The sequence below is a fragment of the Kineococcus lubricus genome, from assembly GCF_050871965.1.
Lineage (GTDB): Bacteria > Actinomycetota > Actinomycetes > Actinomycetales > Kineococcaceae > Kineococcus.
Genome location: NZ_JBJLSK010000013.1, coordinates 1 through 112,781, shown reverse-complemented (window position 1 = coordinate 112,781; position 112,781 = coordinate 1). Strand labels below are relative to the sequence as shown.

Below are 112,781 nucleotides of genomic sequence, written 5' to 3'. Positions count from 1 at the left end.
GCACCCGCCTCGGGCAGGCCGTCGACGAGGGGCGCACCGCGCCCTCGCGGGTGCAGCGGATGCCCCTGGCGGTGCACCGGCGCCCCGACGGGGTGCTGGTGTGGTCAGGTTCCGACGTGGTGCTGGGGGACCGGACGCGCGAGAACCCGCGCTTCACCCTGTTCCCCGAGTCGCACGTGTCCCGGGTGCTCGTCGAGGACGGCCGCGCGGCCGGGGTCGTCGTGCGCGACGTGCCGACCGGGGAGTCCTCGACGGTGCGGGCCCGGTTCGTGGTGGCCGCGGGCGACGCGCTGCGGACCCCGCAGCTGCTGTGGGCCTCGGGGGTGCGGCCCGCCGCGCTGGGGCGGTACCTGAACGACCAGACGCAGGTCGTGTTCGCCGCCCGCCTCACCGGGGTGGACCCGGCCGACGCCCCCGCCTCGACGTCGCCGCAGGTCGGGCTGAGCGCGACCAGCGGGGTCAGCTGGGTCCCGTTCACCGACGACCTGCCGTTCCACGGGCAGGTGATGCAGCTCGACGCCTCGCCCGTCCCGCTGGCCGAGGACGACCCGGTGCTGCCGGGGACCATCGTGGGGCTGGGGTTCTTCTGCGCCAAGGACCTGCAGGAGAGCGACCGCCTCGAGTTCGACGACGAGGTGAGCGACGCGTACGGCATGCCCGCGATCCGGGTGCACTACAGCCTGACCGGTGAGGACCAGAAGGTCGTCGACCGGGCCTGCGAGGAGATCGTGCGCCTCGGGCGCGCGGTGGGGGAGCCGCTGGGGGACGCCCCCTTCGTGCTGCCGCTCGGGTCCTCGCTGCACTACCAGGGCACCACCCGGGCCGGTGCGGACGACGACGGCCGCAGCGTGGCCGGCCCCGACAGCGAGGTCTGGTCGGTCCCGGGCCTGTTCGTCGCGGGCAACGGCGTCATCCCGACCGCGACGGCCTGCAACCCGACCCTGACGTCGGTCGCGCTGGCCGTGCGCGGGGCGCGGGCCATCGCCTCCCGGCTCCAGCGCGACCACGAGGAGATCGTGTGACCACCACCACCAGCACCAGCACCGGTTCCAGCACGAGCAGCGGCATCGCCGGGACCGGCATCCGGCTCGGGACGACGCTGTACTCCCTCACCAGCGAGTTCGCGGCGGGGCACTACACGCCCCGGACGCTGATCGCCGCGGTCGCCGAGGCCGGCATCGGCCCCGGCGTCGAGTTCAACCTCGCGCAGGTGCTGCGGACCTACCCCGACGTGGACACCGACTTCGTCCGGCTCTGGTTCGACACCCTCGACGAGCACGGTCTGGAACCCAGCGCCGTGGGCACCAACCTCGACATGGGCCGGCGCCGGGACCGCGACATGACCCCGGACGAGGAGTACGACTTCCTCGCGCGGCAGTTGCGGACCGCGCACACCCTGGGGTTCAAGACCGTCGTCATCCGGTCGGCGGGCAAGGAGCTCCTGCGCCGGTTGCTGCCGCTGGCCGAGGAGCACGACCAGAAGCTCGGTTACGAGATCCACGCCCCGTCCGGTCCCAACGACCCCCGGGTCCTGGGCATCCGCGAGGTGTACGAGGAGCTCGGCAGCGACCGCCTGGGGTTCACCGCCGACTTCTCCTCCACCATGCACAGCCTGTCGCCCACCCTGCTGCGCACGCTGCGGCAGATGGGGATGCCGGAGGAGTACTCCACCGTCATGGACGGGATCTGGCGCAAGCCGGCCCCCATGCACGTCCGCAACCAGGAGTTCGAGGACTTCCTCGCCTCCGAGGGGTTCGACTCCGCGCGACTCGGACCCTTCACCCGCCTGGCCTTCAACATGCACGGGCTCGTGCCGACGCGCGAGTGGCTGGACATCATGCCCCAGATCGTCCACGTGCACGCCAAGTTCTACGACATCGGCGCCGACGGCCAGGAACCGGCGATGGACATCCCGGACATCGTCCGGCAGTTCGTCCGGGGCGGGTACCGCGGCTACCTCTCCAGCGAGTGGGAGGGGCACGCGTTCTCCGACCTCGGCGAGGCCGACCCCGTCGACCTCGTCGTCAAGCAGCACGCCCTGATGCGCCGCGCCGTCGAAGACGCCGTCGCCGACCGTACCGAAGGAGAACAGGCCCGTGACTGACACCGTGCTCGACGACCTCAAGAAGCAGGTCGAAGCGCTCACCGTCGAACTCGCCGAGGTGCGCCACGTGGCGCGCCTGGCCAAGGACCGCGGCGAGGTCGAGAACCTCTTCAACCGCTACATGTTCCTGCACAACGCCTTCCAGGACGAGCAGATCATCCCGCTGTGGGCCGAGCGCGGGACCCCGGGGATGCGGGCCCGCTACACCAACGCCGGGCAGTACGTCGACTACGACAGCATCATCCGCTACCACCAGGGCCGGCCCACCCCCACCGGGAAGCTGATCCTGCACGCCACGACGACGCCGGTCATCGAGGTCGGCAGCGACGAGACCGCCAAGGGCGTGTGGATCATGGCCGGCACCGAGTCCGGGCTGACCGACCCCGCGGTCGCCGAGGACAGCCCGGACTACATGTACTCGCCCGGTCTGGTCGACGGGAAGAAGGTGTGGGCGCACTGGGTGTGGTGCAAGTACGCCGTCGACTTCATCAAGCAGCACGGCGAGTGGAAGATCTGGAAGTTCCGGTGCTACGAACTGGCCCGGGCCCCCTTCGAGGAGAACTGGGTCAGCTTCGGGGAGAAGAACCAGCACGCGTTCGACCTCGACCTCATGTACTTCGGCGACGACGGCAAGGCCGTCTTCATGCCGCCCGCCGACGAACCGGCCCCGGAGGAGAACCACCCGTACAGCCCGCGGACGCGGCAGAAGCTCGAACCCACCCCGCCGGCGCCGTACGACGTCTTCGAGGACACCTTCCGGTGACCGTCTCCCCCGGGAAGGACTGACGTGGCCACCCACAACTCCCTCTTCTCCGACCGGGACGTCCGGCGCCTGCCCGACGGCATCGCGGTCGCGATCCAGATCCCCTGGTACCGCAGCCTGTGGCTGTCGGCGGTGGACGACGTCGCCGTCCGGGTCGACGGGACCGCCGTCCCGGCCGACCGCGTCCGCTTCGAGCTGCAGGGCCGCAGCTACCGCGTCGAGGAGCTCCCCGAGCAGTGGGACACCCTGTGGTTCCTCGCCGACCGCCCCGACGTGGTCGTCACGCTCGACGAGGTGCCGCCGCCCGGCGCCCCGGTCACGGTCGAGGTCGTGCTGACGATGCGGCTGCTGTACATGCAGATCTCCCCGGGCCAGGACGGGGGACCGGGCCGGTACGTGACGAACCGCGTGCCGGTCGAGCGCACCGTCGTGCTGGCCTGACGTCCCACCCGCGACACCCGAGACACCCCACCACCCACCACTCGACGACGAGGACCACCGGTGACCGACGTCCTGAACGTGCTCATCCTCTCGGGCCACATGACCCGGGAGCACGACAACGAGTTCCGCAGCTTCCGCCAGCACAACGCGTGGCTCACGACGCTCCTGGAGGACACCGGTCGCTTCCGCGTCCGGGTCGTCGAGGACCCCCGCGGGCTGGGCGCCGAGGTCATCGACAAGTACGACGTCGTCCTCGTCGTCTTCGAGGGCCGCGACGGCTACCACGACAAGGCCGTCGGGTTCGGCGCCGAGACCGACCGGGCGCTGCTCCGGTTCGTCCACGACTCCGGCAAGGGGATCGTGTGGTTCCACGGTTCGGCCGCGCAGGAGGACGACTGGGGGTACCCGGAGGAGTACAACGTCATGCGGGGCGCGAAGCTCAGCGTCCCGACCGGGTTGCGCCCCCGCCCGTGGGGCGAGGCGCTGCTGCGCACCACCGAACCGCGGCACGAGATCACCGAGGGCATCAGCGAGACCTGGACCGTCACCGGCGACGACATCCTCACCGGGGTCCAGCTGTACGACGGCGCCCGGGTGCTGCTGACCACCTTCGACGACCTGGAGTCCTACGAGAAGGCGCCGGTGTGGCCGATGTCGCACTACCCGGTGGCGATCCCGCCCGAGGGGCTGTCGGGCCTGCCGGGCGTGAACACCGACCAGCCGCTGGCCTGGATCAACGAGTACGGCGCCGGGCGCTCGTTCACCATCACCATCGGGCACGACATCGACACCTTCCGGCGGATCGAGTTCATCCGCATGTTCCCCCGCGGCGTCGAGTGGGCCGCCACCGGGAAGGTCACGCTGACGGGGCCGGACCGCCGTGGTGACCGTCGCATCAACCCCTGGCCGTACTACCACGGCGAGGGCTGACCCGCGGGGCGCGGACGACGACGGAGGGGCCGGTCGAGGTGACCGGCCCCTCCGTCGTGCTCAGACCCCCACGCCGTCGCGGGCCGCGGCGTCCAGGGTCAGCGCCTCCCGGGCCAGGCCCAGGTGCGACCGCGTCATCTCCCACGGGTCGGCGCCCAGCCACTCGTGCCCACCCCACTCGCTGCACAGCGTCCCGGCGAAACCGCTGCGGCGCAACGCCGAACCCACGGCGCGCAGGGGTTCCGACACCCGGCCGCCGGAGTCGTCGAGGTCCCAGAACTTCAGGTGGACCGCCGAGACGAGCGGCAGGACGGCCTCGAGATCGGCGACCTCGGAGCGCCCGAACCGCACGAGGAGGTCCATGTACAGCGTGTGCACCGTCGGCGGGACACCGCCCGAGGCCAGCAGCTCCCGGACGGCCGCGTCCGTGGCCGGGTCCCGCCACTGCTCGCGCAGCCGGTGCAGGAGGTCCCCGGGCAGACCCGCGCGCGCCAGTTCCTCCAGGTAGGTCACCGGCAGCGCCGGCATGAGCATGCTGATGTCCAGCAGCAGCCGCACCCGGGGATCGGCGAGGTCGGCGATCCGCGCGTAGGCCTCGGCGTGCGCGGGGTGGTCCGGGGTCTGCCCGCCCTGCACCTCCTCGAACAACACCAGGTCCAGCTCGTGCAGCAGCGGGACCAGGCGGGGCAGCAGCACGGGCCCGGCCTGGCCGATCGGCAGCCGCACCCCGGCCGCCCCCAGCGCGGCCGCGGCCCGCAGTTGCGGTTCCAGGAAGGCGAACCGCTCGTCGTCGGTCCGGCGGCGCCGGGAGTCGGCCCAGTCGTCGATGCTGACGCCGACCACGCTGACCCGGCCGCCGTGCCGGGTCAGGTCGGCGCGCAGCGCCTCGGCCTCCTCGCGCGCCGGCCGGGGGAAGGACCGCCACAACTGGCCGAGCTCGACCTCGACGTGGTCGGCGACGCCGCGGCGCACCAGGGACACGGCGAGGTCGGGGGCGGTCTGCTCGGCCGCGACGAGGGCGGGGGTGAGGTTGAAGGCGCTGGCGGACAACGTCCAGCCCGCGGGCAGGGTCCCGGGCAGGGTCCCGGGCAGGGTTTCGGGCAGGGTTTCGGGCAGGGTTTCGGGCAGGGTCACGGGGAACTCCTCGGTGGGTCTCGGCGCCACGTGCCGTCTCAGGCGACGTCGAGCGAGACGGTCGGGCGGGCCGGCGCGGCGTCCAGTTCCAGCGCGCGGGAGTCGTGGAAGGGCAGGGCCAGCGGAGCGGTCGGGGGCCCTTGGAGGTAGGGGATCGTGAGGGCGAAGCCCACCGACACGTCGTGCCGGCCGGGGGAGAGGGTTTCGCCGACGTGCAGCACCACCCGGTCCTGCACGAACCACCAGCCGGGTTCGTCCTGGAGCCCGGCGGGGGGCACGTCGCGGGGTCCCAGCCGGACGTGCGGGTCGACCGGCCGACCGTCGACCTCGACGGTGAGCCGGGTCAGGCAGGCCAGCGGCAGGGAGCGGATCCAGGGCAGCGAGAGGCGGACCGTGAAACCGTCGGGGGTGGAACCGAGCGCGTCGGTGCGCAGGGCGGGGGTCATGGCGGGCACTCCCTCGTGTCGCGGTGTGGACGGGGCCCACCTCCGGTGGGCCGGGACGTCAGGTCGCGGCGGGGGCTCCGTGGATCGCCGCGACGGTGGGACGGCCGTCGGCGAACCAGCGCGGGAAGGTGACGTCGAACAGCTGCTCCTCGAGCAGGTCGACCCCGCCGCGCAACGGTTCACGGACGTCCGGGAGCGAGTTCACCACGACCAGGTCCCTGGTGGCCAGGGGCAGCGACAGTTCGTACACCCGTTGACGCACACCGGCGAGGAAGAACTCCCCCGCGGCCGCGACGGCACCGCCGACGACGATCACGGCGGGGTTGAAGACGTTGACGAGGGTGGCGATCGCCTCGCCCGCGACGTGGGCGGCGCGCTGCACGAGCGTGATGGCCAGGGCGTCGCCGTTCTCGGCGGCGCGGGCGATGGTCTCCGGGTCGAGCTTCTCACCCGCCGCGACCCGGTCGGCGAGGATCCCGCGCGCACCGTCGGCGACGGCCGCCTCGGCGTCGCGGACCAGGGCCCAGCCGCCGGCGACGGCTTCCAGGCAACCGACCTTCCCGCACCGGCAGCGGGCCTGCGAACCGCTCACGCGGACGTGGCCGATGTCGCCCGCGGCACCGTTGTTGCCGCGGTGGATGTGCCCGCGGGACAGGAAACCCGCGCCGATCCCCGTGCCGATCTTGAAGTACACGAGGTCCCGGTCGGCGCGACCGGGGCGGGCGCGTTCCCCGCAGGCCAGCAGGTTGACGTCGTTGTCGACCCAGACGGGGGCGCCGAAGTGCTCCTGGAACCGCCCGCGCACGTCGAAACCGTTCCAGCCCGGCATGATGGACGGTGCCACCGGCCGTCCCGTCCCGAAGTCGACGGGGCCGGGGACCCCGACCACCACCGCCCACAGCGGCGGGGCCGGGGACAGGCGCCGCAGGAGGCCGTCGACGAGCGCGGCGGCGGTGGACAGCGTCTCCTCGGGACCGCGGGCGATGTCCCAGCCCGTGTGCGCCTGGTCGAGGATCCGCCCGTCGAGGGTGGTGACCCCGACGTGGATGTGCAGGCCGCCGAGGGCACAGACGACGAGGAGCCCCTGCTCGGACCGGAACCTGAGGGTGCGCGGCGCGCGGCCCCCCGAGGACGGTGCGAACTCGGCGTCCTCCAGGAAACCCCGCTCGATGGCGTGCTCGACCCGCTGGGACACCACACCCCGGCCCAGGCCGGTGACGCGGCCGATCTCGGGACGGGTGGTGGCCTCCCCGAGCCGGACCATGTTCACGATCCGCAGGAGGCTGGTGACTTCGTCGGTCTGGGCGCCGAAACGCAGGGTGGAGGCGCTGGCCATGCTCGATCTTGACACGGCGCACGGTGTGGTGGTGCACGCGGAACGCCCCCTACAGTTCGTGTCGGCGCCTCTTCTGCCGCTTTCGCGCCTAACCCGACCTCGCAGCAGACAGCACAGGAGGACCGTCATGACCTGGGGCGTGGGCATCATCGGCGCCGGACCGGGCGTCGCGGCCCTGCACGCGCCGGTCCTCGCGCGGACCGGGGGAGCGTTCCGGCTCGTGCACGTGGCCGACGCCGGCAGCGGCCGTGCCGCCGCGATCGCGACGGCGTTCGGCGCCCGTTCCTCCACCGGGACCGCCGACCTGCTCGCCGACCCCGGGGTGGACGTCGTCGCGGTGTGCAGCCCGCCCGCGCTGCACGCCGAGCAGGTGCTGGCGGCCGTCGCGGCGGGCAAGCGGGCGGTGTTCTGCGAGAAACCCCTCGCCACCGTCGCCGGGGACGCGCGCCGCGTGGTGGACGCCTGCGCGCGGGCCGGGGTCGCGCTGGTGGTGGGGACGAACCACCTGTTCGACCCCGCGTGGGCGCGCGCCAAGCACCACATCGACGCGCTGCGCGAACCGGTCGCGGCGGTGACGGTGACGCTCGCGCTCGCGCCGAACAGCCGCTACCACGCGGTGGTCTCCGGTGCTGCGCCGCAGCCCGCGGCCGGGGGCCGCCCGCCGCTGGACCTGTCCGGGGCGGCGGTGCGCGCCGGGCTCGTGCGGCAGCTCGTGGTCGGTCTGGCCGTGCACGACCTCCCGCTGGTGCGGGACCTGCTGCCGGTCTTCGAACGGGTCGAGCACGCGCGGGCGCTCGCCCCGCTGGGCGTGGAGCTGGTGCTCCGCTCGACCGGTGCGCTCGTCCGCTTCAGCGCCGTCATGGTCCCCGAGGGCGCCGACACCCTCTGGCGGCTGACCGTCCACACCGCCGGGGACCGGGTCGAGGTGGACTTCCCGCCGCCCTTCGTCCACGCGGGCAGCGCCCGGGTGACCGTGCGGGACCTCGGGGGGCGGTGCACGCGGTACCCCGTCGACCCCCTCGACGGGTACGTGGCCGAGTGGACCGCCCTCGCCGACCTGCTGCGCGAGGGTCACGTCGTCGAGTACGCCGAGGTGCTCGCCGATGCCGAGCAGGTCGTCGCGATCGCCGACGCCGCGGAGCGGTTCGTCCTGACCGGAGCGGTCGCGTGAACCCCCGGCCCGTGCCCGTGCACGTCCCGGCCCCGCGGTGGCGCTGCGCGGTCGACGAACTGGTGCCCCGGGTGGTCCCGGTGGACGGACCGGCGGACGCGGTGTGCCTGCTGGACGGCCACGGGCCGTGGTGGCGGGAGGTCGAGCGGTTGTTCGCCGCCGGGGCCCGCGGCGCGGTGGTCGTCTCGCCGTCGACCGCGCCGGTGGACCGGGTCGAGGCGCTGACCGCCCTCGGCGGGCCCGTCGCGCTGTGCCGCCCACGCCTGGAGGGCCGGACGCCGCCCGGCCCCGGGGCGGCACCGCACCTGGTCGTGGCCGACGTGGTCGCCGCCCGCGCCCGGGCCGCCACCGCCGTGCGGGACGCGGCGGGCTGGGCGCGCCACCTGGCCGGCTCCGCGCTCGTCCCCGAGGCGGTCACCGGCGGCGGTGCGGCCGTGGTCGTCACGTCGACCTCGACGGCCGGCGTCCCGGTGACGCTGACCCTGGCCGTGGGTCCCGCCGAGACGTCCACCGCCCTGGACGTCGTGGCGGTCGGGCCGGCCCGCGCCGAGGTGCGCGTCGACGACGCCACCGGACGGCGCGAGGTCGCGGTCACCGACGACCGCGGCACCCTGGTCCTGCCGTGCCGGTACGAGGACGGCGCCCGTTCCGCGCTGCGCCGCGTCGTCGGGGCGCTGGCCGCCGGGGAGGCGGGGGCGGCCGGCCTGCCCGACCTGGCCGAACTCGTCGCGGACGAGGAGATCGCGCAGCGGGTCGTGGCGGCGTTGCGGCCATAAACCGCGCCGATGCTCGGCATCCACGACATCCGCTTCCGTCGGGTACCACTTCCGTCGGATAGTGGACGAAGGGTCGCCGAAACTCCGGGGACCAGAAAGGGTCGAAGATGATCAAGCTGCTCTCGCACCTGTCCCACGTCGCGATCACGTCGCCGGACGTCGAGGCGTCGGTGGAGTTCTACACCACGCACGTCGGGCTGACCGAGGTCGCCCGCGAGGACGGGAGGGTCTACCTCCGCTGCTGGGGTGACTACTACGCCTACTCGGTCGTCGTCGTGCCCGGTGACGAACCGTCGCTGGAGACGATGGCCTGGCGCACCTCCAGCGCCGAAGCCCTCGAGGAGGCCGCCCGCCGCCTGCAGGCCGCCGGTGTCGACGTCGAGTGGTTCGACGGGTACCGCATCGGCAAGGCCCTGCGCTTCGTCGGCCCCTGGGGTCACAGCATGACGCTGCACTGGGACGTCGAGCGCCACACCGCGCAGCCGCGGACCGCCTCGATCTACCCCGACCGCCCCGAGAAGCGCAGCACCGTCGCCGGCGCTCCCCGCCAGCTCGACCACGTGACCGTCGCCACCAGCGACGTCGACGCGTTCGCCAAGTGGTACGACGACGTCCTCGGGTTCCGCACCATGGCCCGCACGGTCCTGGACGAGGCCCCGGTCTCGGTGTTCTCCGTGCTCACCACGAACGAGAAGTCCCACGACCTCGGGGTGGTCCTGGACGGGTCCACCCGCGCCGGGCGCGTCAACCACTACGCGTTCTGGGTCGACACCCGCGAGGAACTGCTCATCGCCGCGGACGTCCTGATGGAGAACGGGATCCCGATCGAGTACGGGCCCTCCATCCACGGCATCGGTGAGCAGAACTTCCTGTACTACCGCGAGCCGTCGACGCTGCGGATCGAGCTGAACACCGGCGGCTACCGGAACTACGTGCCCGACTGGGAGCCGAACACCTGGAAGCCGTCGCTGGGCTCGAACAACTTCTACCGCAACGGCGCCATGCCGATGTCGATGACGGAGTCGTTCCCGCCGGCCGACGGCCCGAGCGCGACCGAGGAGGGCGTGCCCGAGGAGATCCGCGAGGCGCTGCTCAACCCCTACGCCGTGCAGGGCCGCGGCTGACCCACCCCGGGGCGGCGGAGGCGGTCACCGCCTCCGCCGCCGCACCAGTTCGTCCGCACCCCCTGGAGCCCCCTTGACGACGACGTCGCACGGCCTGACCGCCCCCTTCGCCCTCGCCCGGTTCCGCGACGGCGACCGGGTCCACCTCGGCGTGGTCGCCGCGGACCGGGTCCGCGCGCTCAGCCGGGAGGACCTCGGCGCGGACGGCCTGAACGCGTTCCTGGCCGACCCGGACTGGGACCGGATCGGCGCCATCGCCTCCGCGCAGGAGGGGGAGTGGCGAGCGCTGGCGGACGTCACGCTCACCGCGCCCGTCGAACCCCGGCAGGTCCTGCAGACCGGGGCGAACTACCGTCAGCACGTCATCGAGCTCGTCGCGGCGGGCCTGACGCAGAACACCGACCGGACGCCGGAGCAGGCGCGGCAGTCCGCCGCGCAGATGATGGACGCCCGCGCCGCGAACGGCGAGCCGTACTTCTTCATCGGCCTGCCCGCGTGCGTCGTCGGCGACGACGTGCCGCTGGTGCTGCCCGGGTACAGCGAGGTCCACGACTGGGAGCTCGAACTCGCGGTGGTCATCGGCCGCGAGGCGTTCAGGGTCCGGCGCGAGGACGCGATGTCGCACGTCGCGGGGTGGACGGTCGTCAACGACGTCACCACGCGGGACCTGGTCTTCCGCAAGGACATGAAGGAGATCGGCACCGACTGGTACCGGGCCAAGAACGCCCCCGGGTTCCTGCCGACGGGTCCGTTCCTGGTGCCCGCGCCCTTCGCCGACCCCGCCGACCTGGAGGTGCGTCTCGACCTCAACGGGGAGACCATGCAGGACGCCTCGACGTCGGACCTGCTCTTCGACGTCCCCGCGCTGATCTCCGGCGCGTCGCAGACGGTGCCGCTGCTGCCCGGCGACCTCCTGCTCACCGGCAGCCCGTCCGGCAACGGGCAGCACTGGAAGCGGTTCCTGCGCGACGGTGACGTCATGACCGGCACCATCGGCGGGCTGGGCACCCAGGTCGTGCGCTGCGTCGCGCAGGCGTCGGCGTGAGCGTCCCGGGCGGCGTCCCGAGCGAGGACCCGCGCGACCTGGACCGCCGCGACCCCGCGGCGGAGGTCGCGGCCCGGGCGCAGGCGTACCGCAACTGGGGCCGCTGGGGCGAGGACGACGTCCTGGGGACCCTGAACTTCATCGACGCCGCCAAGCGCGTCGAGGCGGCCGCCCTCGTCCGCACCGGTGAGGTGCTCTCGCTGGCCCAGGCGTTCGACGCCGACGGACCGCAGAAGGGGTGGCGCCGGCGCACGAACCCCGTCCACACGATGATCGACACCGGGCTCGAGGCCGAGCACGGCAAGCAGGGTTTCCCGCACGGCATCGGCGGCGCCGACGACGTGATCGCGATGCCCCTGCAGTGCTCGACCCAGTGGGACGGGCTGGGGCACATCTTCGACCGCGGCCGGGCCTGGAACGGCCGGCGCGCCGGTGACGTGGTCACCAGCGACGGCGACCTGGTGACGGGCATCGAGCACGCCGCCGGCGTGATCGTCTCGCGCGGGGTGCTGCTCGACGTGGGCCGCCACCTCGCCCCCGGCACCGGGGAGCTGGAGGACGGTCACCCCATCACCGTCGCCGACCTCGAGGCGACCCAGCGGGCCCAGGGCCCCTCCAGCGCCCTGGGGCGCGGCGACATCCTGCTGGTGCGGACCGGGCAGTACGCCCGGACCCGGCGCCAGGGGTGGGGCGAGTACGCCGGAGGACCCGCCCCCGGGCTCTCCCTGACCACGGCCGGGTGGCTGCACCGCACCGAGCTGGCCGCCGTCGCCACCGACACGTGGGGTTTCGAGGTGCGCCCCAACGAGTTCGACGTCCCCGCGTTCCAGCCGTTGCACCAGGTCGTCATCCCCAACACCGGTCTGACCATCGGGGAGATGTGGGACCTGGACGCCCTGGCGGACGCCTGCGCGGCCCAGGGCCGCTGGGAGTTCCTGCTGTCGGCGGCGCCGCTGCCGATCACCGGGGCCGTCGGATCACCGATCAACCCCGTCGCCGTACTCTGACCGCCACGACGACACCACCGAGAACACCGAGGTTCTGACATGAGTGCAGTCCAGAAGGCCGCGATCGTCGGCAGCGGGGTCGCCGGGCTGGCCGCCGCCATCCAGCTCGCCAAGGGCGGGGTCGAGGTCGACCTCTTCGAGGCCAAACCCGAGCTGAGCGCCCTCGGCTCGGGCATCTCCCTGCAGGGCAACGCGCTGCGCGTGTTCGACGCCCTCGGGGCGTGGGACGACGTCCGGGCCGCCGGGTACCCCTTCGAGGGGCTGACCCTGCGTGCGCCCGGTCCCGACGCCCCGATCGTCGCGCAGCTGCCCGACGTCAAGACGGGCGGCCCGGACTACCCGGCCGCGATGGGCATGCCCCGGGCCGAGCTGGCCCGCATCCTGCTCGCCCACGCCGAGAAGGCCGGGGCCCGGGTCCGCTTCGGGGTCGAGGTCAGCGCCGTCGAGCAGCACGCCGACTCGGTCGAGCTTTTCGCCGGGGACCGGCTGGGCCGGTACGACGTCGTCGTCGGTGCCGACGGGCTGAACTCCACGGTGCGGGGCCTGATCGGCATCACGACCCGCCCGCAGCCGACGGGCATGGGGATCTGGCGCACGTTCGTCTCCCGGCCGGCGGAGGTGGAACGCAGCGAGCTGTACTACGGCGGCCCGGTGTTCATCGCGGGGTACACCCCGACCGGGGAGAACTCGATGTACGCCTTCCTCGTCGAGGCGGCGCAGGACCGGTTCGGCGTCGGCGACGAGGAGGCGACGCGCATCATGGTCGAGCAGTCCCGGGCCTACGGCGGCCCGTGGAACGCGATCCGCGCCGACCTCGAACGCGGCGCCAGCGCGAACTACACCTGGTTCACCCACCACCTCGTCGAGGGGCCCTGGAACCGCGGTCGCGTCGTCGTCATCGGCGACGCGGCGCACTCGTGCCCGCCCACCATCGCGCAGGGCGCCGCGCAGGGGCTGGAGGACGCCCTCGTCCTGACCGAGCTGCTGCTCGACCGCCCGGACGTCGACCAGGGGCTGTGGGACGACTTCCACGCCCGGCGCCGTCCGCGCGCCGAAGCCGTCGTGCGCGCCTCGGTGCAGCTCGGGCAGTGGCAGCTCGACGGGGTCCGCGACGCCGACGTGCCCGGCCTCATGGCCGGCATCGCGCACCGGATGGCGGTGCCCGCGTGAGCGTCGACGTCCACGCCCACGTCCTGCTGCCCGAGCTGCACGCGGCCGTGGAGCAGCGCGCCCCCGAGCTGGTCGCCGCGGCGGCCGCGCTCGAGGCGCGCCGCAACGGGCCCGAGAGCCTGAAGGCCTCCGGCGCCATGATCGGTGAGCGGTTCGGCCGGCTCACCGACGTCTCGGCCCGCCTCGCCGCCATGGACGCCCAGGGGGTGGACCGGCAGTGGGTGAGCGTCTCCCCGAACCACTTCTACCCGTGGGCGCCCGAGGGCCTGGCGGTGTGGGTCGCGGCGGAGACCAACCGGCTCGTCGCCGAGCACGTCGCGCAGGCCCCCGACCGGCTCGCCGGCCTCGGCGTCGTGCCGCTCCAGCACCCGCACCGGCTGGTCGAGCACCTCGACGACGCCGTCCTCGGCCGTGGTCTGGCCGGGGTGGAGATCTCCTCGTCCGCCGGCGACGTGGAACTGTCCGACCCCCGCCTGGAACCGTTCTGGGCCCGCGCGGAGGAACTGCGCACCGTCGTCTTCCTGCACCCCTTCGGCTGCAGCCTCGACGAGCGGCTCGACCGCTTCTACCTGTCGAACACGGTCGGGCAGCCCGTCGAGAACGCCGTGGCGCTCTCCCACCTCATCTTCTCCGGGGTGCTGGACCGGTACCCGCAGCTGCGGGTCCTGGCCGCCCACGGCGGCGGCTACCTCCCGACGGCGATCGGCCGCAGCGACCGCGCCTGGGCGGTCCGGCCCGAGGCGCACGGCTGCGCCCACGCCCCCTCGACCTACCTGCGCCGCCTGTGGTTCGACACGGTCGTGCACGACGAGGCCGCGCTGCGCGCCCTGGTCGCCGTCGCCGGCGCCTCGCAGGTCGTGCTCGGCAGCGACTTCCCGTTCGACATGGGTCTGGACGACCCCGTCGGGTTCGTGCGGGCGGCCGGTCTGGGAGAGGAGGAGACCCGTCGCGTGCTGGAGGGGAACGCGACGGAGCTCCTGCGCTCGCGGGTGTCGGCGTGAGGATCGCGCGCTGGCGCCACGCGGGCACCGGCGAGGTCGGCGAGGGTTTCGTCGTGGGGAACCGGTCGGGGGACCGGGTGGTCCCCTTCCCCGGAGGGCTGACCGTCGCCGACGTGCTGGGCCGGGGCCTACCCGCCGCACGGCGCCTGCACGAGGACCTGCCCGGGGACCTGTCCGGGGACCTGTCCGGGGACCTGTCCGGGGACCTGTCCGGGGACGGGGGAACCGACGGGGGCGCGCCCCTGGAGGACGTGACGCTGCTCAGCCCGCTGGTGCCGGCCGCGATCCGCGACTTCGTCGCCTTCGAGGAGCACGTCGAGGGCGTCAGCGCGTCGGTCGACGGCCGCAGCGAGGTCGTGCCGCAGTGGTACGAGGCGCCGACGTTCTACTTCACGAACCCGCACACCGTCCTCGGCCCGGCCGACCCGGTGTCGCCGCCGGTGACCGAACGGCTGGACTTCGAACTGGAACTCGCCGTCGTCATCGGTGCGGTGGACGGGTCCGACGGGGCGAACCTGACGCCCGAGGCCGCCGCCGGGCACGTCTTCGGGTACACGGTCATGAACGACTGGTCGGCCCGGGACCTGCAGGCGCGGGAGATGAAGGTGCGGCTCGGCCCGGCCAAGGGCAAGGACTTCGGCACCTCGCTGGGGCCGTGGATCGTGACGGCCGACGAACTGCACGAGTTCCTGGACGACGACGGTTTCCTCGCCGTGCGCGCGCAGGCCCGCGTCAACGGTGAACTCGTCGGCGAGGACCTCGTCTCGAACACCGGCTGGCCGCTGCCCGAGCTCGTCGCCTACGCCGCGCGGAACTCCCGGGTGGTCCCCGGGGACGTGCTGGGGTCGGGGACGACCGGGAACGGGGGGTGCCTGGGTGAGCTGTGGGGCCGCCGCGGCGAACTGGACCCGCCGCCGCTGCGCGAGGGCGACACCGTGTCGCTGTGGATCGAGGGGATCGGGGAACTCGCCGCGGTCGTGGGGCCCGCGGTGCCCGCCCCGGCGGTCCCGGCCGCCCGGCCCCGACCGCGCACCCGGCGCCGCGCAGGGAACCCCCCACTTCTGTCCGATACCGACCGAAGCGGGTAGGGTGGACGTGACGTCGGGGCCCCTCGCGGGGCTCGTCCGCCGGGGCGCTGCCGCCCCGGCGGCACATCCGGTCGCGTCGACGGCCCGATCGATCGGGCACCCCCACATGACGCTCTCCGTCGCCAGGCTCCGCCTCCTGGTCGCCTCCCTCCTGTCCGTCTCCTTCCTCGGTGCCCTCGACCACACGGTCGTGTCCACCTCCCTGGCCACCATCGCCGGGGACCTCGGCGCCCTCGAGCACCTCTCGCAGGTGGTCGTCGGCTACACCGTCGCGAGCACCGTGCTGGTGCCGGTCCTGGGCCAGCTCGGCGACGCGGTCGGGCCGCGCCTGGTCTTCCTCACGTCGCTGGTGGCCTTCCTGGTCTCCTCGTCCTGCTGCGGCCTGGCCCCCGACATGACGTGGCTCACCGTCGCGCGGATCGTGCAGGGTGCCAGCTCGGCCGGTCTGCAGCTCATGTCGCAGACCATCGTCGCCCAGGTCACCACCCCCCGGCAGCGGCCCGGGTACCTCGCCGTCATCGGCGCGGCCTTCCCCGTCGCCATCCTCGTCGGCCCCCTCGTCGGCGGGCTGATCACCGACCACTGGGGCTGGCCCTGGGTGTTCTGGATCAACCTGCCCGTCGGCCTGGCCGCCCTCGTGCTCGCCGCCGTGGCGGTCCCGCACCTCGACCGCGCCCCCCGGCGCGGCTTCGACGGCCCGGGCGCGCTCACCTTCACCTCGGCGCTGGTCGCCCTGGTGCTCGCCGTGACGTGGACCCGGGAACCCCCGGCCGAGCACGCCGCAGCGGTCGCGTTCGCCGTCGCCGCGGTGGCGTTCGCCGCCTTCCTGCGGGTGGAGCTGCGCGCGGTCTCCCCGGTCGTCCCGCTGCGGATGTTCACCGACCGCGGTTTCGCCGCCGGTGCCGCCCTCTCGGCCGTCGTGGGCGTCGGGTTGTTCTCCGTCGTCTCCTACCTGCCCACCTACTTCCAGATGGCGTACCGCGTCAGCGCGACGGTGTCCGGCCTGGTCGCCATCGCCACGGTGTTCGGGATGCTGGTGACGAGCCTGCTGACCGGGCGGATCGCCTCCCGGACGGGGCGGTACCGGCTGTTCCCCGCCCTGGGCACGGCCACCTCCGCGCTCGGCCTGCTCGTCATGGCGTTCCTGCCGGTCGGGATGCCGCTGGCGGTCCCGGTGGTCGTGATGTTCGCCGTCGGTGCGGGCACCGGGGCGTTCATGAACCTCGTCGTCGCCGTCGTGCAGAGCGCCGTCCCGCGCTCGGAGATCGGCCGGGCCACCGCGTCGGTGAACCTCGTGCGGCAGATCGGCGTCAGCGTGACCACCGCCGTGATCGGCGGGGTCGTCGGGTTCGGCGTCGCGGCCCTGCTGCCGGCCGGCCTGGACGTGTCCGGCCTCACCCCGCAGGTGGCGGCCGCCGCGCCCGACGCCGTGCAGGCGCGGATCGCGTCGGCCTACGTCGAGGTGTTCTCGCCCGTCTTCCTCGCGCTCGCGGTGACGTACGCCCTCGGGTTCGTCGCCGCCGTCCTCCTGCCCCCCGGCCGACTCCCCGACGAACAGCCGTCGGCCGCCGACCCGATCGCCGCCTGACCGAAAGGACGACCCGTGCCGTCTCCCGCCAGCAGTTCCCCGGACCCCGTGATCGCGATCGTGGGCAGTGGCCCCATCGGCTGCGGCTACGCCCGCGAGATCCTCGAGAACCACCCGACCGCCCGGGTCGTGGTCTTCGAGGCCGGCCCGCAGCTCACCAAGACCCCCGGTCAGAGCGTGCGCAACATCGCCGACACCGCGGAGAAGCAGCGGGCCCGCGAGATGTCGCAGGGACCGCAGTCCGGCACCCACCGCGAGCACCTCGGCCTGCCCGCCGGGGTCGCCGTGGAGGGCATGTTCACCGCCCGCGAGGGCACGCACCTGCTGGACTTCGGCGGGGAGGGCACGGGGCACGCCCCGACGTTCCCCGCCGCGGCCGCCTCCACGAACGTCGGCGGGATGGGCGCGCACTGGACGTGCGCGATCCCGCGCCCCGAGGGCGCCGAGAAGGTGCCGTTCCTCCCCGAGGAGGAGTGGGAGGCGCTGATCACCCGGGCCGAGGAGCTGCTGCACGCCCAGAGCGCCGCGTTCTCCGACTCCCCCGTGGGGTCGGCCATCCGGGCCCTGCTGGACGAGGAGTTCGGCGCCGAGCTGCCGCTGGGGCGCGGCGTGAGCACCCTGCCGGTGGCCGGTGACCCCCAGCCGGACGGCTCGATGTACTGGGCCGGCGCCGACAGCGTCCTGGGGCCGCTGGCCGACCCCGCGTCGGCGCTGTCCGAACGCTTCGAGCTGCGCGACCTCTCGTTCGTGCGCGCGGTGGAGCACCGGGACGGCCGGGTCACCGGCGTCCGGGTGGAGGACCTGCGCACGCACGAGACGACGACCTTCCCCGCCGACGCCGTGGTCGTCGCCGCGGACGCCTTCCGCACCCCGCAGCTGCTGTGGGCCTCCGGGATCCGCCCGCAGGCGCTGGGCCGCTACCTCACCGAGCACCCCGTGGTCATCTCCACCGTGGCGCTCGACGGGGAGAGGATGAGCCGGTTCGCGACCGAGGCCGAGCTGGACGCCGAACTCGCGCGGCGGGCGCAGAACGCGGCCGACCCGGTGGCGGCCGTCAACCGCATCCCGTACTCCGAGCCCGACCACCCCTTCTCGCTGCAGGTCATGTACGCCGAGGTGCCGCCGTTCCAGCTGGACCCCTCCAACCCGCACGCGGGCAACCGGTGGGGCTACGTGAACATGGGCTACGGCATGCGCAAGCGGCCGCGGGTCGAGGACGGGGTGTCGTTCGACGACGGCGAGCTCGACTACCGGGGCCTGCCCACCATGACCATCGAGTACGGCCTCACCGAGGCCGAGGAGGCGGAGATCGAGGCGGCGACGCAGCGCCTGCGCCGGGCGGGCGACGCCCTGGGGGTCTTCGTGGCCCCGCCGCGGCTGCTGCCGGCGGGGTCCAGCCTGCACTACCAGGGCACCACCCGGATCGGTGAGCACGACGACGGCACGTCCGTCGCCGACCCCGACTCCCGGGTGTGGGGGTTCGAGAACCTGCACGTCGGGGGCAACGGCACCATCCCGACCGCGACGACCGTGAACCCGACGCTCATGAGCCTGGCGATCGCCGTCCGCGGCGCGCGGGCGCTCGCGCGCCGCCTGGGGGGGAACGCGTGATCCCCGACCGGCTGATCGAGGCCGGGACCCTGCGCCGGGACGGGGAGCGCGTCTCGGTGGAGGTCCGCCTCCCGTGGTACCGGGCGCTGCCCGCGTCGTGCATCGGGGGCGCCGTGCTGCGCGTCGACGGCACCGAGGTGCCGCCGGAGTCGCTGCGCTGGGAGATGAACGGGCGGCGGTCGACGTTCGCCGAGCTCGTCCCGCGCGTCGACGACTGGTGGTTCCCGGCCGACTCGGCCGTCCTGTCGGGGGAGCTGACCCTCGACGGCGACCCGTCGGCCGAGCACGTGGTCGAGGTCGACCTGTCCCTGTACATCCCCTACATCGTCATCTCGGAGTCGCAGGTGCTGCGCATCGAAGAACACGACCGCAAGTCCATGACGGCGGTGCCCGCGTGAGCGGGGCGCTGGGCACGCCGGTGCAGGGCGTCACCCTCTACAGCTTCACCCGTCCCTTCCACGCCCGCGAGCACGACCTGGAGTCGCTGCTGCGCGCGGTGGCGGCCGGGGGTTTCGGCCCCGGGCTGGAGATGGTCGGTTTCGGGAGCCTGCGGGGGTTCCCGCGGCTGGCCCCGGGGTTCGCGGGCTGGTTCCGCGACCTGGTCGACGAGCTCGGGCTGGTCCCGTCGGCCTTGTCGATCAACGCCGACATCGGCCTGCACCGGGACCGGCTGCTGTCGCAGGACGAGCTGGTCGAGTACATGCGGGTGCAGATCCGCGCCGCGGCCGAGCTGGGGTTCCCGCTGGCGCGGGTGCAGATCTCGCTGAGCCCGGACTCGATGGAGCGGCTGGCGCCGGTCGCCGAGGAGCACGGGGTGGTGCTGGCGCTGGAGGTGCACGCCGACCAGTACGCCAGCCACCCGCGGATCCGGGCGCTGCGGGAACGCTACGAGCGACTGGGGTCGCCGTTCCTGGGGTTCACGATGGACTGGGGCGCCACGGTGACCGGCTTCGCGCCGTCGCTGCTGGAGGCCTACCGGCGCCGGGGGGCCCCGGAGGAGTTCCGCGCCGCCGTGGTCGACCAGTGGGAGGAGTTCGCCCGGCTCGGGCCGCCGGCGGACCAGGGCGAGCACGGGGAGCGGTTCGGGCGCTTCATCGCCCTGGCCGGCCGGCACGGGCGGCCCGACCTGGGCATCGACGTCGCCATCGCCGGTACGGGGCTGTTCGGTCCGGCGCCGGTGGACGACTGGCTGGAGGTCGTGCCGTGGATCCGGCACGTGCACGCCAAGTTCTTCGGCATCGACGAGCACGGGCAGGAGCCGTCGGTGCCGGTCGGTGACCTCATCGGGCTCCTGGTGCGCCACGGGTACAGCGGTGCGGTCTCCAGCGAGTACGAGGGGTGGCACTGGAACCACTGGGACGACCCCTTCGCGCTGGTCCGCGCCGAGCACGCCCTGCAGCGCGCCGCGGCGGAGGCGGCCGGTTCGGGGATGGTCGTGGACCCGGCACGGGCCCGTGCCCTGCTGCACGTCCCGGTGACGGCCTGAGCCGGAGGCTCGCTGCCACTTATGCGGCACATCCGCAAGACTTATGTGTTTTTTCTGCGCTGAGCGGTGATACTCGAGCCCTCAGCATGCGGCTCCGTCGAGCCGCTGACGACGAAGTCAGAGAGGCTGCAGCGAATGCCCACAGTCCCCGCGTCCACCTCCCGCCGCCGAGCGCTGATGGCCGCCCCGATCGCGGCCGCGCTCATCCTCACCGGCTGCTCCGGCAGCAGCGGGACGGAGAACGGCTCCGAGGGCGGCACCGAGTTCACGTTCACCTTCGCGACGTCGAACAACCTCGAGAGCCCGTACCAGACCCTCGCCGACACCTACGTGGAGTCGCACCCCGACGTCACCATCCAGACCAACCCGGTGCCCAACGACCGGTACGGCGAGACGATCCGCACCCAGCTCCAGGGCGGGAACGCCTCCGACCTCATCCAGACGACGCCCGGCAGCGGCGACGCCCGCGGCATCATCCCGCTCGCCGAGGCCGGCTTCCTCGAACCCCTCGGGGACACCGCCCGCTCGCTGGTCCTGGAGGGCAGCGAACCCGTCTACGAGATCGACGGCGAGGTCTACGGGCAGCCGCTGGACTTCACCGTCGCCGCCCTCGTCGCCACCCGCGGCACGGCGACCCAGAAGGGCATCACCGACTTCCCGAAGACCATGGACGAGTTCACCGCAGCCTGCGGGACCATGAAGGACCAGGGCGGTTCGCTGATGGTCCTCGCCGGGGCCGCCGGGCCCAACGTCGGCCTCACCATCCAGGGCATCTCCGCCACCCGCGTCTACGGGGAGACGCCGGACTGGAACCAGCAGCGCGCCGACGGCAAGACCACCTTCGCCGCCAGCCAGGGCTGGAAGGACACCCTGCAGACGTTCCTCGACCTCAACGAGGCCGGGTGCTTCCAGCCCGGGGCCGCCGGGGCCGGGTTCGACGCCATCACCAACGGCCTGGCGCAGGGCACCTCCGTGGCGAGCTTCATCCCCAGCGGCGCGGCCGTGGAGATCTCCCGCGCCGCCCCGAAGGAGGCCGACTTCGCCGTCGAGCCCTTCCCGGCCGCCGACGGCGGCAAGGCCATGGTGCTGGGCAGCTCCAACTACACGCTGTCGATGAACGCGGCGTCGGAGAAGAAGGAAGCGGTCCAGGCGTTCATGGACTGGCTCGCCGAGCCCGCCCAGCAGCAGCAGTACTACGAGATCTCCGGGGAGCTGCCGGTCTCGAACTTCGACGAGCTCGACTTCACCGACACGATCTACGAGGAGGTCGCCCCCCTGCTGACGGAGGAGGCGTACACCCCGCTGCCCAACAACATCTGGCCGAACCCGTCGGTCTACGACGCGCTGCAGACCGGCGGCCAGGGCCTGCTCACCGGGCAGAAGAGCATCGACGACGTGCTGAAGGACATGGACGCCGCCTGGGACAGCTGAGTCCCGCACCGCACCGGCCCCGCACCACCACGAGAGGACGTTCCCCATGGCTTGGACGAAGTGGTCGTACATGGACCACTGGGTCACCCGCACACCGCAAGGGCCGGTGCGGCCCGACTTCAACCGGGCCTACATGGACCGGTACCTCAAGCAGCTGGCCGCCGCCGGCTTCAAGGGGTTCGACACCTTCTTCTTCACGCTGCCCACGCTGACGGGGATGTACGGCTCCCTGGCCGGTTTCGAGGCGAAACTGCGCGAGGTCGGCATGGAGAAGATCACCGGGGTCTTCACGGCCTACCCGTCGGCGACGAAGCACACCTCGCCGCACGACCGGGAGACCCACGACCGCATCTTCGCCGACTCCGAGCGGACGGTGCAGCAGCTCGACGGCCTCGCGGTCGAGAACTTCATCGTCATGCCGACCAGCACGCACTTCCAGACCGAGCCGGTGACCGACGACAAGATCAAGGCCATCGCCGACCTGTGGAGCCGGGTGGGTGCGATGACCCTGCGGCACGGGATGAAGACGACCTGCCACTTCGAGTTCTGGGGTGCGATCCGGACCCGCGAGCAGCTCGACCTGTTCTTCGAGCACTCCGACCCCGAGACGGTGTTCTTCTTCTGCGACACCGCGCAGCACACCATCGCCGGGGTCGACCCGATCGACATGTTCCGCGACTACCGGGACCGGTGCTCGGGGTTCCACTTCAAGGACACCCACGACGTCGACCCCGGTGAGCTGTACCGCACGCCCCCGGACCCCGAGGCGATGGCCCCGGGCGTGGACCGCTGGTTCTACGAGATGGGCACCGAGGGCGGTCTGGTCGACTTCCCGGGGCTCATGCGCGAGATCGTCGCCTCCGGGTACGACGGGTGGCTGACCGTCGAGCACGACAAGGCGGACACGCACGGCGGCAGCTACGCCGAGGCGACCTGCGTGGCCAAGTGGTACATCGACACCGTCCTGGCCGAGGCCGAGGAAGCCGCCCGGAAGGAGCTCTCCGCGCGATGAAGGACACCCTGCGCTGGTCGTACGCGCTGAACCAGTGGAACTACCGGATGGACGTCTTCATCCGGCACGAGCACCAGCAGCGGGCCCTGCGGACGCTGTCCGGGCTCGGCTTCGACCACGTCGAGCTGCACGCCGACACCGGCGGGCGGTGGGACAACCTCGGCCGGCCCGAGGTGATCGTGCTCAACCACGGGAGCGTCGAGGGGTTCCGCCGCTTCCTGTCGTCGGCGGGGGTGGCCGGGGTCTCCAGCATGTTCTGGGACCCGGGTCTGCCGGTCGAGGAGGAGGGGTACGAGTTCGTGCTGGCCGTCGACCCGTCCCGCGCCGACTGGATCGTCAACGCCGCCGGGCCGTACGTCGACTTCCTCGCCGCCGCCGGCGGGGAGGTGCTGGTGGTGCGGCCGGCCGGATCGGCGTGGATGACCGGGCCGCTGGACGGCGACGCCGTCGCCCGGCTCGCCGAGCTGTGGAACCGGGTGGGCAAGCGCGCGGCGCAGGCCGGTGTCCGGCTCGCCGTGCACCACGACTGCCTGTCGGGCATCCACTCGCGCGAGCAGGTCGAGCACTTCCTCTCCCTCACCGACCCCGCGACCGTCGGCCTCGCCCTGGACACGGCCGAGTTCACGATCGCCGGGATCGACCCGGTCGCCTTCTACCGCGACCACCACGAGCGGGTCGTCCACGTGCACCTCAAGGACACCCTGCACCGGGACACCGGCGAGGAGTACCTCATGCCGGGGGCCGAGGCCACCATGCTGCGCGGCGGGGCGGGCCGACGCATCGAGCGCTGGTTCTACGAGCTCGGCGCCGAGGGCGGCCTGGTCGACGTCGAGGGTTTCGTCGCCGCCCTGCGCGAGCACTCCTACCCCGGCTGGGTGGTCGTGGAGAGCGACCACGCCGGGGAACCGGCGGAGATGGCGATGCTGAACTCCTGGTTCCTCCAGCACGAGCTCGGGCTGTCCCCGAAGGGCTGAACCCGGCCGGGCAGCACGGAGCCCGCCGCACCGACGACGGTGGGGCGGGCTCCGGGGGAAGGCTCAGTTGCTGCGCAGCTGCGCCACCAGCGGGCAGCGGAACGGGTCCCGCGCGGCCAGGCCGACCTCGTTGAGGTAGGTGGTGATGTCGCGGAACGCGCGCGGCAGCGAGGTCTCGGTGTAGTCGATGCCGTGCTCGGCGCAGAAGCGCCGGACGAACGGCTGCACGGCGCGCAGGTTCGGCCGCGGCATGCTCGGGAACAGGTGGTGCTCCACCTGGAAGTTCAGGCCGCCCATGAACAGGTCGACGAACCAGCCCCCGGAGATGTTGCGCGACATCAGCACCTGCCGGCGGATGAAGTCGACCTTCGTCTCCCGCGCCACGATCGGCATCCCGACGTGGTTCGGGGCGAACGCCCCGCCCATCGACACCCCGAACGCCGCCATGTGGAGGCCGAAGAACGCAGCCCCGCGCGCCGGGCCCAGCAGCACGATCAGCGCGCTCAGGTACACCGCCCAGTGCACGACGATGAGCGAGGCGTCGATCCAGCGCTTCTTCGTGCGGCGGCCGGTGATCAGCGACCTCGTGGAGTCGGCGTGCAGGTTCAGCCCGGCCAGCAGCAGCAGCGGGTAGAACCAGTAGCCCTGCTTCGCCGTCGCCCAGCGCAGCAGCCCCCGGCGGCTCGCCGCCGCCTCCTCGTGGAAGGAGACGACCTCGGACTCGATGTCGGTGTCGATCCCGCGGGTGTTGGGGGCCTGGTGGTGCTTGGTGTGCTTGCCCATCCACCAGCCGTAGCTCAGCCCGGTCAGCAGCGCCGCGAAGATCCGGGCGGCCCACTCGTTGCCGCGGTGCGAGGCGAAGATCTGCTTGTGCGCGCCGTCGTGCCCCAGGAACGCGAACTGGGTCAGCACCAGCGCCAGCGGCGCCGCGGTCAGCAGCACCAGCCAGGAGTCGCGCAGCAGGACGGTGCCGGCGACCACGGCGGCGAACGCCACGCTCGTCGCGGCGATGCGCACCCAGTAGTGGCCGGTGCGCCGGCGCATCAGCCCGGCTTCCTGCACCGCGGCGGTGAGCATCGCGTACGGGGTGCTGCGCCGGACCTTCGCGGGCGCGGCGGGCGCCGGGAGGGCAGGGGCGGGCTGGGGGGTGCTGGTCGTCATGTGGTTCCTCGTAGGCAGCGGGTGGGGCGCCCGGTGCCGGGCTGCCCTCGCGCGGTGCCCGGGAAGGGAACCCCGTGGACAGACACAGCACGGTGGTGACGTCGTCCTCGGCGAGTCACCGGCGCCGACCTGCGCGGCCGGCTCTGGTCCCATGATGCCCCAGGGGTGCGGGCGAGGCGGCCCACGCCGGTACCGGCGCCACCCCGTACGCCGGTACGGGGCCCGGGCGGCCCCGGGCGGGCGGCGGGCGGGACGAGGCCCGCCCGGCGCCCCGCCCTCACCGCGCCGGTGCCGTCGTCAGCCACTGGGCGAAGCTCTGCCGCCCGTGGTCGACGTCGCCACCGGGGATCAGCGTCCCGTCGCGCAGGGCGCGGCCGAACGCGCCCGGCAGCGGGACCGCGAGGACCGGCCCGCGGCGACCGGTGGCCCGCGCGTACGCACGCACCATGTCGACCAGCCGCAGCTCCTGCGGGCCGGCGAGGTCCCGCGCCGGCCCCGCCGGGGGAGCCTCGGCGAGGTCCACGAGCCGTTCGGCGACCTCCCGCGCCGCGACCGGCTGCGAGCGCATGACCGGCACCAGGTCCAGCGGCCCGACCCGGACCTGTCCGAGCACCTGCCGGGCGAACTCGTGGAACTGGGTGGTGCGCAGCAGCGTCCACGGCACCCCGCCGGCGCGGACCAGCTCCTCCTGCAGGGCCTTGCCCGCGTAGTAGCCGTGCGGGGCGCGGTCGACGCCGACGATGGACAGCACCACGTGGTGCCCGACGCCGGCCTCCCGCTCGGCCCGCAGCAGGTGCGTGGTGACGGCCCGGAAGAACTCCCGCGACCGCTCGGCGGCCTGCGTCGAGACCCCCGTCGCGTCGACGACGACGTCGACCCCGGTCAGCGCGGCAGCCAGGCCCGCGCCGTGCCGGAGGTCGACACCGCAGGAGCGGCTGAGGACGACGGTGGCGTGCCCACGGGCGGCGGCGACGTCGACGACGTGGCGTCCCACGGTGCCGGTCCCACCGGCGACGGCGATCTTCACGGGTTCCTCCTGGGCGTGCTGGACGGTTCGGGCGGGCGGACGCGGCGGACGAGCAGCCGGCGTCACCCTCCTGACGAGGCAGCGGCCGCGGGTGTGAGGTCCGCGCCCCGTCCGCGCCCCGGCCGCGGCGCGGCGCGCGCCCGTAAGCTCGTGCGTCGTGCCCAGCCGCTCCACCCCCCTCCGCCGCCCCGCCCGAGCCCGTCCGTGGCGGTTGCCGGCCCCGGTCCGCCTGCTGCTGCTGAGCCAGCTGGCGTTCAACGTCGGGTTCTACCTGGTCGTCCCGTTCCTGGCGGTCCACCTGGGCACCGGGCTGGGCCTGGCCGGCTGGGTCGTCGGTCTCGTGCTGGGGCTGCGGACGTTCAGCCAGCAGGGGCTGTTCTTCGTCGGGGGAGCGCTCACCGACCGCTTCGGGGTCCGCCCCGTCCTGCTCGTCGGGTGCCTGGTGCGCGTCGCGGGGTTCTGCGCGCTGGGCGTGACGACCTCCCTGCCGGGGGTCCTGGTGGGCACCCTCCTGACGGGGTTCGCGGCCGCGTTGTTCTCCCCGGCGGTCGAGACGGGACTGGCCCACGAGGGCCGGCGGCTGGAGGAGGCGGGGACGGTGACCCGCGCGGAACTGTTCGCGCTCGACGCCGTCGTCGGCAAGGTCGGCTCCCTGGCGGGTCCCGCGCTGGGTGCGGTGCTGCTGACCGTGGAGTTCTCGACGACGTGCTTCGTCGCCGCCGGGATCTTCGTGCTGGTGTTCGCGCTGAACGCCCGGTGGGCCCCGCACGACCACGGCGTCGCCCGCGCGGCGTCCCTCACCGCGGGGTGGTGCGCGGTGCTGCGCAACCGTCGGTTCCTGGTGTTCGCGGCGTTCTACTCGACGCTGCTGCTGGCCTACAACCAGATGTACCTGGCGCTGCCGGTGGAACTGCTGCGAGCCACCGGGTCGCAGGAACCCCTCGGGTCGATGTTCGTCCTGGCCGCGCTCGTCACCGTCCTCACCCAGGTCCCGCTGGCCCGGTGGGCGCGCCGGCGCGGCGCGGCGACGGCGCTGCCGCTGGGTTTCGCCGGGACGGGCCTGGCGTTCGCCGTCGTCGCGCTCGCCGCGGTGGTGCCGGCCCCGGGGTGGGTCCCGGCCCTGACCCCGGCGGTGCTGTTCGTCGTCCTGCTGCACCTGTCGTCGGCGGTCGCCGGGCCGGTGGCCCGCGACCTCGTGCCGCCGCTGGCGGCCGAGCGCGACGTGGGCGCCCACTACGGGGCGCTGGCCTCCGGCGGCGGGCTGGCCGTGCTGGCCGGTTCGGTGGCCCTGGGCGGGTTGCTCGAGCCCGGCGCGGCGCTGCCGTGGCTGCTGCTGGCGGTGCTGCCGCTGGTCTCGGCGGCGGGGCTGGCGGTGCTGTCGCGGCGGGCGGCGCCGGGTCAGTCGTCGTCCGGGGCCGCCTCGCGCGCCTGCGGGCCGCGCAGCCCGGGGACGCCCCAGCCGTAGGCGAGCTTGTGGACCTCCAGGACGAAGAACGACTCCGTCGCCACGACCCCGTCCACGGTGTCGATCCGGCGGTCGAGGACGTCGGTGAAGTGCTCCACGTCGCGGCAGATCACCTCGACCAGCAGGTCGAACCGTCCGCTGGTGCGGACCACGTAGCTGGACTCCGGCATGGCGGCCAGCGCCGCGGAGACGGCCTTGGCCGTCCCGGGACGGACCCGGACGCCGATCATCGCCAGCCGGTCGAAACCGATGGCGAAGGGGTTCGCGATGCCCACGACCTGCAGGACCCCGTCGTCCTGCAGCCGGTTGACGCGGTACCTGACCGAGGAGGCCGGGATGCGGAACTCCTCGGCCAGGCTGGAGAACGTCCGGCGCCCGTCCACCTGAAGGGCAGCGATGATGCTGCGGTCCAGGTCGTCCAGGCCCTCGTAGTCGTCCACCGTCGCGATGCTACCCGCCGGCCTCCCCGGTCACCGTCGGCTCAGGGCAGGTGCAGCACGCCGGTGCGCAGGTCGCTCATGTCCAGCAGCGTGTGCCGGCCGCCGATGCGTCCCCAGCCGGTGCGCGAACCGCCCGCGCCGCCGAACGGCATGTTGATGTCCCAGAAGCCGTTGCTGTCGTTGACGACGACCTGGCCGGTGCGGACGTTCTCCACGAACCAGTACGCCTTGCCCATGTCGCGGGTGAAGACGGCGGCCTGCAGGCCGAGGGCGTCGTCGTTGGCGAGTTCGAGCAGGCGCTCGTCGGAGTCGGCCGACACCACCGGGACCACCGGCCCGAACGTCTCGGCGGAACTGAGCAGGCTCTGCGGGGTCACGCCGTCGACCAGGGTGAAGTCGTAGTACAGGTCTGTCGGGAAACCCTCGCGCCGGCCACCGCCGACGACGAACTCGAAGCCGAGTTCACGGGCCTGGTCGAGGTGCTGGTCCACCTTCTGCGCGGTGGCCCGGTTGTTGAGCGGTCCGAGGTTGGTGCGCGGGTCGAACGGGTCGCCGAGGACGACCTCGGTGGCGGCCTGCGCCGCGGCGGCGACGAAGTCGGCGCGGACGGCGCTGTGGACGAGGACGCGGCCGGTGGCGCAGCACACCTGACCGGCGTTGTAGTAGGCGCCCTGCACGGCGGCGCGGGCGGCGGCCTCCACGTCGGCGTCGGCCAGCACGATGACGGGCCCGTTGCCGGAGGCCTCGATGATGGACCGCTTCAGGCCCGCGGTGGAGACGATGCGCTCGGCCGTCGCGGACGACCCGATGAAACCGATCGCGTCGATCCCGGGGTGGGAGACGAGGTCGGCGCCGAACTCCCCGCCGCCGGGCAGGACGCTGACCAGGCCGTCGGGGACGCCGGCCTCGCGCAGCACCTCCACGGCGGTCAGCAGGGTCAGCGAGGTGTGCGTCGGGGGTTTGACGACCAGGGCGTTGCCGGTGGCCAGGCCCGGGGCGGCGAACTCGGCGAACATCAGCACCGGGAAGTTCCACGGGATGACGATCGCCCAGGTCCCGACGCCCTGGTAGAAGGTCCACATCCGCTTGTGCTGGTCGTTGGAGGGCAGCGTCTCCCCGTGCAGGCGCACCGCGTCCTCGGCGTGCAGGTGGAACAGCTGCGCCGCCTCCTCCAGGTCGGCGCGCGACTCCGCCAGGGGTTTGCCCTGCTCCAGGGTCAGCAGCCGCGCCAGTTCCTCGACGCGCCCGGCCAGCAGGTCCCCGACCCGGTGGCAGATCGCGGCGCGCTGCCACACCCCGAGGCGGCGCCACTGGACCTGCGCCGCGCGCGCGGCGGCGACCGCGGCGTCCAGGTCGGCGCGTTCGGGCAGGGCGACCCGGGCGATCTCGGCCCCCGTGACGGGCGAGGTGATCGCCTCGGTCCGCCCGGCCCGGCCGTCGACGTACTCGCCGGCGAGGTACAGCCGGTCGCGGGGGGTGAGGCCGGCGAGTTCGGGGGCCGCGGTCGTCTCGGTCATGGTGGTGTTCCCTTCGGTGGGTCGTCCCGGCGGGCGGCCGGTCGTCACGGGGCGGAGGTGAGGTCGGGGGCGGGGGGTTCGGCCGGTCGCGGAGAGGTGCTGCGCTGCACGAGGAACCAGATCACGACCCCGGCGGCGAGGATGCCCAGCGCGATGCACAGCTCCAGGACGCCGCCGTAGCCGGTGACGGAGAAGCCGGTGGCGCCGACGACGAGGACCACCGCGAGCGCGACGGTGAGGACGGCGGCCAGCGGGACGAACGGCGCGGGCAGCCGGACGGGGCGCACGGCGTCGGGGCGGTCCTTGCGCAGCAGCAGGAAGCCGGAGACGGCCAGGACGTGCGTCAGGACGTACCCGAGGTTCCCCGTGACGATGATGGCCAGCGGCTGCTGGAGCACCACGAGCAGGACGACGTTGAGGACGAGCATCACGTTCAGCGCGCGGACGGGGACGCCGCGCCGGTCCAGCACGCCGACGGCCGGGACGGTGACCCGTTCGCGGCCCATGTTGAACAGGACGCGGGAGGAGTCGGCGACCGACGTCAGCATCACGAGCAGCAGCGAGGCGATGAGGCACAGGACCATCACGTCGGCCCCGGCCGCCGACCCGGTGAGCGCGGCGAAGGAGGCGACGAAGAACGTCGCGGGGTCGGCGGCGATCGCGGCCTCCCCGGCGTACCCGCCGAGGGTGAGCGGGACGAGGGCGAAGACGCCCAGGCACATGAGGGCGGCGGCGCGGATGGCGCGCACGGTGTCCTTGACCGGGTCGCGGTACTCGGAGGCGAACACGGCGCAGACCTCGACGCCGAGCGTGGTCCAGGCCATCACGTACATCCACACCACCGCGGTGTGCAGGCCGGACAGGCCGCTCAGCCCCCACGTGAGGGCCGAGGGGTTCCAGTCGGCGGAGAACAGCGGCAGGACGATGAACGCGAACAGCGGGACGAGCAGGATGCCGCCGGTGATGTACACGAACGTCAGGGTGACCCGCAGCCCGATGCGGTTGACGGTGTAGAGGGCCGCGATGACGATCAGGCCGACCACGACGGGGAAGCTGAGGTGGACCGGCCCCCACGACCAGGTCCAGGTCTGCTCCGGGAACCACCGCGACTGCAGGAGCAGGCCGGTCAGCGAGCCGTACGTCGCCAGGTTGGAACCCCACGGCAGCCAGTAGCCGACGCCGGCGACGGGGGCCAGCCACGGCGCGCGCGACTTCCATGCCTCGGCGGCGTACCCGGCGATGCCGCCGGAGGTGTCCGGGAACATGGTGGCCAGTTCGACGTAGAGCCAGTTCACGGCGAAGGCCAGGACCATCGAGACGGCCCACAGGGCGATCGCCCCCCAGCCGCCGAGCCCGGCGACGGAGGCGCCCAGGGTGGCGATGAGGGCGGCCGGCATGGTCATCGACAGGGCGAACCCGTCGTACCAGCGCATGCGGCGGGGCAGCGCCTGCGGTGCGCCGGTGGCGGTGGGGGCGGGGACCTCGGACGTGCTCATGGTGCCGACCTCCTGGAGTCCGGGCGTCCTCGGGGGGCGCCGCGTGAGCGGGGAACGCCGGGTCGGGCCGGGGGCCGGGTGGGCGACCCCGCGGAGCTCGACGAGACCACTCAGAGCACCAGTGGAGCGCGGTGTCTGCGCGATGAACAGCCATGGTGCAGATCTTCTGTCGACAACGCAAGGACTTCCGGTGTTCACTTGCCGCATCGTGATGGCGTGGTGAGTCTCACCGCGCCCGAGCCACCCCGGAGCCCGGTCGCGGGGACCGCCGGTGGCCCCCGAGGAGGAGGACAGCATGACGACGACCCGCCCCGGCCCCCACGCGGTCAGCAGCACCCCCTTCTGGCTGGACTCGCCGCTGCGCCCGCAGCCCCGCCCCGCGCTGGCGCGCAGCACCTCGACCGACCTGCTGGTCGTCGGCGGCGGGTACCAGGGGTTGTGGACGGCGCTGAAGGCGAAGGAACGCCGGCCCGACCGCGACGTCGTCCTGCTCGAGGCCGGCCGTGTGGGCGGGGCCGCGAGCGGGCGCAACGGGGGGTTCGTCTCCTCCAGCCTCACGCACGGGATCGGCGGCGCGCACTCGCGCTGGCCCGGGCACACCGCGGACCTCGAGCGCCTGGGCCTGAACAACCTCGCCGGCCTGCGCGCCGACCTCGACCGCCACGGCATCGAGTGCGAGTTCGAGATGACCGGCAAGCTCGCGGTCGCCACCGACGAGCACCAGATGCGCCTGCTGGAGGCCACCCGGGAGCTGCAGGTGCGGTACGGCCACGACGTGACCGTCCTGTCGGGCGACGACGTGGCGAAACGCCTGGCCTCGCCCCGGTTCGTCGGGGGGACCTTCGCCCCCGGCCTCAACGCCCTGGTCAACCCGGCCAAGCTCGCCTGGGGGCTGCTGGCGGCCTGCGAGTCCGCCGGGGTGCGGGTCTTCGAGTCCTCGCCCGTGCTCGGGCTGCGGGAGGTGCGCGACGGGGTGCGGGCCACCACGGCGACCGCCGCCGTGAAGGCGGCCGGGGTGGTGCTGGCCACCAACGGGTTCCGGCCCCTGCTGCGGCGGCTGCGGCTGACGACCGTCCCGGTGTACGACTACGCCCTCGTGACCGAACCCCTCACCCCCGCGCAGCTGGAGTCGATCGGCTGGTCGGGCCGGGAGGGGGTCACCGACTCGGGGAACCAGTTCCACTACACCCGGCTCACGGCCGACGACCGCGTCCTGTGGGGCGGCTACGACGCGGTCTACCACTACGGCAGCAGGATCTCCGACGACCTCGACCAGCGGCCGCGGACGTTCGGGGTGCTGGCCGAGCACTTCGCGCAGACGTTCCCGACGTTGCGGGAGGTGCGGTTCACCCACGCCTGGGGCGGGCTCATCGACACCAGCACGCGGTTCTTCGCCACCTACGGCCGCGCCGCGCACGGGCGCATCGCCTACGCGCTGGGGCACACCGGCCTGGGGGTCGCCTCCACGCGGTTCGCCGCCGAGGCCTGCCTGGACCTCCTCGACGGCCTGGACACCGAGCGCACGCGCTCGCCGCTGGTCCGCAGCACGGCGCTGCCGTTCCCGCCCGAGCCGGTCCGCTGGGCCGGGGTGCAGGTCACCCGCTGGTCCCTGGCCCGCGAGGACGCGACCGGTCGCCGCAACCCGTGGCTGCGGGCCCTGGACCGGTTCGGGGTCGGGTTCGACTCCTGACCGCGCGCCCGGCCGGCGACCCGTCCGGCGGTGCCGCCGTGAGCGCCGGGACGTTCGACGGCCGTGGTCCACGACCCGCCCGACGTCCACCGCCGGTGCACCGGCCACCCCGCCGGTGCCGCCGCCCGGGACGGTGTTCACGGCGTGCAGCCGCACCCGGGCGCCCCGAGCTCACCGGTCCGCCTCCGTGAACACGGTGCGGTGCCAGTCGCGGCGCGCGGTCCCCGTGCGGTCGAACATGACGTGCTTGACGACCGTGTACTCGTCGAACGAGTAGGTGGACATGTCCTTGCCGAAACCGGACTGCCTGAGACCGCCGTGCGGCATCTCGCTGACGATGGAGACGTGGTCGTTGACCCAGACGCACCCCGCCCGCACCTCGGCGGTGGCGCGCAGCGCCCGGTACACGTCGCGCGTCCAGACCGAGGCGGCCAGGCCGTAGACGGTGTCGTTCGCCAGGTCGATCGCCTCGTCGTCGGAGTCGAACGGCAGGGCCGCCAGGACAGGGCCGAACACCTCGTCCCTGACGATCTCGCTGTCGGGGGCCGCGTCGGCGACGAGCGTCGGGAGGTAGTACGACCCGCGGTCGAACTGCGCGCCGGTCGGTGCCGCACCGCCGGTCACGACCCGCGCGTACCCCCGGGCCCGTTCGACCATGCCGCTGACGTGCTCGCGGTGCTGCTGGGAGACCAGCGGCCCGAGGTCGGTCGCCGGGTCCTGCGTGGCGCCCACGCGGATGCCCCGGTACAGCTCGGCGACCCCGTCGAGGAAGTCCCGGTACAGGGAGCGGTGCACGATGGCGCGGGTCGCGGCCGTGCAGTCCTGGCCGGCGTTGATGGTGCTGCCCGCGACGGCGCCGTGGATCGCGGCCTCGAGGTCGGCGTCGTCGAACACCACGAACGGGGCCTTGCCGCCGAGTTCGAGGTGGACCCGCTTGGCGGTGGTCGCGGCGGCCTCCAGGACGGTTCTGCCCACGCGGGTGGACCCGGTGAAGGACAGCATGTCCACGTCGGGGTGGCGCAGCAGCGCCGGGCCGATCGCCGGGCCGGAACCGGTGAGCACGTTCACGACCCCGGCCGGGACGCCGGCCTCGGTGGCGACCTCGGCGAACAGGCGGGTCGTCAGGGGGGTGATCTCGGCGGGTTTGAGGACGACGGTGTTCCCCGCGGCGATGGCGGGCAGGACCTTCCACGCCGCCATCTGCAGCGGGTAGTTCCACGGCGAGATCGAGCCGACGACCCCGACCGCCTCGCGGCGGATCGAGGAGGTGTGGCCGCCGGAGTACTCGGCGCTGGCCTTGCCCTCCAGGTTGCGCGCCGCACCGGCGAAGAACGCCGTGTTGTCGATCGTCCCCGGGACGTCGAACTCGCGGGTCAGCCGGATCGGTTTGCCCGCCTGCCGGGTCTCCAGCTGCGCGAACTCCTCGGCCCGTTCCCCCAGGAGCGCGGCGAACCGCGTCAGCACGGTCGAGCGCTCGGCGGGGGTGGCGCGGGACCAGCCCGGGAACGCGGCCCGGGCGGCGGCGACGGCGGTGCGCACGTCGCTCCCGTCCGCGAGGTCGACCGTCTCGACGACCTCCCCGGTGGAGGGGTCGAGGACGTCGAGGGTCTCGCCCGAGGCGGACGTGGTGCGGCGGCCGTCGATGAACTGGGAGCCGGTCATGGCGTTGCGTCTCCTGCGGGGTCTGGACGGGGATCGGGCTCGACCACGGACGTCGTGCGGTGACGGTAGCGGCACGTCCCCGGCGCGGTCGGGACGCCGGCGGGGCGAGTTCCGGACGAGCCTGGTCGTGAGGATCCGCCGAGTTGTCGCCGTGCGGAAGATCGACCGTTCTTCGACGTCCCGGCGGGTTCCCCTCCCCGCGGGCGACGGTGAGGCTGGTGCCGTTCGCCCGACGACGAGAGGACCAGCCATGACCCTCCAGGCCGGCACCGCCCTGGACGTCCCCCAGCTCACCGCGGACCCGGGGGTCACCCTCGGGGCCGACACGCTCCGGGTCTCGGTCACGACCGAGGCCGACCTGCAGGAACTGCGCGCAGCGCGCTGGACGCAGCGGCGCTGGGAGGAGTGGACCGTGGACTGACCCGTCCACGCCCCGCCGGCGGGGGAGGCCGGGCGGGGACGCGGAGGGGTTGCGGGTGCGGCGGCGCTCCTGCTTGACTACCGGGCACCGATCGGACCGGGCAGGGGAGGCAGGCGTGGACGTCACCGCACGCACCGCTCCGTCCCCCGCCGCCGGTGGCCGGGTACGAGTAGCCCTGCGTGGTTGAGGTTCTCCCCGGGGATCAGGCCGTCGAAGGCTGAGCCGGTGGGTCGACGTCGTCGCACCGCCCACGGACGGGTGCAGGACCGGACCACGCGCTCCGCGTACCCCACCCCTCCTGCCGAGACGAGTCCTGCCGTGAACACCACCGCCACGCCCGCCCCCCTGCGCACCCTCGACGACGACCGCCGCGCCGCGCGCGCCCGGCTCGGGGTCCCCACCGACGACGGGGGTGAACTGACCCACCACCTCGTCTCGCGGTACCTGGACCGCTGCAGCGCGGACGCGCCCGACGGGACCGGCCACCGTCCCCTGCCCGACGCGCGGACGCTGCTGGCCGGCCTGGGGCGGTTGTTCTCCGCGGTCGCCGACCGGCACGGGTTGTCCGCGGACGACCCCGCGCTGCTCGGGCTGGCCGAGCTCCTGCTCGCCGAGCCCGCGGCCCCGGCCGTGGCGCTCCCCGCGAGCCGGGGAGGGTCCGCCGCGTCGCGGGAACTCTCCCCGGTGTGAGCCCGGTCAGTCCTCGTCGGTGACGAGCCGCAGTTGCGACTGGACGTTGCCCCGGGTGGCGCGGCTGTACGGGCAGGTCTGGTGCGCGGTGTCGAGGAGGGACTGCGCCGCCTCGGGGTCCAGGCCGGGCAGGTGCGCCTCGATGGTGACGGCGAGGTCGATGCCCTCGGCCATGCCGCCGGTGACGGCGACGCTGACGGACACCGCGGACTCGCTCACGTCGAGCTTCCGGCTGCGGGCGACGGCCTTGAGGGCGCTGTGGAAGCAGGCCGCGTACCCGGCGGCGAACATCTGCTCGGGGTTGGTGCCGGGGCCGTCGTCGCCGCCCATGCCGGCGGGGATCGACAGGTTCAGGTCGAGCCGGTCGTCGGAGGAGCTGACCCGGCCCTCGCGGCCGCCCCACGCCGTCGCCGTCGCCTCGTACATCGTCGTCATCGCGCACCCTTCCTTTCGTGTACCAGGGTGGTACGTGAATAGGGTGCACCCGTGGCCGAGAACGCGCGAGGGCGCCCCCGCGACCCGGGCATCGACGCGCGCGTCCTGGCCGCCGCCGTCGACGAGCTCGCCGAGAAGGGCCTCACCGGGTTCAGCACCCGGGCCGTCGCCGCCCGCGCCGGCGTCGACCGGCGCGGCGTCCACGCCCGCTGGAGCCGCACCGAGGACCTCGTGGTGGACGCCCTGGCCACCTTGACCGCCAACCTGCGCCCGCCGCGGCGCGAGACCCTGCGCGCCGACCTCGACGTGCTCGTCCCCGACATCGCGCAGGCCCTGTCCGGCGCGCGCCGGCGCGTCCTGCAGCGCTGCCTCGACGAGGTGGCCGCCGCCCCGGACGTCGCCGGGCGCTTCCGCCGCGACCACCTCGACCGCTGCGCCGCCGTCGTCGAGGACGCCTTCCACCGCGCCGCCGCCCGCGGGGAGCTGTCCGGGCGGACGACCCCGGCGCAGGCCACCGAGCTGCTCATGGGCACGCTGCTGCTGCGGGCGCTGACCCTGGGGGACGCCGCCGTCGACGCCGCCTCCCGCGCCGAGGTGGTGGACCACGTCCTGCGGCTGACCACCACCGGGGGCTGAGCCGACGGGATCAGGCTCCCGCGGTCAGGGGGCGAACGCGGCGGGCGCCTGGGCGGCCCGGCCCCGGGTCACCGTGCACGTGAACCGGTGGGTCCCGGCGGCGACGGTGCGGGGGGCGGACCCGTCGGGCAGGTGCACCTCGGCCTCGGTGGACGGCGGGACGGTGACCTCCAGCGCCAGGTCGTCCCCGTCGAGCTCCCACGCCACGGCCGCCCGGCCGTACGGCGTCTCGTGCGCGGTCCGCGCCCACGTCAGCGCCGGGTGCGGCACCGGGGCGATGCGCAGCCGGCGGTACCCGGGCGCCGCGGGGGCCAGGCCGCCCACGCGCCGGTGCAGGAAGTCCGCGACGGCCCCCAGGGCGTAGTGGTTGAAGGACGTCATCGTGCCCGGGTTGACCGAACCGTCGGGCAGCAGGGAGTTCCAGCGCTCCCAGATCGTCGTGGCGCCCATCGTCACCGGGTACAGCCACGACGGGCACTCCCGCTGCAGCAGCAGTTCCCAGGCGGTGGCGGCGTGGCCGGTGTCGGCCAGCGCGTCGCAGACCAGAGGGGTGCCGAGGAAACCCGACCCCACGTGGTACCCGTCCGCGGCCACCTGCTCGGCCAGCAGTTCCCCGGCCCGCCCGCGCTGGGCCGGGTGCAGCAGGTCGAAGGCCAGTCCCAGGGCGTAGGCGGTCTGGGAGGGGAACGCGGCCCGGCCGCTGGGGGTGACGTACTCGGTGCGGAAGCGTCCCGCGGCCCGTTCGGCCAGCCGCCCGTACCGTTCCCGCGCCCCGGTCTCACCCAGGACCCCGGCGGCGTCCCGCACGATCCGGGCCGAGCGGGCCAGGTAGGCGGTGGCGACGGCCTGCCACGGCAGGCGCGCGGCCCACGGCTGGTCGTCGGGGGCGGCGGCGTCCAGCCAGTCGCCGAAGGAGAAACCGCCGCCGGCGAAGTCCAGCGCCTCGCCCGCCCGCGCGGCGAAGGCGTCCACCCACGCCGTCATCGACGCCCACTGGCGCCGCAGGACCCCCACGTCGCCGTGGCGCTCGTACAGGGTCCACGGCACCACGGTGGCCGCGTCGCCCCAGCCGGCCTCGGCGCCCAGCGGCGGCAGGTGCGGGTCGACGTCGGCCCACGGCACGTAGACGGGGACGTTGCCGTCCTCGTGCTGGTCGGCGGCCAGGTCGGCCAGCCAGCCGGTGAGCATCCCGGCGGTGTCGTACAGGTAGGCGGCGGTGGGGGCGAAGACCTGCAGGTCCCCGGTCCACCCCAGCCGCTCGTCGCGCTGCGGGCAGTCGGTGGGGACGTCGACGAAGTTCCCGCGCGTGCTCCACACCACGTTCTCGTGCAGGCGGTTCAGCAGCGGGTCGGAGGTCTCGAACTCGCCGAGGCGGCGCAGGTCGCTGTGCACGACCACGGCCTCGACCGCCTCGGCCGGGAACTCCCCGGGCCAGCCCTGCACCTCCGCGTAGCGGAAACCGTGCAGGGTGAACCCCGGTTCCCAGGTGAACTCCGAACCGTCCAGCACCACCTCGTCGGTCGCGCGGGCCGCCCGCAACGGCCGCACCCCGAGCTCACCGTGCTCGAGGACCTCCGCGTGGCGCAGGGTGACCACCTGCCCCGGTTCGCCGGCCGGCACCCGCACGCGCAGGCGCCCGACGAGGTTCTGGCCGAAGTCGACCAGGGTGCGCCCCGACGGCGACGTGCCGACCGACACCGGTGCGAGGGTTCCCCGGCGGCGCACGGGCGGGCCGTCGGGGGCCACCAGCGTCGAGGCGTCCAGCGCCACCGGGACCACGGGGTCCCAGCCGGCGTCGTCGAAACCCGGCAGGTCCCACCCCGGCACGCGGCGCCGGGCGTCGAAGGTCTCGCCCTTGTAGAGGTCGGCGCGGGTGACGGGACCGGGCGCCCAGCGCCAGGTGCCGTCGGTGCCCACGACGGTGCGGGTCCCGTCGGCGTGGTCGACCTCGAGCTGGACCAGGGCCCCCGTCACGTCGCCGTAGACGTCGCGCAGCCCCGCGAAACCCAGGTAGCCGCGCCACCAGCCGTCGGCCAGGTGCACGCCGAGGGCGTTCCGCCCGCTCCGGACGAGGTCGGTCACGTCCCAGGTGCGGTAGCGCAGCCGGTTCGAGTAGCTGGTCCAGCCGGGGTGCAGGACGTCCTCCCCGACCGGGGAACCGTTGAGGTGCAACGTCATCACGCCGTGGGCGGTGGCCCGGACCCGCGCGCGCACGATCCCGCCGGGCAGGTCCGCCTCCCCGCGCAGCAGGACCGCGGGCTCGCCGTCGTCGCCGGTGGCGGGACGGGCGGGGGAGACCATCCGGGACGTCCACAGGTCCGCGTCCAGCAGCCCGGTCTCCAGCAGCGTCGGCGCGCTCCACCCCGACGGCCCGCCGCTGCCGCCCCACACCCGCACCCGGACGGTGCGGCGCTCGCGGCTGCCCAGGGCGGCTGCCGGCCAGGGCACGAGCACCTGCACGTCGCCGTCCACGCGACCCGTGCGCCAGGGGGCGTCGGGACCGTCGGGGTCGTGGACCTCGAGCTCGTGGGCGCGCTGCACCCAGCCGGGGACGTCGGTGTCGACGACCCAGGACAGGCGGGGTTCGGCCTGGCCGATCCCGAGCGGCTCGCGGTGGTGCTCGACGGTGACCGGGCGGACGGTGGTGCTCACGGGGCTCCAGGAGGGGTGGGGGCCGCCGGCGCGGGCGGCGGGTCGGGGAGTTCGAGGGGGGTGCGCAGGAGGGTGTTCAGGTAGCGGTGGACGTCGCCGACGAGGTCGACGTCGAGGCCGTTGAGCCACAGCAGCTGCAGGCCCTCGGTCAGTGCGAGGAGGTGCATCGTCGCCCGCCGGGGGTCGACGCCCTCGCGCAGACCACCGGCCGCGTCGACCTCGGCGAGCGCCGCGGTCACGGCGTCCGCGATGCGCTCGAAGCGCTTCGCGAAGTAGTCGTGGGCCGGGTGGTCGGGGTCGGTCGCCTCCGCGGCGAGGACCGTGTACAGCTGCACGGCGCCCCGCTGGACGACCTGGGTCCGGGAGATCTCCAGCAGTCCGGTCAGGACGTCGCGACCCGAGCGCCCCGCGAGGAGCTGCTCGGCGCGGGCGTCGCGCCGCTCCAGCACGGCCCGCAGCAGGGCGATCTTTCCGCCGGAGAAGTGGTGCAGGACACCGGTCTGGGTCATGCCCACCGCGCGGGCGATCTCGCTGACCGAACTGCTCGTGTAGCCGCTGCGGGCGAAGACGGCGAAGGCCGCCTCGAGGATCTGGCTGCGCCGTTCCGCGCTCTTGCGGTACTCGCCCCGGGGTCCGGCCATGGCCGCACGCTAGCAGGCGGGTGACGAAAACCTTGACCACTCGATGTTTTCGCTCTACGGTCCTGCCACCCCCCGAACACGGGGCCGTCAACGTCGACACCGACCGCCCGAGCGGTCCCACCTGGCGAGGAACCTCATGGACCTGCCCCTCGACGCCGCCACCCCGGCCGCACCCACCTCCGACAGCGCTCCCGCGATCCACCCCGCGCCGCAGCCCGGCCGGCCGGCCGAACCGCTCCCGCGCGGTTTCGTCCCGCTGCTGGTGATCGCCGCCGTCGGCGCCGGCGCGGCCCAGATGTCCGGCGCCCTGCTCACCTTCCAGCTCAAGGCCACCGTCTTCGGCGACAGCGCCACCACGATCTACTCCCTGTCCAGCGCCCTCGCGGCCGTCTTCACCGTGCTCGCCCTGCCGACCGTGGGCGCCCTCAGCGACCGCTCGCGGTCCCGGTTCGGCCGCCGCCGCCCCTACCTCGTCGCCGCCGCCGCCGCGTTCGCCCTCGGCGGGACGCTGCTCGTCACCGCGACCCACCCCGCGGTGTTCGTCCTGGCCCACCTGCTCATCACCCTCGGGTTCACCACCGCCGGGGTCACGACGATCGCGTTGCTGGCCGACCGGCTGCCGGCGGACCGCCGCGGCCCGACCGCCGCGTTCCTCAGCCTGTCCACCGCCCTGGGCGCCCTGGTCGGCATGGGCGTCACGACGCCCTTCGGTGCCGACCTCGCCCCGATGGTCGCCCTGCCCACCGCCATCGCCGTGCTCGGCCTGCTCGCCCTCACCGCGGTCCTGCGCGAGGAACGCTCCACCCGGCCGCGCACGCCGCTGCGGTGGCGCGAGGTCGTCGGCATCTTCTGGGTCAACCCGCTGCGCTTCCCCGACTTCGCCTTCGTGTTCAGCAGCCGCCTGCTGGTGTTCTCCGGCGTCGCGGCCCTCAACGGCTACCAGGTCTTCTACCTGCTGCGGCGGGTCGGGCTGGAACCGGCCCAGCTCAGCGGGGCGATCCTGCTGACCGTCGTCGTCAACTGCGGGATCTCCCTGCTGGTCGCCCCGGCCATCGGCAAGCTCAGCGACCGCCTCGGCGTGCGCAAGCCGTTCATCCTCGTCGCCGCGATCATCCTGGCCGCCGGCCTCGTCCTGGCCTCGACGGCCACCAGTTTCCCCGCCTACCTCGTCGGCGGTGCCGTGGTCGCCCTCGGTCAGGGGGTCTACTTCGCCGTCGAGCTGACCCTGGCCACGCAGGTCCTGCCCGACCCGGAGAACCCGGCCAAGGACCTCGCCCTCATCAAGGTGGCCGACAACCTGCCGGTGGCGTTCGTCTCCGCCGCCGCCCCCGCCCTGCTGGCCCTGGGCGGCGGGGACAACTACTCCGCCCTGTTCCTGGCCGGCGCGCTGTGCGCCGTCGTGGGCGGATTCCTCATCCAGTTCGTCCGCAGCGCCCGCTGAAACCCACCCGACACGCAGGAGAATCCCCGTGAACCACCCGTTCCCCGACGACTTCCTCTGGGGCGTGGCCACCGCCGGGCACCAGGGCGAGGGCGACAACGTGCACAGCGACACGTGGTTCCTCGAGAACACCGAACCCACGCTGTTCGCCGAACCCAGCGGCCCGGCCTGCCGGACCCTGCGGCTGTGGGAGCAGGACCTCGACCTCGTCGCGGGGATGGGCCTGAACTCCTACCGCTTCTCGGTGGAGTGGGCGCGCGTCGAACCGGTGCGCGGGCAGGTCGACCCCTCGGCGCTGGACCACTACGAACGCGTCGTCGACGGGTGCCTCGAACGCGGCCTGGCGCCCCTGGTCACCTTCAACCACTTCACCGCCCCGCACTGGTTCGCCGCGGCGGGGTCCTGGCTGGGCGACGGCGCGGCCGAACTGTTCGCCGAGCAGTGCGACCGCGTCACCGCCCGCCTCGGCGACCGGATCACCGCCGCCGTCACGCTCAACGAGCCGAACCTGGAGCAGCTGCTGCAGGCCGGGGGGAAGCTCCCGCCGCAGGCCGAGCAGCTCAAGCGCGACATGCTGGCCGCCGCGGCCCGCGCGGCGGGGACCGGGCGCTACTACTCCTCCAACGTCATCCCCGCCGACGTCCAGGACGAGTTCCAGGGCGCGATGACCGCGGCGCACCGCACGGCGCGAGCCGCGGTCAAGGCGCGGCGGGCCGACCTGCCCGTGGGCGTGTCCATCGCGATCGCCGACGACGTGGCGCTGCCCGGGGGCGAGGGACGGCGCGACGCCCGGCGCGCCGCGGTCTACGACCACTGGCTGCGGGTGGCGCGCGAGGACGACTTCATCGGCGTCCAGAACTACGAGCGCGTCGTGCACGGCCCCGACGGGGAGGTCCTGCCCGACGGACCCCGCAACGGCATGGGGACCGTCGTCGAACCCGCGTCCCTGGCCGGGGCCGTCCGGTACGCCCACCAGGTCTCCGGCGTCCCCGTGCTCGTCACCGAGCACGGGCTGCAGACCGACGACGACGCCCTGCGCGTCGCGTTCGTCCCCGCGGCCCTCGCCGAGCTCGGGAGGGAACTCGCGGCCGGGACCCCCGTCCTCGGGTACTGCCACTGGACCCTCCTGGACAACTTCGAGTGGATCTTCGGGTACGGCCCGAAACTCGGTCTGGTCGCGGTGGACCGGCGGACGTTCGCGCGGACCCCCAAGCCCAGCGCCGCCGCCTACGCCGATGCCGTCGCGAGCTACCGCCCCCTGGCCGTGGGCTGACGCGTCCGGTCCGTCCACCGTCCGAGAACCACCGCTGGAGGAACCGTCCCGTGAACCCGCCCACCCCGTCCCCGTTCCCCGTCTCGCCCCGGTGCCGGGTGATCGTCGACAACGACTTCTCCGGGGACCCCGACGGGCTGGTCGGCCTGGCCCACCACCTGCTGTCCCCGGCCAACCGGGTCGTGCTGATCACCAGTTCGTTCCTGCACCCGATGTTCGGCTCGCCGGTGGCGCGGGCCGCCGACGGGGCCCGGATGGCGCGTGAACTCCTCGACGTGGTGGGCCCGGGGACCGCCGTGCCCGTCGCCGCCGGGTGCGACCACGCCCGGGGCGCGGGGGACACCGCGTCGGCGGCGGCGGACGCGATCGTCGCCGAGGCCCGGCGCGAGGACGACCTGCCGCTGCTGCTGGTGTGCGCCGGTCCGCTCACCAACGTGGCCCAGGCGCTGGAGCAGGCCCCCGACACCGCCGGCCGGCTCACCCTCGTCTGGGTGGGGGGTTCCCTCGACCCCGCGGCGGGGGAGTACAACCGCGACACCGACCCGGAGTCCGCGCGGTTCGTCCTGGAGCACCCCGAGCTCCCGGTCTGGCAGTTCCCGCTGGAGACCTACCGCCAGTGCGGGTGCTCGGTCGCCGAGCTGGAGCACGACCTCGCCGGCAGCGGGGCGGTGGGCCGGTGGTTGTGGGAACGCTTCGTCGACCTGGCCGCGTCGATGCCCGACTTCCTGCACGTGCCCAGCGTCTGGCCCCTCGGCGACAGCGTCCCCCTCCTGGTGACCGGGCTCGACGACGGGGCCACCGGTTTCGAGGCGGCCGAGGCGACGCCCGGGCGGGGACCGCGGCGCGTCCACACCCGGGTCGACGCCCGGCTCGTGATCGGCGACATGCTCGCCAGGCTGCGCCTGCACGAAGCGCGCCGGGCGCGTTAGGCCGTCCGGCTCGGCGCCCCGGTCGCCGGTTCCCGGTGCAGCGCGGCGAGCCCGCGCCCGGCGTCGCGGCGGACCGCGGCCGGGGTGCGGTCCAGGACGTCGGCGACGCGCTCGTCGTCCAGGTCGCCGAGGTCGTCACCGAGGTACCGCAGCGCCAGGACGGCGCGCTGCGGTGCGGGCAGGGACCGCAACCGGGCGAGCACGCCGCCGTCCGCGCCGGGGGAGGGGGCCGCGCGCCGGACCCGCCACCGCCAGGAGGTGCCCGCCTCCACGAGCATCCGCTGCACCAGCGGCGTCGGGTCCCCGGCCCGGCCCAGCCGCCCCCAGCGCAGCGACGCCCGCGCCAGCACGTCCTGCACGGCGGCCTCGGCGTCGGCCGGGGGCAGCAGCCCGCGCGCGAGGCGTTGCAGGGCAGCGCCCCGGGCCGCGACGAAGTCCTCGAACGTGATCATCGCGGCCGACGGTAGGGCCGCCCGCCCCGCGCCGTCGTGCCCCTGCCAGGACCAGCCTGGCACCCGCCGGGAGACGGGCCGGGGGCGGGCTCAGTACGCGCGGGTGCGCTGCTCGACGACGAGGTGGACGAGGGCGAAGGTCCCGTCCTCGTCGATGGCGCGCAGCGCGGCGGCCAGGGCGCCGGGCACCTCCACGTCGCGTTCGGCCCGCACGCCGAACCCGCCGAACGCCCGGGCCATGAGCGCGAAGTCGGGGTTCTTCAGCTGAGTGCCGCTGACGCGGCCGGGGTGGTGGCGTTCCTGGTGGGTGCGGATCGTGCCGTACTCGCCGTTGTCGACGACCACGACGAGCGGGGTCGCGCCGTACTGCGCGGCGGTCGCCAGTTCCTGCCCGTCCATCAGGAACTCCCCGTCCCCCGCCACCGTGACGACCCGGCGCCCGGGGTGGGACAGCGACGCGGCGACGGCCGAGGGGACGGAGTACCCCATCGACCCGTTGCGGGCGCTGAGCATCGAGGCGAAACCCGCCGTCGGGAAGTACCGGTGCACCCAGTTGGTGTGCTCCCCGGCGCCGGAGGTCACGACCGCGTCGCGGGGCAGCCCGGGCACGAGGTGCGCCATGAGGGTGTCCACCCGCGCCGGGCCGTCCGCCGGGGTCGCCGGCGGCAGCGCCGCGAAGGCCTCCTGCTCGCCGCGCATCCGCTCGGTCCAGGCGGTCCACTCGGGGCGGACGGCCAGGTCGATGCCGACGAGGTCGCGCACGAAGACGTCGGGCTCGGCGACGACCTGGTACGACACCGCCCCGCTGCGACCGCGCAGCGAGGGGTCCATCGTGACGAGGAAGTTCTTGCGCGACCAGTCCTGCCGCACCAGGAAGCCGTCGGTGAGGGTGTCGCCGGGGACCGTGCCGACGAAGACGAGGAGGTCGGTCTCCTCGAGCAGGTCGTAGGTGGGTTTCGGCCGCCCGTACCCGATGGGCCCGACGTGGCTGGGGGAGTCGAACGGGACGGTGCCCTCGGTGCGCCACTCCGCGACCGCGGGGATGCGGTGCTTCTCCAGCCAGCGCGTGAGCTGCTGCGCCGCAGCGGGTGTCCAGTCGTTGCCGCCGGTGACGAACAGCGGTTTCACCGCCCCGGCCAGGGCCCGAGTCAGCGCCTCCACGTCGCGGGCGGTCATGCCACCGGTCGCGACGGGGATCGGCGGGTGCGCCGGGGTGCGGACCTCGTGGCGCAGCACGTCCTCGGGCAGGCCGACGACGACCGGGCCCGGGCGGCCGCTGCTGGCCGCGAACATTGCCTCGGCCACGATCTCGGAGGCGCGTTCGGCGTCGTCGAGCACCGTGACCCGCTTCGCGCCGGTGTCGAACCACCCCTTGATGTCGAACTCCTGGAACGCCTCCCGGTCCCGGTGGTCGAAGGGGATGAGCCCGACGAACAGCACCATCGGCGTGGAGTCCTGCCAGGCGGTGTGCAGGCCGACGTGGGCGTTCGCGGCCCCCGGGCCGCGGGTGACCACGGCGATCCCGGGCCGGCGGTGCACCTTGCCCTCGGCCTCGGCCATGTGGGCGGCGCCGCCCTCGTGGCGCGTCACGATCGTCTCGATGCCGGAGTCGACCAGCCCGTCGAGGACGTCGAGGTAGCTCTCGCCGGGCACGACGTGCACCCGTTCCACGCCGTGCGCCGCCAGGGCCTCGACGACGACGTGCCCGGCCGTCCGGGGGACGGGTGGGCGGGCGGTGCCCGGGGGCTGGGGGAACTCCGTCAGAAGGTGGGTCACGTTCCGGGAAGCTGGTGAACGCCGGCCCCCGCGCCCGGGGTCCGTGCCTCGATGTTCGCCCCACCTTGCCGTGTCGTGAAGATCTCCCGTTCTTCGCGGCGCGGGGGGTGCGCGGTGGAGGACGTGCGACCGTTCGCGGGACGTCCGGCGCGTCCGCGCCCGCCGGGGCCCGGTCGGGGGCACGCTGGATCCATGTTCGCCACCGTGCAGACGACGGCACCGGCCCTGGAGCGGACCGCGCAGGTCCCCACCCACCACGCGGTGCGCCCCGACCCGGACGAGACGTGCGAGGGGGAGTGCTTCTACTGCCGCTGCCCGGAGACCGACTGACCCCCGGCCGCGGCCCGGCGCGCCGTCAGCCGGGGGCGCCGGCGCGCAGCGCGCGCAGGCCCGCCAGCAGGGCGTCGAGCCCGAGGTCGAACGCCGCCCGCGCGGTGTCCCCGCCGGGCCGGGCCGCGGTCGCGGCGCGCAACGCCGGGGCGGGCAGCCGCCCCGGGTCGAAGATCCCGGTGGGCGCCTGGGTGTCGAGCGCGGAGCCGAGCACGAACGACTCCACCGCGACCACGACGTTGGTCACCAGGTGCGGGGGCCACCCGCCGGCCAGCAGCCCGGCGCACACCTGCTCGTACATCGCGACGGTGTGCGGTGCGCTCTCCACGGGAGTGACCGCCATGACCGGGACGAGCGCCGGGTGGCGCGCGTAGGCGTCGCGGTAGGAGCGCGCCCAGCGGGCCAGCGCCTCGTCCCACGGCAGGTCGGCGAACCCCGAGCAGTCGATCCGGCGGTTCACGTCGTCCTGCACAGCCCGCAGCACGTCGGCCTTCGTCGCGACGTGGTTGTACAGGGCGCTGGGGGCCACCCCGAGGCGGCGGGCCAGGGCCGCCATCGTCAGCCCGTCCTGGCCCCGCTCCTCCAGCAGCCGCACGGCCTCGGCGGTGATCCCCTCCGCGGTCAGCACCGGGCGCGGGGGGCGGCCGCGACCTCGGCGGGCGGGCTGGGCGGGGGGTGCGGGCACCGGGTCATCCTGACGCACTCCCTTGACAGCGGTGGTCCCCGGGCCGTTAATGAAGCCCCATCACTTAGCGAGTCGACGAGGACCCTGGAGGGCCTGTGAACTCCACCGAAACCACCGCCGACGTGGTCGTCGTCGGGGCCGGGCCCGCCGGCCTCAACGCCGCCCGGCACCTGACCCGCGCCGGCCACGACGTCGTCGTCCTCGAGGCCCGCGACCGCGTCGGGGGCCGCACCTGGACCGAGGAGGTCGACGGCGTCACCCTCGAGATCGGCGGCCAGTGGGTCTCCCCGGACCAGACCGAGCTGCTCGGCCTGCTCGACGAGCTCGGGATGAGCACCTACCCCCGCTACCGCGAGGGGGAGTCGGTGTTCATCGGTTCCGACGGCGCCCGCGCCCGGTACCTCGGCGAGACGTTCCCCGTCCCGGACTCCACCGCCAAGGAGATCACCCGCCTGACGGAGATGATGGACGACCTCGTCGCCGCCGTCGGCGCCACCGAACCCTGGGCCCACCCCCGCGCCCGCGAGCTCGACACGACCTCCTTCCGGGACTGGCTGCGGCGCCAGTCCGACGACGAGGAGGCGTGCACCGCGATCGCCCTGTTCATCGCCGGGGCCATGCTCACCAAGCCCGCGCACGCCTTCTCCACCCTGCAGGCCGTGCTCATGGCCGCCTCGGCGGGTTCCTTCACGAACCTCACCGACGAGTGCTTCATCCTCGACCGCCGCGTCGTCGGCGGGATGCAGTCCGTCTCGCAGGCCCTGGCCGCCGAGCTCGGCGACCGCGTCCACCTGTCCACCCCCGTCCGCACGATCCGGCAGACCGCCGACGGGGTGGTCGTGGAGTCCGACCGGGTGACCGTCCGCGCCCAGCGGGTCGTCGTGGCCGTCCCGCCGCCGCTGTTCTCCCGCATCAGCTACGACCCGCCGCTGCCGCGCCGCCAGCACCAGATGCACCAGCACCTGTCGATGGGGCTGGTCATCAAGGTCCACGCCACCTACCCCACCCCGTTCTGGCGCGAGGACGGCCTGTCGGGCACCTGCTTCGGGACCTCCACGCTCGTGCAGGAGGTGTACGACAACACCATCCACGGCGACGACCGCGGGACCCTCGTGGCGTTCGTGGCCGACGAGAAGGCCGACGCGGTGTTCGCGCTGCCCGAGGCCGAGCGCCGCGCGGCGATCCTCGGCTCGATCGCGGAGTTCCTCGGCGAGCGGGCCCTCGAACCGATCGCCTACTACGAGTCGGACTGGGGCAGCGAGGAGTGGACCCGCGGCGCCTACGCCGCCAGCTTCGACCTCGGCGGCCTGGCCCGCTACGGCGCCGACCAGCGCACCCCCGTCGGGCGCATCCACTGGGCCTGCTCGGACCTGGCCGCCGAGGGCTACCAGCACGTCGACGGCGCCCTGCGCTCCGGGCGCGACGCCGCCCGCGACGTCCACCTGGCCCTCGCGTGAGCGCCGACCGACGACGGTACGTCGTCGCCTACGACGGCGAACCCGAGACCCTCCAGTGGGCCCGGACCTTCGCCCGTTCCCTCGACGTCGCCCTCGACGTCGTGGTCGTCGTCCGCAGCGACGACCCCTTCGCCGGGCCCTACCCGCCCGTCGGCGACATCACCGGCGTCATCACCGAGCAGGCGCGCGGCTGGGCGCAGGACGCCCTCGCCCTCCTGCGCGACGGCGACGGGCCCCCCGTCGAGGCCCGCGCCGACGTCCGCACCGCCGCCTCGGTGCCCGAGGGCCTGCTCGAGGCCGCCGCCGAGACCGGGGCGGCCGCCGTCGTCGTCGGCGCCGCCAGCGGCCTCGGCGTCGGGCCGGTCGCCCGGACCCTGCTGCACGCCAGCCCCGTCCCCGTCGTCCTCGTCCCGCGCCGCGAACCGCGCGCCGGCGTCGAGGCGCTGTACGTGGCCGTCGGCACCCGTCCGGGAGCCACCGCCGTCCTGGAGGAGGCGTGGGAAGCTGCCGTGCGGACGGGACTGCCGCTGCACGTCGTCAGCCTCGTCGAGCACGACGTCGAACGTGAGGACCGCGCCCGGGTCGACCCCGACGCGGTGACCCGGGTCCAGGCCCTGGTCGAGGAGATCCGGGCGAACGCCGCACCGGCACAGGTGAGCGTGGAAGTGGGGCGAGGACGCACCATGGCTGAAGCAGTGAGTTCCATCGACTGGGCCGCCGGCGGCCTGCTGATCGTCGGGTCCGCCCGGCTCGCCCAGGGGCGGCAGACGTTCCTCGGGCCCACCGCGGCCCGCATCCTGCGGCACGTCCCGGTGCCCGTCGTCGTCGTGCCCCGCCACTCCCAGCAGCGGGACGCCCGGTGACCGCCGCACCCGAGCAGGAGTCCCAGCGGACCAAGGGGCTCGGCGGCGGGCGCGTCGGGATGCTCGGCGCCGTCGTCATCGGCATCTCGACCATCGCCCCCGCCTACACCCTCACCGGTGCGCTGGGCCCCACCGCCTCCGCGGTCGGCGAGCACCTGCCCGCCATCTTCGTCGTGGGTTTCGTGCCCATGCTGCTCGTCGCCATCGGGTACCGGGCGCTGAACTCGGCCATGCCCGACGCCGGCACCACCTTCACCTGGGGTTCGCGCGCGTTCGGGCCCTGGATCGGGTGGATGGGCGGCTGGGGGCTGCTCGCCGCGACGATCCTCGTGCTGTCCAACCTCGCCGGTGTCGCCGTCGACTTCCTCTACCTCATGCTGGCCCAGCTCACCGGCGACGACTCCCTCGCCGACCTGACCCGCAACGTTCCCCTCAACGTCGCGACCTGCCTGGTGTTCATGGCGCTGGCCTGCTGGATCGCCTACCGCGGCCTGGAGGCCACCAAGGTCGTCCAGTACGTCCTCGTCGCCTTCCAGGTCCTCGTGCTCGTCTGGTTCGCCGTCGCCGCGTTCGCGCACGTCTCCGCCGGGACCGCCCCCGGCGGGCTGAGCATCGACCCGGAGTGGTTCAACCCGTTCGGCGTCGACTCGTTCTCCTCCTTCGCCGCGGGCGTCGCGCTGTCGGTGTTCATCTACTGGGGCTGGGACGTCGTCCTGACCATGAACGAGGAGACGCAGGGCGAGCGCACCACCCCCGGCCGGGCCGCGGTGGCGACCGTCCTGGCCATCGTCGTGCTCTACCTGGCGCTGGCGCTGGCCGTGCTGTCCTACTCCGGCACCGGCACCGAGGGCCTCGGCCTGGGCAACGAGGACATCCAGGAGAACATCTTCGTCGCCCTCGCCGGCCCCGTCATGGGACCGTTCGCGATCCTCATGTCCCTGTCCGTGCTGTCCTCCTCGGCCGCGTCGCTGCAGTCGACGTTCCTGTCCCCGGCCCGCACCATGCTCGCGATGGGGCACTACGGCGCGCTGCCGGCGAAGTACGCGAAGGTCAGCCCGCGGTTCCAGTCCCCGGGGTACGCCACGGTCGTCGCCGGCGTCATCGCCTCCGTGTTCTACGTGGTCATGCGCGTGCTGTCCGAGGACGTCCTGTCGGACACCATCGCGGGCCTGAGCATGATGGTCTGCTTCTACTACGGCATCACGGCGCTGGCCTGCGTCTGGTACTTCCGGGGTTCCTGGTACGGCAGCGCCTCGGCGTTCCTGTCCCGCTGCCTGGCCCCGCTCGTCGGGGGGATCCTCCTGCTGGTGTTCTTCGTGCAGACCGCGGTGGACTCGATGGACCCCGACTACGGGTCCGGTTCGCAGGTCGGCGGGATCGGGCTGGTGTTCCTGCTCGGCGTCGGCGTCCTCGCCCTCGGCGTCGTCGTCATGGTCGTGCAGTTCCTGCGCCGGCCGGGGTTCTTCCGCGGGGAGTCGATCCCGCGCGGGCGCAGCACCACCGACGCCTGACCCCGGCGGTCGCGGCGGGCACCGCCGATGACTTCCGCGGCGGGGCCGGGTCACCACCACCGACCCGACCCCGCCGAGGGAGGAACGCCCGTGCCCGTCCCCCAGGTCCCCCCGCCCCGCCTCGACCTGCGGTCGGGCACGCAGCGGGTGTTCGCGCACCTGCTCGTCGACGCCGCCGTCGTCAGCGTCGTCAACTACACGGTCTGGTTCGCCGTCACGTTCTGGGTCTTCCTCCAGACCCGGTCGGTGTTCGCCACCGGGATGATCGCCGGCGTCTTCGTCGTGGCGACCGCCGCGACCGGCATCTGGTTCGGCAGCCTCGTCGACAACCACCGCAAGCGCACCGTCCTGCAGGCCTCGGCGGCGGTCTCGGCCGCCCTCTACGGCGTCTGCCTCGCGGTGCTCCTGCTGACCCCGGCCGAGGAGTTCACCGACGCCGGGAGCCTGCGGCTGTGGCTGTTCGTCGTCCTGCTGATGGCCGGCGTGGTGGCCGGGAACCCGCGGGGGATCGCGCTGCCGACGCTGGTGACGCTGCTGGTCCCCGAGCACCTGCGCGACCGCGCGAACGGCCTCGTCGGCACCGTGTCGGGGACCTCGATGCTCGTGACCTCCGTGATCAGCGGGGTGCTCGTCGCCTCCGGCGGCATGCTGCACGTGCTGCTGCTCGCGCTGGCCGTCCTCGCGGGCTCGGTGCTGCACCTGGCGCGGGTCGCGGTCCCCGAGGCGCTGCCGGTGCCCACCGCGCAGTCGCCGGGCGGGGTCGACCTGCGCGGCACGTGGCGGCTGGTCCGCGGCGTCCCGGGCCTGGTGCCGCTCATCGCGTTCACCTGCTTCAACAACCTCATCGGCGGCGGCTTCATGGCGCTCATGGACGCCTACGGGCTCTCGCTGGTGTCGGTGCGGGCGTGGGGTCTGCTGTGGGGCGGGCTCAGCGCCCTGATGATCGTCGGCGGTCTGCTCGTGGCGCGCCTGGGGCTGGGGACCCGGCCGGTGCGGCTGCTGCTGCTGGTGAACCTGGCCTCCTGGGCGGCGACGGCGCTGTTCCCGCTGGCGCACTCCGTCCTCACCCTGACCGCCGCCATGGCGGTCTTCATGCTGCTCATGCCCTTCGCGGAGGCGGCCGAGCAGACCGTCCTGCAACGGGTCGTCCCCTACGAGCGGCAGGGGCGGGTGTTCGGGTTCGCGCAGAGCGTCGAGCAGTCCGCGGCCCCGCTCACGGCGTTCCTGCTGGGGCCGCTCACCCAGTTCGCCGTCGTGCCGTCCATGACCGACGGGGCCGCCGCCGCCGCGATCGGCGGCTGGTTCGGGACGGGCCAGACCCGGGCCATCGCCCTCGTCTTCGTCGTCACCGGCCTCACCGGGGTGGTGGCGACGGCGGTGGCACTGCTCAGCCCGCAGTACCGGGCGCTGGCCGCCTCGGCCGCCCGCGCCGAACCCGCACCGGTCAGCGCGTCCGGTCGAGGGTGAACCAGACGACCTTGCCGATGTCGGCCTCGGCCACGCCCCAGCGCGAGGCGGCGGTCTCCAGCAGCGACACCCCGCGGCCCGAGAGGGCCTCGTCGTCGTGGGTCTGCAGCACCGGCACCCGGTCGTTGTCGTCGGCGACCTCGACGTACACCGAGGAGGGGTCCACCACCACGCGCAGCCGCGCGTCGCTGCGGCCGTGCACGATGGCGTTCGTGACCAGTTCGCTGGTCAGCAGCACGGCCGTCTCGGTGGTGTCGTCGTCCAGGCCGTTGCGGGTGCAGCAGCGTTGCGCCGCCCGCCGGGCGTCGCGCACCGCACGGGGGTCGGCCGGCAGCACCAGCTCCACGGTGGACTCCTGCGACGTGGGCCGCGCGGGCGCGGCGTCGGGGTCCAGCTGCAGCACCAGCAGGGCGGTGTCGTCGGCGACGCCACCGGCCCGCACCGTGGCCAGCAGCGCGTCCGCCCACGCCGCGGCCGAGCGGGTGTCGCGGCCCTGCAGCGCCGCCCGGATCGACCCGATCCCGTCGTCGAGGTGCTGACCGCGCCGCTCCACCAGACCGTCGGTGTACAGCACCAGCCCGTCCCCGGCGTCGAGGTCCACGACGTGCTCGTGGCGCTGGCTCGCCGCGTCGACCCCCAGCATCAGGTCCTCGCCGGCGTCGAGGACCTCCACCCGCCCGCCCGCGCGGCGCAGCAGCGGCGGCAGGTGCCCGGCGCTGGACCACCGCACCCGGCGGGCGGTCAGCCCCGGCATCGGCGGGTCGACGACGGCGAGCACGGCGGTGGCCAGGGCCTCCAGACCCAGGCCCGACATCGCCTGGTCGAGCCGGGTCAGCAGCGTCGCGGGCCGGTCGTCGCCGTCGAAGGCGATGCCCCGCACCATGTTCCGCACCTGCCCCATGGCGGCCGCGGCGACCTGGTCGTGCCCGACGACGTCGCCGACGACCAGGACGGTGGCCCCCGAGCGGGTCGCGAAGGCGTCGAACCAGTCCCCGCCGACCTCCGCACCCCGGGCCGCGGGCAGGTAGCGCACCGCCAGCTGCAGGCCCTCGCGCACCGGGGGGCGCGTCAGCAGGCTGCGCTGCAGCGTCTCGGCCATCCGCCGCACCGAGTGGACCTCCTCCGCGGCGGACCGCTCGCGCGTGATCCGCTCCAGCGCCTGCGCGCACTGGGCCGCGCAGCCGTCGAGCAGCTCCAGCTCCTCCACCGAGAACGCGTGGTCCTCGCTCCAGGCCGCGGCCAGCCCGCCGATCACCTCGCCCCCCACCAGCAGCGGCAGCGTCGCCCACGCCCGCCGGCCGTTGTCGGCCCGCACCCGGGCCATCTCGGGGTGGTAGGCGTCGGTGGCCGCCGCGTCCGGCAGCAGGACCCGTTCCCCCGTCCGGGCGCTGTGGCAGACCGGCAGCGGGGAGTCGTGGGGGAGGGTCTGCCACCGGTGGCGGTGGGCGTCGCTGAACCCGCTGCTGATGACGAGCCGCCAGCCGCCCCCGGCGGGCACGGCGATGCCCGCGCCGTCCGCGCCGATCGCGGCGAGGCCGTGCCCGGCCACCGTCCGGACGACGTCGCTCAGCGTGCGGACCGAGGCCAGCCGCAGCGCCGTCTCGGCCAGCGCGCTGGCCCGGTGCGAGGCGCGGACCTGGTCGAGCTGCGCGACCCTCCCCAGCTGCAACCGCGACCACAACGTCCCCTCCAGCCGGGGGTCCGCGGAGTCGTCCGGCCGGTGGTCGCGGACGTACGCGGTGACCTCCTCGACGTGCATCATCAGCAGCGTCGCGCGGTCGCCCTGGACCATCGGCGACACCCGCAGCGACCACCACCGCTCCTCCGGGACACCGTCCTCGGCGGGAGCCACGTCGTACCGCAGCAGCGGCACCACCTCGGTGCGGTGGTGCCGCAGGACCCGCTCGAACAGCTCCCGCAGCAGGTTCCGGCCCTCGAACAGCACGTCCGGGGAGGTGGGGAAGACGTCGAAGCCGTCCCGGCCCAGCAGCTCCTCGCGGCGACGGCCCACCACCGCCAGGAACTCGTCGTTGACGCCGGCGACCGTGAAGTCCGGGAGCAGCAGCAGGTACGCCGTCGGCAGGGCGTCGAAGACGGCGTCCATGGCCAGCGGCGGGGAGGGGGACAGGTCGTCCACGAGCGACTCCGGGATCGGCAGCGACCTCATCGAATCACCGCGCGGCCCCCGGTGTCTCCCCGGGCGCGCGCGGGCCCCCGTCCGCCGGACGGGGGCCCGGCGGCGGGACTCAGAACGCGGCGGGGTCGGTCCCGGCGCGCACGCCCTGGCGCTGCGGCGCCTGCTGGGCCTGCTGCTTGGCCTGCTCGGCCGCGAGCGCCTGCGCGTACTGCTCCTTCACCTGGTCCATGTCCAGGGCGCGGACCTGCTCGATGAGCTGCTCCAGGGCCGGGCCGGGCAGGGCGCCGGGCTGGCCGAAGACGGGGATGCCGTCGCGGTAGGCCACCAGCGTGGGGATCGAGGTGATCCCGTAGCGGGCCGCGAGCTGCTGCTGCTCCTCGGTGTCCACCTTCGTGAACGTGATGTCCTCGTGCGTGTTCGACGCCTGCTCGAACACGGGCGCGAACTGCTTGCACGGGCCGCACCAGTCGGCCCAGAAGTCGATGAGGACGATGCCGTCCTTCACGGTCTCGTCGTGCGTCTCCAGGGTCATGGCCTGAGTGCTCATGCACCCCCCAACCACGGCGGGCCCGCAGACCTTCCCGCACCCGGTGCCCGCGCCCGGCCCGCCGCTCGGCCCGCCGCTCAGCCCGCGCTGACGAGCCGGTAGCCCATGCCGCGGACCGTCTCGAAGCGGCCGGCGCCGAGCTTCCTGCGCAGGTACCGGACGTACACGTCGACGACGTTGGAGCCGGGGTCGAAGTCGTAGCCCCACACCGAGCTGAGCAGCTGCTCGCGGGACAGGACCTGGCCGGGGTGGCGCAGGAACGCCTCGGCGAGGGAGAACTCGCGGCTCGACAGCGCGACGGAGCGGCCCGCGACGGCCGCGGTCCGGGTCAGCAGGTCCAGCTGGAGCTCCCCGGCGGTGAGCACCGTGACCTCGGTCGCCCGGTCGTCGCGCAGGCGCAACCGGATGCGCGCCAGCAGCTCGGCGAACCGGAACGGTTTGGTGACGTAGTCGTCCGCGCCGCCCTCCAGCCCGGCGACGGTGTCGTCCACGGCGTCGCGGGCGGTGAGGATCACGACCGGCAGCGTGTGCTTGTCCGCCCGCAACCGGCGCAGCACCGTGAACCCGTCGAGGCCGGGCAGGCCGATGTCGAGGACCAGGAGGTCGAACAGGCCGGTGGAGGCCAGGCCCAGCGCCGTCCGGCCGTCGGTCGCGATGGTCGTCGCGTAGCCGCCGGCGCGCAGGCCCTTCTCGACGAACGCCGCGATGCGGGCCTCGTCCTCGGCGATCAGGATGCTGGTCACGGTTCTCCCTGAGGGCCGACGGGCACGGGGCGGGTCCCCGCGGGTGGGGCGGACGGGGCGGTCTGGGCCGGGTGCAGCGGCAGGACGAGGGTGAACGTCGAGCCGACGCCGGGGGTGGAGAGCACCTCGACCCGGCCGCCGTGCGCCTCGGCGATCGCGGTGACGATCGACAGGCCCAGCCCGGAACCCTCGACCCCGCGGCCGGTCGCGGCCCGGCCGAAGCGCTCGAAGATGCGGTCCAGGTCGCCCGGTTCGATCCCGGGGCCGTCGTCGCGCACGTGGAACCGCAGGTGGGTCCCGTCGACTGAACTGCCCAGCGCGACCAGGTCACCGTCCCGGGTGAACTTCACGGCGTTCGAGACCAGTTGCAGCAGAGCCTGGGTGAGCCGCTGGGAGTCGCCCACGACGGTGGCCTCGGCACGTCCGTCGATGCGCCAGCGACGCTCGCCCAGCGGTACGACCTTGTCGAGCACGTCGTCCAGCAACCGCCCGGCCTCCAGCTGGCCGGGGCGCACGAAGTCGGGCCGGCGGGCTTTGGCGAGCAGGGTGAGGTCGTCGACGAGACGGGTCATGCGCGCCAGCTCGTCCAGCACGAGGGCGCGGGTCTCCTCCACGTCGGCGGGGTCGGCGGGGTCCAGGAGTTCCAGGTGCCCCTGCACGATCGTCAGCGGCGTGCGCAGTTCGTGCCCGGCGTCGTCGAGGAACTGCCGTTGCGTCTCGAAGGAGCTCTCCAGGCGTTCCAGCATGCCGTTGAAACCCCGCGCGAGGTCGGCGACGTCGTCGTCGCCGTGGACGGGGACGCGGTGGGAGAGGTCGTCGGCGCCGACGCCCGTCGCCGCCGCGTGCAGGTGGTCCAGCGGACGCAGCAGCCGGACGATGACGAGGTACCCGACGGCCGCGACGAGCAGCAGCGCCCCGACCGCGGTCACGGCGAAGTTGCGGGTGTTGTCCTCCACGACGGCGTACTCGGGGACCAGTTCGTGCCCCACGACGTAGACGCCGTGCGCCGGCTGCGCGGGGTCGGTGGGGGCCACCGTGACCGGGACCGCGCTCAGGACGATCCGGCCCGCGGAGGTCGTCACGGTCGTGGTCGTCACCGGTGAGTCGGGGGTCAGCCGCGCGGCGACGGCCCGGACCTCGGCGGTGTTCAGCTCGAACGGGCGGACCGCGGAGGCGTACGTGGGCCCGCCGACGACGATGCCGAGCGCCGTCTCGTGCTCGTCGGAGAGGTCGCTCTCGATCTTGGCGCGCAGCAGGTCGGCGACGGAGGTGAAGGGGCGCCCGGTCCGCGGGTCGATCCCGGCGGCGGCGAAGGCGCGCAGCTCCTCGATCTCCTGGCTGATGGAGGCGTCGACCCGTTCGTCGGTCGTGCCGCGCTGCACCACGACCGAGACGGTGCCGGTGAGGCCCAGGCCCAGGCCCGCGGCGGCCAGCACCGCGATGAGGACCTTGGCGCGGACCGTGCGCAGCAGGCGGGGACGGCGCGGGCGGATCACTCGTCGTCGTCGCCGGAGTCGTCCCCGTCCCCGTCCCCGTCGTCCCCGTCGTCCCCGTCCTCGTCGTCGTCGCCCGGGTCCCCGTCGAGGTCGTCGGAGTCGTCGGAGTCGAGCTGGACGGCCCCGGCGGGCGGGACGTCGACGAGGGCGCCGGGGGCGGGCGGGGGTGCCGGCGGCGGGGGAGCGGCGGTGTCGGCCGGCGGGGCTGCGGGGGGCGCTGCGGGGGGTGCTGCGGGGGGCGCTGCGGGGGGCGCTGCGGGGGGCGCGGAGGACGCGGCGGGGGCGGAGGCCACCACCGGACCGCCGGAGTCCGCGCCGGGTTCGTCGGCCCACGCCATCGACAACCCCAGGGACAGGACGCCCACGGCGCCGACACCGAGCAGGCCCACGGCCACGGGAGTTCGCACGGCCCCAGTGTCACCGCCGGCCGGGGCCGCGGTCATGAGCGGCGGGTGAGAACCCTCTCACGATCGGCTCACGGTCCCCTCACCCCGCGTCCCTAGCGTCGGCCCCCAGCAGTCACCCGGAGTCCACCGACCGAGGAGCCACCGTGACCCCCTCCCCACCCCGCCGTCCCCGCGTCGCCCTCTACGGCCACGACACCTGCGGGCTCGGGCACCTGCGCCGCAACCTGGCCCTCGCCGCCGCGCTGCGCTCCGGGCCGACCGCCCCCGACGTCCTCGTCCTCACCGGATCGCCCGCCGCGCAACGGTTCCCCGTCCCGGCCGGGGTCGACACCCTCGTGCTGCCCTCGGTGCGCAAGGACGCCGACGGCGGCTACGCCGCCGGCGCCCTCGACGTCCCCCTCGACGCCGTCGTCGGGCTGCGGGCCGCGACCCTCACCGGCGCCCTCACCGCCTGGGAACCGGACCTGCTCGTCGTAGACAAGGTCCCGCGGGGTTTCGGCGGGGAACTCGAACCAGCGCTGGACGCCCTGCGCCGCACCGGCCGGACCCGCACCGTCCTGGGCCTGCGCGACGTCCTCGACGGACCGGCCGCCACCCGCGCGCAGTGGCACCGGGACCGCGGCGACGAGGCGCTGGAACGCTGGTACGACGAGGTGTGGGTCTACGGCGACCCCGCCGTCCACGACCTGTGCCGCGACCTCGCGCTGCCCCCGCACCTGGCCCGGCGCACCCGCTTCACCGGGTACCTCGCGGCGGGCCGCCGCACCGGGGCCCCCGCGCCCAGCGGGTCGCACCCGCGCACCGTGCTGGCCGCCGTCGGCGGCGGCGTCGACGGGGCCGGCCTGACCCGCACCCTGCTGGCCACCGAGCTGCCCCCCGGGACGCGGCTGGTGCTGCTGCCCGGACCGTTCGCCCAGCCCGACGTCCGCGCCGAGCTGGACCGGGCCGCGGCCACCCGCGACGACCTCGACGTCGTCGCCTTCACCGACGCCTTCCCCGACTGGGCCGCGCAGGCCGACGCCGTCGTCTGCATGGGCGGGTACAACACCGTCGCCGAGGTCCTGGCCACCGGCACCCCCGCCCTCGTCGTCCCCCGCTGCCGGCCCCGCCGCGAGCAGCTCGTCCGCGCCCGGGCCATGGCCCGCCGCGGGCTGCTCGACCACGCCCGCGACCCCGGCCCGGCCGAACTGGCCCGCTGGATCGCGCGCGCCGTCCACGGCGACCTCGACCACGCCGCCGCCCGCGGCCGCTGCGACCTCGACGGCCTCGGCGCCGTGCAGCGCCTGGGCCGTGAACTCCTCGAAACCCCCACCGACCCGACGGAGGCCCGCCGTGCGAGCTGAAGGAACCACCACGGGGTACGTCGTGAAGATGTACCCGCGCTTCTCCGAGACGTTCGTCGTCCGCGAGATCGCCGCCCGCGAGGCCCAGGGCGAACGGATCGCCGTCGCCAGCCTGCGCGCCCCCACCGACCCGCGGTTCCACGCCCTGCTCGCCGGGGTCCAGGCCCCGGTCACCTGGATCGGGGAGAACGGGGGACGGTCCAGCCAGGCGCTGTGGCCCCTGCTGGGCCGCGCCGCCGGCCTGCCCGGCTTCACCGCGACCCTGCCCGAACTGCTCGCCGAGGACGTCGACGTCGCCGCCCAGGCCGTCGGGGTCGCGCTGTGGGCGCACGACCTCGGCATCGGGCACCTGCACGCGCACTTCGCGACGCTGGCGGGCCGCACGACCCGGCTGGCCGCGCGGCTGCTCGGCACCGGGTACACCGTCACCGCGCACGCCAAGGACATCTACGTCCCGCCCGCCGACCCGGCCGTCCCGGCGCGGGTCCTGGCCGACGCCGCGGCCGTCGTGACCGTCAGCGACCACAACGTCCGGCACCTCGCCGCCCACCACCCCGCCGCCCGGGTCGTCCGCGTCCACAACGGCCTCGACCTCGACGAGCTGCCCTACCGGGCGCCCGTGGGCCGCGAGCGCCTCGTGGCCGCCGTCGGCCGGTTCGTCGAGAAGAAGGGTTTCGCCGACCTGCTGGACGCCGTGCGGGTCCTGCGCGCCGCGGGTGACCCGGTGCGGCTGGTGCTCGTCGGCGCGGGCCGTCTCGACGGCGAGCTGCGCGCCCGCGCCGCCGGGCTCGGGGCCGCGGTGGAGTTCACCGGCCCGCTGCCGCAGCACGACGTCGTGGCTCTGCTGCACCGCGCCGCCGTGTTCGCCGCGCCCTGCGTCGTCGCCGGGGACGGCGACCGCGACGGGCTCCCGACGGTGCTGCTGGAGGCCATGGCCCTGGGCACGCCCGTCGTCTCCACGCCCGTCACCGGGATCCCCGAGGCCGTCCTGGACGGCATCACCGGCACCCTCGTCCCCAGCCGCGACCCGCAGGCGCTCGCGGGTGCGCTGCGGCGGGTCCTGGACGACCCCGAGCTCGGCCGGGCCCACGCCCGCGCGGCCCGGGCCCGCGTCGAGCAGTTCTTCGACGTGCGGGTCCAGGCCGCCCGGCTGCGGGAGGTCACCCGCGCCGTGGGCTGCGCCGCACCGGTGGGGGTGGGCTGATGCGCGTCGTGTTCGCCAGCCTCGACCCGGGGGTGCCGGTGTTCGGCGGCAAGGGGTGCTCGGTGCACGCGCAGGAGGTCCTGCGGGTCCTGGCCGGCGCCGGTCACGACGTCCACGTGGTGACGACCCGGCCCGGCGGGACCCCGCCCCCGGACCTGGCCGCCGTCACCGTGCACCCGGTCCCGCTGCCGCCGGCCGCCGGCCGCGCCGAGCGCGAGGCCGACCTCGTCGCCGCCGACGGGCGGCTCGGGCGCGTCGTCGCCGGTCTGCTCGACGGTCGCCGCGACGGCCTGCTGTACGAGCGGTACGCGCTGTTCGGCTGCGCGGCCCAGGAGACCGCCCGCCGCCTCGCCGTCCCCTCCGTCCTGGAGGTCAACGCCCCGCTGCCCCTGGAGCAGCGCGAGCACCGCGGCCTGCACGACGTCGCGGGCGCCGACGGACGGACCCGCCGGGCGCTCACCGCGGCCGGGCGGGTCGTGGCCGTCAGCTCCGCCGTCGCCGGCTGGGTGCGGGCGACCGCACCGGCGCCGGACGTCCTCGTCGTCCCCAACGGGGTCGACACCGACCGGTTCGTCCCGCGCCCGCGCACCCCGGACGGGCGGCTGCGGGTGGCGTTCGTCGGGGGTTTCCGGCCCTGGCACGGCGTGGACCTGCTCGTCGAGGCCGTCGGCGGGACGCCCGCGGCGGGGGAGGTGGACCTGCTGCTCGTCGGGGACGGGCCGCAGCGCGCCGCCGTCCTGGACCGCGCCGTCGCGCTCGGGATCGCGGTCCGGGCGCCGGGAGCGGTCGACCCGGCCGCGGTGCCCGGACTGCTGGCCGGGGCGGACGTCGCCGTCGCCCCGTACCCGGTGGGCGCGCGGTACTTCTCCCCGCTGAAGGTCGCCGAGTACCTGGCCGCGGGGGTCGCCACGGTGGCCGCCGCCGTGGGGGACCTGGCCGCGACCTACCGCGACGGGACCGAGCTGCTGCTCGTGCCGGCCGGGGACCCCGGCGCGCTGGCCGCCGCCCTGCACCGGCTGCACACCTGCCCGGGCCTGCGGCGGGACCTGGCCGCCGCGGGCCGGCGGGCCGTGTGCGAGCGCGGCACCTGGGCCCGCGTCGTGGACCGGTCGCTGGCCGGGCTGACGGCGGTGGCGGCGTGAGCGGGCAGCGGGCGTCGTTGCGGCGCACCGTGTCCCTGGTGGCGCCGCACACCCGCGGGTCGCGCCCGATCGCCGCCGGGGGGCTGCTGGCCCTGCTGGGGGAGGTCGCGTTCCGGCTGGCCGAACCGTGGCCGCTGAAGGTCGTCATCGACCACGTCGTCCCCGTGGCCGCCGGGGCTCCCGGCGCGGGGGCGAGCACGTGGCGGGTCCTGGTCCTGGCCGGGGTCGCCGTCGTCGTGCTGGCCCTGGGGCGTGCCGTCTGCGCGTACCTGACGAGCGTCGCGTTCGCGATCGTCGGGTCCCGGACCACGACGTCGCTGCGCGCGGAGGTCCACTCCCGGCTGCTGCACGCCGCGCCCGGCTTCCACGCCACCTCCCGCGCCGGGGACCTCGTCACCCGCGTCGTCTCGGACGTGGGCCGGGTCCAGGAGGCCGCGATCACCGCCGGGCTGCCGCTGGTCGGCAGCCTCGTGACGTTCGCCGCGATGGCCGTCGTCATGGTCGTCCTGGACCCGCTGCTGGCGCTGGCCGTCGTGGCCGTCGCGCCCCTGCTGCTGCTCACCGGCCGCCGCAGCGGGCGGCGGATCACCGCCGCGAGCCGGCAGCAGCGCCGCCGCGAAGGGGCGCTGGCCGCCGACGCCACCGAGGCGTTCGCCGGGATCGGGCTCGTGCAGGCCTACGACCTGCAGGAGCAGCAGGTCCGCACCTTCGCGGCGGCCAACGAGCCGAGCCTGCGCGAGGGCGTGCTGGCCCGGCGGCTCGCGGCCGGTCTCGAACGCCGCGTCGACGTGCTGGTCGGCGTCGCGACGGCCGTCGTGCTCGTCGTCGGCGCCTGGCGCGTCAGCCACGGCGCCCTGAGCGTCGGTGAGCTCGTCGTGTTCCTCACCTACCTCAAAGCGGCGTTCCGGCCCGTGCGCGACCTGGCCAAGCACACCGGGCGCATCGCCCGCGCCGCCGCGTCGGGGGAACGGGTCGTGGACTGCCTGGAGCGGGCCGAGGCGCTGCCGGAGACCCCGGGCGCCTCCGGGCTGCGGCGGCTGCGGGGGTCGGTGCGCTTCGAGGGCGTCCGCGTCGAGCGCACCCCCGGCGTCCCCGTCCTCGACGGGGCCGACCTCGTCGTGCACCCGGGGGAGCGGGTCGCGGTCGTCGGCCCGAGCGGGTCGGGCAAGTCGACGACCCTGCACGTGCTGCTGCGGCTGCTCGACCCGTGCGGGGGCCGCGTCCTGATCGACGGGCACGACCTGACCACGTTGCGCCGCAAGGACGTCCGCGACCACGTGGCCGTCGTCCTGCAGGAGCCGGTGCTGTTCGCCGGGACGGTGCGCGAGAACGTGCGGCTGGGGCGGCCGGGGGCCGACGACGCCGCCGTCGAGCGGGCCGTGCGCCTGGCCGGCGCCCACGGTTTCGTCGCGGCGCTGCCGCAGGGGTACGACACGGTCGTCGCCGAGCGCGGCAGTTCGCTGTCCGGTGGGCAGCGGCAGCGGCTGGCGATCGCCCGGGCCCTGCTGCGCGACCCCGGCCTGCTGCTGCTCGACGAACCGACCACGGGGCTGGACGAGGCGTCGGCGGGCGTCGTCCTGGACGCCCTGGAACGGCTCGCGGCCGGGCGCACCACGATCCTCGTGACGCACGACGCCTCCCTGCTGGACCGGTGCGACCGGGTCGTGGAACTGCGCGACGGGCAGTTCCGGACGGTCCGCGTCCGGCGGCCGGAGGGAGTCCTGCGGTGAGCGGTGCGGAGGAGCGGTACGACACCCTGCTCGTGCGGGGTGAACCGGACCTGCCGGGGCTGGCGACGATCCTGGACCCCGGCCGGTTGCGGGCCTGGACCGGGTTGCCGCGAGCGCGGGTGGACCGGTTGCGGCACAAGCCGTCCACGTCGCTGCGCGCGGCCCTCGACCCCGGGGACGGCGGGCCGTGGTGGCTGCTGACCGCGCACTCGCCGTCGTCGTGGCGCAAGGCCGGCAAGGACCTGCGCGCGGCGGTCGGGGCGCCGGTCCGGGTCGGGGAGGACCTGCGGCTGGTGCTGGTGCCCGCCGCCTGCGACCGGGCGCTGCCCGCGGTGCGGTCCCTCGCCGCGCGGGCCCGCACGGTCGCGCACAACCCGGCGCGCCGGGCCGTGCTCCACGGAGCCGACGGCGCGACGGTGACGAAGGTCCACGCCGACCCCGACACCGTCGGGCGCAGCCTGCGGGCGGGGCGGGCGCTGGACGCCGTCGGGGTCCGGGTGCCGCCGGGCCGGGCCGACGGCCCGCACGTGGTGCACGCGCCGTGGCTGCCCGGGCGGGCCGCCACGGCCGACGACACCGCCGCCGTGACCGGCCTCGTCGGCCGCTGGGCGCACGCCGACCCCACCGGGCTGCCCGAGCTGGGGCCGGCCGACCTCCGCGGCGCCGTGCGGCGGGCCGCCGCCGGCACCCCCGCCCTCGACGCGGGGTTCGGGGACCTGCTGCGCCGCACGGTGTCCCGCTGGTGCGCCGTCGCGGCCGACGACCCGGCCCTGGCCCCGGCGGTGTTCGCGCACGGCGACCTGTCCCCGGACCAGCTGCTGCACCACGACGGCGGCTGGGCCGTCCTGGACGTCGACCGGGCCTGCCGCGCCCCGCGCGGCTGGGACCTGGCCTGCTGGGACGCCGCGCTCACCGCGACCGGCGCCCGCCCGGCGGAGGCGGCCCCCGCGGTGCTCGTCGCGGCTGCCGCGCTGCTGCGGGCCCCCGAGCCGTTCCGGCGGCGGCGGCCCGGGTGGGCGGCCGCGACCCGGGCGCTGGTGCAGCGGGCCGCCTGGGCGGTCGACGGGGCGGTCGACGGGGCGGTGGGCGCGTGAGCGCGGTGACGTGGCGGCGGGTGTGGCCGCGGCGGTCGGGGGATCCCGCCGCCGGGCTCGTCCTGGAGGGGAACGCGTCCGGGCGCGTCGTCGCGGGCACTGCGGCCGGCCCCGGCGCCCCCGTCCGGGTCCGCCCCCACGACCCCCGATTGCCCGACCCCGCGCCCTTCGGCGGGGAGCTGATCGCCCACCGGTTCGGCAAGCGGGCCGTGCTGCGCCGCCCGGACGGGTTCGTGAAGCTCGCCTCCGCGCGGGCCACCGCGATCGCCCTGGCCCGGCACGCCGAGCTGCGCCGGGCGCTGCGCGACGTGCCCGGCGCCCCCGACCTCGTGGAGGTCCTCGGCGCCGCCCCCGGCGTCCTGCACCTGCGCGCCGCCACCGGCCCGGACTTCACCACCGTCCTCACCTCCGGTGCGGCGCAGGCGAACCGGGTCGCCGGGGAACGCGCCGCGCAGGCTGCGGCGGCGCTCGCCGCCGCCTGCGCCCCCGGCCTCCCCGTCCACGACCTGACCGCCGAGGTCGCCACGCTGCACCGGTGGGTGGGCGACGCCACGGCCTTCGGGGTGGCGCCGCCCGCGCTGGCCGCGGCGGCGCGGGACGCGGTGCGGGCCGTGCAGCACCTGCCGCCGCGCCCGCTCGTGCCCGCCCACCGCGACCTGCACGACGGGCAGGTGCTGCTCGGCGAGCGCGTCACGCTGCTCGACGTGGACACCGCCGCGCTGGCCGACCCGGCGCTGGACGTCGCGAACCTGCTCGCCCACCTCGACCTCGCCGCCGCCCGCGGGCAGCGCACCGCCGCCGCCGCGGCCGAAGCGGGGGTGTGGGCGGGGACGGCGGACGCGGGAGCGGGCGCGGACCCGGCGCGGGTGGCGGTGCTGCGCCGCCTCGCGCGGTGCCGCGTCGTCGCCGTGCACGCCTTCCGCGGTCTGGCCCCGGCCGCCGCGGCCGAGCTGCTCGCCTGACCCGCCCGGGCCGGCCCTGGGACAGTGGGGACGTGTCGCGCCGCCCCCGCCTGCTCCCGCTGATCGTCACCGTCCTCGCGCTCGCGGTGATCGCCGTGGCCGCCGACCTCGCGGCCCGCACCTGGGCGACCGCGCGGGTGGCGCAGGAGGTCCGCCGCGAGTACGGCCTGTCGGAGGACCCGAGGATCACCGTCGCCGGGGGGTCGTTCCTGTGGCAGGCCGCCCGCGGCCGGTTCGAGGACGTCACCGTGACGGTCGCGCGGGTCAGCACCGGCTCCGTCGACCTGCGCGACGTGCGCATCCGCGTCCCCGAGGTCGACGTGCCGCGCAGCGTCCTGACCGGCGGCGCGGGCACGGTGGACGTCTCCGGCGGCACCCTGCGCGCGCGGGTGCCCTACGACCAGCTCGCCGACGACCTGTCCGTCGGGGGCCTGGACGTGGCCCTGGCCCGCGCCGGCGACGCGGTCCGCGCCTCCACCGGCGTCGGGGTGTTCGGGCTGCGCGTCGACCTCGCGGTCACCGGCCGCCCCGTCCTCGACGGCGACTCGGTCCGCCTCGAACCCCTGGAGGCGGAGCTGGCGGGGGCCCGCGTCCCGCTGGCGCGCGCCGAGCAGCTGCTGGAGGCCGCCGGGTTCGGCGGCTGGTCGTTCCCGCTGCGGGGGATCCCGGCGCAGGTGCGGCTGGAGACGCTGCAGGTGGCCGACAGCGGGCTCGTCGTCACCGGCTCCCTCACCCCCGGCGCCCACGAGGTCGGCTGACGCGCGGGGGCCCGCAGCAGGGTCGGGGAGGACCTTCGAGGAGGGACGTGCCCGTGACCGGGCCCAGCGTGCTCGACGTCTCGCCCGTCATCCCCGTCGTCGTCCTCGACGACGCGGGCACCGCGGTCCCGCTGGCGCGGGCGCTGCTGTCCGGCGGGATCGGTGTCGTCGAACTCGCCCTGCGCACCGCGGCGGCGCTGGACGCCGGGGCGCGGTTCCTCGTCAGCCCCCGCACGACGCGCCCGGTCGTGGGGGCCGCCCGCCGCCGCGACGTCCCGCTGCCGGCGGGGGTGGCGACCGCCTCGGGGGCGCTGCCGGCGCTGGGGGTGGACCTGCACGAGCTGACGTCCGTCCCCGCCGGCTACCTGGACCCGGTGGACCTGGCGGACCCGGCGGACGTGGGGTGCGTCGGGGGCCACCGGATCACCCCGCCCGACGGGTTCGCGCGCCGGGACTCCGGCCGCGTCGAGGAGCCGGCCCGGGCGGCGGTCGCCCTCCGCTGAGGCCGCGTGGGGGCGTGGCAGGATCGGCGCCGTGACCTACACCGCAGACGCTGGACGTTACGACGCCATGCCCTACCGCCGCTGCGGACGCAGCGGTCTGGAACTGCCCGCGCTGTCGCTGGGGTTCTGGCACAACTTCGGCGACGACAAGCCGTTCCAGACCCAGCGCGACATCACCCGCCGCGCCTTCGACCTGGGCATCACCCACTTCGACCTGGCGAACAACTACGGCCCGCCCTACGGGGCGGCCGAGACGAACTTCGGCCGGCTGTTCCGGGAGGACTTCAAGCCCCACCGCGACGAACTGGTCATCTCCTCCAAGGCCGGCTGGGACATGTGGCCCGGCCCGTACGGGGACCGCGGTTCCCGCAAGTACCTGACCGCGTCCCTGGACCAGTCGCTGCAGCGCATGGGCCTGGACTACGTCGACATCTTCTACCACCACCGCCCGGACCCGGACACCCCGCTCGAGGAGACGATGGGGGCGCTGGACGCCATCGTCCGCTCGGGCAAGGCGCTGTACGTGGGGATCTCCTCGTACGGTCCGGAGCGCACGCTGCAGGCCGCGCGGATCCTGCGCGACCTGGGCACGCCGCTGCTCATCCACCAGCCCTCGTACTCGATGTTCAACCGGTGGATCGAGTCCGGCCTGCTCGACGTCCTGGAGGCCGAGGGGGTCGGGTGCATCCCGTTCACGGCGCTCGCGCAGGGCCTGCTGACGAACCGCTACCTGAACGGGATCCCCGAGGACTCGCGTGCGGCGCAGGGCAAGTCGCTGGACCCGAGCATCTTGAACGAGGAGACCCTGCGGCGCATCCGGGGTCTGCAGGAGATCGCCTCCGGGCGCGGCCAGACGCTGGCGCAGCTGGCCCTGAGCTGGACGCTGCGCGACCGCCGCATCACGACCACCCTCATCGGGGCGAGTTCGGTGCAGCAGGTCGAGGACAACGTCGCCGCCGTGGCGAACCTGGAGTTCACCGACGCCGAACTCGCCGCGATCGAGGAGTTCGCGGTGGACTCCGGGGTCGACCTGTGGGCCGGGGCCCGCGACGGCGGGGAGGGCTGACCTCCCCGCACGAACCCGGCTGACCCCCCGGGACCCCGAGGGGGTCAGCCGAGTTCGGCCGTCGACGGCGGACGCGCCGACCGCTTGGTCACGAACGCGATCACCAACCCCACGAAGGCCAGGACGCCGTGCAGGGTGGTGATCGGCCACGCCAGGTTCAGCGCGGTGTCGCCCGACCCCTCGCTGGACAGGCCGTAGGCGAACAGGGCGGCGCACACCACGAACAGGGCGAGGCCGTACCCGCGGGCCCGGAGCGCCCCCGTGCGTCCCAGCACGCCCAGCACCCCGAGGACGAGGTGCACCGCGCTGGACGCCGGGTTCACCGAGAACCCCACGACCTGCTGCTCCTGGCTGCCGCCGGTCCAGTCGCCGAACCCGGACACCGCGAAACCCGCCACCCCCAGGACGATCAGCAGGACCCCGACGATGAGCGACAGGTGCTGCCCCGCCGTGGTGCGCGGGCGGGCCGGCCCGCTCGAACCGTGCTCGTTGGTGCTCATGCGGAGTCGCTACCCGCTGGGGACGGCGGTAAACCCCGCGGTGCTACTGTCGGCCGCGACACGGGGTGCTGCACGCGGATCGCGCAGCTGAGATCACACCCGTCGAACCTGATTCAGGTAACGCTGACGAAGGGATGTCACGGCATGGCTGCCGTTCCACCGGACGACCTCGCGCGGGCGCGCACCGCGCTGCACGAGCGCGCCCCGCTCGTGCAGTGCCTCACCAACTCCGTGGTCCAGACGATCACCGCGAACGCGCTGCTGGCCGTCGGCGCCGCCCCGGCGATGGTCGACAACGAGCAGGAGTCCGCCGCGTTCGCCGCGGTCGCCTCTGCGGTCCTGGTGAACGTGGGCACCCTCGACGAGGCCAAGGCCCGCGCCATGGCCCTGGCCGCGCGGTCCGCGCACGACCGCGGGACCCCGTGGGTCCTGGACCCCGTCGCCGTCGGCGGCCTGGAGTTCCGCACCCGCGTCGCCCGCGACCTGCTCGCGCACCGCCCCGCCGTGGTCCGCGGCAACGCCTCGGAGGTCCTCGGGCTCGCCGGCGCCGGAGCGGGCGGGCGCGGGGTGGACGCCGTGGACGGCGTCGAGGACGCCGTCGCCGCCGCCCGCGACCTGGCCGGGCGCACCGGCGGGGCGGTCGCGGTGTCCGGCGCGGTGGACGTCGTCGTCGACGCGACCCGCACCGTCCGGGTCCCCGGCGGCGACGTGCTGCTGACCCGCACGACCGGCGCGGGCTGCTCACTGGGCGCCCTGGCCGCCGCCTACGCGGCCGTGGCCGACGACCCGCTGACCGCGGCCGTCGCCGCCCACCTGCACGTCGCCGTCGCCGCCGAGCGCGCCGCGCAGCGCACGCAGCGGCCCGGCACGTTCGCCACCGCGTGGGTCGACGAGCTCGACGCCGTCGACGCCGGCGCCCTGCGCGAGGCCGCGGAGCGGCTCGCGTGAGCCCTCGCCCCGCTTCGCCCCCACCCTCTACCTCGTCACCGACACCGCCCGGTGCGGGCCCCGCGGGGTGCCCGCGGTCGTGCGCGCCGCCGTCGCCGGCGGTGTCGACGCCGTGCAGGTGCGCGCCAAGGACGGCACCGACCGGGACCGCCTCGCGCTGGTGCGGGCCGTCCAGGACGTGCTGCGCGGCACCGGCGTCCCGCTGTTCGTGAACGACGCCGTGGACGTCGCGCTCGTCGCCGGGGTCGAGGGCGTCCACCTGGGGCAGTCGGACCTGCCGGCCGAGGAGGTGCGGCGCATCGCCCCGCACCTGCTGCTGGGGCTGTCGGTGTCCAGCCCGGCCGAGGCGGCCCGCGTCGACCCGGCCGTCGTCGACGTCCTCGGCGTCGGTCCGGTGCGGGACACCGCGACGAAACCCGACGCCGCCGCCGCGCTCGGCGCCGACGGCGTCCGGGCCGTCGTCGCGGCCGCGCCCGTGCCGTGCGTCGCCATCGGCGGGATCCACCCCGACAACCTCGACACGTTGCGGCACACCGGGATCACCGGGTTCTGCGTGGTGTCGGAGATCTGCGAGGCCGCCGACCCCGAACGGGCCGCGCGGGACCTGCGGGCGCAGTGGGACCGGGCGTGAGCCGCGTCGCGCTGACCGTCGCCGGCAGCGATCCGGGCGGGGGAGCGGGGATCCAGGCCGACCTCAAGACGTTCGCCGCGCACGCGGTGTACGGCACGAGCGTCCTGACGGCCCTGACGGCGCAGAACACCCGCGGCGTCCGCGGCGTCCACGTCGTCCCCGCGGGGTTCGTCACCGAGCAGCTCGACGCCGTCCTCGACGACATCGCCGTGCACGCCACCAAGATCGGGATGCTCGCCGACGCCGGGATCGTGGCGGCCGTCGCGCACGCCGTGCGGACCCGCGACCTCGGCCCCGTCGTCCTGGACCCGGTGATGGTCGCCACCAGCGGCGACCGGCTGCTGGACCCGGCCGCCGTCGCCGCGGTGCGCGAGGAGCTGCTGCCCGCCGCCGACCTCGTCACCCCGAACGTGCCCGAGGCCGCCGTCCTGCTCGGCGCCGACCCCGCCGTCGACCTCGACGACTGCCGGGAGCAGGCGCGGGAACTGCTGCGCCGCAGCGGGACCGCGGTCCTGCTCAAGGGCGGGCACCTGACCGGCGAGCAGAGCGTCGACGTCCTGGCCACCCCGGCCGGGACCACCCTCGTCCGCCGCCCGCGGGTCGACACGACCGCCACCCACGGCACCGGCTGCACCCTGTCCGCCGCCCTGGCCGCCCAGGCCGCGCTGCACCCCGGCGCCACCTGGGAGGACCTCGTCCCCGCGGCCCGCGACTACCTCCAGGCCGCCCTGACGGCCGGCGCCCGGTTGCGCGTCGGCCACGGCCACGGCCCCCTCGACCACGCCTTCGCCCTGCGGGAGGACCCCTCGTGACCTTCACCGACCTGACCTGGGAACGCACCGCCGGCCTGCGCGGGGCCATCGAGGGGTCGGTGTTCCTCGCCGAGCTCGGCGCCGGGACCCTCGACCCGCGCGCCTTCCGCAACTACCTCGAGCAGGACACGCTCTACCTCGCCGGGTACGCCCGCGCCCTGTCGCTGCTGGCCGCCCGCGCCCCCGGCGCCGACAGCGCCGGGTTCTGGGCGCGCTCGGCGCACGGCGCGGCCGTGGTGGAGGCCTCGCTGCACGCCGACCTGCTCGACGGCGGGTCGCTGCCGCCGGCCGACGGCACGCCCGAGGCGTCCCCGACGACCCTGGGGTACGTGTCGTACCTGGTGGCGACGGCCGCGACCGCCCCGTACGCCGTCGCGGCGGCCGCGGTGCTGCCGTGCTTCTGGGTCTACGCCGACGCCGGGCGGCGACTGGCCGCGCACGCCGAGCTCGTCCCCGGCCACCCCTACGCGCGGTGGGTCGCGGCATACGACGCCCCGGAGTTCCACGCCTCGGTGACCGAGGCCCGCCGGTTCGTCGACGAGGCCGCCACGCCGGAACTGTCCGAGGCCATGCACGAGGCGTTCGCCGTGGCGACGCGCTACGAGTGGCTGTTCTGGGAGACCGCGCACCGCCTGGAGCGCTGGCCCGCCACCGGCTGAGCGGTCCGTCCCGGCCCCGCGTGAGAGCCTTCGGGCAGAGCCTGCAGCGGCAGGCCCGTCGGGAGGAGATCTCTTTGTCCAGCAGCGGTTCCGTCGTCGTCGTCAACTGCGGCAGCTCCTCGGTGAAGCTCGCCCTCGTCGACCCCGTCACGGGCGAGCGCGCGCTGAGCTGCCTGGGCGAACGCATCGGCAGCCCCGACGCCGTCGTGCACATGACCACCGCCGAGGGCACGCGGACCATCACCCCCGCGGCGACGACGCACCGCGGCGCGCTGGCGCACGTCCTGCAGCGGCTGCTCGACCTGGACCTGCCGCCGCTGCTCGGCGTCGGCCACCGCGTCGTGCAGGGCGGGCAGGTGTTCCGCGGCTCGGTCCGCGTCGACGACCGCGTGCTGGCGCAGATCCACGAGCTGTCGGCGCTGGCCCCGCTGCACAACCCGGCGAACGCCTCCGGCATCGAGGCCGCGCGCGCGGTGCTGCCCGACCTGGAGCACGTCGCGGTGTTCGACACCGCGTTCCACCAGACGATGCCCGAGACGAACTACCGGTACGCCGTCCCGGCGCGCTGGTACGAGGAGTTCGGCGTCCGCCGCTACGGCATGCACGGCACGAGCCACCGGTTCGTCAGCCAGCGGGCCGCGCAGGTCCTGCACGAGGCCGACGGCCGCGACCCGAAGGAGCTCAAGCTCGTCGTCGCGCACCTGGGCAACGGGTGCAGCGCGACCGCGGTGCTCGGCGGCCGCTCGGTGGACACCACGATGGGCCTCACCCCGCTGGAGGGGCTGGTCATGGGGACGCGCTCGGGCGACCTGGACCCGGCGGTCGTGGAGCTCGTCGCCGACCGGACGGGGGAGAGCGTCACCGAGATCGTGAAGCAGCTGAACTCCTCCTCGGGGCTGCTGGCGCTGTCGGGGCTGTCGAACGACGTGCGGACGCTGTCGGGCAAGGCCGCCGAGGGCCACCCCGGGGCCCGGCTCGCGCTGGACGTGTTCGTGCACCGCGCGGCCAAGCACGTCGCGGCGCTCACGGTGTCCCTGGGCGGGCTGGACGCGCTCGTCCTGACCGGCGGCATCGGGGAGAACGCGAAGAACGTCCGCTCGATGCTGCTGCAGCGGTTGCAGCACCTGGGGCTGCGCGAGGACCCCGCCGCCAACGACGCGCACGGCCGGGAGTCGACCCCGCCGGGGCGCATCACGGTCCCCGGTCCCGGGCCGCTGGCGATGGTGGTGCCCACCGACGAGGAGCTGCTCATCGCGCGCGACACCGTGGCCCTGGTCGAGAACGCCTGACCCGGGGGCGCCCCGGCGGCGGACGTGGGAGAAGCTGGGACGCATGGCCCGCGTGCTGCTCGTCGTCCCCACCGGCCACGGTGCCGGCCTCACCTCGACCTGCCTGGGGCTCCTGCGGGCCCTCGACGCCCGCGGCGTCGCGGTGGGCTTCCACAAGCCCCTCGCCCAGTCCACCCGGCCCGGCGACGGCGACCGCTCGGTGGCCCTCGTCCGGCTCACCACGGCCCTGGACCCGGCCGAGCCGATCGCGGCCGCCCACGTCGTCGAGCGCCTGTCCCGCGGTGAGGTCGACGACCTCATGGAGGAGGTCGTGGCCGCCGCCGAGCAGGTGCTCGCCGCCCACGACGTCGTCGTCGTCGAGGGGCTGGCCCCCTCGGCCGACCAGGTGTTCTCCGGCCGCGTCAACCAGGCCCTGGCGACCGCGCTGGACGCCGACGTCCTGCTCGTGGGGTCGGCCGGGCTGCTGGGGGCCGAGCCGGGGGCGCCGGAGCGGATCGCCGAGGACATGGCCGTCACGGCCGGCACGTACCGCACCGGGGAGGCGCTGCGCGTCATCGGCGGGGTCGTGTCCCGCTGGCCCGTGGCCGACGACCCCGAGACGGCCGTCAGCCGCGTCGCGGCCCTGCGCGGGGCGCTGGAGCACCACGACATCCCCCTGGTCGGCGTCGTGCCCTACCGCGGGGACCTCACCTGGCCGCGGGTGCGGGACCTGGTGCGCGACCTCGACCACGAGCTGGGCGTGGAGGTGCTCACCCACGGCGACCAGGGCCGGCGCATCAAGGAGGTCGTCGTCGCCGCGCAGGCCGTGCCGGGGATGCTGCCGCTGCTGCGCGAGGGCCGGCTCATCCTGGTGCCCGGCGACCGGCACGACGTCGTCATGGCCACCTGCCTCGCCGCGCTGAACGGCACCCGCCTGGCCGGGCTGCTGCTCACCGCGGGGGTGGGGCTGGACCCGCGGGTCGCCGAGCTCACCGGGGCGGCCGCGGCCACCGGGCTGCCGATCCTGCGCTCGGGCAGCAGCACGTACGCGACGGCGACGGCCGTCAACCGCCTCGACCCCGAGGTCCCCGCCGACGACGCCGAACGCGCGCTGGCGCTGAGCGCCACGGTCGCCGACGCCCTGGACCCGGGCTGGCTGGCGGGCCTGCCCACGGCCGCGCACCGGCCGCGGCTGTCCCCGGCCGCGTTCCGCCGCCGCCTGACGACGCTGGCCGCCGAGCGCGTCCAGCGCATCGTGCTGCCCGAGGGCACCGAGCCCCGGACCGTGCAGGCCGCCGCGATCTGCGCCCAGCGCGGCATCGCCCGCCCGGTCCTGCTGGGGAACCCCGAGGAGGTGGCGTCGGTGGCGGCCGGGCTGGGCCTGACGCTGCCCGAGGGCGTGGAGGTGCTGGACCCCGCCGCGCTCGTGGACTCCTACGTCGACGTGCTCGTGGAGGCCCGCAAGCACAAGGGCATGCAGCCGGACGTGGCGCGCGACTCCCTGGCCGACCCGATCTGGCTGGGCACCACGATGCTGCAGGCCGGGGACGTCGACGGCCTGGTCGCCGGCGCCGTGCACACCACCGCCGCGACGGTACGCCCTGCGCTGCAAGTGATCCGGACCAAGCCGGGGGCCCGGCTGGTGTCCAGCGTGTTCTTCATGTGCCTGCCCGACGACGTCGTGATCTACGGCGACTGCGCCGTGAACCCCGACCCGGGGGCCGAGGACCTCGCCGACATCGCCCTGCAGTCGGCGGCCTCGGCGCGCGCGTTCGGCATCGAGCCGCGGGTGGCGATGATCAGCTTCTCCACCGGGTCCTCCGGGTCCGGTTCCAGCGTAGACAAGGTGGCTGAGGCCACCCGCATCGCCCGCGAGCGCGAACCCGGCCTGATCATCGACGGCCCGCTCCAGTACGACGCCGCGGCCGTGGCGTCCGTCGCGGCGTCCAAGGCGCCGGACTCGCCCGTCGCCGGCCGCGCCACGGTGTTCGTCTTCCCCGACCTGAACACCGGGAACACCACCTACAAGGCGGTGCAGCGCAACGCGGGCGTCATCTCGGTCGGGCCGATGCTGCAGGGGCTGGCCAAGCCGGTGAACGACCTGTCGCGGGGGGCGCTCGTCGACGACATCGTCTACACGATCGCGCTGACCGCCATCCAGGCCTCCCGCGGCTGACCGGGCGGGGGAGGGGGCGGACCGCGGGGGGAAGAGACCGGGGGCGAGGGCTGTTACCCTTGAGGTGACGGTCACATGCCGTCCACTCAGCGGGCGAGCCGCCCGCGAGGTCGCTTGAGTCTCATCCCTCAGCTTTGGTGCGTTCTGCGCGTGTTCTGGGGGCGGACCGCCGTGCGGCCGACAGCCCCACGTGGAGTTCAGTACCCCATGCCCCAGTACGACGACCGTTCGTACCGTTCCTCCCGCCCCCGCAACGACGAGGGTGGTTTCCAGCGCCGCGAGTCCCGCGGCTACACCGACCGCTACGAGCGGTCCGACCGCGGTGAGCGTTCCTTCGACCGCGACCGCGACGACCGCCCCCGCTCCGGCGGGTACGGCAGCCGCGACGGCGGTTCCTCCTACGGCAACCGCAGCAGCTCCGGCGGCTACCAGGGCCGCAGCAGCGGTGGTCAGGGCGGCTACCGCGGCCGCTCCAGCCGCAGCGGCCCGCCCCGCAGCCCCCGCTCGTTCGCGCCCTCGGCCACCGAGCAGGCGCTGACCGCGGCCGAGCAGATCGAGGTCGTCGACGCGACGTTCTCCGAGCTGGGCCTGCCCGACGAGCTGGTCGCGGCGCTCGAGCGCCGCGGGATGACCAAGCCGTTCGCCATCCAGCAGCGCGTGCTGCCCGACGGCATCGCCGGCCGCGACATCCTGGGCCGCGCCCGCACCGGCTCCGGCAAGACCCTCGGCTTCGGCCTGCCGATGCTGGCCCGCCTGGCCCAGCAGAAGCGCGCCCGCATCACCGGCGCCCCCCGCGGCCTGGTGCTCGTGCCGACCCGCGAGCTGGCCATGCAGGTCGCGGACTCGCTGCGCCCGCTGGGCGACTCCCTCGACCTGCGGCTGTCCGTGGTCGTCGGCGGCGTGCCCTACGGTCGGCAGATCGCCGCGCTGCAGCGCGGCATCGACGTCCTCATCGCGACGCCGGGCCGTCTCGTGGACCTCATCGAGCGCGACGCCGTCTCCCTCGCCGAGGTCGACGTCGCCGTCCTGGACGAGGCCGACCACATGGCCGACCTGGGCTTCCTGCCCAACGTGCGCGCCATCCTGGAGGGCACCAAGCCCGGCGGTCAGCGGATGTTCTTCTCCGCGACGCTGGACCGCGGTGTCGAGGCCCTGGTGACGGACTTCCTCACCGAGCCCGCCTTCCACGCCGTCCCGGCCGACCCCGAGGACGTCGGGCACATGGAGCACCGCGTGTTCGCCGTGCGCCCGCACGACAAGCTGTCGATCCTCACCGAGATCAGCCAGCGCCCGGCGCGCTCGATCTTCTTCGTGCGCACCAAGCTGGGCGCCCAGCGCCTGGCCGACCAGCTGCGCGAGGCCGGCGCCCCGGCCGAGGCGATCCACGGCGACCTGCGCCAGTCGCAGCGGTCCAAGGCGATCGACGCGTTCAGCGCCGGGGAGACCCGCGTCCTGGTCGCGACCGACGTCGCGGCCCGCGGCATCCACGTCGACGACGTGGACCTCGTCGTGCACGTGGACCCGCCGAACGACCACAAGGACTACCTGCACCGCTCCGGCCGCACCGCGCGCGCCGGCGCCAAGGGCACGGTCCTCGCGATCGCGCTGCCCGACCAGGTCCGCCGCTACGGCTGGCTGCACCGCGACGCCGGTGTGACCGCCAACGCGGTGGAGAACGTCCACGCCGGGGACGAGACCGTCCGCGAGGTCGCCGAGTCCGGTGAGCCCGTGGTCATCAAGCCCCGCCGCACGACCGAGAACCGCGAGGGCCGTGGCCCGCGCCGCGGCCCGCGCCGCGAGGGCGGGTTCCGCGGTGGTCCCCGTCGCGACGGCGGGTTCCGCGGCCCGCGCCGCGACGGCGGCGACAGCGGTTCGCGCGGCCCGCGCCGCGAGAGCGCCCCGCGCGACTGACGCAGCACCGGCGTGAGGCGGTCCCCCCGCCCCACGCCGCCCGGGAGGGCGCGGAGCACACGCTCCGCGCCCTCTCGGCGTTCCCGGGGGGTTGCCGCGGGTTCGGGGGCCGGGGTGGCGACGCCCGGGGGCAGTGGTGAGGATGGCTGCGCACGAGAGCACCGCGAGTCACCCCAACCGTGGAGGAAGCATGCCCACCCGCACCGCACGCACCGCCTGGAACGGCACCCTGGAGCAGGGCTCGGGCCAGGTCGAGCTGTCCAGCTCGAAGGTCGGCACCTACGACGTCTCGTTCCCCAAGCGCGCGGCCGAGGACGCCGGCGGCACCACCAGCCCCGAGGAGCTCGTCGCGGCCGCGCACTCCTCCTGCTACGCGATGCAGTTCTCCGCGCTGCTCGCCGAGGCCGGCGGCACCCCCGAGAGCCTGGAGGTCGTCGCCGACGTCTCCCTGGGGCCCGACCCCGCCGGCGGGTTCCGGCTGACCGGGATCAAGCTCACCGTGTCCGGTGAGGTCAGCGGCATCGACGCCGACACCTTCGCGAAGACGGCGCAGGCCGCCAAGGAGACCTGCCCGGTGTCCAAGGCCCTCACCGGCGTCGAGATCACCCTCGAGGCGTCCCTGGACGCCTGAGCTCAGGCCGGCGCGAAGCGGGCCAGCGGCACCATCGTGGCGCCGCTGGCCCCGCGCAGCGTCGGGGTGCCGTCGTCGCGCCGGCCCAGTCGCCAGTCCTCCCCGAGGTCGCCGTACCCGGTGTCCCGCACCACGCGCAGCGTCCGGTCGTCGACCGCCGCGAGCACCACCGGGTGGGCGGCGGGGTCGGCGGCGGCGGGGTCGAGGGCGAGGAGGGTGGAGCCGGCCCGCACGACGTCCACGACGCCCCACAGGGTCGCCCACCGGCCGCAGAAGACGTCGAGGTCGACCGCGGGTCCCTGCGCGCCCCACTCGGCGGCGAACAGGTCCACCAGCTTCACCGCACCCACCGCGAACTCCGCGGCGGGGCCGTCGACGCAGTTGGTGAGCACGCTCAGCGCCAGGCCCGCCCCGGGGTCCAGGACGCTCTTGCTGATGTGGCCGGGGAACCCGCCGGAGTGGCCGACGAGGCGGCGCTCGCCGACCTGCTCGCCGGCGAAACCGAGCCCGTAGGTGCGGTGGTCGTCGTCGTCCCCGGTGGACCACTCCGCCCGCTGGGCCAGCCGCTGGGCGTGCTCGTCGAGCACCTCGGTGCGGCCCGGCCGGTGGGCGGAGAACCACGCGGTGAGGTCCTCGGCGGTGGAGCAGAACCCGGTGGCGGCCGCCATCGCGGCCGTCGGGGCGTGGCCCAGCGCCCGGCGGGGCCCGGTCGCTGCGGCGGAGTAGCCCGTCGCCAGGTCCCCGGCCGCGGGCAGGTCCGGGGTCGTGCGGGTCAGCCCCAGCGGCGCGACCAGCTCACGGGCGACGAACTGCCCGTACGGGGTGCCGCTCACCGCCTCGACCACCAGGCCCAGCAGGGAGTACCCGACGTTGGAGTACTTGAACCGCGAGGACCGGGGCAGGACCGAGCCGCCGGTCCGCACCGCCGCCCGCAGCCCCTCGACGTCGGGGAACGTCCCGTCGAGCTGCCAGAAGTCCCCGTCGCGGCCGTCGCGCGTCACCCCGCCGGCGTGCCCCAGCAGCTCCCGCAGGCTGGCCCGGCCCAGCTCGGGGTCCTCCTCGCCCACCCAGGGGACGTGCGCGGCGAGCTCGTCGTCCAGGCGCACCCGGCCCTGCGCGACCAGGCGCAGGACGGCGGTCGCGGTGAAGGTCTTGGAGTGCGAGGCGACCCGGAACACGTGCGCGGGGGTGAGGGCGACGTCGCCCTCCCGGTCGGCGTGGCCGTGGGCGCTGGAGTGCAGCAGGTCGTCGTGCAGGCGGACCGCGAACTGCACCCCCGGCACGTCGAGGAGGCGGCGGCGGAACGCGATCCAGTCCGCGGCCACGGCGGCGGCGGTGGAGACGACCTCGGCGGTCAGCGCGGGAGCGGTCACGGCGTCACGGTAGGGCAGCGGGGCCGGGGGAGGGGTCCGGGGACGGGGCCCGCCGGACCCGCCGCCGGGCGACCTCGGCGTGCGGCCACTGCGCGAGCGCGCGCGGCAGGACGGGCCGGGCGGTGCGCAGCCCGCCGCGCAGCGCCGCCGCCGCGACCCGCCGGCCCGGGGTGGGCGCCAGGTCGTAGGCGTGGGCGAGGTGCGGGGGCAGGACGTCGGCGGTGACGCTGCGGGCCAGGGCCGCCACCCCGGGCAGCGGCGGGCGGGTCCGCTGGGTGAGGACGTCGCGGGCCACCGACCGCGCCGCGTCGGTGACCACCAGCGCGGCGACGGTGCGTTCCCAGTAGGCGTCGAACTCCGCGACGCTGCCGGGCAGGACGCGGTCGGGGACGGCGAAGAGGCGGGCGAAGGGTTTGGACTCCTGCCAGTGCCGTTCGCGCTCGGCGGGGGTGAGGACCAGCCCGGCGTAGCGCTGCGCGACCCGGCGGGCGGTCCAGACCAGGGTGGCGTGCACCCACAGCGCCAGGTCGGGGTCGTCGGCGCGGTAGGGGGTGCCGGCGGGGGTGCCGGGCGCGTCGCGGCGGGTGGTGCCGCGGACCCGGGCGTGCTGGGCGCCGACGTGGCGGGCGATCGCGTGCGCCTGCTCGGTGTCGCCGAAGGCGATGGTCAGCGCGGCCTGCAGCGTCCCCAGCAGCCGCCGGGCCGGGCCGGAGGCGTAGTCGCTGTGCACCGCGACGCCCTCGGCGACGAGGGGGTGGGCGACCTGGAGCAGGATCGCCGCCGGCCCGCCGAGGACGACGGCCCGTTCGGCGCTGACCCGCTGGAACGCGCCCCCGGGCACGCACACCCCCGGGTCACCCGCCACCCCCGGCGGCGGGGGCGGCGGGAAGACCGCGCTCAGCGGCAGGCGGGGCAGCGGGGGCACACCCCGATGCTGCCACCGCCGCGGGGGTCAGGCCCGGGCGGCGCGGACCGCCTCGGCGAGGGTCGTCGCGGGACGGCCGATCAGCCGCACCAGGTCGTCACGCTCGGTGAACAGGTCACCGGCGGCGATGGAGGCGTCCAGGGCGGCGACGAAACCGGCGGTGCCCTCGTCGAGGCCGGCCCCGCGCAGGGCGGCCACGTGCTCCTCGGTGGTCACGTCGCGGTGGGTGACGGTGGTCCCGGTGACCTCGGTGACGGTGGCGGCCAGTTCGGCGAGGTCGAAGCTCACCCCGGCGAGCTCGTAGACCGGCTCGGGGGACTCCGCGGTCAGGGCGGCGACGGCCGCCTCGGCGAAGTCGGCGCGGGAGGCGGCGCTCACCCGGCCCCCGTGCGTGGAGCCGAGGACCTCCCCGGTCGCGAGGTACTGGCCCAGCTGGCTCGCGTGGTTCTCCAGGTACCAGCTGTTGCGCAGGACGGTGCTGGGGACGCCGGAGGCGGCCAGGAGCTCCTCGGTGGCCTTGTGGTCGGGGGCGAGCGGACTGCCCGACACGTCGGCGCGCAGCAGGCCGGTGTAGGCGATGCGGCTAACCCCGGCGGCCTTCGCGGCCTCGACCACGTTGGCGTGCTGGGCCAGGCGGGCTCCGGGCGCGTCGCCGGAGATGAACAGGACCCGGTCCACGCCCTGCAGGGCGGCGGTCAGCGCGGCGCGGTCGTCGTAGTCGGCGGTGCGGACCTCGACCCCGCGCGCGGCGAGGTCGGCGACCTTGGCCGGGGTGCGGACGACGGCGACGAGGTCGCGCTCGCCGCGCGCCAGCAGGGCCTCGACGGCGAGGCGGCCGAGGTGGCCGCTGGCGGCGGTGACGGCGTAGGTGGTCATGGTGTCTCCTCTGGGCACGGGCCCGTGGTGAGTGCTGCGTCAGTGAAGGCACTAACGAATCCGCAGTGCCAGCCATTCCCGCGCTAGACTGGCCGCATGCAGACCGACGGCCCCGCGCACGACCTCGTCGCGGACGTCTTCGCCCGGGACTGCACCTCCCGCGCCGCCTTCGAGGACGTCACCTCCAAGTGGGCCTCCCTCGTCCTGCTCGCGCTGGGGGACGGGCCCGTCCGCTTCAACGCGTTGCGCCGCAAGGTGGACGGGGTCAGCGAGAAGATGCTGTCGCAGACCCTGCAAGCCCTCGAGCGCGACGGCATGCTCACCCGCGACGTCGTCACGGCGATCCCGCCGCGCGTCGAGTACGAGCTCACCGCGCTCGGCGCCGGCGTCCACGAGCGGCTGCGGGCGCTCGCGGACCTTCTCGAGGCCTCCGTCCCGCAGGTCGCGGCCGCCCGCGAGCGGTACGCCGCCCGCTGAGCCGGAACGGTCCCCGGCCGGCCCTCGTTGGCCGGTCGTGCAGCCGATCCAGCTCGCCCGGACCCTCGCCGTCGCCGACACCGTGCTCACCGGGGTCCTCACCGGCCTCGCCCAGTGCACCTACGACCTGCCCACCCGCCGCCGCCGGTACGCCGCCCAGGCCGCGCTGGGCGTCGCCGGGGGCGCGGCGCTGATGGCCACCGACGCGGTGTGGGCCGCCGCCGTGCGCGACCGCACGCCGCCGCCGGACCCGGACGGCGCCCTGCCCGCCCACGAGAAGGCGCTGCTGCGGCGGCACCTGGCGCTCTCGCTGGCGGCGCTGCCGGTGTGGGTGGCCGGGCGCGGTCTGCCGGCGGCGATGCGCCGGCGGGGGATCGAGCGGCCCAACCGCCTCCTCGCGGTCCCGGTCGCGCTGGGCTGGTCCCTGGCGTCGGCGCCGGTCGAGTGGGCCCACGCGCGCGACCGCACCGCCGCGCTGCTGCCCTGAGCGCACCGGCGGGAACGCCGACGGCGCCGGCCCCCGCGAGGGGACCGGCGCCGCCGGGGGAGTACCGGGGTCAGGCCCGGACGTCGCGCTCGTTCGGCACGACGTGCGTCATGACCAGGCCCTCGACGTTCCGCGGGCCGTTCTTGCCGAGGTTGGCCGCGCGGGCCAGCTCCGCCTCGTTCAGCGTCTGCGACTGCAGCGGAGCCAGGCCCCGGACGTCGTCGGCGCTGATGCCCAGGCCGCCGCCCACGGCCTCGCCGTAGGCGTCGTCGGCCATGTAGAAGTGCCACACCATGCGCTCCTGGATGGCGCGGTCGCACTGCGACAGGCCGCCCACGAGGTTGGCGACGAGCTCCTCGCGCTCCCAGTCGGCGAGCAGGTGGAACAGCTCACCGGCCTGCTGGTAGTCGTTGGTGCGCGGGATCCGCTTGCGGGTCAGGCGGCCGTTGATGACCGGGCCCTGCTCGTCGTGCGTGGGGTAGGTGGCCTCCTTCAGGCCCCCCAGGATCGACGGCTCGTAGTTCACCGACGGGTTGGACCCGGCCGGGTCCACGCCGTAGGCCATCTGCCCGTCGCGCTGGTTGGTGTGCACCGGCGCCTTGGCCGCGTTCACCGGCAGCTGCAGGTAGTTCGGGCCCACCCGGTAGCGCTGGGTGTCGGAGTAGGAGAACGTCCGGCCCACGAGCATCTTGTCGTCGGAGAAGTCCAGGCCGTCGACCAGGACACCGGTGCCGAACGCGATCTGCTCGGACTCGACGAAGAAGTTCACCGGCTTGCGGTTCAGCGTGAGCTTGCCGATGGCGGTGAGGGGGAACTGGTTCTCCGGCCACACCTTGGTGTCGTCCAGCGGGTCGAAGTCGAGCTCGGGGTGCTCGTCGTCGGACATGATCTGGACCCGCAGCTCCCACTCGGGGTAGTCGCCGCGGTCGATCGCGTCGTACAGGTCCTTGGTGTGCGGGCCGAGCTCCTGCGCCTGCACGGCGGCCGCGTCGGCCGACGTCCACGACTTCACGCCCTGCGTCGGGAACCAGTGGTACTTCACCAGCACGGTCTCGCCCTGGGCGTTGACCCACTTGTAGGTGTTGACGCCGAAACCCTGCTGGTGGCGGTAGCTGGCCGGGATGCCGCGCGGGGAGTTCACCAGCGTCAGCATGTGCATCGCCTCGGGCGACTGGCTCCAGAAGTCGAACACGCGGTTCGGGACCTGGCGCTCGAAGGTCACCGGGTCCGGCTTCTGGGAGTGGATGAAGTCCGGGAACTTGATCGCGTCGCGGATGAAGAACACCGCGAGGTTGTTGCCGACGAGGTCCCAGTTCCCGTCCTCGGTGTAGAACTTCACCGCGAAGCCGCGCGGGTCGCGCACGGCCTCGGAGGAGTCCCGGCCACCGGCGACGGTGGAGAACCGCAGGGCGACGTCGGTGCGCTTGCCCTTCTCCTGGAACAGCTTCGCGCGGGTGTACTTCGAGATCGGCTCGTCGCCGAAGGTGCCGTAGGCCTCGAAGTAGCCGAACGCGGTCGCGCCGCGCGCGTGGACGACGCGCTCGGGGATCCGCTCGCGGTCGAAGTGGCTGATCTTCTCCAGGAACTGGTAGTTCTCCAGCGTGGCGGGGCCGCGGGCCCCGACCGTGCGCTGGTTCTGGTTGTCGTAGACCGGGTGGCCCTGACGGTTGGTCAGGACCGGGCGGTCGTCCCCGGGGGCCGAGGGCTGGCTCGCGACGTCGGTCATCGCACTTCCTCTCGTTCTTCTTCTGCTGGTCGGGCGATGGACGGGGTGCGGCACTCGGGGCAACGGCCCCAGAACACCACCTCGGCCTCCTCGACCGCGAACCCGGCGGTGTCGGAGGGCGAGAGACAGGGGGCGTGGCCGCTGGTGCAGTCCACGTCGACCGTGGCGCCGCAGTCGCGGCAGACCAGGTGGTGGTGGTTGTCCCCGACCCGGGCCTCGTAGCGGGCGGGGTGGCCGGCCGGCTCGATGCGGCGGGCCAGGCCCGCGCCGGTCAGGGCGTCGAGGCAGTCGTAGACGGCCTGCGTGGAGACCGTCGGCAGCGCGGCCCGGGCGCGCTCGGCGACCCGGGCGACGGGGAGGTGCTCGTGGTCGGCGCGCGCGGCGTCGAGGACGTCGAGCACGACGACCCTGGGCTGCGTCGCGCGCAACCCCTTGGCCCGCAGGCGCTCGGCGCTGGTCACGCGACGAGCCAACCAGTCAGTCTGGAACCAGTCAAGAAAGGCCGACCTAAGTCCCCGGTCCGGGTCAGGGGCGCCGCCAGTCCTCCGCGGTGAGGTGCGAACCCGCCATCGGGCCCATCTGCAGCATCCCGCCGTCCACCGCGTACGAGGACCCCGTCACGTAGGACGCCTCCGCCGAGCACAGGAACCCGATGAGCGCCGCGACCTCCCGCGCGTCCCCCGGCCGGCCCAGCGGCACCCCGGGACGCCGCTCGCCGTGCGGGTCGGAGTCCTCCTGACCCGTCATCGGCGTCGCGATCTCACCCGGCGCCACCGCGTTCACCGTGATCCCGTGCTCGGCCAGCTCGATCGCCGCGGTCCGCGTCAGCAGCCCCAGCCCGCCCTTGGCCGCGCAGTACGGCGCCGCCCCCACCCGCGGCTGGTGCTCGTGGACGCTGGTGACGTTGACGATCCGCCCGCCCCGGCCCGCCGCCACCATGCGCCGCGCCGCGCGCTGCAGGAAGAGGAAGGCCGCGTCCAGGTCCACCGCCAGCACCTCCCGCCAGTCCTCGAAGGACACGTCCAGCAGCAGCGTCGAGGTTCCCGTCCCGGCGTCGTTGACCAGCACCTCCAGACCGCCCAGCTCCTCGGCGACGGTGTCCACCACGTCGGCCGCGCCCGGCAGGTCGCGCAGGTCGACGTGGTGCAGCACCGCCGTCCGCCCCAGCGCCCGCACCTCCTCGACCGTGGCCCGGCCCGCGGCCTCGTCGCGGAACCAGGTGACGGCCACGTCGTGGCCGCGGCGGGCCAGCTCCACCGCCGTCGCCCGGCCGATCCCGGACTCCGAGCCGGTGACCAGGGCCGGACCGGGACGGCCGGTGGGGTGGGGGGACCGCAGGTCGCGCAACTGCGCCGCATCGCTCATGCCCGGTCCGTACCCCGCCGGCCGGCCCGGTACACCCGGCCGCGCGGCGTTCCCGCCCGTCCTGCGCGAAGATCCTGGTGATGCCCCCGACGACCCGCCGCCCCCGGCTGCGCCCGCTCCGCCTCCCGCAGCGGTGGCACGACGCCGGGCACCGCCTCGCCGGCCGCCGCGCACCGCGCTTCGCCCGCCGCCACCTGCTGCCCTGGGCGGGGGTGCTGCTGGTGACCGGGGCGGGGGCCGGCCTCGGGTTCGCCCTGGCCCCCGGCGCCAGCACCTACGTCGGGCCGCTGCAGACCGAGGTCCGCGTCCGCCCCAGCCTCACCCCCGGCGTCGAGGTCGACCTGCCGCCCGTCGGGAAGGTCACCTTCGACACCCACCGCGCGCCCGTCGTCGTCACCGCCGGGATCGAGAGCGTCGACGTCGACGCCGCGGCCCGGCTCGTGCGCTCCCCGCAGCAGCTGCTCGCCCTCGAGCTCACCGCCGCCGACACCGTCCGGGCCGCGACCGTGCGCGCCGCCGCGTACAGCCTCGCGTGCGGCTTCGGCGGGGCGCTGCTGGCCGCGGTCGTCGTCTTCCGCGGCCGCCGCCGCACCCTGCAGACCGGCGCGAGCCTGCTCGTCGTCGTCGTCGCCGCCGGCGCGGGGACCTGGGCCACCTTCGACCCCGCCGCGCTGCGCCAGCCCCGCTTCACCGGCCTGCTCTCGCGCGCGCCCTACCTGGTCTCCAGCACCCAGGACGCCCTGGAGCGCCTGGAGAGCTACCGCAGCGGCCTGTCCGACATCGTCCGCAGCGTCTCCACCCTGTACGCCGCCGCCGCGAACCTGCCCGTGCTGGGCAGCGGCCGGGGCAGCGCGTTCGGGCCCGACGTCGTCACCGTCCTGCACGTCTCCGACCTGCACCTGAACCCGCTGGGCTACGACCTCACCGACAACCTCGTCGAGCAGTTCGGGGTCGAGGTGGTCGTGGACACCGGCGACACCACCACCCTCGGCAGCCCGGCCGAGTCCGGGTTCCTCGGCCGCATCGGCTCCCTCGACGTCCCCTACCTGTGGGTGCGCGGCAACCACGACTCCGCCGACACCCAGGCCCAGGTCGCCGCGCAGGGCGCGGTCGTGCTCGACCAGGGCTCCACCGCGCAGGTCGCCGGGCTCGTCTTCGCCGGCCAGGGGGACCCCGTCTTCACCCCCGACGGCGAGGGGCAGCAGGCCACCGGAAGCGCCGAGGACGTCCAGGAGGCGGCGAACGAGGTCCTGCTCGACGGCGTCGAGCGGTGGCAGGACGCCCACCCCGACGACCCCGTCGACGTCGCCCTCGTGCACGACCCCAGCGGCCTGGACCCGCTGCTGGGCCGGGTCCCGCTCGTCCTGGCCGGGCACCTGCACAAGCGGTCGGTCACCCTGGACGCCTCCGGGACCCGGATCATGGTGGAGGGCACCACCGGGGGAGCGGGCATCACCTCGGCCGGCCTCGCCCGGCTCGCCGACGGCGAGCCGCTGCCGCTGTCGGCCACCCTGCTGTACTTCGGCCCGGGCGCGGAGGCCGACGACCCGGCGCGGCTGCTGGCCTACGACGAGGTGACCGTCGGCGGCCTCGGCCTGGCCGAGGTGAACCTGCAGCGGACGGTCCTGACCGACGAGGACCGGCCCGCCCTGACCGTCCCCTCGCCCACGACCTCGTCCTCGACCCCGTCTTCCACCTCGCCCTCCACCTCGCCCTCGACCCCGTCCGCGTCCCCCGCCTCGCCCGCGGCAGCCGGGTGAGGCGCCCCGAACCCGCCCCGCGGCGGACCGCCCCGGCGTACGGTGGTGCCACCATGACGCACTCGCTCGATCCGGAGACCGCTCCCGGCCAGGGGACGGACGTGCTGGCGGGACCCCGCGGGGACACGCGCCGGGTCCCCTCGCCCGCCGCCGCGCCGCTGGCCGACACGGACCTGGCCGAGGAGATCGAGCTGTACACCGACGTCGTGGTCGCCGCGTCGGAGAGCGACGGTCCCCTCCCGGAGGGTGAGCTCGACCGCGTCCTGGGGGTGGAAGGGACTCCGCCGGAGGGCTGACCGGTGCGGGGGCCGTCCTCCGCGGCACGGGGGACCGCCTAGAGTCGGTCCGGGCCGTTTCACCAGGACCCGACGACCCGACACCGCGGAGCTTGGCGTGCGTTTTCGACTGACACCCCGCGACGACCCGTTCTTCGAGCTGATCGCCGGGATGGGCGGGCTGGTCGTGGAGGCCAGCACCGTCCTGACCCACGCCGTCGAGAACGACCCGGCCCGGCGGTCCGCGGCCGTCGCGGCCATGGAGGCCCTCGAGCACCGCGGCGACGAGATCGCCCGGCAGGTCGCCGACCGCGTCACCGCCTCCTTCGTCACCCCGCTGGACCGCGAGGACCTGCACCGGCTCACGCTCGACCTCGACGACTGCGTCGACCTCATGCAGTCCGTGGTCGACCAGCTCGCCCTGTTCGACCTCGGGGCCCTGCCCGACGGCGTCGCCGAGATCGTCCAGGTCATCGGCCGGCAGGCCGAGCTGACGGCCGAGGCCATGCCGCGGCTGCGCGCGCTGCCGGAGCTGGCCGACTACTGGGTCGAGATCCACCGGCTGGAGAACCAGGCCGACGAGCTGCACCGCCGGGTCCTGGCCGAGCTGTTCTCCGGGGGGCGCGACGTCTTCGAGGTCCTCAAGCACAAGGAGATCGTCGACCGCCTCGAAGAGGCCGCGAACGGGTTCGAGCGGGTCGCCCACACGGTGGAGCAGCTCGCGATCAAGGAGTCCTGAGCGTGGAGCTCGTCCTCGTCCTGGTGGTCGTGGCCGTCGCCCTGACGTTCGACTTCACCAACGGCTTCCACGACGCCGCGAACGCCATCGCCACCTCCGTCTCGACCCGCGCCCTCACCCCGCGCATCGCGCTGGGGATGGCGGCCCTGTTCAACCTCATCGGCGCCTTCCTCGGCACCGGGGTCGCCGCCACCATCGGGTTCGGCATCGTCGACGTGGGGATGGGCGCGCACGCCCTCGCCGTCGTGCTGGCCGCCCTGCTGGGGGCCGTCGGCTGGAACCTCACCACGTGGTGGCGGGGCCTGCCGTCCTCGAGCACCGGCGCGCTGCTCGGGGGACTGGCCGGGGCCGGCGCGGCCGCCGGGTCGAACCTGCACTGGGACGTCGTGCTCACGCACGTCGTCGCGCCGATGCTCGTCTCACCCGTGATCGGCCTGGTGCTCGGCTTCCTCGTGATGGCCGGGATCCTGCGCCGGCTGCGGAACGCCGCCCGCGGCCCGGTCGACCGCCGGTTCCGGCTGCTGCAGACCGTCTCGGCCTCGGCGATGGCCCTCGGCCACGGCCTGCAGGACGCGCAGAAGACGATGGGGGTCATCGTCCTGGCCCTCGTCGCCGGCGGCCACCACTCCGGCCGCGGGATCCCGTGGTGGGTGCAGGTGCTCGCGGCCGTGGCCATCAGCGCCGGGACCTACTGCGGCGGCTGGCGGATCATCCGGACGCTGGGGCGGCGCATCGCCCAGCTCGACCCCGCCCGCGGGTTCGCCGCCGAGGTGGTGGCCTCGTCCGTCCTGTACGTCGCGGCGCTCATCTTCCACGCGCCCGTCTCCACCACGCAGGTCGTCTCCTCGGCCGTCGTGGGCGCCGCCGCGACCAAGCGCCGGTCGGCGGTCCGGTGGCGGGTCGCCCGCTCGATGGTCGGCGCGTGGGTGCTGACCATGCCGGCCGCGGCCCTGATCGGCGCCGGCTGCTACCTGGTCCTGCGGACGGTCCTGGGGGTCTGACCGCCCGGCCCCGCCACGACGACCGGGGAGCCCCCCGCCCGGTGCGTCGGGGGCGGGGGGCTCCCCGGTGCGGGAGCGGTGCGACTCAGCCGAAGCGGCCCGAGATGTAGTCCTCGGTCGCCTTCTGCGTCGGGTTGCTGAAGATCGTCGCGGTGTCGTCGATCTCGATGAGGCGGCCCGGCTTGCCGGTCGCGGCCAGGTTGAAGAACGCCGTCTTGTCGCTGACGCGGGCGGCCTGCTGCATGTTGTGCGTCACGATGACGATCGTGAAGGAGCTCTTGAGCTCCCCGATGAGGTCCTCGATCGCGAGCGTCGAGATCGGGTCCAGCGCCGAGCACGGCTCGTCCATCAGCAGGACCTGCGGCTCGACCGCGATGGCGCGGGCGATGCACAGGCGCTGCTGCTGCCCACCGGACAGGCCGGCGCCGGGCTTGTCGAGGCGGTCCTTGACCTCGTTCCACAGGTTCGCCCCGCGCAGGGACTTCTCCACGGACTCCTCGAGCACCTTGCGGTTGCGGACGCCGTTCAGGCGCATGCCCGCCGCCACGTTGTCGAAGATCGACATCGTGGGGAACGGGTTCGGGCGCTGGAACACCATGCCGACGGTCCGGCGGACGTTCACCGGGTCCATCTTGGAGGAGTACAGGTCGTCGTCGTCGAGCATGACGCTGCCCTCGACGCGGCCGCCGGGGATGACCTCGTGCATGCGGTTCAGCGTCCGCAGGAAGGTCGACTTGCCGCAGCCGGACGGGCCGATGAAGGCCGTCACGGAGCGGGGTTCCACGGTCATCGAGACGTCCTCGACGGCCTTGAAGGTGCCGTAGTAGACGTTCAGGTCCTTGACGTCGATGCGCTTGGCCACGGGTTTCTCTCCTACTTCTTGAGCGAGCTGAAGCGGGCGATGGCCCGACCGGCGATGTTGAGCACCAGCACGATGAGCACCAGTGTGAGGGCGGCGGCCCAGACGCGCTCGACCGCGGGGTCGAGCGCCTGCTGACGGTCGTTGTTGATCATCAGGGGGAGGGCGGCCATGTTGCCGCTGAACAGGTTCGTGTTGATCGACTGCGAGTAGCCGACCAGGATCAGCAGCGGGGCGGTCTCACCCATGATGCGGGCCAGGCCCAGCAGCACGCCGGTGAGGATCCCGGAGAACGCCGTCGGGAGCACGATCCGCACGATCGTCTTCCACTTGGGCACCCCGAGGGCGTAGGAGGCCTCGCGCAGCTCGTTCGGGACGAGCTTGAGCATCTCCTCGGTGGAACGGACGACGACCGGGACCATGAGCAGGACCAGGGCCAGCGACACCGCGAAACCGGAGCGCGGGAAACCCAGGGTCGTGATCCAGAACGCGTAGATGAACAGCGCCGCGACGATCGAGGGGAGCCCCGAGAGGATGTCGACGGTGAAGCTCACGAACTTCGCGATGCGGCTGGCGCCGTACTCGACGAGCAGGATCGCGGCCATGATGCCCAGCGGCACCGCGATGACCGCCGTCGCCAGCGCCTGCAGCAGGGTGCCGACGATGGCGTGGTAGGCGCCGCCGCCGACGATGCGGGGCGTGATCCCGCGCTGGGAGTTCAGCCACCACGACGCGTCGGGCAGCAGGGCCGCGCCCTTCTGGATGACCGTCCAGAGGATCCAGACCAGCGGGACGACGGCGATGGCGAACGCGAGCACCATGACGACGGTCGCGATCGTGTTGCGGACCTTGCGGCCGCCCTGGCCGCGCGAGTCCGCCAGCGCCTGCGGCAGTTCGCGTTCGGGGGCCGTGTCGACGGCGCTCATGCGAAGGCCTTCCGACGGTTGATGATGATGCGGGCGATGGCGTTGACCACGAAGGTCAGGATGAACAGGACGAGGCCGGCGGCGATGTAGGCGCCGGTGGACTCGGGGTTGTTGAACTCGGCGGCGTTGTTCGCGATCTTCGAGGCGAACGTCTCACCGCCCTGCAGCAGCGAGGCGAAGAAGTCGGTGCCGGGGGCGACGCTGGAGACGATGATCGTGATCGCGATCGTCTCACCCAGGGCGCGGCCCAGGCCGAGCATCGCGGCGGAGATGACGCCGGCGCGGCCGAAGGGCAGGACCGAGGTGCGGATCATCTCCCACTTGGTGGCCCCGAGGGCGAGCGCGCCCTCCTTGTGGGCGGCGGGGGTCTGCGCGAACACCTCGCGGGACATCGCGGTGATGATCGGCAGGACCATGATCGCCAGGACGATGCCGGCGATGAACACGGTGCCGGTGCTGACCGGGCCGCCGAACAGCGGGAACCAGCCGAGGGCGTCGTTGAGGAAGGTCTGCAGGCCGGTCAGGTGCGGGGCGAAGATCTGGATGCCCCACAGGCCGTAGACGATCGAGGGGATCGCGGCCAGCAGGTCGATGACGCTGGCGGCCGGGCGGGCCAGCCACTTGGGCGCGTACTGCGTGAGGAACAGCGCGTTCGCGACCCCGAGCGGCACGGCGATGATCATGGCGATGATCGAGATGGCGACGGTCGTCCAGAGGATCTGGAGGATGCCGAACCGCAGGTCGCCGGGGGTGGCCTGCCACTCGGTGGAGGTGAGGAAGTTGACCTGGTCGTCCAGCAGGGAGGGGACGGCGCTGATCGCGAGGAAGACGCCGGTGAAGGCGACGATCGCGATGACGATGACACCTGCGAGGCCGGCGCCGCCGCCGAAGAGGGTGTCACCGAGGCGGCGCCGGCCGCGGGCTTTGTCGCCCGACGGGCCTGGCCCCTGCTCGACGGCCGAGCGGCCGGTGATCGAGGACATCGTGCTCCTGCACTGTGCGAAGGGGGGTGACTACGGAGAGTGCTTGCTGCAGAAGGGGGCGGACACCGGACCTCCGGTGCCCGCCCCCTCATCGGTCCTGCTGCGTCAGGCGATGGCCTCGATGGCGGTGCGCACCTTCTCGGAGACCTCGGTCGGCAGCGGCGCGTAGCCGATGTCCTGCAGACCCTTCTGGGTCTCGTCCTCGGAGAAGTAGGTCAGGAAGGACTTCAGCAGCGCCGTCTTCTCGGCGTCCAGGCCCTTCGAGCAGACGATCTCGTAGGTGACCAGGACGATCGGGTACGCCCCGGCCTCCTTGGTCGCGTAGTCGATCTTCAGCGACAGGTCGTTGCCCTCGCCGGTCTGGGTCGCGGTGGCGACGGTCTTGCCGGCCGACTCACCGGTCAGCTCGACGGCGCCGGCGCCGGTGTCGATCTGCGCGACGGACAGGTCGTTGTCCTGGGCGTAGGACCACTCGACGTAGGTGATGCCGCCGGAGGCGCCGGCGACGGCCTGCGCCACACCGGCGGAGCCCTCGCGGCCCTCGCCCTTGCCGGCCCACTCCTGGTTGCCCTCGGCGGTCCAGGCCTCGGGGGCCGCGGCGTGCAGGTACTTGGTGAAGTTCTCGGTGGTGCCGGAGGTGCCGGTGCGGAAGAACACGCTGATCGCGGTGCTCGGCAGGGTGGCGTCCGGGTTGAGGGCGGCGATCGCCGGGTCGTTCCAGGTGGTGATCGCGCCGGAGAAGATCTTGGCGGCGACGTCGGCGTTGAGGACCAGGTCGTCCACGCCGTCGATGTTGTAGGCGATGGCGATCGGGCCCGCGACCATCGGCAGGTTCCACGCCGGGTTGTTCTCGCAGCGGGCGGTCGCGGCGGCCTTCTCCTCCTCCTTCAGCGCGGAGTCGGAACCGGCCCAGTCGACCTGGCCGGAGGTGAACTGCTTGCGGCCCGAGCCGGAACCGGTCGCGTTGTAGTTGATCGTCGCGTCCGAGCACTGCGACTGGTAACCCTGCTGGATGACCTGGTCGATCGCGTTCTTCTGCGCGCTCGAACCCTCACCGTTCAGGGTCCCGGGCTTGCAGTCGACGGTCGCGGCGGACGCGGACGACGACGCGCCGTCGGTACCGCCCGAGCCCGTGGAGGTGTTGTCGTCGGAGCCGCAGCCGGCGAGGGCGAGGACACCCACAGCGGCGATGCCGATGAGGCGGGAGGACTTCCAGAACGTCACTTCGGTCCCTTTCGAGGATCGTCGTCCGGCCGGAGGACTCCCGGCCTGCTCGGACCGGGCGCAACGCTCCGGCCAATCGGGACGGTAAAGCGGGTAGGTGACGGGGTTGCTCGCGACGGGTGAACGGGACGTGAACCCGATGCGTCCAATCCCTGGCCGGTCACTTTCCCCACGGCGACCGTGAGGTGAACTGGGCCGTTCGGGTGGTCCGGCCCCGTCGTGCCCCGGTCCCGGCGCCGGAGGACCCCACCCGGACGGACGCACGGCCGGTCACCCCGCGCGGGGCGACCGGCCGTTCGTCCACCGCGCGGGCGGACCTCAGAACTCGTGGTGCTCGGACGCGACGATCCGGGCGGTCCGGCCGCGGCCGGTGAGGTGGGCGACGAGGACCGCGCCCTTGTCGAGCTTGGCCGTCACCGCGCGCTGGCCCTTGCGGTCCCCGCCGTGCCCGGCGAGCACGCGCTGCAGGTCGGGCAGGACCGGCCCGTGCGAGCAGAGCACCACGGGGCGCCCCGCCTCGAGCGCACCGGTCACGACCCGCTCGGCGGCCCGCGGGTGCTCCCGGAACGCCGCCTCCGTCAGCGCCGGCTCGGTCTCCACGGGCAGGCCGGTGAGCTCGGCCGCCGGCAGCACCGTCTGCACGCACCGCGCCCACGGGGACGTCACCAGCGCCTGCAACTCGAAGCAGCCCAGCAGCGGGGCGAGGTCGCGCGACTGCGCGTGACCGGTGTCCAGCAACGGGCGGGACGCCTCGCCGTCGGCCCAGTCGGTGCGCTTCACGGCCCGCGCGTGGCGCAGGAGGACCAGCGGCCACGTCGGCTCGGGCGCCTGCCCGCCGGGCAGCGCCGCGCGCAGCGTCGCCACGTCCGCCGGGTAGGTCAGCAGGTCGGCGGCCGCCGCGACGGGGAACCAGCCCGACTCGGTGATCTCACCGGGGTCGGCGGGCTCGAACACCTCGGGGTCGGCCGGGCCGGCCGGGCGGGCCAGCCAGTACCGCACCCGCTTGCGCAGCCCACCGGTGACCGCGTACCGCTGCTCGGGCAGCGGGACCCCCAGGTGCACCCGCACCCCGGTCTCCTCGGCCACCTCCCGCACGGCGGCGACCGCCGGGTGCTCCGCCTCCCCGTCGGCGCGGTGCAGCTTGCCCTTGGGCCAGGACCAGTCGGCCGGGCGGGTGGGCGTCGAGGGCCGGTGCACCAGCAGGACCTCGGGACCGTCCTGGCCGGGGCGCACCACGACGCAGCCGGCGGCCTCGACGTCGATCGGCGCCCCGGACCGGTGGGCGTTCTTCACCGTCGCGGCTCAGCGCCGGCGGCGAGCGGTCGGGCGACGCCCCGGGCGGGTGGCGATGATGTGCTCCTGCAGGTCCCGCAGCGGGTTGCCGTCCGCGTCGCGGTGGTGCCGGACCCACGTCCCGTCCGGGCCCAGGTGCCACGAGCTCGTCGTCTCGGCCATGCAGTCGTCCAGCACCTGCGAGACCTCCCGCACGTGACGCGGGTCGCCCAGGCGCACGACGGCCTCGACGCGGCGGTCGAGGTTGCGGTGCATCATGTCCGCGCTGCCGATCATCGCGACCGGGTCCCCGGCCGAGGCGAACCAGAAGATCCGGCTGTGCTCCAGGAACCGGCCGAGGATGGACCGGACCCGGATGTTCTCGCTCAGCCCCGGGACCCCGGGCTTGAGGGCGCAGATGCCGCGGACCACGACGTCGACCGGGACCCCCGCCGCCGACGCGCGGTACAGCGCGTCGATGATCCCCTCGTCGACGATCGAGTTCATCTTGAAGCGGACCCCGGCCGGCAGCCCCTGCCGGGCGTTGTCGATCTCGCGGTCGATGCGGTCGATCAGCCCCGTGCGCAGCGACCGCGGGGCCACCAGCAGCCGCTTGTACGCCGTCTTCGGGGCGTACCCCGACAGCTGGTTGAACAGGCGGGTGAGGTCCTCGCCGACCTGGGGGTCGTCGGTCAGCAGCCCCATGTCCTCGTACAGGCGCGCGGTCTTGGGGTTGTAGTTCCCCGTCCCGACGTGGCAGTAGCGGCGCAGGCCACCGGCCTCCTGCCGCACCACGAGGCTGAGCTTCGCGTGCGTCTTCAGCCCCACGAGGCCGTACACCACGTGCACCCCGGCCTGCTCCAGCTTGCGGGCCCAGGTGATGTTCGCCTGCTCGTCGAAGCGCGCCTTGATCTCCACCAGGGCCAGGACCTGCTTGCCGGCCTCGGCGGCGTCGATGAGGGCGTCGACGATGGGGGAGTCGCCCGAGGTCCGGTACAGCGTCTGCTTGATGGCCAGCACCTTCGGGTCCGCCGCGGCCTGCTCCAGGAAGGCCTGCACGCTCGTGGAGAACGAGTCGTACGGGTGGTGCAGCAGGACCTCGCGGTTGCGGATCGCCGCGAACACGTCGGACGGTTTCGCCGTCTCGGCGCCGTCGGTGAGGTCGCGGTGGGTGCGGGCCACGAACTTCGGGAACTTCAGCTCCGGCCGGTCCAGGTCGGCGATGTCGCCCAGGCCGCGCAGGTCCAGGGGCTCGGGGAGCTCGTAGACCTCCTTCTCGTGGATGCCGAGCTCGCGGACCAGCAGCTCGCGCACCTCCGGGGCGATGTCGGAGGCGACCTCCAGGCGGACGGCGGGGCCGAACCGGCGGCGCAGCAGTTCCTTCTCCAGCGCCTGCAGCAGGTTCTCCGCGTCGTCCTCCTCGACCTCGAGGTCCTCGTTGCGGGTGACCCGGAAGGTGTGGTGCTGCACGACCTCCATGCCCGGGAACAACTGGTCCAGGTGCACGGCGATCACGTCCTCCAGCGGGACGAACCGCGCCGAGCGCGGGTCGGCGCCGTCGGCCGGCTCGACGGCCACGAAGCGCGGCAGCAGCGGCGGCACCTTGACGCGGGCGAAGTGCTCCTTGTCCGTCGTGGGGTTGCGCACCACCACGGCCAGGTTCAGCGACAGGCCCGAGATGTACGGGAACGGGTGCGCCGGGTCGACGGCCAGCGGCGTCAGGACCGGGAACACCTGGTCGCGGAAGAACCCGTGCAGCCGCACCTGCTCGCCGTGCGCCAGCTCGTCCCAGCGCACGATCGTGATGCCGGCCTCGGCCAGGGCCGGGCGCACCGACTCCAGGAACGCGTTCGCGTGGCGCTCGGTCAGCTCGTGGGCGCGCACCGAGATCTCGTTGAGGACCTCCCGCGGTTCCAGGCCGCTGGCCGCCGTCACCGCCAGCCCGGTCGCGATGCGCCGCTTCAGGCCCGCGACGCGGACCATGAAGAACTCGTCCAGGTTGTTCGCGAAGATCGACAGGAAGCGGGCCCGTTCCAGCAGGTGCGTGTCCGGGTCCTCGGCCATCTGCAGCACGCGCTCGTTGAAGGCCAGCCACGAGACCTCGCGGTCCGCGAAGCGGTCCTCGGGGAGTTCGACGGTCTCCTCGACCGGTGACACAGCGGGGAGGGGGTTGGTGGCCGTCATGGCGATCAGTCTGCCACCGGCGCCGACCCTCCCGCAGCGGCGGGCGCCCGCGGTGCCGCGAACGGCCGGTGAACGGTCAGGGAGCCGTCCGGGGGGCCGGGGAGGCGTACTGCACGTCGACCGCCGCGCGCCCGAAACCGAGGCGCGTGTAGAGCCGCACGGCGGGCACGTTGTCGCCGTCGACGTACAGGTCGACGGTCGCGGACGGGGCCAGCGCACCGGCGACCGCCCGCAACCCCCGCACCAGCAGCGCCCGGCCCAGCCCCGCCCCGGCCCGGGACGGGGCGACGCCCAGGACGTACAGCTCCCCGGCGCCGCCCTCGACCTTCATCCAGCAGAACCCGACCGGTTCCCCGGCCGCCTCGGCCAGCAGCAGCAGCGACGGGTCGAACCAGTCCTCGGCGTACCGCGCGCGCAGGTCCTGCACCGTCCAGCGGCCCTGCTCGGGGTGCGTGGCGAACGCCGCCGCGTTCAGGGCCACCCACGCGTCGTCGTCGGCGCCGGGCACCAGCGGGCGCACCCGCACGTCGCCGGGCAGGTCGGGCAGCGGCAGGTCCAGCAGGCCCTCGGCGCGCCGTTCCAGCCGCAGCAGCTCCCGCACCCGCGCCCAGCCCCGGCGCGCGGCCAGCGCGGCGGCCCCGGGGGTGTCCCCGTGCGACCACAACCGCACGTCGCGGCCCGCGGCCAGCTCCCCGGTCGCGGCCAGCAGCGCGGCCCCGTGCCCGCGCCGCCGGTGCGCGGGGTCGACGAGCAGCTCGCCCTCGAAGCCGTCCCCGGCGACGGCCAGCTGCGCGTAGCCGACGAGCACGTCCCCGTCCCGGGCCAGCAGGTGGTGCACGCCGGGGCGCCCGGGCTCCAGCCGCAGGACGGCGTCCTCGGACAGCGCCGTCGCCCCGTCGGCGCGGGAGGCCGCGGCCGCCAGCGCCAGGACGGCCTCGCGGGTGGGGGCGTCCAGCTCCCCGCCGCGGGCGATCCGCGCGGTGGGCGCGGTCACCGGCGGGGCGCCGGGTCGGTGCCGGCCGCCGGGGCGTCCACGTCCTGCGGCAGGCCCTCGGCGAGCGGGGCGTCCAGGGACAGGCCGTCGTCGAGGTCGCGACCGGCCGAGACGAACCGGTAGCCGACGTTGCGCACGGTGCCGATGGCGTTCTCGTGCTCGGCGCCCAGCTTGGCCCGCAGCCGGCGGACGTGGACGTCGACCGTGCGGGTGCCGCCGAAGTAGTCGTACCCCCAGACCTCCTGCAGCAGCTGCGCCCGGGTGAAGACGCGCCCGGGGTGCTGGGCCAGGTGCTTGAGGAGCTCGAACTCCTTGTAGGTCAGGTCCAGCTGGCGGCCGCGGACCCGGGCCGAGTACGCCGCCTCGTCGATGACGACGTCACCGGCGCGGATCTCGCCCTGCGGACCCGCCTCGGGGTCCTCGACGGGACGGCGCAGGCGCCCGGCGGCCAACCGCAACCGGGCGTCGAGCTCGGCGGGGCCGCAGGAGTCGAGCAGGACGTCGTCGGCGCCCCAGTCGGCGGCCACCACCGCCATCCCGCCCTCGGTGACGACCAGCAGCAGCGGCTGCGACAGGCCGGTGGTGCGCAGCAGCCGGCACAGGGACCGGGCGGCGGCCAGCTCGCGGCGGCCGTCGACGAGGACGGCGTCCGCGGTCGGGCCGTCCACCAGGACGGAGGCCTCGGCCGGCAGCACCCGGACGCTGTGGGGCAGCAGCCCCAGCGCCGGCAGCACGTCCGTCGAGGGGGTGAGCGCGTTCGTCAAGACGAGGATCTGGGCCACCCGCTGTCCTGCCCTCCGTCCGTGCACGTGTGGGCCGCGGCCCGCGGTCGCGAGCGGTGCGGGGCCGGCCCACGAGGCCTGCAGGCTAACGGGGGTCAGCCTACGGGCGTCGCGGAACCGACCGGGACCACCCGGGTCCGCGGCCCCCGCTTCTGCGAGGATCACCCGGTGAGCGGTACCGACCCCGGGCGCGGACGGGGCACCACGTGAGCCCGTCGGCGACGGCCACGGCCACCTTCGCGCTGGCCGGCCTGCTGGGCCTGGCGTCCTTCGGCGGCCCCTGGGTGCTGCTGCCCGCCGTCGTGCTCGTCGGGGCGCTGGTCGCCGTCGGCTGGCCCGACCTGCTCGACCTGCCCGCCCGGCGCGGCACCACCGCCCTGCTGGTCCTGGTCACCGTCGCCGCGGCCGTCGCCACCACCGCCGCCGTCCTCACCGCCCGGTCCCGCGGCACCGAGATCGCCGGGGTCCTGGGGCACGCGCCGGCCGTGGCGGCCCTGGCGCTGCTGGCCGCCTTCGCCCACCAGCTCCTGCGCCGCGACGGCCGGCCCCGGCTCGTGGAGTCCGTCACCGCGGCCGTGGCCGGCCAGGCCGTCGTCGTCCTGGGCTCGGCCTGGATCGCCGTCCCCTCCACCTACGCCGGGGCGACCCTGGCCCCCGTCGTGCTCGCGGCCCTCGTCGCCACCGCCGCCGTGTCGGCCACGACGTGGCCGCTGCGCGTCGTCGGCCCCGTCAACCTCCTCGTCGGCGGGGCCGCGGGCTGGCTGGCGGGCGTGGCCGTCGTCGTCCTGGGCGGTGGCGGCATCGTCTCGGAGGGGCGGTGGGCCGTCGCCGGGATCGTCGCGGGCGCCGGCGCCGGGGTCCTCGTCTCGGCCTGGCGCGCCCTGTCCTCGCGGCTGCCCGCGGCGCGCACCGTGCCGGCCGCGCTCGCCGTCGCCGCCGCCCCCCTCGCGCTGGCCGGCGCCGGCGCCTACCTCGTGGGCCGGCTGCTGCTCTGAGCCGCCGGTGACGGCGGGGTCCGGCGTGAGACGCCCCACGTCCACGGTGCCGGGAGGGAGCTGGCCGGTAGGCTCGACCCGTGCACGCCCTCGAAGTCTTCTTCCTCGTCCTGCTCATCGTGGTGACCCTGATCATCACGTGGTTCGCCGGCTACGTGGTGTACCGCCTCTTCCAGGGTCAGCGCTGACCCGTGGCGCTCCCGCTGCGCACCGACACCCCGCTCACCCTCGTCCCGCTGTCGTGGCTGATCGGCCGCTGGGAGGGCGCCGGCGTCCTGGGGCACCCCGCCCGCGGTGAGACCGACACCCGCTTCGGCCAGGTCGTCGAGTTCACCCACGACGGCCGCGACTTCCTGAGCTACACCTCCACGACGTGGGCCCTGGACGACGACGGGAACACCACCGACCCCCTCGACGTCGAGACCGGGTACTGGCGGCCCCAGCCGGTCGACCTCGACAGCCCCGCGCCCGCCGACGGCCCGCGCCCGGTCGAGCTGGAGGTCCTGCTGACCCACCCGACGGGGGTCGTGGAGATCCTCGCCGGCACCGCCCGCGGACCGCGCATCGACCTGTCGACCGACGTCGTGGCCCGCACCACGACGGCGCACGAGTACACCGCCGGCACGCGGATGTACGGCCTCGTCGAGGGCGACCTGCTGTGGGCGCTCGACGTGACCCTCGAGGGCCACCCGCTGCGCAGCTACGCCTCGGCCCGGCTCAAGCGCGTCGCGGAGGGCTGAGCGCACCCGTGGACCTCGGTGAGGTGCTGCACGCCCGCGGGATGCGCCTGACCCCGCAGCGCGGCCGGATCCTCGAGGCCGTCCGCGCGCTCGGGCACGCCAGCGCCGAGGACGTCGCGGAACACCTCGCGCCCCGCGACGGTTCCGACGGGGTGGACCCCTCGACCGTCTACCGGGCGCTCGCGGTCCTGGAGGAGGTCGGGCTGGTGGCCCGCACCCAGATCGACCGGCGGGTCCCGTCGTTCCACGCCGTGGAGCACGGCGGTCACCTGCACCTGGTCTGCGAGGGGTGCGGCGCCGTCGCCGAGACCGACGCCGGACCCGCCCGCGAGATGGCCGCGGAGGTCCTGACCCGCGACGGATTCGCCGTCGACACCGGGCACCTGGCCCTGCGGGGCCGGTGCGCGGCCTGTCGCGCCGACCAGGAGGTACGCCCGTGACCACGCCCACCGAGACGCCCACCACCCCGCGCTCCCCGCTGCTCCGGACGCCGGGGGCGGTGGCCGCCGAGGGCCCCGACGCCGGGGTCGCGTGGCACTACGGCGACCCGCACGCCGAGCAGCGCGCCCTCGTGCGCGGTGAGGCCGTCGTCGACCTGTCGCACCGCGGCGTCCTGCGGCTGACCGGCCCGGACCGGTTGTCCTGGCTGCACAGCATCACCACCCAGGCCCTGACCGGTCTGGCGGCCGGGACCTCGACAGAGACGCTCGTGCTGAGCCCGACGGGCCGCGTCGAGCACGCCCTGCACCTGGTGGACGACGGCGAGGCCACCTGGATCACCGTGGAGCCCGGCTCGGTCGACGCGCTGCGGACCTGGCTGGAGCGCATGCGCTTCACGCTGCGCGTCGAGATCGCCGACGTGAGCGCGGACGTCGCCGTCCTGGGCGAGCCCAGCCGGTCCGACGTCAGCTCCCTCGGCCCGGTCTGGGTGGACCCCTGGCCGGGCGCCACCCCCGCGAACGAGGGCGGTTCGGCCGACACCGCCAGCTACGCCGCCGTGTCCACGCTAGAGCACCCCGGCGCCGAGCGGGCCTGGCGCGAGGTGCTGGTCCCGCGCGCCGACCTGCCCGCCGCGGTCGGGGGGCGCCGGCTCGCGGGGACCTGGGCGAGCGAGGCCCTGCGCGTGGAGGCGTGGCGGCCCCGGTTCGGGCTGGACACCGACGAGCGCTCCATCCCGCACGAGCTGGACTGGCTGCGGACGGCCGTGCACCTGCACAAGGGCTGCTACCGGGGGCAGGAGACCGTCGCGAAGGTCCACAACCTCGGCCGCCCGCCGCGCCGGCTGGTGCTGCTGCACCTGGACGGCTCCTCCCACGACCTGCCCGCGCACGGCGACGAGGTGGTGTACGCCGACCGCCGGGTCGGGCTGGTCACGACCGCCGCCCGCCACCACGAGCTGGGTCCGGTCGCCCTCGCGGTCGTCAAGCGGTCGCTGCCGGTCGACGCGGAGCTGTTCGCCGTGGCCGGGTCGGCGGCGGAGGGGGCCGTGCCGCGGCGGATCGCCGCCGCGCAGGAGGTCGTCGTCGCGCCTTGAGGCGCGCCCGCGCGCCCGTGGCCCTGCCGTTCCGGGAACGGGTGGGTCATACTCTCCGGAGCGCACGCTGAGTGATCGTGCGCATGCGCCGGGTGGAGTCGAGTCGGGGGAGGCCGTCATGGACGAGCAGGTCAGCGGGTACCAGGCCGGTGGTCGGCGCGCGCTGGACAAGGTCCTCGCCCCCGACTTCCTCGCCGGGTTGCGGGACATGGACCTGGAGACGCTGCGCGAGCACCGCACGACCGCCGAGCAGGAGGAGGCCGACCTCTCCTACGCCCGGCGGCTCATCCAGGGGCGCCTGGACCTGCTCGGGGCCGAGGAGGACCGGCGCGCCGGCTCCGACGGGGCGCCCGACGTGCGGCACGCCCGCTCTGACGCCGAGCTGGTCGCCAAGCTCACCGACGTGCTGGCCGACCCCCGGCGCACCGACCACGGGATGGGCCGGTTCACCTCGGTGGAGCCCTCGCGCGTGGGGGAGCACCGGCGCCGGGCCGAGCTGGCCGTGGCCGACCCGCACCTGTCCGACCTGACCGCCATGGACGACGCGCAGCTGGCCGCGGCCCGTGCCCGCCTGGTGTCCCTGGAGCAGGAGCTGTCGGCGGACCGGCACCGGGTGCAGGAGGCCATGGACGCCTGCACGGACGAGATCACCCGGCGCTACCGCGACGGCGTCGTGTCGGTGGAGGACGCGCTGCGCTCCTCGCGCTGAGCGCCGTGCCCGGCCCTCAGGCCGGGTGCCGGTCCAGCAGGGTCCTCAGGGCCTGCGCGGTCGCCGCCTCCTGATCGGCGTCGAGCACCGACGCGAACGCGGCCTCGGCCTCCAGGACGCGCGGCAGCAGCCGGTCCACCAGGGCGGTGCCGGCGGGGGTCAGGGACAGGCGGGTCACGCGCCCGTCCCGGTCGTCGGGCGTGCGCTGGAGGTGGCCGACCGCCGTCAGGTGGTCCAGCCGCTTGGTGGTGGCGGCGCCGGAGGACAGCGTGGCCGCGGCGATCCCGGTCGGGGTCAGCGGCGTGCGCCCGGCGCGGCGGACGGCGGACAGCACGTCGAACTCCGGGCGCGTCAGGCCCTCGGCGCGCACGACGGGGTCGGTGGCGTGCGCCAGGGCCGCCGCGACCAGCCGCAGCCGGCCGGTCAGGGCCATCGTCGAGGTGTCCAGGTCCGGGTGCACCGAGGCCCACTCGCGGCGGGCGACGTCGACGACGTCCGGGCGGTCGGCGGGTCCGGGGGTGGTGGGGCTCACCCGGAGAGCCTACCGATTAGTCCTTCGCAGGTGAAACACCTGTTAAGGTCATGGGGTGAGCCTGCCCGCGCACCTGCACCGGTCGGTCCGCGGGTGGTCGCGGATCGCCCCCGGCCCCCACCCGTGGTGGTCGGCCGCCGTCGCGACCCTCGCCACCGGCATCCCGCTCGCCGTCACCCTCGCCGCCGACACCCCGCTGCTGGCCGCACCGGCGACCTTCGGCGCCATGGCCAACCTCTACGGGCGCTCCGAGGCCTACGCCCGCCGCTGGCGCACCCAGGCCTGGACCGGCCTCGGGCTCACCCTCGCCGTGCTCGCCGGAGCCTGCGCCGCCGCGCTGCCCCTGACCGGGTGGGCCGACGTCGCCGTGCCCGCGCTCGTGGTCGCCGTCGTGGCCGTGGTCGCCAAGTTCGTCACCGACGCCGTGCGCACCGGGCCGCCCGCCGGGCTCATCCCCGTCTTCGCCGCCGGGACCCTCGGCGCCGAACCGCTGCGCGCCGACGACCTGCCCGCCGTCGTCGCGGTCGCCGTCGCCTGCGCCGCCTTCGCCGTCGCGCTGTCCTGCGCCGCCGGGCTCCTGCGGCCCGACGGCCCCGAGCGCAACGCCGTCCGCCGCGCCGTCCTGGCCGTGCTCGACGCCCGCGAGGACCCCACCGCCCACCACCGCGCGGTCGTGGCCGTGGACGCCGCCTGGGCGGTGCTCGGCCCCCGCGGCGCCGGGGCGCTGGGCGGCTGGCTCGCCCACGCCGAGCGCCTCCTGCACACCCGCGCCCCGGCGGCCGACCGCCCGCTGCGGGTGCTGCTGCCGCTGCTGGCCGGCCGCCGGGCACTGCCCCCGGCCCCCGCCGGCCCGGCGCACACCGCGCCGGTGTGGCCGCGGCGCCGGGTCCTGACCGCCCTGCGCACCCCCGGCGCCCTCGGGGTCCCCGCCCTGCGGGTGGGGATCGCCTGCGTCGCGGCGGTCCTCCTCGCCGCCGCCTGCGGCCTGGGCCACGTCTACTGGGCCGCGGTCGGGGCCGCCGCCGCCCTGCAGGCCCCCTCGGCCGGGATCACCGTCCAGCGCGCCCTGCAGCGCGCGGCGGGAACGCTCGTCGGGGTGGGGCTGGCCGCCGCCCTCGTCCCGCTCGCCACCGGCGACGTCCGGCTGTGGGGGCTGACCGTCGCCTGCACGTTCGCCGTCGAGTTCTGCATGCCCCGCAACCACGCGCTCGGGACCGTCGCCATCACGTGCCTCTCGCTCCTGCTCACCCGGCTCGGCGCGACCGGGACGGGCGTCGAGCGGCTCGTCCTCGACCGCGTCGGCGACACCGCCGTCGGCGTCGGGGTCGCGGTCGGCGTCGCGCTGCTCGTGCGCAACGCCCGGGCCCGGCACGCCCTGGACGGCGCCCTCGACGCCCTCGGCCGGGCCCAGGACCCGCACCGGCTGCGCAGCGGGCTGCTCGCCGTCGCCGAGGCCCGCGCCCTGCTCGCCGACGACGACTGGCGCCTGCCCGCACCCCGCACCGCCGCGGACGCCGAACGGGCCGGGTACGCCCGGCTGGGCGACCTGCTGGCGGGGCAGGACGGCGAACGCGGAACCCCGCGGCCGATCCACCCGTAGAGTTCCAGTGTGGTGGACCTGGTGAACAACGTGCAGTACGGCGTCCTGCTGCTCCTGGGGATCGCGGCCCTCGGCCTGGAGGTGTGGGCGCTCGTCGACTGCGCCCGGCGCCCGGCCGGGGCGTTCGTCTCCGCCGGCAAGCGGACCAAGACCTTCTGGCTCGCCATCACCGCCGTCGCCACCGCCGTCGGGTTCGTGTCGGTGTTCTCCGTGCTGGGGATCTTCGGGGTCCTCGGCGTCGTGGGCGCCGCCGTCTACCTCGCCGACGTCCGCCCGGCCGTCCGCCGGTACAGCGGTGGCCCCCGGCGCGACGACCGCGGCAACCAGGGCCCCTACGGCCCCTGGTGAGCTCAGCGGACGGGCAGCCCGCCCGCCCGCTCGCCCCGGTGCGCCAGCGAGTGCACCCCGCGCCACGCGCACCGCACCAGCGTCACGCCCACGACCAGCAGGGCGGCCACCGAGATCAGGTCGGCCTCGGTGAAGCCCCGGTCCCGGGTCCAGGTGTAGAGGACGCGCCCCTCCACCGGCTGGTTCACCCGGGTCCAGATCGCCGCCAGCAACCCCAGCACCAGCGCGGAGTCCACCCGCGGCCTCAGCAGCGCCCCGAGGGCGCAGACCCCGACCGCCAGCAGGGTCACGGGGATCACCACGGGCGCGTCGAGCAGCGTCTGGACCACCGTCCGATCGTAGGTCGGCAACCTTCCCGCCGGGTGAGGTTCGCGCCGGGTTCACCCCGGCGCCCACGACATCGACACACCCGTCCCACCCGGACGGACCAGGAGAGGAGCCGTGCGTGAGGGCGGTCGTCCAGCGAGTCACCCGCGCCCGCGTCACCGTCGACGGCGAGGTCGTCGGGTCGATCGACGAACCCGGGCTACTCGTCCTGCTCGGCGCCACCCACGACGACGGCCCCGCGCAGGTCGAGCTCATCGCCCGCAAGGTCGCCCAGCTGCGCGTCCTGCGCGGTGAACGGGCCGCCGCCGACGTCGACGCCCCCGTGCTCCTCGTGAGCCAGTTCACGCTCTACGCCGACACCCGCAAGGGCCGCCGCCCCACCTGGAACGCCGCCGCCCCCGGCCCCGTGGCCGAACCCCTCGTCGACGCCGTCGGCGACGCGCTGCGCGGCCACGGGCTGCGCGTGCAGACCGGCCGGTTCGGGGCGGACATGGCCGTCGAGCTCGTCAACGACGGCCCGACGACGATCCTGCTCGAGGCCTGAGTCCCGGCCTGAGTCCCGGCCTCAGCGCCGCGTCGAGCTCGCCCGCGGCACGAAGCGCCGCGGCTCGGCCACCGACGCCTCGACGACCCGGCCCGCCAGCGCGTCCAGCAGCGACCGGGCGCTGCGCGCCCCGTCCGCCACGACGTCGCGGTGGGAGGCGCTGATCGCCGGGCTGGCCAGCCGGCACAGCACCGAGTCCTCCCCGGCGACCACCGCGAACTCCGCCCCGACCCGCACCCCCAGCGCGTCCCGCTCCGCGACGACCGCGGCCGCCATGACGTCGTTGTCGTAGACGACCGCCGTCGGCGGGTGCGCCCCCGCGAGCAGGTCCCGCGTCGCGGCCAGCCCGCCGGCGGAGGTGTGGTCGGCCTCGACGACCGGCGCCGCCACCCCCAGCGCCGACCGGGTCACCTCCCGCCACGCGGTGTCGCGCCGCCGGGTGTGCAGGAACTCCCGCGGCCCGCTCACCCGGCACAGCCGGGTGTGCCCCTGCGCGACCAGGTGCTCCACGACCTCGGCGACCGCCTGCCGCTCCGTCTCCACCGTCAGGGCCACGGCGCCCCCCGCGGGCAGCCGGTCGTCGATCCCGCCGCGCACCGCGCACGGGATCCCCAGCTCCGCGACCAGGCCCACCCGCGGGTCGTCGACGAGCAGGTCCGTCAGGACGACCCCGTCCACGCGCCGCTCGCCCCACCAGTCACGCAGCACCCGCACGGCCGCGTCGACGTCCGGCACGACCGTCAGCAGCAGCGCGACGCCCTCCCGCGCCAGGACGCTCTCCAGCCCGGCGATGAACCGCACGTAGTACGGCTCCTCCTCCAGCAGCCGCAGGTCGCGCGCCACGGCCAGCCCGACCGCGCCGGCGCGCGCGTTCGACAGCGACCGGGCCGCGGCGCTGGGCCGCCAGCCGAGCTCGGTCGCCGTGGCGCGGACACGGGCGCGGGTCGCCTCCGACACCCCGGGCAGGTCGTTCAGCGCGTAGGACACCGACGCCTTCGAGACCCCGGCCACCCGCGCGATGTCGCGGATCGTCGGCCGCGCCCCCGGCGGTGTGCGACGTGCCACGCGTCCTCCCCGACTCGCCCGCCCGACGTCGACCGATCATGCCCGACCGGAGGGCCGCCCCCGGCCCGGGGCGACGCACGCCCAGTCCACCGTCAGCTCGCCCAGGCGCCACCGCGACGGCCCGTCGAGCACCGGCCAGTCCCGGGCCAGGTCCCGGCACGTCGCGATCCAGCGCTGCCGGACGCCGAACGTGCCCACCGGCGCCGCCCGCGCCCACGCCGCGTCCGCCGCGCGCAGCAGGTCGTGGACCCCCTCGCCGGGCACGTTGCGGTGGATGAGCACCTTCGGCAGCCGCTCGGCCACCGCCGACGGGGCCGGCAACCCCGCCAGCCGCACCGAGACGGTCAGCGACACCGGTCCCGCCTCGCGCTCCAGGCCCACCCACGTCGCGCGCCGGCCCAGCTCGTCGCACGTCCCGTCGACGAGCAGCCCGCCCGGCGCCAGCCGCGAGCGCAGCAGCTCCCACGTCCGCTCCACCTGGTCCGACTCGTACTGGCGCAGCACGTTGAAGGCGCGCACGAGCACCGGGTCGCCCGCCGTCGGCACCTCGAACCCGCCCACGGCGAACTCCGGGGCACCGGGCACCCCGGCCAGCGCGGCCCGCGCCGCCGCGACGCGCTCGGGGGCGATCTCCAGCCCCACGACCCGCACGTCGGGACGGACCCGGCGCAGCCACCGCTGCAGGTCGGTGACGGTGACGTGCGAGGCGCCGTACCCGAGGTCCACCACGAGGGGGTCGGCCGCGCGGCGCAGCCGGTCGGCCTGCGTCCGGGCCAGCCAGCGCTCCACGCGGCGCAGCCGGTCCGGCCCGGTCGTCCCGCGGGTCACCGCACCGACCGCCGCCACCCCCGGGACGCCGCTGCGGACGCGGGAGGCAGACTGCCGGGGCACGTCGGGACACTACGACGTCAGGACCGAGGGTCACGGGGAGGCAGTGCGTGCGCGACGACTCACGCCGGGTGTCACGGGTGGCGATGCTGTCGGTGCACACGTCCCCGCTGGCCCAGCCGGGCACCGGCGACGCCGGCGGCATGAACGTCTACGTCCTGGAGCTGGCCCGCCAGCTCGCCCGCCGCGGCGTGGAGGTCGAGGTCTTCACCCGCCGCACGGCCTCCGACCAGCCCCCCGTGGTCGAGGACCCCGCCGGCTCGGGCGGGGTCCGGGTGCGGCACGTCGCGGCCGGGCCCTACGAGGGCCTCGCCAAGGAGGACCTGCCGGGCCAGCTGTGCGCCTTCACCGCGGGCGTGCTGCACGCCGGGGCCCGGCACGCCGAGGACCACTACGACGTCGTGCACTCCCACTACTGGCTCTCCGGGCAGGTCGGGTGGCTGACCGCCGACCGCTGGGACGTGCCGCTGGTGCACTCGATGCACACCATGGCCAAGGTCAAGAACGCCGCCCTGGCCGAGGGAGACGCCCCCGAACCGGCGGGCCGCGTCATCGGCGAGCAGCAGGTCGTCGACGCCGCCGACCGCGTCGTGGCGAACACCAGCGCCGAGCGCGAGGACCTGCTGACCCTGTACGGCGCCGACCCCGCCAAGGTCGTCGTCGTCCCGCCCGGCGTGGACCTGACGACCTTCACCCCCGAGCCCGGCCGGGCCGCGTCCCGGCGGCGGCTGGGGCTGCCCGCCGACGCCGACGTGCTGCTGTTCGTGGGCCGCATCCAGCCGCTCAAGGCCCCCGACCTGCTCGTGCGGGCCGCCGCCGTCCTCCTGCGTGAGCAGCCGTGGCGCCGGGAGCGGCTGCGCGTCGTCGTGCTCGGCGGGCCCAGCGGGTCCGGCACCGCGCACCCGCGGTCGCTGGCCGAGCTCGTCCACGACCTCGGCCTGGACGACGTCGTGCGGCTGGCCCCGCCGACCCCGCGCGCCGAGCTCGCCGACCACTACCGCGCCGCCGACCTCGTCGCCGTGCCCTCGTACAACGAGTCCTTCGGGCTGGTCGCCCTGGAGGCCCAGGCCTGCGGGACGCCCGTGGTCGCCGCCGCCGTCGGCGGCCTGCGGGTCGCCGTGGACGACGACCCGCTCTCGGGCACCGGCGTGCTCGTGCCCGACCACGACCCGCGCACGTGGGCCCGCGCCCTGGCCGGTCTGCTCGACGACCCCGCGCGCCGGGCGGCGATGGGGGAGCGGGCCGCGCGGCGGGCCACCGGCTTCGGCTGGGGGGCCACCGCCGAGGCCACCCTGGACGTCTACGGGCGGGCGCTCGCCGAACGCGCCGGGCAGGCTCGGTAGGGTTCGCCCATGAGCGAAGCGGCGCACACCCTCGTCCTCCTGCGGCACGGCGAGAGCGAGTGGAACGCCTTGAACCTGTTCACCGGGTGGGTCGACGTGGCCCTGTCGGAGAAGGGCCGGGCCGAGGCGACGGCGGGCGGGAAGCTCCTCGTCGAGGCCGGTGTCCTGCCGGACGTGGTCCACACGTCCCTGCTGCGCCGGGCCATCACGACGGCGTTCCTGGCCCTCGACGCGGCCGACCGGCACTGGATCGACGTCAAGCGGTCCTGGCGCCTGAACGAGCGCCACTACGGCGCGCTGCAGGGCAAGGACAAGAAGCAGACGCTCGCCGAGTTCGGCGAGGAGCAGTTCATGCTGTGGCGCCGCTCCTACGACACCCCGCCGCCGGCCATCGAGGTCGGCTCGGAGTTCTCCCAGGACGCCGACCCGCGCTACGCCGGCCTCGGCGCGGACGCCCCGCGCACCGAGTGCCTGGCCGACGTGGTGGACCGGATGCTGCCGTACTGGACCGAGGAGGTCGTCCCTGACCTGCGGGCCGGCAAGACCGTCCTGCTCGCCGCGCACGGCAACTCGCTGCGCGCGCTGGTGAAGCACCTCGACGGCATCTCCGACACCGACATCGCCGGGCTGAACATCCCCACGGGCATCCCGCTGGTCTACCGGCTCGACGCCGACCTGCGCCCGCTGGTGCCGGGCGGGGAGTACCTCGACCCGGCCGCGGCCGCCGCCGCCGTGGCGGCGGTGGCGAACCAGGGCCGCTGAGGTGCCCGCCCCCGGACCCCGGGTCCTGGTCGTCGAGGGCGCCCTGCGCGACAACGGCGGCCTGCGGGTCTCGGCCGACCTCGCGCGGCGCTGGCAGGACCTCGGGGCCCGGGTGCGGTTCCTGGTCCTGGAGGACGTCGCGCCGGACGGCCCGATGTTCACCCCGTCCGAGGAGCTGGACCTGCGCTGGGGCAGCGACCGGGTGCGGCGCTTCCGCAGCTCGGCGCCGCGGATCCTGGTCAACACCCTCCGGCACGTCCGGCGGGCCGACGTCGTGGTCTCCGGCAGCGAGGTCGGCTACGGGCTGCTGATCGGGTGGCTGGCCGCCCGGATCGCGCGCAAGCCCTTCGTCGTCCTCGTGCAGAGCTCGCTGCCGCGCGCGGTCGCGGCGTGGACCCCGGCCCGGTTGCGGCCGCTGCTGACGCAGGTCCACCAGCGCGTCGACGCGGCGATCTGCGTCTCCCCGGGGCTGGTCGCCGACGTGCGCGAGGTCGGCGTGGCGCCCGAGCGCATCCACGCCGTGGACGTCGGCATCGACGTCGCGGCCACGGTCGGGAAGGTCGCGCAGACCGGCGGACCGGTCCGCTCCGGCACCGGTCGCACCCGGATCGTGTCGGCCGGCCGGCTGGCCGACCAGAAGGGCTTCGACGTGCTGCTGGACGCCGTGGCCCGGGTGGCCTCGGCCGGCGGTGACGTCGAGCTGGTCCTGGTCGGGGCCGGGGAGCTGGACGCCGACCTGCGCGCCCGGGCCGACCTGCTCGGCATCGCCGACCGCGTCGAGTTCGCCGGTCACGTCGACGACCTGCAGAACCGGCTCGCCGGGGCGGACCTGTTCGTGCTGTCCTCCCGCTACGAGGGCAACGGGAGCCTGGTGCTGCTGGAGGCCCTCGCCCACGGAACCCCGGTCATCGCCACCGACTGCCCGACCGGACCGCGGTACGTGCTGCGCGACGGCGAGATCGGCGACCTGGTGCCGGTGGAGGACCCGGTGGCCCTCGCCGACGCCGTGCTGGCCTTCCTCGCCGACCCCGAGCCGCTGCGCCGCAAGGCGCGGGGTGGGCCCGCGCGGGCGTGGGACTTCGACCAGGGGGCGGCGGCCGTGGCCTCGGCGCGGATCCTGGCCGACCTGGTGCGCTAGCCCGGGGACGCCGGTGAGGTCGTCGCGGGGGTGGAGGCGGACGGCGTCTGCGTCGTCTGCGTGGGCGTCGAGCCCGCGCAGTCCCGCTCCACGGCCGCCTGCAGGCGCTCCTGGGCCTGCACGACGGTCGTCGCGGCCGTCGGGTCCGGGTTGACCACCACCCCGGCGTCGTCGATGGCGCTCATCGCGCGGGCCAGGTCGTCGGCGGAGCCGGTGCCGGGGTCGAGCGTGCCGACCTGCGTGGCGAGCCGCGTGTAGTAGTCCAGGACGACCTGCGCGTCCTGGAGGGAGCCGGGGGGAGCGGCCGCCAGGACGGCCGCGTAGTACACCGGGCCCTCGGTGGTGGTGACGACGGTGAACACCGACTGCGCGCGCGGGTCGCCGCGCTGGATGTCCAGCGCGTCCAGCTCGGCGGAGTAGGCCTCGTCCAGGGCGTCCTGCGCGGCCTGGACGGTGGTGCAGTCGAAGCCGGGACCCGAGCTGGTGGGGCTCGCCGGGGAGGTGCTGCCCGTCGCGGTGGCCGTCGGCCTCGTGGTGGTCGTCGTGGGGGCCGGGTCGGGTGACCCGTCCGCGCCGCACCCCGCCAGCAGCACGCCCGCGCCCACGGCGCACCAGAGCGCGGCCGGGGCCGGGCGCGGGGTGATCACTCCTTCGACGCTACACCCCGCCGGGGGCTCACGCCGATCTCAGACCCGCTGCGCGGCAACGTCCTCGTCGCGGGAACCGGTCACCAGGAACAGGACGGACTTGGCGACCGAGACGGCGTGGTCGGCGAACCGCTCGTAGTAGCGGCTGCACAGCGTCAGGTCGACCGCGACCTCGGTCGGGTGGTTCCACGTGCGGGCCAGCAGCTGCTCGAAGACCTGGCGGTGCAGGCGGTCCATCTCGTCGTCGTCGACCTCCATCTCGGCCGCGAGCTGCACGTCCCGGGTGGCGATGACGCTGCCGGCCTTGGCGACGATGCGCTCGGCCACCTGGCCCATCTCCAGCACGGTGCTGCGCAGCTCCGCCGGGACGACGGCGTCGGGGTAGCGCAGCCGCGCGAGCTTGGCGACGTGCCGGGCCAGGTCGCCCATGCGCTCCAGGCTCGAGCTCATCCGCAGCGCGGTCACGACCACCCGCAGGTCGGTCGCGACGGGCGACTGCCGGGCGAGGACGTCGACGGCGCGCTCCTCGAGGTCGCGCTGCAGGTCGTCGATGCGCCGGTCGGCGGAGATGACCGACTCGGCGAGCTCGCGGTCGGCGTCCAGCAGCGCCGTGGTCGCACGGGTCATCGCCGACTCGGCCAGCTGCGTCATCTCGACGAGCGTCTCGACGAGACCGCTCAGTTCATCGTGGTAGACGTTGCGCACGGGTCCTCCAGTGGTCGTCGCTGTGCGCGTCCCGTGCTCCCGCGGAGACGCCTGGCGGCCATCCTGCCGCGCTCACCGTGGCAGGGCCCGGTGAACGGTCGGCCCCCCGCAGGTGAACATCTGGCCGGTCGGCGCGGGTGCGGGGCGCCGCTGGCGGAGCGCGCACCCGCGGCGACCGTAGGCTGGTGGGGTGCTGGGCGAGGTCTCCGTCTCGATCGCCGCGGCGGCCGGCGTCCTGGCCGGCGCCGGCGGCGTCCTGGCGTTCCGCCTGTCCGAGCGCATCCAGCGAACACCCGTCCGCGCCGCCGCGCCCGTCGGGGCGCTGCCCGCCGGTGTCAGCGACGTGCTCATGGCGCTGCGCTCCTCGGCCGTGGTCCTCGCCGCCGACGACGAGGTCGTCAAGGCCAGCGCCGCCTCCTACGCCACCGGCGTCGTCTCGGGCGGGGAGCTCGTGGACGCGCAGCTGCGCGAGATGGTCCGCGCGTGCCGCCGCGACGGCCGGGTGCGCGAGACCGAGGTCGAGCTCGGCGCGGGGCTGGGGCGGCCGCCGGCGGTCGTCCTGGCCCGGGTCACCCCGCTGGGGCCGCACCACGTGCTGCTGCTGCTGGAGGACCGCACCGAGTCCCGCCGCATCGAGGCGGTGCGCCGCGACTTCGTGGCGAACGTCAGCCACGAGCTGAAGACGCCGGTCGGTGCGCTGTCCCTGCTCTCCGAGGCCGTGGAGGACGCCGCGGACGACCCCGAGGCGGTGCGCCACTTCGCCAAGCGGATGCGCCGCGAGTCGATCCGGCTGACCGCGCTGGTCAAGGAGATCATCGACCTGTCCCGGTTGCAGGCCGCCGAGACGGTGCTGCAGCCCGAGACGCTCGAGGTCGACCAGCTGGTCGCCGAGGCCGTCGACCGGGTGGGCACGGTGGCCCAGCAGCGGGGCTCGGAGGTCGTGGTGGCCGGGCAGCGCGGGCTGCACGTGCGCGGGGACCGGGAGCTGCTGGTCACGGCGCTGCGCAACCTGGTGCACAACGCGCTGGCCTACTCGCCCGAGCGCAGCCGCGTCGTCGTGGAGGTGCGGCGGGGGGTCGGGCGCGTGGTGACCACGCCCTCGGGCCAGCAGGTCCCGACGATCGACCTGGCCGTCTCCGACCGCGGCGTGGGGATCAGCCAGGCCGACCTGCACCGCATCTTCGAGCGCTTCTACCGGGTGGACCCGGCGCGTTCGCGCTCCACCGGCGGGACGGGGCTGGGGCTCTCGATCGTCAAGCACATCGCCGGCAACCACGGCGGCGACGTCAAGGTGTGGAGCGCCGAGGGCGAGGGCTCGACGTTCACCCTGCGCCTGCCGGACCCCGACGCCCAGCCCGACCGGCGGGACGACCCGGCCACCGATCCTGCTTCGACGTCGGCGGCCACGGGGGCCGCTGACCGCCGCACCGCACCGAACACGCCTTTGGAGGTCCGACCGTGACGCGCATCCTGGTGGTCGAGGACGAGGAGTCGTTCTCCGATCCGCTGTCCTACCTGCTGCGGCGGGAGGGTTACGACGTGGCGGTCACCGAGAACGGCCCGGACGCCCTCGACGAGTTCGACAAGGCGGGCGCCGACCTGGTGCTGCTGGACCTGATGCTGCCGGGGCTGCCCGGCACGGAGGTCTGCCGGCAGCTGCGGACGCGGTCGAGCGTGCCGGTGATCATGCTGACCGCGAAGGACTCGGAGATCGACAAGGTGGTGGGTCTGGAGATCGGCGCCGACGACTACGTGACCAAGCCGTACTCCTCGCGCGAGCTGCTCGCCCGGGTCCGCGCGGTGCTGCGCCGCGGCGCCGAGCCGGAGGACCTGGTGCAGACGACGGTCGAGGCCGGTGGGGTCCGGATGGACGTCGACCGGCACGTCGTGACGGTCCGCGGTGAGCGGGTCCCGTTGCCGCTGAAGGAGTTCGAGCTGCTGGAGATGCTGCTGCGCAACGCCGGGCGGGTCCTGACGCGGGTGCAGCTGATCGACCGGGTGTGGGGGTCGGACTACGTCGGGGACACCAAGACGCTCGACGTCCACGTGAAGCGGCTGCGCGCCAAGATCGAGCCGGACCCGTCCAACCCGCGGTACCTGGTGACCGTGCGGGGGCTGGGCTACAAGTTCGAGGGCTGAGCGCGGGGACGAGGAGAGGGGGGGGCCCCCCCGGGCGGCCCCACGGCGTGTGGCGCGGGGGGCTGGGGGGGCCGCCCTCCACCAGGCCGCCCGCCACGGGGCCCAGGTCGGGGG

109 protein-coding genes, 1 pseudogene and 1 riboswitch (1 of these 111 running past the window's edge) are annotated in these 112,781 nt (G+C 75.0%); of the genes and pseudogenes, 69 read left to right on the top strand and 41 right to left on the bottom strand.

The features are described 5' to 3' along the window. The 5 genes in view from ACRYRX_RS11830 to ACRYRX_RS11810 are tightly spaced (at most 60 nt apart) and all read left to right on the top strand, a layout consistent with a single transcriptional unit that may run on beyond the window. Nucleotides 1-1,022, top strand: partial view of a GMC oxidoreductase gene (locus tag ACRYRX_RS11830; RefSeq protein ID WP_432512127.1) — the 3' portion only. 520 nt of this gene lie to the left of the window's left edge; 1,022 of the gene's 1,542 nt are visible here — the last part of the coding sequence; the start codon falls outside the window, past its left edge; it ends in the stop codon at nucleotides 1,020-1,022. Beyond that, a complete protein-coding gene (locus ACRYRX_RS11825) occupies nucleotides 1,019-2,104 on the top strand; it encodes a sugar phosphate isomerase/epimerase family protein (protein ID WP_432512126.1) in 1,086 nt (361 codons plus the stop codon). Before ACRYRX_RS11830 ends, ACRYRX_RS11825 begins: the two co-directional genes overlap by 4 nt. Next, a complete protein-coding gene (locus ACRYRX_RS11820; protein ID WP_432512125.1) occupies nucleotides 2,097-2,867 on the top strand; it encodes a nuclear transport factor 2 family protein in 771 nt (256 codons plus the stop codon). Before ACRYRX_RS11825 ends, ACRYRX_RS11820 begins: the two co-directional genes overlap by 8 nt. Before the next feature lie 24 nt (nucleotides 2,868-2,891). Continuing rightward, entirely contained in the window at nucleotides 2,892-3,308 is a 417-nt protein-coding gene (locus ACRYRX_RS11815; protein WP_432512124.1) for a C-glycoside deglycosidase beta subunit domain-containing protein, read from the top strand. A gap of 60 nt (nucleotides 3,309-3,368) precedes the next feature. Then, on the top strand, nucleotides 3,369-4,238 hold the full coding sequence (locus ACRYRX_RS11810) for a ThuA domain-containing protein (protein WP_432512123.1): 870 nt from the start codon (nucleotides 3,369-3,371) through the stop codon (nucleotides 4,236-4,238). A 60-nt stretch (nucleotides 4,239-4,298) separates the two neighbouring features. Here ACRYRX_RS11810 and ACRYRX_RS11805 read toward each other — a convergent pair whose 3' ends face one another. Genes ACRYRX_RS11805 through ACRYRX_RS11795 form a run of 3 tightly spaced genes read right to left on the bottom strand, consistent with a single transcriptional unit; the run spans nucleotide 4,299 to nucleotide 7,154 of the window. Beyond that, a complete protein-coding gene (locus ACRYRX_RS11805; RefSeq protein WP_432512122.1) occupies nucleotides 4,299-5,372 on the bottom strand; it encodes a restriction endonuclease subunit R in 1,074 nt (357 codons plus the stop codon). A 38-nt stretch (nucleotides 5,373-5,410) separates the two neighbouring features. Beyond that, nucleotides 5,411-5,818 carry a hypothetical protein gene (locus ACRYRX_RS11800; RefSeq protein ID WP_432512121.1) on the bottom strand — a complete coding sequence of 136 codons (408 nt, stop codon included), beginning with the start codon at nucleotides 5,816-5,818 and terminating at the stop codon, nucleotides 5,411-5,413. 58 nt (nucleotides 5,819-5,876) lie between these two features. Then, nucleotides 5,877-7,154 carry an ROK family protein gene (locus ACRYRX_RS11795; protein WP_432512120.1) on the bottom strand — a complete coding sequence of 426 codons (1,278 nt, stop codon included), beginning with the start codon at nucleotides 7,152-7,154 and terminating at the stop codon, nucleotides 5,877-5,879. A 127-nt stretch (nucleotides 7,155-7,281) separates the two neighbouring features. On the opposite strand from ACRYRX_RS11795, the gene ACRYRX_RS11790 reads away from it, so the two are divergent. The 15 genes from ACRYRX_RS11790 (at nucleotide 7,282) to ACRYRX_RS11720 (ending at nucleotide 23,638) form a co-directional block, all read left to right on the top strand. Further along, nucleotides 7,282-8,325: a Gfo/Idh/MocA family protein gene (locus ACRYRX_RS11790; RefSeq protein ID WP_432512119.1), complete on the top strand. Its 1,044-nt coding sequence runs from the start codon at nucleotides 7,282-7,284 to the stop codon at nucleotides 8,323-8,325. Further along, entirely contained in the window at nucleotides 8,322-9,101 is a 780-nt protein-coding gene (locus ACRYRX_RS11785; protein ID WP_432512118.1) for a hypothetical protein, read from the top strand. The genes ACRYRX_RS11790 and ACRYRX_RS11785 overlap by 4 nt, the downstream gene beginning before the upstream one ends. A 107-nt stretch (nucleotides 9,102-9,208) precedes the next feature. After that, complete coding sequence (locus ACRYRX_RS11780; protein WP_432512117.1) at nucleotides 9,209-10,225, top strand: VOC family protein; 1,017 nt, start codon at nucleotides 9,209-9,211, stop codon at nucleotides 10,223-10,225. Nucleotides 10,226-10,298: 73 nt separating this feature from the next. Continuing rightward, the gene (locus ACRYRX_RS11775) at nucleotides 10,299-11,270 is read left to right on the top strand and encodes a fumarylacetoacetate hydrolase family protein (RefSeq protein ID WP_432512116.1); all 972 of its coding nucleotides are present in this window, start codon (nucleotides 10,299-10,301) and stop codon (nucleotides 11,268-11,270) included. Then, complete coding sequence (locus ACRYRX_RS11770; protein ID WP_432512115.1) at nucleotides 11,267-12,277, top strand: cyclase family protein; 1,011 nt, start codon at nucleotides 11,267-11,269, stop codon at nucleotides 12,275-12,277. The genes ACRYRX_RS11775 and ACRYRX_RS11770 overlap by 4 nt, the downstream gene beginning before the upstream one ends. Nucleotides 12,278-12,316: 39 nt before the next feature. Further along, the gene (locus ACRYRX_RS11765) at nucleotides 12,317-13,447 is read left to right on the top strand and encodes an FAD-dependent monooxygenase (RefSeq protein WP_432512114.1); all 1,131 of its coding nucleotides are present in this window, start codon (nucleotides 12,317-12,319) and stop codon (nucleotides 13,445-13,447) included. Next, on the top strand, nucleotides 13,444-14,448 hold the full coding sequence (locus ACRYRX_RS11760) for an amidohydrolase family protein (protein WP_432512113.1): 1,005 nt from the start codon (nucleotides 13,444-13,446) through the stop codon (nucleotides 14,446-14,448). The genes ACRYRX_RS11765 and ACRYRX_RS11760 overlap by 4 nt, the downstream gene beginning before the upstream one ends. After that, entirely contained in the window at nucleotides 14,445-15,536 is a 1,092-nt protein-coding gene (locus ACRYRX_RS11755; RefSeq protein ID WP_432512112.1) for a fumarylacetoacetate hydrolase family protein, read from the top strand. Before ACRYRX_RS11760 ends, ACRYRX_RS11755 begins: the two co-directional genes overlap by 4 nt. Before the next feature lie 106 nt (nucleotides 15,537-15,642). After that, a complete protein-coding gene (locus ACRYRX_RS11750) occupies nucleotides 15,643-17,124 on the top strand; it encodes an MFS transporter (protein WP_432512111.1) in 1,482 nt (493 codons plus the stop codon). Nucleotides 17,125-17,139: 15 nt separating this feature from the next. Continuing rightward, nucleotides 17,140-18,735 (top strand): GMC oxidoreductase, encoded by a 1,596-nt coding sequence (locus tag ACRYRX_RS11745; protein WP_432512110.1) that lies wholly within the window; start codon nucleotides 17,140-17,142, stop codon nucleotides 18,733-18,735. Beyond that, a complete protein-coding gene (locus tag ACRYRX_RS11740) occupies nucleotides 18,732-19,133 on the top strand; it encodes a C-glycoside deglycosidase beta subunit domain-containing protein (RefSeq protein ID WP_432512109.1) in 402 nt (133 codons plus the stop codon). The genes ACRYRX_RS11745 and ACRYRX_RS11740 overlap by 4 nt, the downstream gene beginning before the upstream one ends. Continuing rightward, the gene (locus ACRYRX_RS11735; protein ID WP_432512108.1) at nucleotides 19,130-20,221 is read left to right on the top strand and encodes a sugar phosphate isomerase/epimerase family protein; all 1,092 of its coding nucleotides are present in this window, start codon (nucleotides 19,130-19,132) and stop codon (nucleotides 20,219-20,221) included. Before ACRYRX_RS11740 ends, ACRYRX_RS11735 begins: the two co-directional genes overlap by 4 nt. A gap of 135 nt (nucleotides 20,222-20,356) precedes the next feature. Continuing rightward, a complete protein-coding gene (locus ACRYRX_RS11730) occupies nucleotides 20,357-21,652 on the top strand; it encodes an ABC transporter substrate-binding protein (protein ID WP_432512107.1) in 1,296 nt (431 codons plus the stop codon). A gap of 46 nt (nucleotides 21,653-21,698) precedes the next feature. Continuing rightward, nucleotides 21,699-22,664, top strand: coding sequence for a sugar phosphate isomerase/epimerase family protein (locus tag ACRYRX_RS11725; protein WP_432512106.1), 966 nt, complete (start codon nucleotides 21,699-21,701; stop codon nucleotides 22,662-22,664). Then, nucleotides 22,661-23,638, top strand: coding sequence for a sugar phosphate isomerase/epimerase family protein (locus ACRYRX_RS11720; protein WP_432512105.1), 978 nt, complete (start codon nucleotides 22,661-22,663; stop codon nucleotides 23,636-23,638). The genes ACRYRX_RS11725 and ACRYRX_RS11720 overlap by 4 nt, the downstream gene beginning before the upstream one ends. Before the next feature lie 63 nt (nucleotides 23,639-23,701). Here ACRYRX_RS11720 and ACRYRX_RS11715 read toward each other — a convergent pair whose 3' ends face one another. Together ACRYRX_RS11715 and ACRYRX_RS11710 are read right to left on the bottom strand one after the other, a co-directional pair. After that, on the bottom strand, nucleotides 23,702-24,799 hold the full coding sequence (locus ACRYRX_RS11715) for a fatty acid desaturase family protein (protein ID WP_432512104.1): 1,098 nt from the start codon (nucleotides 24,797-24,799) through the stop codon (nucleotides 23,702-23,704). Between the two features lie 277 nt (nucleotides 24,800-25,076). Further along, the gene (locus ACRYRX_RS11710) at nucleotides 25,077-25,826 is read right to left on the bottom strand and encodes an SDR family oxidoreductase (RefSeq protein ID WP_432512103.1); all 750 of its coding nucleotides are present in this window, start codon (nucleotides 25,824-25,826) and stop codon (nucleotides 25,077-25,079) included. 157 nt (nucleotides 25,827-25,983) lie between these two features. Between ACRYRX_RS11710 and ACRYRX_RS11705 the strand changes: the two genes are divergently transcribed. Further along, nucleotides 25,984-27,291 carry an MFS transporter gene (locus ACRYRX_RS11705; protein WP_432512102.1) on the top strand — a complete coding sequence of 436 codons (1,308 nt, stop codon included), beginning with the start codon at nucleotides 25,984-25,986 and terminating at the stop codon, nucleotides 27,289-27,291. Here the strand turns inward: ACRYRX_RS11705 and ACRYRX_RS11700 are convergent. From ACRYRX_RS11700 to ACRYRX_RS11690, 3 genes are read right to left on the bottom strand one after another with little or no spacing between them, the layout of a single operon-like run. Further along, entirely contained in the window at nucleotides 27,225-27,731 is a 507-nt protein-coding gene (locus tag ACRYRX_RS11700) for an Lrp/AsnC family transcriptional regulator (RefSeq protein ID WP_432512101.1), read from the bottom strand. The two genes, ACRYRX_RS11705 and ACRYRX_RS11700, sit on opposite strands and share 67 nt — an antisense overlap. Nucleotides 27,732-27,772: 41 nt before the next feature. Beyond that, nucleotides 27,773-29,248, bottom strand: a complete 1,476-nt coding sequence (locus tag ACRYRX_RS11695; RefSeq protein ID WP_432512100.1) for an aldehyde dehydrogenase family protein — start codon at nucleotides 29,246-29,248, stop codon at nucleotides 27,773-27,775. 44 nt (nucleotides 29,249-29,292) lie between these two features. Further along, nucleotides 29,293-30,744: an APC family permease gene (locus ACRYRX_RS11690; protein ID WP_432512099.1), complete on the bottom strand. Its 1,452-nt coding sequence runs from the start codon at nucleotides 30,742-30,744 to the stop codon at nucleotides 29,293-29,295. A 295-nt stretch (nucleotides 30,745-31,039) separates the two neighbouring features. Here ACRYRX_RS11690 and ACRYRX_RS11685 point away from each other — a divergent pair, with 295 nt between their 5' ends. Then, nucleotides 31,040-32,434, top strand: coding sequence for an NAD(P)/FAD-dependent oxidoreductase (locus ACRYRX_RS11685; protein WP_432512098.1), 1,395 nt, complete (start codon nucleotides 31,040-31,042; stop codon nucleotides 32,432-32,434). A gap of 171 nt (nucleotides 32,435-32,605) precedes the next feature. On the opposite strand, the gene ACRYRX_RS11680 is transcribed toward ACRYRX_RS11685, so the two are convergent. Further along, nucleotides 32,606-34,096 (bottom strand): gamma-aminobutyraldehyde dehydrogenase, encoded by a 1,491-nt coding sequence (locus ACRYRX_RS11680; protein WP_432512097.1) that lies wholly within the window; start codon nucleotides 34,094-34,096, stop codon nucleotides 32,606-32,608. A gap of 250 nt (nucleotides 34,097-34,346) precedes the next feature. On the opposite strand from ACRYRX_RS11680, the gene ACRYRX_RS11675 reads away from it, so the two are divergent. Both ACRYRX_RS11675 and ACRYRX_RS11670 read left to right on the top strand, forming a co-directional pair. Then, nucleotides 34,347-34,517: a hypothetical protein gene (locus ACRYRX_RS11675; RefSeq protein WP_432512096.1), complete on the top strand. Its 171-nt coding sequence runs from the start codon at nucleotides 34,347-34,349 to the stop codon at nucleotides 34,515-34,517. Nucleotides 34,518-34,835: 318 nt separating this feature from the next. After that, nucleotides 34,836-35,207, top strand: coding sequence for a hypothetical protein (locus ACRYRX_RS11670; RefSeq protein WP_432512095.1), 372 nt, complete (start codon nucleotides 34,836-34,838; stop codon nucleotides 35,205-35,207). A 6-nt stretch (nucleotides 35,208-35,213) separates the two neighbouring features. Here ACRYRX_RS11670 and ACRYRX_RS11665 read toward each other — a convergent pair whose 3' ends face one another. Beyond that, nucleotides 35,214-35,642, bottom strand: coding sequence for an organic hydroperoxide resistance protein (locus ACRYRX_RS11665; RefSeq protein ID WP_432512094.1), 429 nt, complete (start codon nucleotides 35,640-35,642; stop codon nucleotides 35,214-35,216). 51 nt (nucleotides 35,643-35,693) lie between these two features. On the opposite strand from ACRYRX_RS11665, the gene ACRYRX_RS11660 reads away from it, so the two are divergent. After that, nucleotides 35,694-36,278 carry a TetR/AcrR family transcriptional regulator gene (locus ACRYRX_RS11660; RefSeq protein ID WP_432512093.1) on the top strand — a complete coding sequence of 195 codons (585 nt, stop codon included), beginning with the start codon at nucleotides 35,694-35,696 and terminating at the stop codon, nucleotides 36,276-36,278. 24 nt (nucleotides 36,279-36,302) lie between these two features. On the opposite strand, the gene ACRYRX_RS11655 is transcribed toward ACRYRX_RS11660, so the two are convergent. Beyond that, nucleotides 36,303-38,930 (bottom strand): glycoside hydrolase family 78 protein, encoded by a 2,628-nt coding sequence (locus tag ACRYRX_RS11655; RefSeq protein WP_432512092.1) that lies wholly within the window; start codon nucleotides 38,928-38,930, stop codon nucleotides 36,303-36,305. Beyond that, nucleotides 38,927-39,571, bottom strand: coding sequence for a TetR/AcrR family transcriptional regulator (locus ACRYRX_RS11650; RefSeq protein WP_432512091.1), 645 nt, complete (start codon nucleotides 39,569-39,571; stop codon nucleotides 38,927-38,929). Before ACRYRX_RS11650 ends, ACRYRX_RS11655 begins: the two co-directional genes overlap by 4 nt. Before the next feature lie 136 nt (nucleotides 39,572-39,707). Here ACRYRX_RS11650 and ACRYRX_RS11645 point away from each other — a divergent pair, with 136 nt between their 5' ends. The 3 genes from ACRYRX_RS11645 to ACRYRX_RS11635 are packed head-to-tail and all read left to right on the top strand — an operon-like array spanning nucleotide 39,708 to nucleotide 43,214. Next, complete coding sequence (locus ACRYRX_RS11645) at nucleotides 39,708-41,012, top strand: MFS transporter (RefSeq protein ID WP_432512090.1); 1,305 nt, start codon at nucleotides 39,708-39,710, stop codon at nucleotides 41,010-41,012. Between the two features lie 28 nt (nucleotides 41,013-41,040). After that, the gene (locus ACRYRX_RS11640; RefSeq protein ID WP_432512089.1) at nucleotides 41,041-42,285 is read left to right on the top strand and encodes a family 1 glycosylhydrolase; all 1,245 of its coding nucleotides are present in this window, start codon (nucleotides 41,041-41,043) and stop codon (nucleotides 42,283-42,285) included. Between the two features lie 50 nt (nucleotides 42,286-42,335). Next, nucleotides 42,336-43,214 carry a nucleoside hydrolase gene (locus ACRYRX_RS11635; RefSeq protein WP_432512088.1) on the top strand — a complete coding sequence of 293 codons (879 nt, stop codon included), beginning with the start codon at nucleotides 42,336-42,338 and terminating at the stop codon, nucleotides 43,212-43,214. Here the strand turns inward: ACRYRX_RS11635 and ACRYRX_RS11630 are convergent. Together ACRYRX_RS11630 and ACRYRX_RS11625 are read right to left on the bottom strand one after the other, a co-directional pair. Continuing rightward, entirely contained in the window at nucleotides 43,211-43,666 is a 456-nt protein-coding gene (locus tag ACRYRX_RS11630) for a SigE family RNA polymerase sigma factor (protein ID WP_432512087.1), read from the bottom strand. The two genes, ACRYRX_RS11635 and ACRYRX_RS11630, sit on opposite strands and share 4 nt — an antisense overlap. 90 nt (nucleotides 43,667-43,756) lie before the next feature. Further along, nucleotides 43,757-45,430, bottom strand: coding sequence for a thiamine pyrophosphate-dependent enzyme (locus ACRYRX_RS11625; protein WP_432512163.1), 1,674 nt, complete (start codon nucleotides 45,428-45,430; stop codon nucleotides 43,757-43,759). A gap of 204 nt (nucleotides 45,431-45,634) precedes the next feature. On the opposite strand from ACRYRX_RS11625, the gene ACRYRX_RS11620 reads away from it, so the two are divergent. Beyond that, the gene (locus ACRYRX_RS11620) at nucleotides 45,635-45,772 is read left to right on the top strand and encodes a hypothetical protein (RefSeq protein WP_432512086.1); all 138 of its coding nucleotides are present in this window, start codon (nucleotides 45,635-45,637) and stop codon (nucleotides 45,770-45,772) included. Between the two features lie 25 nt (nucleotides 45,773-45,797). Here the strand turns inward: ACRYRX_RS11620 and ACRYRX_RS11615 are convergent, their stop codons facing one another. Next, nucleotides 45,798-46,457 carry a TetR/AcrR family transcriptional regulator gene (locus tag ACRYRX_RS11615; protein ID WP_432512085.1) on the bottom strand — a complete coding sequence of 220 codons (660 nt, stop codon included), beginning with the start codon at nucleotides 46,455-46,457 and terminating at the stop codon, nucleotides 45,798-45,800. 95 nt (nucleotides 46,458-46,552) lie between these two features. Between ACRYRX_RS11615 and ACRYRX_RS11610 the strand changes: the two genes are divergently transcribed. The 4 genes from ACRYRX_RS11610 (at nucleotide 46,553) to ACRYRX_RS11595 (ending at nucleotide 51,755) form a co-directional block, all read left to right on the top strand. Next, nucleotides 46,553-47,914, top strand: a complete 1,362-nt coding sequence (locus tag ACRYRX_RS11610; protein ID WP_432512084.1) for a flavin monoamine oxidase family protein — start codon at nucleotides 46,553-46,555, stop codon at nucleotides 47,912-47,914. Next, nucleotides 47,911-48,777 carry a universal stress protein gene (locus tag ACRYRX_RS11605; RefSeq protein WP_432512083.1) on the top strand — a complete coding sequence of 289 codons (867 nt, stop codon included), beginning with the start codon at nucleotides 47,911-47,913 and terminating at the stop codon, nucleotides 48,775-48,777. Before ACRYRX_RS11610 ends, ACRYRX_RS11605 begins: the two co-directional genes overlap by 4 nt. Before the next feature lie 59 nt (nucleotides 48,778-48,836). Beyond that, complete coding sequence (locus ACRYRX_RS11600) at nucleotides 48,837-50,288, top strand: APC family permease (protein WP_432512162.1); 1,452 nt, start codon at nucleotides 48,837-48,839, stop codon at nucleotides 50,286-50,288. Nucleotides 50,289-50,378: 90 nt separating this feature from the next. Further along, nucleotides 50,379-51,755 carry an MFS transporter gene (locus ACRYRX_RS11595; RefSeq protein WP_432512082.1) on the top strand — a complete coding sequence of 459 codons (1,377 nt, stop codon included), beginning with the start codon at nucleotides 50,379-50,381 and terminating at the stop codon, nucleotides 51,753-51,755. Here the strand turns inward: ACRYRX_RS11595 and ACRYRX_RS11590 are convergent. The 5 genes from ACRYRX_RS11590 to ACRYRX_RS11570 all read right to left on the bottom strand — a co-directional run bounded on the left by ACRYRX_RS11590 (nucleotide 51,733) and on the right by ACRYRX_RS11570 (nucleotide 57,085). Further along, nucleotides 51,733-53,922, bottom strand: a complete 2,190-nt coding sequence (locus tag ACRYRX_RS11590) for an ATP-binding SpoIIE family protein phosphatase (RefSeq protein WP_432512081.1) — start codon at nucleotides 53,920-53,922, stop codon at nucleotides 51,733-51,735. The genes ACRYRX_RS11595 and ACRYRX_RS11590 overlap by 23 nt on opposite strands. 79 nt (nucleotides 53,923-54,001) lie before the next feature. Beyond that, a complete protein-coding gene (gene trxA, locus ACRYRX_RS11585; protein ID WP_432512080.1) occupies nucleotides 54,002-54,439 on the bottom strand; it encodes a thioredoxin in 438 nt (145 codons plus the stop codon). Nucleotides 54,440-54,516: 77 nt separating this feature from the next. Beyond that, on the bottom strand, nucleotides 54,517-55,182 hold the full coding sequence (locus ACRYRX_RS11580; RefSeq protein WP_432512079.1) for a response regulator transcription factor: 666 nt from the start codon (nucleotides 55,180-55,182) through the stop codon (nucleotides 54,517-54,519). Then, the gene (locus tag ACRYRX_RS11575) at nucleotides 55,179-56,678 is read right to left on the bottom strand and encodes a sensor histidine kinase (protein WP_432512078.1); all 1,500 of its coding nucleotides are present in this window, start codon (nucleotides 56,676-56,678) and stop codon (nucleotides 55,179-55,181) included. Before ACRYRX_RS11575 ends, ACRYRX_RS11580 begins: the two co-directional genes overlap by 4 nt. Further along, nucleotides 56,675-57,085, bottom strand: a complete 411-nt coding sequence (locus ACRYRX_RS11570) for a hypothetical protein (RefSeq protein WP_432512077.1) — start codon at nucleotides 57,083-57,085, stop codon at nucleotides 56,675-56,677. Before ACRYRX_RS11570 ends, ACRYRX_RS11575 begins: the two co-directional genes overlap by 4 nt. Before the next feature lie 143 nt (nucleotides 57,086-57,228). Here ACRYRX_RS11570 and ACRYRX_RS11565 point away from each other — a divergent pair, with 143 nt between their 5' ends. Genes ACRYRX_RS11565 through mgrA form a run of 9 tightly spaced genes read left to right on the top strand, consistent with a single transcriptional unit; the run spans nucleotide 57,229 to nucleotide 66,887 of the window. After that, nucleotides 57,229-58,428 (top strand): glycosyltransferase family protein, encoded by a 1,200-nt coding sequence (locus tag ACRYRX_RS11565; RefSeq protein WP_432512076.1) that lies wholly within the window; start codon nucleotides 57,229-57,231, stop codon nucleotides 58,426-58,428. Then, complete coding sequence (locus ACRYRX_RS11560) at nucleotides 58,418-59,632, top strand: glycosyltransferase (RefSeq protein WP_432512075.1); 1,215 nt, start codon at nucleotides 58,418-58,420, stop codon at nucleotides 59,630-59,632. Before ACRYRX_RS11565 ends, ACRYRX_RS11560 begins: the two co-directional genes overlap by 11 nt. Continuing rightward, nucleotides 59,632-60,774, top strand: coding sequence for a glycosyltransferase (locus tag ACRYRX_RS11555; protein ID WP_432512074.1), 1,143 nt, complete (start codon nucleotides 59,632-59,634; stop codon nucleotides 60,772-60,774). The genes ACRYRX_RS11560 and ACRYRX_RS11555 overlap by 1 nt, the downstream gene beginning before the upstream one ends. Next, complete coding sequence (locus ACRYRX_RS11550; protein WP_432512073.1) at nucleotides 60,771-62,504, top strand: ABC transporter ATP-binding protein; 1,734 nt, start codon at nucleotides 60,771-60,773, stop codon at nucleotides 62,502-62,504. The genes ACRYRX_RS11555 and ACRYRX_RS11550 overlap by 4 nt, the downstream gene beginning before the upstream one ends. Further along, nucleotides 62,501-63,598 (top strand): hypothetical protein, encoded by a 1,098-nt coding sequence (locus ACRYRX_RS11545; protein WP_432512072.1) that lies wholly within the window; start codon nucleotides 62,501-62,503, stop codon nucleotides 63,596-63,598. Before ACRYRX_RS11550 ends, ACRYRX_RS11545 begins: the two co-directional genes overlap by 4 nt. After that, the gene (locus ACRYRX_RS11540) at nucleotides 63,595-64,560 is read left to right on the top strand and encodes a hypothetical protein (protein ID WP_432512071.1); all 966 of its coding nucleotides are present in this window, start codon (nucleotides 63,595-63,597) and stop codon (nucleotides 64,558-64,560) included. Before ACRYRX_RS11545 ends, ACRYRX_RS11540 begins: the two co-directional genes overlap by 4 nt. Before the next feature lie 32 nt (nucleotides 64,561-64,592). After that, entirely contained in the window at nucleotides 64,593-65,318 is a 726-nt protein-coding gene (locus ACRYRX_RS11535; RefSeq protein ID WP_432512070.1) for an LmeA family phospholipid-binding protein, read from the top strand. A gap of 53 nt (nucleotides 65,319-65,371) precedes the next feature. Beyond that, nucleotides 65,372-65,821 (top strand): beta/alpha barrel domain-containing protein, encoded by a 450-nt coding sequence (locus ACRYRX_RS11530; RefSeq protein ID WP_432512069.1) that lies wholly within the window; start codon nucleotides 65,372-65,374, stop codon nucleotides 65,819-65,821. Nucleotides 65,822-65,852: 31 nt separating this feature from the next. After that, on the top strand, nucleotides 65,853-66,887 hold the full coding sequence (mgrA, locus tag ACRYRX_RS11525) for an L-glyceraldehyde 3-phosphate reductase (protein ID WP_432512068.1): 1,035 nt from the start codon (nucleotides 65,853-65,855) through the stop codon (nucleotides 66,885-66,887). A 44-nt stretch (nucleotides 66,888-66,931) separates the two neighbouring features. Here the strand turns inward: mgrA and ACRYRX_RS11520 are convergent, their stop codons facing one another. Next, nucleotides 66,932-67,387 carry a DUF4383 domain-containing protein gene (locus tag ACRYRX_RS11520; protein WP_432512067.1) on the bottom strand — a complete coding sequence of 152 codons (456 nt, stop codon included), beginning with the start codon at nucleotides 67,385-67,387 and terminating at the stop codon, nucleotides 66,932-66,934. Nucleotides 67,388-67,438: 51 nt separating this feature from the next. After that, nucleotides 67,439-67,539, top strand: a riboswitch (TPP riboswitch). On the opposite strand from ACRYRX_RS11520, the gene thiM reads away from it, so the two are divergent. From thiM to ACRYRX_RS11480, 8 genes and pseudogenes are all read left to right on the top strand, one after another. Then, nucleotides 67,532-68,335, top strand: coding sequence for a hydroxyethylthiazole kinase (gene thiM / locus ACRYRX_RS11515; RefSeq protein ID WP_432512066.1), 804 nt, complete (start codon nucleotides 67,532-67,534; stop codon nucleotides 68,333-68,335). It overlaps the preceding riboswitch by 8 nt. 37 nt (nucleotides 68,336-68,372) lie before the next feature. Beyond that, nucleotides 68,373-68,966: pseudogene (gene thiE, locus ACRYRX_RS11510) on the top strand (thiamine phosphate synthase); the annotation flags it as partial. Beyond that, nucleotides 68,963-69,778, top strand: coding sequence for a bifunctional hydroxymethylpyrimidine kinase/phosphomethylpyrimidine kinase (gene thiD, locus ACRYRX_RS11505; protein WP_432512065.1), 816 nt, complete (start codon nucleotides 68,963-68,965; stop codon nucleotides 69,776-69,778). The pseudogene thiE and the gene thiD, both read left to right, overlap by 4 nt. Continuing rightward, nucleotides 69,775-70,437: a TenA family protein gene (locus ACRYRX_RS11500; RefSeq protein ID WP_432512064.1), complete on the top strand. Its 663-nt coding sequence runs from the start codon at nucleotides 69,775-69,777 to the stop codon at nucleotides 70,435-70,437. Before thiD ends, ACRYRX_RS11500 begins: the two co-directional genes overlap by 4 nt. A 74-nt stretch (nucleotides 70,438-70,511) precedes the next feature. Continuing rightward, the gene (locus ACRYRX_RS11495) at nucleotides 70,512-71,726 is read left to right on the top strand and encodes an acetate/propionate family kinase (RefSeq protein ID WP_432512063.1); all 1,215 of its coding nucleotides are present in this window, start codon (nucleotides 70,512-70,514) and stop codon (nucleotides 71,724-71,726) included. Nucleotides 71,727-71,769: 43 nt separating this feature from the next. Beyond that, entirely contained in the window at nucleotides 71,770-73,881 is a 2,112-nt protein-coding gene (pta, locus tag ACRYRX_RS11490; RefSeq protein ID WP_432512062.1) for a phosphate acetyltransferase, read from the top strand. Between the two features lie 207 nt (nucleotides 73,882-74,088). Further along, the gene (locus ACRYRX_RS11485; RefSeq protein ID WP_432512061.1) at nucleotides 74,089-75,792 is read left to right on the top strand and encodes a DEAD/DEAH box helicase; all 1,704 of its coding nucleotides are present in this window, start codon (nucleotides 74,089-74,091) and stop codon (nucleotides 75,790-75,792) included. Nucleotides 75,793-75,982: 190 nt separating this feature from the next. Continuing rightward, complete coding sequence (locus ACRYRX_RS11480; RefSeq protein ID WP_432512060.1) at nucleotides 75,983-76,423, top strand: OsmC family peroxiredoxin; 441 nt, start codon at nucleotides 75,983-75,985, stop codon at nucleotides 76,421-76,423. A gap of 2 nt (nucleotides 76,424-76,425) precedes the next feature. Here ACRYRX_RS11480 and ACRYRX_RS11475 read toward each other — a convergent pair whose 3' ends face one another. The 3 genes from ACRYRX_RS11475 to ACRYRX_RS11465 are packed head-to-tail and all read right to left on the bottom strand — an operon-like array spanning nucleotide 76,426 to nucleotide 79,597. Then, the gene (locus ACRYRX_RS11475) at nucleotides 76,426-77,796 is read right to left on the bottom strand and encodes a serine hydrolase domain-containing protein (protein WP_432512059.1); all 1,371 of its coding nucleotides are present in this window, start codon (nucleotides 77,794-77,796) and stop codon (nucleotides 76,426-76,428) included. 4 nt (nucleotides 77,797-77,800) lie between these two features. Further along, the gene (locus ACRYRX_RS11470; protein ID WP_432512058.1) at nucleotides 77,801-78,721 is read right to left on the bottom strand and encodes an oxygenase MpaB family protein; all 921 of its coding nucleotides are present in this window, start codon (nucleotides 78,719-78,721) and stop codon (nucleotides 77,801-77,803) included. 27 nt (nucleotides 78,722-78,748) lie between these two features. Then, a complete protein-coding gene (locus ACRYRX_RS11465) occupies nucleotides 78,749-79,597 on the bottom strand; it encodes an NAD(P)H-binding protein (protein WP_432512057.1) in 849 nt (282 codons plus the stop codon). Between the two features lie 96 nt (nucleotides 79,598-79,693). Here ACRYRX_RS11465 and ACRYRX_RS11460 point away from each other — a divergent pair, with 96 nt between their 5' ends. Both ACRYRX_RS11460 and ACRYRX_RS11455 read left to right on the top strand, forming a co-directional pair. Further along, the gene (locus ACRYRX_RS11460) at nucleotides 79,694-80,074 is read left to right on the top strand and encodes a winged helix-turn-helix transcriptional regulator (RefSeq protein WP_432512056.1); all 381 of its coding nucleotides are present in this window, start codon (nucleotides 79,694-79,696) and stop codon (nucleotides 80,072-80,074) included. Between the two features lie 37 nt (nucleotides 80,075-80,111). After that, a complete protein-coding gene (locus ACRYRX_RS11455) occupies nucleotides 80,112-80,561 on the top strand; it encodes a hypothetical protein (protein WP_432512055.1) in 450 nt (149 codons plus the stop codon). Nucleotides 80,562-80,631: 70 nt separating this feature from the next. On the opposite strand, the gene ACRYRX_RS11450 is transcribed toward ACRYRX_RS11455, so the two are convergent. The 3 genes from ACRYRX_RS11450 to ACRYRX_RS11440 all read right to left on the bottom strand — a co-directional run bounded on the left by ACRYRX_RS11450 (nucleotide 80,632) and on the right by ACRYRX_RS11440 (nucleotide 83,652). Continuing rightward, nucleotides 80,632-82,287 carry a catalase gene (locus tag ACRYRX_RS11450; RefSeq protein WP_432512054.1) on the bottom strand — a complete coding sequence of 552 codons (1,656 nt, stop codon included), beginning with the start codon at nucleotides 82,285-82,287 and terminating at the stop codon, nucleotides 80,632-80,634. Further along, nucleotides 82,284-82,748, bottom strand: coding sequence for a Fur family transcriptional regulator (locus ACRYRX_RS11445; protein WP_432512053.1), 465 nt, complete (start codon nucleotides 82,746-82,748; stop codon nucleotides 82,284-82,286). The genes ACRYRX_RS11450 and ACRYRX_RS11445 overlap by 4 nt, the downstream gene beginning before the upstream one ends. A 64-nt stretch (nucleotides 82,749-82,812) precedes the next feature. Then, entirely contained in the window at nucleotides 82,813-83,652 is an 840-nt protein-coding gene (locus ACRYRX_RS11440; protein ID WP_432512052.1) for an SDR family oxidoreductase, read from the bottom strand. 80 nt (nucleotides 83,653-83,732) lie between these two features. On the opposite strand from ACRYRX_RS11440, the gene ACRYRX_RS11435 reads away from it, so the two are divergent. The 4 genes from ACRYRX_RS11435 to ACRYRX_RS11420 all read left to right on the top strand — a co-directional run bounded on the left by ACRYRX_RS11435 (nucleotide 83,733) and on the right by ACRYRX_RS11420 (nucleotide 87,427). Further along, nucleotides 83,733-85,412 carry a metallophosphoesterase family protein gene (locus tag ACRYRX_RS11435; RefSeq protein WP_432512051.1) on the top strand — a complete coding sequence of 560 codons (1,680 nt, stop codon included), beginning with the start codon at nucleotides 83,733-83,735 and terminating at the stop codon, nucleotides 85,410-85,412. Nucleotides 85,413-85,465: 53 nt separating this feature from the next. Next, nucleotides 85,466-85,708, top strand: coding sequence for a hypothetical protein (locus ACRYRX_RS11430; RefSeq protein ID WP_432512050.1), 243 nt, complete (start codon nucleotides 85,466-85,468; stop codon nucleotides 85,706-85,708). Nucleotides 85,709-85,805: 97 nt separating this feature from the next. Next, a complete protein-coding gene (locus ACRYRX_RS11425; protein WP_432512049.1) occupies nucleotides 85,806-86,426 on the top strand; it encodes a DUF47 domain-containing protein in 621 nt (206 codons plus the stop codon). 2 nt (nucleotides 86,427-86,428) lie between these two features. Next, nucleotides 86,429-87,427 carry an inorganic phosphate transporter gene (locus ACRYRX_RS11420; protein WP_432512048.1) on the top strand — a complete coding sequence of 333 codons (999 nt, stop codon included), beginning with the start codon at nucleotides 86,429-86,431 and terminating at the stop codon, nucleotides 87,425-87,427. Between the two features lie 85 nt (nucleotides 87,428-87,512). Here the strand turns inward: ACRYRX_RS11420 and pstB are convergent, their stop codons facing one another. The 8 genes from pstB to ACRYRX_RS11380 all read right to left on the bottom strand — a co-directional run bounded on the left by pstB (nucleotide 87,513) and on the right by ACRYRX_RS11380 (nucleotide 96,651). After that, nucleotides 87,513-88,289, bottom strand: a complete 777-nt coding sequence (pstB, locus tag ACRYRX_RS11415) for a phosphate ABC transporter ATP-binding protein PstB (protein ID WP_432512047.1) — start codon at nucleotides 88,287-88,289, stop codon at nucleotides 87,513-87,515. A gap of 11 nt (nucleotides 88,290-88,300) precedes the next feature. Continuing rightward, on the bottom strand, nucleotides 88,301-89,212 hold the full coding sequence (gene pstA / locus ACRYRX_RS11410; protein ID WP_432512046.1) for a phosphate ABC transporter permease PstA: 912 nt from the start codon (nucleotides 89,210-89,212) through the stop codon (nucleotides 88,301-88,303). Next, entirely contained in the window at nucleotides 89,209-90,195 is a 987-nt protein-coding gene (pstC, locus tag ACRYRX_RS11405; RefSeq protein ID WP_432512045.1) for a phosphate ABC transporter permease subunit PstC, read from the bottom strand. The genes pstA and pstC overlap by 4 nt, the downstream gene beginning before the upstream one ends. A gap of 105 nt (nucleotides 90,196-90,300) precedes the next feature. Next, nucleotides 90,301-91,419 (bottom strand): phosphate ABC transporter substrate-binding protein PstS, encoded by a 1,119-nt coding sequence (pstS, locus tag ACRYRX_RS11400; protein ID WP_432512044.1) that lies wholly within the window; start codon nucleotides 91,417-91,419, stop codon nucleotides 90,301-90,303. A gap of 318 nt (nucleotides 91,420-91,737) precedes the next feature. Further along, nucleotides 91,738-92,712 carry an NUDIX hydrolase gene (locus tag ACRYRX_RS11395; protein WP_432512043.1) on the bottom strand — a complete coding sequence of 325 codons (975 nt, stop codon included), beginning with the start codon at nucleotides 92,710-92,712 and terminating at the stop codon, nucleotides 91,738-91,740. A 9-nt stretch (nucleotides 92,713-92,721) separates the two neighbouring features. Next, a complete protein-coding gene (locus ACRYRX_RS11390; protein ID WP_432512042.1) occupies nucleotides 92,722-94,875 on the bottom strand; it encodes an RNA degradosome polyphosphate kinase in 2,154 nt (717 codons plus the stop codon). A 76-nt stretch (nucleotides 94,876-94,951) separates the two neighbouring features. Further along, entirely contained in the window at nucleotides 94,952-95,869 is a 918-nt protein-coding gene (mshD, locus tag ACRYRX_RS11385) for a mycothiol synthase (RefSeq protein ID WP_432512041.1), read from the bottom strand. After that, nucleotides 95,866-96,651, bottom strand: a complete 786-nt coding sequence (locus ACRYRX_RS11380; RefSeq protein ID WP_432512040.1) for a winged helix-turn-helix transcriptional regulator — start codon at nucleotides 96,649-96,651, stop codon at nucleotides 95,866-95,868. Before ACRYRX_RS11380 ends, mshD begins: the two co-directional genes overlap by 4 nt. A 206-nt stretch (nucleotides 96,652-96,857) precedes the next feature. Between ACRYRX_RS11380 and ACRYRX_RS11375 the strand changes: the two genes are divergently transcribed. The 5 genes from ACRYRX_RS11375 to ACRYRX_RS11355 all read left to right on the top strand — a co-directional run bounded on the left by ACRYRX_RS11375 (nucleotide 96,858) and on the right by ACRYRX_RS11355 (nucleotide 100,629). Then, entirely contained in the window at nucleotides 96,858-97,646 is a 789-nt protein-coding gene (locus tag ACRYRX_RS11375; RefSeq protein WP_432512039.1) for a hypothetical protein, read from the top strand. A gap of 191 nt (nucleotides 97,647-97,837) precedes the next feature. After that, nucleotides 97,838-98,386 carry a nitrobindin family protein gene (locus tag ACRYRX_RS11370; RefSeq protein WP_432512038.1) on the top strand — a complete coding sequence of 183 codons (549 nt, stop codon included), beginning with the start codon at nucleotides 97,838-97,840 and terminating at the stop codon, nucleotides 98,384-98,386. 8 nt (nucleotides 98,387-98,394) lie between these two features. Beyond that, nucleotides 98,395-98,826 carry a Fur family transcriptional regulator gene (locus ACRYRX_RS11365; RefSeq protein WP_432512037.1) on the top strand — a complete coding sequence of 144 codons (432 nt, stop codon included), beginning with the start codon at nucleotides 98,395-98,397 and terminating at the stop codon, nucleotides 98,824-98,826. Beyond that, nucleotides 98,823-99,920 carry a CAF17-like 4Fe-4S cluster assembly/insertion protein YgfZ gene (ygfZ, locus tag ACRYRX_RS11360; RefSeq protein ID WP_432512036.1) on the top strand — a complete coding sequence of 366 codons (1,098 nt, stop codon included), beginning with the start codon at nucleotides 98,823-98,825 and terminating at the stop codon, nucleotides 99,918-99,920. Before ACRYRX_RS11365 ends, ygfZ begins: the two co-directional genes overlap by 4 nt. Before the next feature lie 118 nt (nucleotides 99,921-100,038). After that, nucleotides 100,039-100,629: an RsiG family protein gene (locus ACRYRX_RS11355; protein WP_432512035.1), complete on the top strand. Its 591-nt coding sequence runs from the start codon at nucleotides 100,039-100,041 to the stop codon at nucleotides 100,627-100,629. 16 nt (nucleotides 100,630-100,645) lie between these two features. On the opposite strand, the gene ACRYRX_RS11350 is transcribed toward ACRYRX_RS11355, so the two are convergent. Beyond that, nucleotides 100,646-101,161 (bottom strand): MarR family winged helix-turn-helix transcriptional regulator, encoded by a 516-nt coding sequence (locus tag ACRYRX_RS11350; RefSeq protein WP_432512034.1) that lies wholly within the window; start codon nucleotides 101,159-101,161, stop codon nucleotides 100,646-100,648. A gap of 55 nt (nucleotides 101,162-101,216) precedes the next feature. Here ACRYRX_RS11350 and ACRYRX_RS11345 point away from each other — a divergent pair, with 55 nt between their 5' ends. Continuing rightward, nucleotides 101,217-102,761: an FUSC family protein gene (locus ACRYRX_RS11345; protein ID WP_432512033.1), complete on the top strand. Its 1,545-nt coding sequence runs from the start codon at nucleotides 101,217-101,219 to the stop codon at nucleotides 102,759-102,761. A 12-nt stretch (nucleotides 102,762-102,773) separates the two neighbouring features. Next, nucleotides 102,774-103,109, top strand: a complete 336-nt coding sequence (locus tag ACRYRX_RS11340) for a DUF2516 family protein (protein ID WP_432512161.1) — start codon at nucleotides 102,774-102,776, stop codon at nucleotides 103,107-103,109. A 2-nt stretch (nucleotides 103,110-103,111) separates the two neighbouring features. On the opposite strand, the gene ACRYRX_RS11335 is transcribed toward ACRYRX_RS11340, so the two are convergent. Continuing rightward, nucleotides 103,112-103,438 (bottom strand): hypothetical protein, encoded by a 327-nt coding sequence (locus tag ACRYRX_RS11335; RefSeq protein WP_432512032.1) that lies wholly within the window; start codon nucleotides 103,436-103,438, stop codon nucleotides 103,112-103,114. Between the two features lie 116 nt (nucleotides 103,439-103,554). On the opposite strand from ACRYRX_RS11335, the gene dtd reads away from it, so the two are divergent. Next, on the top strand, nucleotides 103,555-103,980 hold the full coding sequence (gene dtd, locus ACRYRX_RS11330) for a D-aminoacyl-tRNA deacylase (protein ID WP_432512031.1): 426 nt from the start codon (nucleotides 103,555-103,557) through the stop codon (nucleotides 103,978-103,980). Between the two features lie 21 nt (nucleotides 103,981-104,001). On the opposite strand, the gene ACRYRX_RS11325 is transcribed toward dtd, so the two are convergent. Together ACRYRX_RS11325 and ACRYRX_RS11320 are read right to left on the bottom strand one after the other, a co-directional pair. After that, nucleotides 104,002-105,045: a LacI family DNA-binding transcriptional regulator gene (locus ACRYRX_RS11325; protein ID WP_432512030.1), complete on the bottom strand. Its 1,044-nt coding sequence runs from the start codon at nucleotides 105,043-105,045 to the stop codon at nucleotides 104,002-104,004. A 36-nt stretch (nucleotides 105,046-105,081) separates the two neighbouring features. After that, the gene (locus tag ACRYRX_RS11320) at nucleotides 105,082-105,936 is read right to left on the bottom strand and encodes a class I SAM-dependent methyltransferase (RefSeq protein WP_432512029.1); all 855 of its coding nucleotides are present in this window, start codon (nucleotides 105,934-105,936) and stop codon (nucleotides 105,082-105,084) included. A gap of 83 nt (nucleotides 105,937-106,019) precedes the next feature. Here ACRYRX_RS11320 and mshA point away from each other — a divergent pair, with 83 nt between their 5' ends. Genes mshA through ACRYRX_RS11305 form a run of 3 tightly spaced genes read left to right on the top strand, consistent with a single transcriptional unit; the run spans nucleotide 106,020 to nucleotide 109,176 of the window. Then, nucleotides 106,020-107,276, top strand: coding sequence for a D-inositol-3-phosphate glycosyltransferase (mshA, locus tag ACRYRX_RS11315; protein ID WP_432512160.1), 1,257 nt, complete (start codon nucleotides 106,020-106,022; stop codon nucleotides 107,274-107,276). Nucleotides 107,277-107,285: 9 nt separating this feature from the next. After that, a complete protein-coding gene (locus tag ACRYRX_RS11310) occupies nucleotides 107,286-108,038 on the top strand; it encodes a phosphoglyceromutase (protein WP_432512028.1) in 753 nt (250 codons plus the stop codon). Nucleotide 108,039: 1 nt separating this feature from the next. Further along, nucleotides 108,040-109,176: a glycosyltransferase gene (locus ACRYRX_RS11305; protein ID WP_432512027.1), complete on the top strand. Its 1,137-nt coding sequence runs from the start codon at nucleotides 108,040-108,042 to the stop codon at nucleotides 109,174-109,176. Here the strand turns inward: ACRYRX_RS11305 and ACRYRX_RS11300 are convergent. Both ACRYRX_RS11300 and phoU read right to left on the bottom strand, forming a co-directional pair. Then, nucleotides 109,173-109,823 carry a hypothetical protein gene (locus ACRYRX_RS11300; RefSeq protein WP_432512026.1) on the bottom strand — a complete coding sequence of 217 codons (651 nt, stop codon included), beginning with the start codon at nucleotides 109,821-109,823 and terminating at the stop codon, nucleotides 109,173-109,175. The two genes, ACRYRX_RS11305 and ACRYRX_RS11300, sit on opposite strands and share 4 nt — an antisense overlap. Nucleotides 109,824-109,862: 39 nt before the next feature. After that, complete coding sequence (phoU, locus tag ACRYRX_RS11295; RefSeq protein ID WP_432512025.1) at nucleotides 109,863-110,528, bottom strand: phosphate signaling complex protein PhoU; 666 nt, start codon at nucleotides 110,526-110,528, stop codon at nucleotides 109,863-109,865. 193 nt (nucleotides 110,529-110,721) lie between these two features. Between phoU and ACRYRX_RS11290 the strand changes: the two genes are divergently transcribed. Together ACRYRX_RS11290 and ACRYRX_RS11285 are read left to right on the top strand one after the other, a co-directional pair. Next, the gene (locus ACRYRX_RS11290; RefSeq protein WP_432512159.1) at nucleotides 110,722-111,990 is read left to right on the top strand and encodes a sensor histidine kinase; all 1,269 of its coding nucleotides are present in this window, start codon (nucleotides 110,722-110,724) and stop codon (nucleotides 111,988-111,990) included. After that, nucleotides 111,987-112,667, top strand: a complete 681-nt coding sequence (locus ACRYRX_RS11285; RefSeq protein ID WP_432512024.1) for a winged helix-turn-helix domain-containing protein — start codon at nucleotides 111,987-111,989, stop codon at nucleotides 112,665-112,667. Before ACRYRX_RS11290 ends, ACRYRX_RS11285 begins: the two co-directional genes overlap by 4 nt. Nucleotides 112,668-112,781: the final 114 nt, after the last annotated feature.

Coding starts and splice junctions, on each gene's coding strand:
- ACRYRX_RS11800 (WP_432512121.1), bottom strand. CDS start 5,818: ATGACCCCCGCCCTGCGCACCGACGCGCTCGGTTCCACCCCCGACGGT.
- ACRYRX_RS11795 (WP_432512120.1), bottom strand. CDS start 7,154: ATGGCCAGCGCCTCCACCCTGCGTTTCGGCGCCCAGACCGACGAAGTC.
- ACRYRX_RS11790 (WP_432512119.1), top strand. CDS start 7,282: ATGACCTGGGGCGTGGGCATCATCGGCGCCGGACCGGGCGTCGCGGCC.
- ACRYRX_RS11780 (WP_432512117.1), top strand. CDS start 9,209: ATGATCAAGCTGCTCTCGCACCTGTCCCACGTCGCGATCACGTCGCCG.
- ACRYRX_RS11765 (WP_432512114.1), top strand. CDS start 12,317: ATGAGTGCAGTCCAGAAGGCCGCGATCGTCGGCAGCGGGGTCGCCGGG.
- ACRYRX_RS11750 (WP_432512111.1), top strand. CDS start 15,643: ATGACGCTCTCCGTCGCCAGGCTCCGCCTCCTGGTCGCCTCCCTCCTG.
- ACRYRX_RS11730 (WP_432512107.1), top strand. CDS start 20,357: ATGCCCACAGTCCCCGCGTCCACCTCCCGCCGCCGAGCGCTGATGGCC.
- ACRYRX_RS11725 (WP_432512106.1), top strand. CDS start 21,699: ATGGCTTGGACGAAGTGGTCGTACATGGACCACTGGGTCACCCGCACA.
- ACRYRX_RS11720 (WP_432512105.1), top strand. CDS start 22,661: ATGAAGGACACCCTGCGCTGGTCGTACGCGCTGAACCAGTGGAACTAC.
- ACRYRX_RS11715 (WP_432512104.1), bottom strand. CDS start 24,799: ATGACGACCAGCACCCCCCAGCCCGCCCCTGCCCTCCCGGCGCCCGCC.
- ACRYRX_RS11695 (WP_432512100.1), bottom strand. CDS start 29,248: ATGACCGAGACGACCGCGGCCCCCGAACTCGCCGGCCTCACCCCCCGC.
- ACRYRX_RS11690 (WP_432512099.1), bottom strand. CDS start 30,744: ATGAGCACGTCCGAGGTCCCCGCCCCCACCGCCACCGGCGCACCGCAG.
- ACRYRX_RS11685 (WP_432512098.1), top strand. CDS start 31,040: ATGACGACGACCCGCCCCGGCCCCCACGCGGTCAGCAGCACCCCCTTC.
- ACRYRX_RS11680 (WP_432512097.1), bottom strand. CDS start 34,096: ATGACCGGCTCCCAGTTCATCGACGGCCGCCGCACCACGTCCGCCTCG.
- ACRYRX_RS11675 (WP_432512096.1), top strand. CDS start 34,347: ATGACCCTCCAGGCCGGCACCGCCCTGGACGTCCCCCAGCTCACCGCG.
- ACRYRX_RS11665 (WP_432512094.1), bottom strand. CDS start 35,642: ATGACGACGATGTACGAGGCGACGGCGACGGCGTGGGGCGGCCGCGAG.
- ACRYRX_RS11650 (WP_432512091.1), bottom strand. CDS start 39,571: ATGGCCGGACCCCGGGGCGAGTACCGCAAGAGCGCGGAACGGCGCAGC.
- ACRYRX_RS11645 (WP_432512090.1), top strand. CDS start 39,708: ATGGACCTGCCCCTCGACGCCGCCACCCCGGCCGCACCCACCTCCGAC.
- ACRYRX_RS11630 (WP_432512087.1), bottom strand. CDS start 43,666: ATGATCACGTTCGAGGACTTCGTCGCGGCCCGGGGCGCTGCCCTGCAA.
- ACRYRX_RS11620 (WP_432512086.1), top strand. CDS start 45,635: ATGTTCGCCACCGTGCAGACGACGGCACCGGCCCTGGAGCGGACCGCG.
- ACRYRX_RS11600 (WP_432512162.1), top strand. CDS start 48,837: ATGCTCGGCGCCGTCGTCATCGGCATCTCGACCATCGCCCCCGCCTAC.
- ACRYRX_RS11590 (WP_432512081.1), bottom strand. CDS start 53,922: ATGAGGTCGCTGCCGATCCCGGAGTCGCTCGTGGACGACCTGTCCCCC.
- trxA (WP_432512080.1), bottom strand. CDS start 54,439: ATGAGCACTCAGGCCATGACCCTGGAGACGCACGACGAGACCGTGAAG.
- ACRYRX_RS11555 (WP_432512074.1), top strand. CDS start 59,632: ATGCGCGTCGTGTTCGCCAGCCTCGACCCGGGGGTGCCGGTGTTCGGC.
- ACRYRX_RS11520 (WP_432512067.1), bottom strand. CDS start 67,387: ATGAGCACCAACGAGCACGGTTCGAGCGGGCCGGCCCGCCCGCGCACC.
- thiM (WP_432512066.1), top strand. CDS start 67,532: ATGGCTGCCGTTCCACCGGACGACCTCGCGCGGGCGCGCACCGCGCTG.
- pta (WP_432512062.1), top strand. CDS start 71,770: ATGGCCCGCGTGCTGCTCGTCGTCCCCACCGGCCACGGTGCCGGCCTC.
- ACRYRX_RS11485 (WP_432512061.1), top strand. CDS start 74,089: ATGCCCCAGTACGACGACCGTTCGTACCGTTCCTCCCGCCCCCGCAAC.
- ACRYRX_RS11480 (WP_432512060.1), top strand. CDS start 75,983: ATGCCCACCCGCACCGCACGCACCGCCTGGAACGGCACCCTGGAGCAG.
- ACRYRX_RS11465 (WP_432512057.1), bottom strand. CDS start 79,597: ATGACCACCTACGCCGTCACCGCCGCCAGCGGCCACCTCGGCCGCCTC.
- ACRYRX_RS11460 (WP_432512056.1), top strand. CDS start 79,694: ATGCAGACCGACGGCCCCGCGCACGACCTCGTCGCGGACGTCTTCGCC.
- ACRYRX_RS11450 (WP_432512054.1), bottom strand. CDS start 82,287: ATGACCGACGTCGCGAGCCAGCCCTCGGCCCCCGGGGACGACCGCCCG.
- ACRYRX_RS11440 (WP_432512052.1), bottom strand. CDS start 83,652: ATGAGCGATGCGGCGCAGTTGCGCGACCTGCGGTCCCCCCACCCCACC.
- ACRYRX_RS11435 (WP_432512051.1), top strand. CDS start 83,733: ATGCCCCCGACGACCCGCCGCCCCCGGCTGCGCCCGCTCCGCCTCCCG.
- ACRYRX_RS11430 (WP_432512050.1), top strand. CDS start 85,466: ATGACGCACTCGCTCGATCCGGAGACCGCTCCCGGCCAGGGGACGGAC.
- pstA (WP_432512046.1), bottom strand. CDS start 89,212: ATGAGCGCCGTCGACACGGCCCCCGAACGCGAACTGCCGCAGGCGCTG.
- pstC (WP_432512045.1), bottom strand. CDS start 90,195: ATGTCCTCGATCACCGGCCGCTCGGCCGTCGAGCAGGGGCCAGGCCCG.
- ACRYRX_RS11390 (WP_432512042.1), bottom strand. CDS start 94,875: ATGACGGCCACCAACCCCCTCCCCGCTGTGTCACCGGTCGAGGAGACC.
- ACRYRX_RS11355 (WP_432512035.1), top strand. CDS start 100,039: ATGGACGAGCAGGTCAGCGGGTACCAGGCCGGTGGTCGGCGCGCGCTG.
- mshA (WP_432512160.1), top strand. CDS start 106,020: ATGCTGTCGGTGCACACGTCCCCGCTGGCCCAGCCGGGCACCGGCGAC.
- ACRYRX_RS11310 (WP_432512028.1), top strand. CDS start 107,286: ATGAGCGAAGCGGCGCACACCCTCGTCCTCCTGCGGCACGGCGAGAGC.